General features: G+C 35.4%; 68 protein-coding genes (2 of these 68 cut by a window edge). 55 read left to right on the top strand and 13 right to left on the bottom strand.

The genetic code is table 11. From position 1 onward, the window contains the following. On the top strand, positions 1-395 hold the final stretch of the coding sequence (locus tag KF816_13750) for an Ig-like domain-containing protein (protein MBX3009078.1). Its footprint begins 2,011 nt before the window's first position; only the last 395 of its 2,406 coding nucleotides appear in the window; its start codon lies off the left edge, out of view; the stop codon is at positions 393-395. Positions 396-483: 88 nt separating this feature from the next. Next, positions 484-2,817, top strand: a complete 2,334-nt coding sequence (locus KF816_13745) for a glucosamine-6-phosphate deaminase (protein MBX3009077.1) — start codon at positions 484-486, stop codon at positions 2,815-2,817. Between the two features lie 104 nt (positions 2,818-2,921). On the opposite strand, the gene KF816_13740 is transcribed toward KF816_13745, so the two are convergent. The 7 genes from KF816_13740 to KF816_13710 form a co-directional block, all read right to left on the bottom strand. Next, the gene (locus KF816_13740; protein ID MBX3009076.1) at positions 2,922-3,491 is read right to left on the bottom strand and encodes a hypothetical protein; all 570 of its coding nucleotides are present in this window, start codon (positions 3,489-3,491) and stop codon (positions 2,922-2,924) included. Between the two features lie 14 nt (positions 3,492-3,505). Further along, complete coding sequence (locus KF816_13735; GenBank protein ID MBX3009075.1) at positions 3,506-4,651, bottom strand: dipeptide epimerase; 1,146 nt, start codon at positions 4,649-4,651, stop codon at positions 3,506-3,508. Next, positions 4,651-5,844, bottom strand: a complete 1,194-nt coding sequence (locus KF816_13730; GenBank protein ID MBX3009074.1) for a C40 family peptidase — start codon at positions 5,842-5,844, stop codon at positions 4,651-4,653. Before KF816_13730 ends, KF816_13735 begins: the two co-directional genes overlap by 1 nt. Positions 5,845-5,873: 29 nt before the next feature. After that, positions 5,874-7,388 (bottom strand): MFS transporter, encoded by a 1,515-nt coding sequence (locus tag KF816_13725; GenBank protein ID MBX3009073.1) that lies wholly within the window; start codon positions 7,386-7,388, stop codon positions 5,874-5,876. A 39-nt stretch (positions 7,389-7,427) separates the two neighbouring features. Continuing rightward, positions 7,428-8,351, bottom strand: coding sequence for a hypothetical protein (locus tag KF816_13720; GenBank protein MBX3009072.1), 924 nt, complete (start codon positions 8,349-8,351; stop codon positions 7,428-7,430). A 37-nt stretch (positions 8,352-8,388) separates the two neighbouring features. Continuing rightward, entirely contained in the window at positions 8,389-11,064 is a 2,676-nt protein-coding gene (locus KF816_13715; GenBank protein ID MBX3009071.1) for an N-acetylmuramoyl-L-alanine amidase, read from the bottom strand. Between the two features lie 118 nt (positions 11,065-11,182). Further along, positions 11,183-12,721: a family 10 glycosylhydrolase gene (locus tag KF816_13710; protein ID MBX3009070.1), complete on the bottom strand. Its 1,539-nt coding sequence runs from the start codon at positions 12,719-12,721 to the stop codon at positions 11,183-11,185. 233 nt (positions 12,722-12,954) lie between these two features. Here KF816_13710 and KF816_13705 point away from each other — a divergent pair, with 233 nt between their 5' ends. The 15 genes from KF816_13705 to KF816_13635 all read left to right on the top strand — a co-directional run bounded on the left by KF816_13705 (position 12,955) and on the right by KF816_13635 (position 38,532). Continuing rightward, a complete protein-coding gene (locus KF816_13705) occupies positions 12,955-16,053 on the top strand; it encodes a hypothetical protein (protein MBX3009069.1) in 3,099 nt (1,032 codons plus the stop codon). A gap of 46 nt (positions 16,054-16,099) precedes the next feature. Next, entirely contained in the window at positions 16,100-16,756 is a 657-nt protein-coding gene (locus tag KF816_13700; protein ID MBX3009068.1) for a response regulator transcription factor, read from the top strand. A 172-nt stretch (positions 16,757-16,928) separates the two neighbouring features. Continuing rightward, positions 16,929-19,310 carry a family 10 glycosylhydrolase gene (locus KF816_13695; protein MBX3009067.1) on the top strand — a complete coding sequence of 794 codons (2,382 nt, stop codon included), beginning with the start codon at positions 16,929-16,931 and terminating at the stop codon, positions 19,308-19,310. A 107-nt stretch (positions 19,311-19,417) separates the two neighbouring features. Continuing rightward, positions 19,418-22,492, top strand: coding sequence for a TonB-dependent receptor (locus KF816_13690; protein MBX3009066.1), 3,075 nt, complete (start codon positions 19,418-19,420; stop codon positions 22,490-22,492). A gap of 27 nt (positions 22,493-22,519) precedes the next feature. Beyond that, positions 22,520-24,601 (top strand): fibronectin type III domain-containing protein, encoded by a 2,082-nt coding sequence (locus tag KF816_13685; protein MBX3009065.1) that lies wholly within the window; start codon positions 22,520-22,522, stop codon positions 24,599-24,601. Positions 24,602-24,619: 18 nt separating this feature from the next. Further along, positions 24,620-25,627, top strand: coding sequence for a PorV/PorQ family protein (locus KF816_13680; GenBank protein ID MBX3009064.1), 1,008 nt, complete (start codon positions 24,620-24,622; stop codon positions 25,625-25,627). Positions 25,628-25,678: 51 nt separating this feature from the next. Continuing rightward, complete coding sequence (locus KF816_13675) at positions 25,679-26,893, top strand: IPT/TIG domain-containing protein (GenBank protein ID MBX3009063.1); 1,215 nt, start codon at positions 25,679-25,681, stop codon at positions 26,891-26,893. A 70-nt stretch (positions 26,894-26,963) separates the two neighbouring features. Continuing rightward, a complete protein-coding gene (locus KF816_13670) occupies positions 26,964-28,235 on the top strand; it encodes a T9SS type A sorting domain-containing protein (protein ID MBX3009062.1) in 1,272 nt (423 codons plus the stop codon). 160 nt (positions 28,236-28,395) lie between these two features. Further along, the gene (locus tag KF816_13665) at positions 28,396-29,859 is read left to right on the top strand and encodes a glycosyltransferase family 2 protein (GenBank protein ID MBX3009061.1); all 1,464 of its coding nucleotides are present in this window, start codon (positions 28,396-28,398) and stop codon (positions 29,857-29,859) included. Further along, a complete protein-coding gene (locus tag KF816_13660) occupies positions 29,840-30,832 on the top strand; it encodes a DUF4922 domain-containing protein (GenBank protein MBX3009060.1) in 993 nt (330 codons plus the stop codon). The genes KF816_13665 and KF816_13660 overlap by 20 nt, the downstream gene beginning before the upstream one ends. A 17-nt stretch (positions 30,833-30,849) precedes the next feature. After that, complete coding sequence (locus KF816_13655) at positions 30,850-33,777, top strand: FAD-binding protein (GenBank protein ID MBX3009059.1); 2,928 nt, start codon at positions 30,850-30,852, stop codon at positions 33,775-33,777. A gap of 6 nt (positions 33,778-33,783) precedes the next feature. Beyond that, positions 33,784-34,911 (top strand): pyridoxal phosphate-dependent aminotransferase family protein, encoded by a 1,128-nt coding sequence (locus KF816_13650; GenBank protein ID MBX3009058.1) that lies wholly within the window; start codon positions 33,784-33,786, stop codon positions 34,909-34,911. A 22-nt stretch (positions 34,912-34,933) separates the two neighbouring features. After that, complete coding sequence (lysA, locus tag KF816_13645; protein ID MBX3009057.1) at positions 34,934-36,181, top strand: diaminopimelate decarboxylase; 1,248 nt, start codon at positions 34,934-34,936, stop codon at positions 36,179-36,181. 198 nt (positions 36,182-36,379) lie between these two features. Then, positions 36,380-37,819: a hypothetical protein gene (locus KF816_13640; GenBank protein MBX3009056.1), complete on the top strand. Its 1,440-nt coding sequence runs from the start codon at positions 36,380-36,382 to the stop codon at positions 37,817-37,819. Positions 37,820-37,857: 38 nt separating this feature from the next. Continuing rightward, the gene (locus KF816_13635) at positions 37,858-38,532 is read left to right on the top strand and encodes a hypothetical protein (GenBank protein MBX3009055.1); all 675 of its coding nucleotides are present in this window, start codon (positions 37,858-37,860) and stop codon (positions 38,530-38,532) included. A gap of 32 nt (positions 38,533-38,564) precedes the next feature. Here the strand turns inward: KF816_13635 and KF816_13630 are convergent, their stop codons facing one another. The 4 genes from KF816_13630 to KF816_13615 all read right to left on the bottom strand — a co-directional run bounded on the left by KF816_13630 (position 38,565) and on the right by KF816_13615 (position 44,537). After that, positions 38,565-39,743, bottom strand: coding sequence for an acetyl-CoA C-acetyltransferase (locus KF816_13630; protein ID MBX3009054.1), 1,179 nt, complete (start codon positions 39,741-39,743; stop codon positions 38,565-38,567). Between the two features lie 258 nt (positions 39,744-40,001). Further along, on the bottom strand, positions 40,002-40,946 hold the full coding sequence (arcC, locus tag KF816_13625; protein ID MBX3009053.1) for a carbamate kinase: 945 nt from the start codon (positions 40,944-40,946) through the stop codon (positions 40,002-40,004). Then, a complete protein-coding gene (locus tag KF816_13620; GenBank protein MBX3009052.1) occupies positions 40,943-42,262 on the bottom strand; it encodes a GTPase in 1,320 nt (439 codons plus the stop codon). The genes arcC and KF816_13620 overlap by 4 nt, the downstream gene beginning before the upstream one ends. Before the next feature lie 373 nt (positions 42,263-42,635). Then, on the bottom strand, positions 42,636-44,537 hold the full coding sequence (locus KF816_13615) for an ATP-binding cassette domain-containing protein (protein ID MBX3009051.1): 1,902 nt from the start codon (positions 44,535-44,537) through the stop codon (positions 42,636-42,638). 208 nt (positions 44,538-44,745) lie between these two features. Between KF816_13615 and KF816_13610 the strand changes: the two genes are divergently transcribed. The 5 genes from KF816_13610 to KF816_13590 all read left to right on the top strand — a co-directional run bounded on the left by KF816_13610 (position 44,746) and on the right by KF816_13590 (position 51,655). Beyond that, on the top strand, positions 44,746-45,870 hold the full coding sequence (locus tag KF816_13610; GenBank protein ID MBX3009050.1) for a class I SAM-dependent RNA methyltransferase: 1,125 nt from the start codon (positions 44,746-44,748) through the stop codon (positions 45,868-45,870). A gap of 362 nt (positions 45,871-46,232) precedes the next feature. Then, positions 46,233-46,424, top strand: coding sequence for a hypothetical protein (locus tag KF816_13605; protein ID MBX3009049.1), 192 nt, complete (start codon positions 46,233-46,235; stop codon positions 46,422-46,424). Positions 46,425-47,181: 757 nt separating this feature from the next. Continuing rightward, positions 47,182-47,430, top strand: coding sequence for a hypothetical protein (locus KF816_13600; protein MBX3009048.1), 249 nt, complete (start codon positions 47,182-47,184; stop codon positions 47,428-47,430). Between the two features lie 162 nt (positions 47,431-47,592). After that, positions 47,593-50,040 (top strand): DUF4982 domain-containing protein, encoded by a 2,448-nt coding sequence (locus tag KF816_13595; protein MBX3009047.1) that lies wholly within the window; start codon positions 47,593-47,595, stop codon positions 50,038-50,040. Between the two features lie 43 nt (positions 50,041-50,083). Beyond that, complete coding sequence (locus tag KF816_13590; GenBank protein ID MBX3009046.1) at positions 50,084-51,655, top strand: cellulase family glycosylhydrolase; 1,572 nt, start codon at positions 50,084-50,086, stop codon at positions 51,653-51,655. A gap of 197 nt (positions 51,656-51,852) precedes the next feature. Here the strand turns inward: KF816_13590 and KF816_13585 are convergent, their stop codons facing one another. Both KF816_13585 and KF816_13580 read right to left on the bottom strand, forming a co-directional pair. Next, positions 51,853-53,799, bottom strand: coding sequence for a tetratricopeptide repeat-containing sensor histidine kinase (locus tag KF816_13585; GenBank protein MBX3009045.1), 1,947 nt, complete (start codon positions 53,797-53,799; stop codon positions 51,853-51,855). 60 nt (positions 53,800-53,859) lie between these two features. Next, positions 53,860-55,386, bottom strand: a complete 1,527-nt coding sequence (locus tag KF816_13580; GenBank protein MBX3009044.1) for an AbgT family transporter — start codon at positions 55,384-55,386, stop codon at positions 53,860-53,862. 320 nt (positions 55,387-55,706) lie between these two features. Here KF816_13580 and KF816_13575 point away from each other — a divergent pair, with 320 nt between their 5' ends. The 33 genes from KF816_13575 to KF816_13415 all read left to right on the top strand — a co-directional run. Beyond that, entirely contained in the window at positions 55,707-56,738 is a 1,032-nt protein-coding gene (locus KF816_13575; GenBank protein ID MBX3009043.1) for a cellulase family glycosylhydrolase, read from the top strand. A 140-nt stretch (positions 56,739-56,878) separates the two neighbouring features. Further along, positions 56,879-58,027 carry a galactokinase gene (locus tag KF816_13570; protein MBX3009042.1) on the top strand — a complete coding sequence of 383 codons (1,149 nt, stop codon included), beginning with the start codon at positions 56,879-56,881 and terminating at the stop codon, positions 58,025-58,027. 7 nt (positions 58,028-58,034) lie between these two features. Further along, on the top strand, positions 58,035-59,057 hold the full coding sequence (locus tag KF816_13565) for a UDP-glucose--hexose-1-phosphate uridylyltransferase (protein ID MBX3009041.1): 1,023 nt from the start codon (positions 58,035-58,037) through the stop codon (positions 59,055-59,057). Between the two features lie 23 nt (positions 59,058-59,080). After that, complete coding sequence (locus KF816_13560) at positions 59,081-59,290, top strand: hypothetical protein (protein MBX3009040.1); 210 nt, start codon at positions 59,081-59,083, stop codon at positions 59,288-59,290. A gap of 303 nt (positions 59,291-59,593) precedes the next feature. After that, positions 59,594-61,003: an MFS transporter gene (locus tag KF816_13555; GenBank protein ID MBX3009039.1), complete on the top strand. Its 1,410-nt coding sequence runs from the start codon at positions 59,594-59,596 to the stop codon at positions 61,001-61,003. Positions 61,004-61,040: 37 nt separating this feature from the next. Then, positions 61,041-62,033, top strand: coding sequence for a glycoside hydrolase family 130 protein (locus tag KF816_13550; protein ID MBX3009038.1), 993 nt, complete (start codon positions 61,041-61,043; stop codon positions 62,031-62,033). A gap of 24 nt (positions 62,034-62,057) precedes the next feature. Beyond that, positions 62,058-64,448 carry a N,N'-diacetylchitobiose phosphorylase gene (locus KF816_13545; protein ID MBX3009037.1) on the top strand — a complete coding sequence of 797 codons (2,391 nt, stop codon included), beginning with the start codon at positions 62,058-62,060 and terminating at the stop codon, positions 64,446-64,448. Between the two features lie 306 nt (positions 64,449-64,754). Then, positions 64,755-65,783 (top strand): LacI family DNA-binding transcriptional regulator, encoded by a 1,029-nt coding sequence (locus KF816_13540; GenBank protein MBX3009036.1) that lies wholly within the window; start codon positions 64,755-64,757, stop codon positions 65,781-65,783. Between the two features lie 430 nt (positions 65,784-66,213). Then, positions 66,214-69,213 (top strand): TonB-dependent receptor, encoded by a 3,000-nt coding sequence (locus tag KF816_13535; protein ID MBX3009035.1) that lies wholly within the window; start codon positions 66,214-66,216, stop codon positions 69,211-69,213. Positions 69,214-69,392: 179 nt separating this feature from the next. After that, positions 69,393-71,663, top strand: coding sequence for a T9SS type A sorting domain-containing protein (locus tag KF816_13530; protein ID MBX3009034.1), 2,271 nt, complete (start codon positions 69,393-69,395; stop codon positions 71,661-71,663). A gap of 230 nt (positions 71,664-71,893) precedes the next feature. Continuing rightward, positions 71,894-73,642, top strand: coding sequence for a peptidyl-prolyl cis-trans isomerase (locus tag KF816_13525; GenBank protein ID MBX3009033.1), 1,749 nt, complete (start codon positions 71,894-71,896; stop codon positions 73,640-73,642). Next, entirely contained in the window at positions 73,642-75,981 is a 2,340-nt protein-coding gene (locus KF816_13520) for a hypothetical protein (protein ID MBX3009032.1), read from the top strand. Before KF816_13525 ends, KF816_13520 begins: the two co-directional genes overlap by 1 nt. A 249-nt stretch (positions 75,982-76,230) precedes the next feature. After that, on the top strand, positions 76,231-77,259 hold the full coding sequence (locus tag KF816_13515) for a LacI family DNA-binding transcriptional regulator (GenBank protein MBX3009031.1): 1,029 nt from the start codon (positions 76,231-76,233) through the stop codon (positions 77,257-77,259). Between the two features lie 403 nt (positions 77,260-77,662). Further along, positions 77,663-79,981, top strand: a complete 2,319-nt coding sequence (locus tag KF816_13510) for a glycoside hydrolase family 3 C-terminal domain-containing protein (protein ID MBX3009030.1) — start codon at positions 77,663-77,665, stop codon at positions 79,979-79,981. Between the two features lie 40 nt (positions 79,982-80,021). Then, positions 80,022-81,515: an MFS transporter gene (locus KF816_13505; GenBank protein MBX3009029.1), complete on the top strand. Its 1,494-nt coding sequence runs from the start codon at positions 80,022-80,024 to the stop codon at positions 81,513-81,515. A 196-nt stretch (positions 81,516-81,711) separates the two neighbouring features. Further along, positions 81,712-84,786, top strand: a complete 3,075-nt coding sequence (locus KF816_13500; GenBank protein MBX3009028.1) for a carboxypeptidase-like regulatory domain-containing protein — start codon at positions 81,712-81,714, stop codon at positions 84,784-84,786. A 58-nt stretch (positions 84,787-84,844) separates the two neighbouring features. Continuing rightward, the gene (locus KF816_13495; GenBank protein ID MBX3009027.1) at positions 84,845-86,644 is read left to right on the top strand and encodes a T9SS type A sorting domain-containing protein; all 1,800 of its coding nucleotides are present in this window, start codon (positions 84,845-84,847) and stop codon (positions 86,642-86,644) included. A gap of 197 nt (positions 86,645-86,841) precedes the next feature. Then, the gene (locus tag KF816_13490) at positions 86,842-91,167 is read left to right on the top strand and encodes a T9SS type A sorting domain-containing protein (protein MBX3009026.1); all 4,326 of its coding nucleotides are present in this window, start codon (positions 86,842-86,844) and stop codon (positions 91,165-91,167) included. 203 nt (positions 91,168-91,370) lie between these two features. Next, positions 91,371-92,510, top strand: coding sequence for a DNA-binding transcriptional regulator (locus KF816_13485; GenBank protein ID MBX3009025.1), 1,140 nt, complete (start codon positions 91,371-91,373; stop codon positions 92,508-92,510). A 155-nt stretch (positions 92,511-92,665) separates the two neighbouring features. Beyond that, on the top strand, positions 92,666-93,697 hold the full coding sequence (locus tag KF816_13480) for a T9SS type A sorting domain-containing protein (protein MBX3009024.1): 1,032 nt from the start codon (positions 92,666-92,668) through the stop codon (positions 93,695-93,697). Between the two features lie 74 nt (positions 93,698-93,771). After that, entirely contained in the window at positions 93,772-96,003 is a 2,232-nt protein-coding gene (locus KF816_13475) for a family 43 glycosylhydrolase (protein MBX3009023.1), read from the top strand. A gap of 49 nt (positions 96,004-96,052) precedes the next feature. Continuing rightward, positions 96,053-98,785, top strand: coding sequence for a DUF4982 domain-containing protein (locus tag KF816_13470; GenBank protein ID MBX3009022.1), 2,733 nt, complete (start codon positions 96,053-96,055; stop codon positions 98,783-98,785). Between the two features lie 117 nt (positions 98,786-98,902). Further along, on the top strand, positions 98,903-100,063 hold the full coding sequence (locus KF816_13465) for a T9SS type A sorting domain-containing protein (GenBank protein ID MBX3009021.1): 1,161 nt from the start codon (positions 98,903-98,905) through the stop codon (positions 100,061-100,063). A 94-nt stretch (positions 100,064-100,157) separates the two neighbouring features. Beyond that, entirely contained in the window at positions 100,158-102,029 is a 1,872-nt protein-coding gene (locus KF816_13460) for a T9SS type A sorting domain-containing protein (protein ID MBX3009020.1), read from the top strand. A 30-nt stretch (positions 102,030-102,059) separates the two neighbouring features. Continuing rightward, the gene (locus KF816_13455; protein ID MBX3009019.1) at positions 102,060-103,796 is read left to right on the top strand and encodes an endo-1,4-beta-xylanase; all 1,737 of its coding nucleotides are present in this window, start codon (positions 102,060-102,062) and stop codon (positions 103,794-103,796) included. 259 nt (positions 103,797-104,055) lie between these two features. Next, positions 104,056-106,461: an endo-1,4-beta-xylanase gene (locus tag KF816_13450; GenBank protein ID MBX3009018.1), complete on the top strand. Its 2,406-nt coding sequence runs from the start codon at positions 104,056-104,058 to the stop codon at positions 106,459-106,461. Between the two features lie 139 nt (positions 106,462-106,600). Next, entirely contained in the window at positions 106,601-107,845 is a 1,245-nt protein-coding gene (locus KF816_13445) for a xylanase (GenBank protein MBX3009017.1), read from the top strand. 80 nt (positions 107,846-107,925) lie between these two features. Continuing rightward, entirely contained in the window at positions 107,926-110,820 is a 2,895-nt protein-coding gene (locus KF816_13440; GenBank protein ID MBX3009016.1) for a glycosyl hydrolase 115 family protein, read from the top strand. Between the two features lie 38 nt (positions 110,821-110,858). Next, positions 110,859-112,550 carry a glycoside hydrolase family 43 protein gene (locus KF816_13435; protein MBX3009015.1) on the top strand — a complete coding sequence of 564 codons (1,692 nt, stop codon included), beginning with the start codon at positions 110,859-110,861 and terminating at the stop codon, positions 112,548-112,550. Between the two features lie 234 nt (positions 112,551-112,784). Continuing rightward, complete coding sequence (locus tag KF816_13430) at positions 112,785-113,453, top strand: cobalamin-dependent protein (GenBank protein ID MBX3009014.1); 669 nt, start codon at positions 112,785-112,787, stop codon at positions 113,451-113,453. A 13-nt stretch (positions 113,454-113,466) separates the two neighbouring features. Then, positions 113,467-114,348 carry a homocysteine S-methyltransferase family protein gene (locus tag KF816_13425; protein ID MBX3009013.1) on the top strand — a complete coding sequence of 294 codons (882 nt, stop codon included), beginning with the start codon at positions 113,467-113,469 and terminating at the stop codon, positions 114,346-114,348. Beyond that, positions 114,348-115,082 (top strand): hypothetical protein, encoded by a 735-nt coding sequence (locus KF816_13420; GenBank protein ID MBX3009012.1) that lies wholly within the window; start codon positions 114,348-114,350, stop codon positions 115,080-115,082. Before KF816_13425 ends, KF816_13420 begins: the two co-directional genes overlap by 1 nt. A 37-nt stretch (positions 115,083-115,119) precedes the next feature. Beyond that, positions 115,120-115,343: the 5' portion of a uroporphyrinogen decarboxylase gene (locus KF816_13415; protein MBX3009011.1), read on the top strand. 805 nt of this gene lie beyond the right edge of the window; the window shows 224 of its 1,029 coding nt (coding positions 1-224); its start codon is at positions 115,120-115,122; the stop codon falls past the right edge of the window.

The raw sequence follows: 115,343 nt of genomic DNA, 5'->3' as shown, positions 1-115,343 counted from the left end.
TAAAAAGTATAAATATTTCCCAAACTGAAAATGGCAGTTTGGAAGGAAGATTATTCTTTGATGACTGTCTTACAAATATTGTTACCGGCATTGAATATGTGGAGACAATTCCTGATGAATACCGACTGGAGCAGAATTATCCAAATCCATTTAATCCCTCAACAAATATTAGATATACAATTCCTTCTTCGGGATTACAGGGCGGCTCAGTTCGTGTTATTCTCAAAGTATTTGATTTGCTCGGCGCTGAAGTCGCAACATTGGTTGATGAGGATAAATCACCCGGCAATTACCAATATGAGTTTATTGCGAAAAATTTAGCAAGCGGTATTTATATTTATAGAATACATGCCGGTAAATTTTTGATGAGTAAAAAGTTCATGCTTCTGAAATAAATGGGTTGTTAATAAATTAAAAATATAAATATAGAGAGTTAAATAAATGGCTAAGTCAGTAGTAAAAAAAGGCAAAGATAAAAATGTGATGTTTCCTACCTCGAATGTTGAGAAGCACTATCTCGAGCTTTCCGGTAAAGAGTACATTTATAAACCGGTTGAGAAAATTCCAATCATACAGGTTGAGAGTTTTCCTGAATTGGGAAAATTGACAGCTCTCAGATTTATTGAGTGGGTATTAGAAAATCCTGATGGTGTTATTTCACTTCCTACTGGTAAAACTCCCGAACACTTTATTAAGTGGGTTGCTAAAATTATTAAAGAGTGGGACTCCAAACCAATTCAAACAATGCTTAATGAAGTAGGAATAAAAGAATCAAAAAGACCTACATTGGAGAATCTCAGATTTGTTCAGATTGATGAATTTTATCCAATAGATAGCGGGCAGCATAACAGTTTTTATTACTACATCCAAAATTTCTATTTCCGTTTTTGGGGATTAAATAAGAGCAATGCGTTATTAATGAACATTAATGAAATACCAACTGCCGAAAATTTATCACTTAATGAAATTTTTCCCGATCAGAAAGTTGACCTTTCATTGCGGACCAGATGGGCGAGTTCAAGATTGGAAAGATTGCAGAAGGAAACCATTGAATTGGTGGATGAGTACTGCTCCAATTATGAAAGACAAATTAGAGCGATGGGGGGAATCGGATTCTTCCTTGGCGGCATTGGTCCCGATGGACATATTGGTTTTAATGTTCAGGGTAGCGATCATTTTTCTACTACCCGATTAATTAATACTAATTATGAAACTCAGGCCGCGGCGGCAACAGATCTCGGCGGAATTGAAGTAGCCCGCAATAGATTAGTAATAACTATCGGACTTGAAACAATTACATATAATCCGAATGCCACAGCAATAATTATTGCAGCTGGTGAGGCAAAAGCAAATATTGTTAGAGATTCTATTCAAAATTCTATTTCTAATAAATATCCAGCTACCGCATTGCAAAAGTTAGATAACTCCCGTTTTTATTTAACTAATGGAGCCGCACTGAGATTAAGTGAGAGGAGATATGTTGAAGTTGAAGGGGAAGCGAAAGTATCTCAACAATCAGTTGAGCGCGCTGTAATTAATCTTGTAGTTGATAAATCAAAGACTCTCACAAATCTCACAAAAGATGATTTTAAAGAGAGTAAGATTGCCAGTTTGGTTCTAGCAAAAACTGGAAAAGGAAATAGTGAGGTTACAGCTGAGATAGGGAAAAATATTATTCATCGTTTGGACAAGGGAATGCAGGTAATTGAAAATGAAACCATTTTGCATACCGCGCCTCATCATGATGATATTGAATTGGCATATCTACCTTACATTACTCATTTAGTGCGTACACCTAAAAACAGACATCACTTTTCTTATATGACTAGCGGATTTACAGCTGTTACAAACTCTTTTATGCTCAACTTGATGGAAAATTTATTGAGCTTTCTAAATACCGGTCTTTTAAACAAAAAATTTAAGGAACATTATTTTGATAGGGGAAATGTTGACGGTAAGAATAGAGACGTGATGCATTATCTCGATGGAGTTGCCGGGCATTCCCGCACTTTGCAGAATGAAGGTTTAGCAAGAAGATTGCTCCGTAATATTATGGAAGTTTATGAAGAGGAAAATTTAGTTTATCTTAAAGACAGAGTGGGCGAATTAATCAATTATTTTAGAACTCAATATCCAGGTAAAAAAGATATTGCTCATGTTCAAAAACTTAAAGGTATGCAGAGAGAATTTGAAAGTGAGATATTCTGGGGATACTATGGTTTTAGTGTTGAAGATGTATCGCATCTTCGCTTAGGTTTTTATCAAGGGGATATTTTTACCGAGATACCGGAAATGGGAAGAGATGTAATGCCGATTTTTGAGCAGATGAAAAAGATAGAGCCGACAATTGTTACAGTAGCATTCGACCCTGAAGGAAGCGGTCCCGATACTCATTATAAAGTAATGCAGGCAATCTCAGAAGCTCTCCAACTTTATGAAAAACATTCGGGTAATTCGAATATTAAAGTATGGGGTTATAGAAATGTTTGGTACCGTTTCCATCCTGCTGAAGCAAATATTTATGTGCCGGTAAGCTTAAATTCATTTGCGATATTAGAAAACCAATTCCTTAAAAGTTTCGGTTCACAGAAGGGGGCAAGTTTCCCAAGCTGGGAATATGATGGGCCGTTCAATAGACTTGTACAACGCACTCAAGTTGAACAGTACAATGTAATCAGAGAATGTTTAGGTAAGGATTTCTTTTTAAAGCATCCCCATCCAAGAGTAAGAGCCGCAAAAGGGATGTTGTTCTTGAGAGAATTAACCCTCGAGGAGTTCTATAAACATACAAGAGAGTTGAAGAAGGTTACTGAATAAGGATTAGTTATTACTTAAGTATATAGGCTATCGTCGAATTAATACAGTTAAATAAATTACTTCGTGATAGCCTTTTATATTTTAATATTTCCCCATGGATGTACTTATAACACACGAATGTTTTCACGTTTGTTTTTCTCCAAATCCCACTTCAATGGATTTTGCTCAATGTATTTTCTTATGTTAAACAATTCAGTCTCGTTACGAATAATTCTATCATAAAAACGCGTTTGCCATGAAAAGGATGAATAACCGATTTCATGAATACGTTTTGTTACAGCAGACTTAAAACCACGAACAATATCACTCAAACAATTTTTTACTGTTCGTAAAGACGCGTCGCACGCGTCTAAGTTATTAAAAATATTATTCTGGAGACGCACTCGGTGCGTCTCTACCTCTGGCCCATTAATTATTAAAATCCCATGAATATGATTAGGCATAATTACATAATAATCCAATTCCACGTTCTCTCTTAGCTGCTTTGTTTTCAACCATTCTTTTTCTACAATTATCCCTAATTCATTCAAGACCATTTTCCCAGCTACAATTTTGCCAAAATATTCTAAATGGTCTTTAGAATTTATTGTTACATAATACCAAGCGGGAGATGAATAATCCCAATCTTTGAGTCTTGCTGACTCAATCCTAAATTTGTTTTTGAATCGCCCCATTTCCGAAATTATATTTAATGTGCTATCATTTTTGAGATGCCAATTCCCGGTTCATCGTTTAATGTTACTTTACCATCTATTATTTTAATACCTTCAAATGGATCATTGCTGATAAGTAAGTTTCCATCAATATCAGCCCATTCAGCTTCCGGCGATAATTGAGACACAGCAGATATTGCGCATGATGTTTCGGTCATACAACCAAGCATAACTTTCATGTTGAGAGATTTGGCGAGTGTAATCATTTTATGGGCTTCTCTTAATCCGGTACATTTCATAAGCTTAATATTTATTCCCGAATAAACTCCATAAGCTTTTATTACATCGGGGATTCTTTGCACCGATTCATCACCAAAGGTTGGGAGAGGACTCTTTTCAGTAAGCCAGGCATTTTCATCAATCATTTCTTTAGGCATTGGCTGTTCCACCATTTTTACGTTTCTTTCATTCAGCCAGTTAATCATATCGAGAGCTAAATATTTATCCTTCCACCCCTGGTTAACATCAACCACAATTGGTTTATCGGTAACAGAACGGATTGTCTCAATCATTTCCTTATCTGTTTCACGTCCAAGTTTCACTTTCAAGATTTTATATTCTTCTGCTTCTTTTACTTTTTGCTTTACAACTTCATTGGTATCAATCCCAATTGTAAATGATGTGTAGGGAGTTTTTAATTTATCGAGTCCCCAGATTTTATGCCACGGCTTACCTAAAATTTTACCTGTTAAATCATGAAGAGCGATATCAACCGCGGCTTTGGCGGCTGGATTTAAAGCATCAACTTTATCAAGATAATCAAGAATTGATTCCATCTCGAATGGATCGTTAAATTGAGAAAGGTCAACCTTCGCCAAAAATTTTGATACGGATTCGTGCGATTCACCTAAGTATGGGGGCATTGAAGCTTCACCATAACCTACAAGTCCGTCATACTCAATTTGAGTTAATACAACGGGAGTAGTAGTTCTTGAACTGGTAGCCAATGTAAATACATGTTTTAAGTTGAGTGTGTAAGGTTTGAAAGTTAGTTTCATTTTAGAATTCTTTTTATTGATATAAAAACTTTTTGCGAAATTATTTGAGCTGATCCCGCTTGTCAATAAAGCTCCGCTAATCAATCCTGAGTTGATTAAAAAATTTCTTCGGTTCCCTTTCATTAAAGTTCTCCGTTATAATATTTATTTTTGAGTAGTGAAGTTACCCCGGCGTTATCAACAGATCCAAGTATTCTTTTGGCTCGAATAAATCCATTCAACCTGTAATTGCTGAAATTATCGGAATTTTTATCAAAAGAATTTATCTTAACTCTACCTGCCGCATGAATAAACTCATAGTTCCCAATATAAATTGCAACATGGGTTACTCTTTCCTTTTTTACTTCAGTTGCACGACTACCAAAAAAAAGCAGATCACCCGCAATTAAATTATCAAATCCGTTTTCAGTATCAATTAGAATACCGGTATTAACCTGTTGGGATGCGTCTCGTGCGAGCACTATCCCATTTAAGTAATAAACGGTTTTGGTAAATCCGCTGCAGTCCATTCCTTTCGCTGAAGTACCACCCCATAAATAGGGAATTCCCATAAACTTTTTCGCGGATGCAATAATGTCTGAGCCGCTTGGTTTAGTCTCTGATAGCCAATCATTATAATTTTTACAATATTCTTTTTCGATGAACGCAATTCGATCATCAGGATATTTAACTTTAATAAAATTATTTTCTTCGCCAAGTTTAACAAGTATGTTTCCTGCGGTTAAATCAGAAACCCGATCTGAAGCATTATCGGCTGATGAATATGAAAATCCATATTCTTTCAAGTAAATAATCTTTTGAGAATTAACCCATTCGGAGTATTGCAATTTAGAAATAGGCGTAATACCAGCATCATCAACCCATGAAATATACTCATCAGGTGTTTGTACAAGAAAGAAGCCTGAATCTTTCTTCAAAATTTTGACCGGCGTTCCCAATAATGCTTGAGTTGATAATTCTTCGGGATGATCCGGCTGAGTTCTGATATTAGCAACTGATAAATTTACTAGACCGTAAATCTTATCTTCTAAATCGGCAGTTGGAAGCAAAGCAATATTATCAACGTATTCAATCTGAAGTGAATTGATTAAAGTAGTTAGTTTTTCCTTTGCCGAAACCAAATTTGTCTCCCCGCTAAAAATAACTTTCCCGGAATCGGTCTTTGCTTCAATCTGAAAGATAGCTACTCTCTTATCTGGAGCAAACTCATTTTTTACATCATCGATTATTTTGTTTACAGAATTCATTTTATCTTCCTGAGCCATTACTGGAATGCAAAGTAAAAAGAATAAAAAAAACATTACAATTTTAATCATGGCAGTCTCAATAACTAGTTAGAAAAAAATTATGCTTCTTGCTTCTTGCCAAAACCGGGCTCAATTTTAATTAGTGCCGCAACTATAAAACCGGGAATTGTTGAAATCATTACCCACAAGAAAAAGTTTGAATAACCAATTTGTTCTTGTAACGCGCCGCTGAACATTCCCGGCAGCATCATTCCAAGCGCCATAATACCGGTGCAAATCGCAAAGTGGGCAGTTTGATGATCTCCTTTTGAAATCATTATCATGTACATCATATAAGCTGTAAATCCAAATCCATAACCAAATTGCTCAAACGACACAGCTACATATATAAGGGCTAAATTAGTTGGTTGGAATTGAGATAGATAGACATAGGCAAGATCAGGTAAGTGAATCATCATAACCATTGGCCAAAGCCAAAACTTTAACCCCTGCTTTGAAATTAAATAGCCGCCAATTAATCCTCCGGCAGTTAATGCAATAATTCCAACTGTACCATAAACTATCCCAACTTCAGAGGTTGAAAGTCCCAGTCCTCCTTTTGTTATTGGATCGAGTAGAAAAGGCTGAACAAGCTTAACCAATTGCGCTTCAGCGAAACGGAATAATAAAAGGAAACCAATAATACTCCATATATCTTTTTTCTGCATGAAGATGACAAATGCTTTTAAAAATTCTATAAATGGAAGAAGTACCTCGCTTTTATTTTGTGATTTCTCAAACCTATCCACAAAAGTAGCAACGTAAGTTCTGAAGAGTGCAACGACAACTATCACTAAGGTTATAGTTGTTACTATTGTATTCCAGGGAGAAATCATTCCTGTTAATGAAAGAAGAAAGTTAATTGCTATGAAGGCTAAGTAGATTACCGCGGAGAAAAGAATAAAGCCCCCGAATAAAATCGCAATTTGTGAACCGCTAATTTTTTTGCCACCTAAAGTACCTTTATCATTTACAGAGTAGGGAAGCATAAATTTATGATATAAAAAGAATATGAAAAACATTACACCGGTTATTATAAAGACAGTAGTCCATGCTCCTTTAAATCCCATTGATGGAGCCAGTTGCCCTGCAATGACAACTAGTACACCAGACCCTACGATTGTAGCAACTCGATAAAATGTTGAACGTACTCCAACAAATGCAGATTGCTGTTGCTGTTCAAGGTTAATTAAATACAAACCATCGGCGGCAATATCATGCGTTGCAGAAGCAAAGGCCATAATTGCAAATACAATAAGTGTAAAACTCCAATACATAGAACTTGTTAAACTGAGAGCAATCCCAAATAATGAAGCACTCACAACTAGCTGCATAGTAACTGTCCAAAATCTTTTTGTTTTGAACATGTCAATAAAGGGTCCCCATAAAAATTTTAGAAACCAGGGGAAGTAGAGCAGACTGGTAAAGAAGGCAATATCGGCGTTAGAAACACCTAAGTTTTTATACATCATTACAGAAACAGACATAACCATTACATATGGAATTGCTTCGGTAAAATATAATGAGGGTATCCATGCCCAAGGATTTCTCTTAACGTGTTTTTGGTCTGACATTAAAATTACTCCAGTGATTTTCAGAATATTTGGTATTTCTTACAATTTATTTTTGGCCATTATAACAGCGCCTATTTCGGGGGGGAATTGTGCTTCAATAATTCTAACTTCCGGCAGTTGTAATTTAATTTTTTCTCTAAATAACGATGCAAAATAATTCTGTGAGGAAATAATCCCTCCCACAAGACAAAGCTCCATCTTCTCTTCACCTAAGGTTTTATGCATTGCCCGCACATGCAAAATTAGCTCATCCGATTCCTCTTCAAGTATCTTTTGAGAGAGACTATCTCCCAATGAGGCGGCTTCAATAACTTTTGGGGCAAAGGTAGCTATATCAAAATTATTATTATATACCTGAGAAATTAACTGAGCCCCGCTATTAATTTGAAATTCTGCTTCAAGCATTTTAGTTAAGATTGTAGAATTATTTCTTCCGTCAAAATTTTTAGCTACATCTATCAATCCTTTTCTTCCAATTGAATATCCGCTTCCTTCATCTCCCAGTAATCTTCCATAACCTCCGGCGCGATGTATCTTATTAAATTTATCTTTTCCAAAAATAATTGATCCTGTTCCCGCAATTAATAAGGCGCCCGCATTCCCGGCGAATGCTCCTTCAATTGCTATTCTCGCGTCACTTTCCACATTAAAAGAATTAAAGAGGCAACCTTTCGACTTTGCGTATTTGACAAAATCATTCTTTAATTTATTGGCGTCATTTTCTCGACCTGCCCCTGTAGTGCCTATAAGTATTGACGCGATCTCATCTGTAGAAATATTTAATGATGTAGCAGATTCAAGTATCAAGGAAAGAATTGTTTCCGAAACTTTTTCTGTCCCAATAATCAAAAAATTGGAAGGACCACCTTGGCATTGGTAAAGAGGATTAAAATCATAATCAGTAATAACACATTTGGTTTTTGTACCGCCCCCATCCATCCCGATTAAATATTTCTTTGCCATCTATTACCTAAAAATATTATTACTAATAAATAATGAATTATTCACTCATGTACTTTAAATAATTTAGCAAACCCGAATAAATTTTCTCGGCCATCAGCTTCCTAAAATTATCATCATTCAGTTTTTCTTCATCTTCAGCGTGGGACATAAATGCCTGCTCAACCAAAATAGAGGGCATTTCAGACATCCTTGTCACTCGATAATTAAAAGAACCAACAGAACCGAATGGAGCTAATTCTAAATCTAATAATTTATAATAAACGCTTTCTGCAAACTTAGCCCAAAATGGATTATGATAAAAAGTACAAGTTCCGGAAGTCCCTAAAAATTCATTTACCGGTTCGCTCGAATTTGCATGGATGCTAAAGTGTAAATTAGAGTTAGATCCTACAGCATCATCCCGTTTTTTTAAGAGAGCCATGTCGATATCAGAATCTCTCCCCTGAAATATCTCTGCGCCATTAAGAGTAAGTATATCAGCTAATTTTTTTGACAGATCCAAATTAATATCTTTTTCCTTAAGTCCGGAAAGACCAACAGCTCCTATATTACTTCCGCCATGTCCTGCTTCTATTGAAATTTTAATCCCTTTTAAAGGTGTGGAACTTTCGAGATTGTAAATGGGAGGATACTTTAATCTAAATACCAACTCTTTACCTTTTGGTTTTAAATCGTATCCCCAAATTTTGGGTGACTTAAGATTTATATAAATCTTATAAGTTTCTTTTGAAGTCTGCTGCCAGGTAATTTCCTCAATAAACCGTAAATCATTTTTATGAATTATCCATGTGCTGCTACTCTTAACGCCAAATAAAGTTATTACAATTCTTTTTTGTTCTGGATCAGGATAAACCTCAAATGGAACATTTTCCAAATAGGGGATTTTTACAATATCTTCCTTCTCTGTTGAGTAGCTTGCGATAGGATTTATATAATAACCAGGTGTGTAATTGATTCCAACATTTGCGTCGACAAATTCTTTATTAATATAACCTTCTTCTGTTTCGCTCAATTTTATTCTATAGTTATCCCCAAAAATTCCGTTTGATTTAAGAATTACATCTTTTGGTAACTCGTTTCTAATTGGAGCCCCCAGTCGAATTGGAGCTAAAGTATATGTAAGAATTGAATTGCTTGATGTTGTGATCAGACTGGGATATTCATCCTGATCTTTAACTACCAAATCGAGTTTAAGGAATTTTTCGATACTTTTGGGATTTAATGAACCATCCTCATTCACTAATATTAATTTGATTTGATGCTTTTGATTATGAGATAAATTTTTCAACGGAATACTAACTTTGTATTGACTTACATTCGAGAAATCGATCCGACTGCAACTATATTTTTGATTGCCCGGGATGAGTTCCACAAATGCTATTTGTGATTTACTACCGAGGAAAGATACATTCAAGAAGTCGGTTGGCGTTAATGATAAATTTTCGATAGGCTCTATAGAATCATCAACAATGTAAAGTTGTTTCTCTTTTTGAACTAAATCCTCTTTTCTATAAAAAATCTGATCTTCATAAATAGTTGTATTCCCTTTATCATCAGTTGCAACTGCTCTTAATCTATTCAATCCTTCAGTTAATCTTACTTTATTAAAGAATACGCCGGTTGTATATATTTTTACCGGCTCACTATTAATTGTAACCTTTGATGGATATGTTGTTCTGCATAAAAGATTATATGTGTTGTTACCCGTTACTCGTTCAAATGGTCTTCTGAATTCAATCCAACTGCCATACCTTTCTGTGCTGCCCTCTTTTTTCACTAAATAGTTAAAGGGGATAACCCAGTCATTAGTTTTAATACGATACTCTTTATCACCGATTTTCAAATCGATTACATCTGGTTTGCCAGAAATAATGAAATGAATTTTATGATCAGTATTTAGTTGTTTTTCAATTCCATCATTTACTTTTATAGGAGCATTAATCTCCGCAACTTCTTCCAGATTTAGTGTAATAAAAGATTCCGGACTAAGTTTTTTAACATACTGAGGAAGTACTCTTTCATATTCAGAGATTGTGAGATACTTATTATAAGCTATTGTTTTTGCTTTTTCAGATACAAGAAAATCTATAGTGCCTATCTTTAATAGATCTTCAGACACTTCACTAAATTTATAAAATTGTTCTTCATTTGTAGAAACAATTAGAAATGGTTTAATCATCATACAATTAACAATTATGTCCTGTAACGCATTTAAAGTGTGACTTGATGAGAAATCAATTCCTTTAAAGTAAAAACCATTAATATCGCATGAAGTTACTAATAGATTAAAATTATCTTTTATGTTGGTCAATCCGCTTTTTTCAAGATAGTATTTGTCCGGATTGTTGAAGTCAACTTCCAAGAGAATAGAAATATTTTTTGCTTTAGAGTAATTGGCCGTTTCCTTAATAATATTTATGAATGAATCATCGATTTTGGAATTAGAAAGAATCATTTTTGAAATACTGCTGCATTGCAATACTACGCCATTATCATTATTAAGATCTGATTCGTCAATTTTATTTTTTAATCTATTTATAACAGCGGCTGGATTATCTATATCGATATTATCAAAATTTAAGAAAGCGATTTTATCCTGATAATATTTATGACTATAACTTACCGGCTCATCTATCCTATTGTTGTTAATGATGGTTTTACAAGCATTAGCAACAAATACAATTGTAATTAAAAGGAATAATCCTTTTTTCATACTTACTCCAATTATTTAGTATAGATAAAGCAAAAGGATTAAGCGATGAGATGCTCAATCCTTATTTGAAATGGAAAGAAGAAATATTTCTTAAACTATAGCTGTCATTAAAAAATCATCATTTAATAATTTGGGTAGCGTGAACACTCTCATTACTAATTCTATCGACTGCCGAAACAGCAATTTCCACTAAATTATTATTAGTAACTATTTCCTGTCCATCTTCATTATAATACTTATTTTGAGATACGAGTGGAATCTCGAAACATGACGCTGAATTTTCTAAAATTGTGTAATCCCATCTTCCATCATATTTATAATAAACAATCCACCGGAAGACCTTTGTGGGTTCCTCGTGTGTCCAACTAATTTTAAGCTTATCATCTGATTTTTCAGATTTAATGATAGGTGCTTCTATGGAACTGTTTTTGAACCAAGGAGTAGCTGGAATTAACGCTTCGTTTTTATAAGGTCCATTGACAAGCGCATCAGACAATTCCTTAAAGTTGAGAAGTGATGAAATACTCCAACAGATATTTCCTGGAGAATTGGGAACCATTCCTCTAATAATCATTATCTGATTTATAACTTCCATTGTGTTCAAATCATTATTATCTCGGTCCAGACTAATACCTGGCCAAAAATGCCGATTCATCAAATTCTCATTTTTCCACCATCCCATCAACACCGGAAAGCTTTGTTTCAACGTGCTTATTTTCCAATATAATTGAGGAGCCCAATAATCAACCCAACCCTCATTTATCCAAAGTTTTGCGTCTGCAAATAATTTTTCATGTTGATCAAATCCCTCAATTGACTGTGGATGACGCGGTCTCCAAATTCCGAACGGACTTAATCCAAATTTTACGGATGGTTTGATATCTTTAATACCGTTATAAACGCGTTTAATAAATTGATTAATGTTATCTCGTCTCCAATCGGATCTGCTCAATTTACCATCATTATTTTTATACTCTTCCCAGCTTTTGTCATCCGGAAAATCCTCGTTATCATTATAAGAGGGATATGGGTAGAAATAATCATCAAAATGAATTCCATCTATATCATACCTTTTCGTAATATCCATTACAACATTAAAAGAGTGATCTTGGGCTTCCTTCTTACTTGGATCTAGCCACCAATAACCCGATTTCAGTTTATAAACCCAGTCGGGATGTTTTTTTACAATTGAAAATTCTGAAACTTCGCCCCCTTCTATATGATGGGCTCTGTAAGGGTTGAGCCAAACGTGTAATTCCATGCCCCGTTTATGGGATTCCTCAACCCAAAATTCAAGAGGATCATAAAATGGCTCGGGGGCAACACCCTGTTTTCCTGTTAAATAATATGACCAGGGTTCGAGTTCACTTTTATAAAGAGCATCACATTGGGGACGTGCTTGAAATATTACCGCGTTAAAATGATTTTGGTGAAGTCTATCTAATATATGAATAGCTTCTTTTTTCTGTTCTTCTACCGATAAATATTTAGTGCTCGGCCAATTAATATTTGCAACGGTGGCAACCCACCCGCCGCGAAACTCTCTTAATACTGTTGGCTGATCAGGTATTCCTTCGGGAGAAATAACCGAAAATGAAGGGTTAATAATCATAAAAAGTATTAGGAAAGTGAAAAGGTGATTGATAATTTTTCTCATATGAATTTGTAAAAAATGAATAAATTAATTGAATAAGTGAACTAACTCTTTCTATGGCTTATATTATTATTAATGAAAATAAATAAGGTGTTATAAATACAACTACATAATTGGGTGGTTTTGTTGTTGATTTTTTATGCTGATTATAAGATGTTCACTTAGCCGGTTTTTAATCCACATGTTTTATGGATGCGATCTTTCCGGTTTGATATTCTTAAAATTATTATGCTTTTATGATCAAATTTTACACTACACTTCTTTTTTTTCTTTGCTGTAGCCTAAATCAGGTATTCTATGCCCAGAATCAACAGCTTGTCTTCGATCGTATCTCAAAAGAACAAGGCCTCATACCAGGAAATGTTAATGATATTGTTCAGGATAGTACCGGCTTTATTTGGATGGCTACGGAAAATGGTTTATGCAGATATGACGGTTATAATTTTGTTTATTATAAAAATGAAGTCAATGACCCGAATAGTTTAAGCTATAATCATGTTTTTAGTTTGCTTTTAGATAAAGATGGTGTAATGTGGGTTGGTACCCTTGGCGGAGGGCTAAATAAATTTGATGTTCGTACCGGAAAATTTAAACGATTTACTCATGATCATAATAATTCGAAAACAATAAGCAGTGATATAATTTACGAAGTGTTCCGCGATTCAAGAAATAGAATGTGGATATCTACTCTGGGTGGCGGTTTAAATTTATTTGATCCGGTCAAGGAGACATTCACACATTTCATACATACCGATAATAATCCCAACACAATTAGCAGTAATATGGTGAGCGCTATTTATGAAGACAGATCACGCCGATTATGGTTCGGTACTTTTGATGGCGGGATAAATCTCTATAATGAATCAGAAAACAAATTTGTTCACTTTAAGAATAATCCTTCCGATAAATTTAGTTTGAGCCATAATCAGGTAATGGATTTTATTGAGGATGATGAGGGGAGATTCTGGGTGGCAACTTTTGGCGCCGGAGTTAATTTATTCGATAGAGATAATAATAAATTTTATAATACTAAAAATGACCGCGACTTTCCCATTCGACCCGATCATCAAAATATTCGAATACTGTTTCAGGACAAAGAATCAATTTGGGTTGGTACCTACAGCGGCTTATTTAGGTTTGATAAAAAAACATTTGTAAAGACTGATATTTACTCAAATCCAAATAATCCTAAATCAATAAACGATAATAAAATAAGGTCGATTTTTAAGGATAAAACAGGAGTTGTTTGGGTTGGTACTATTGCCGGAGTAAATAAATATGATTCGATGCAGAAAAAATTTCAACTGGTAAAATTTAGTGAGAATTATAAGGCTCTTCTTGATAATCAAAAAGAAATTCCATCAAGATATATTACCAAGCAAGTAATTTGGGCTGGTCCTGGAGAAACTGTTATTTCAAAAACGAATAACAGAAGAATTAAATATTTCAGCGAAAAGAATAATGGTAAACAACTGCATACCCAGCGCACAGTTAATTTTTATCTTGATGAAAAAAATTACCTGTGGGTGGGAAGTTACGGAGGCATTCACTATTACGATATAAAGAAAAATGAATTTTATAATGTTCAATATCTCGATGATGGAACCGAAGCAAAAGGTAACAATTTTGTAAAATGGTTTTACTTCGATAAAAAAAATCGATTCTGGGCAAGTACATTAGTCGGCGGTTTTCTCATTTACGATCCAGCCTCAAATCAAATTAAAAGATATGCTCATAACGAAAATGATATTAAAACTCTGGGCGATTCCAGAATGGTTTCTGTTTTTGAGGATAGCTATGGAATTGTATGGGTTGCTACTTACGGCGGACTTGATATATTTAATGAAAAAGATGGAACTTTCAAACATTATAGGGTAATTCCTAACGATAGCACTTGTATTGCTAACGATAGAATTTATGACATTTATGAATCCAAAAGCAGAGAATTGTGGATTGGTACTTATCAAGGTTTGAGTAAATATAATAGAGAAACTGACAACTTTGAGAGTTTTACCACGGAGGATGGTTTGGGGGATAATACTATTTATAGTATTCAGGAAGATGATCAAGGATATTTATGGATTAGAACGAATGATGGTTTAAGCAAATTCGATCCAATCAGAAAAATATTTAATAACTATAACGCCAAAGATGGTTTGATGGGAATGGAATTAAATGGAAATATCCATTTCAAAAATAGTGATGGAAAGATGTTCATCGGTTCTTCAAATGGATTAATTAATTTTTATCCAAATGAGATAATAGATAATCCCTATAAACCAAAAGTTGTTTTCACCAAACTTTCGATTTTAGATCAGGAAGTAAAAGTTGGAGATAATTCACCTTTGATTAAACCAATAAATGAGATGGATGAGGTAGTTCTTTCTTATAAAGATAAAGTAATTAGCTTTGAATTCGCAGCGCTTCACTACGCAATTCCATCAAAGAATAAGTATGCATATAAATTGGAAGGATTCGTTGATCAGTGGGTTTTTGTTGATGCGAATAATCGTCATGCCAAATTTACCAATTTAAATCCGGGAGAATACACTCTTAAAGTTATTGCTTCAAATAATGATGGAATTTGGAGTGACGTAGAAAGCTCAATTAGAATTATTATTACTCCACCATATTGGGAAACCTGGTGGTTCAGATTGATAATTCTGCTTGTAGTCCTCTCTATCATATTTATATTTTATGAAATTAGATTAAACCGATTGATCGAAATTGAGAGAACCAGATCGAGAATTGCGCGCAATCTTCATGATGAAATTGGAGGTACACTCTCTTCAATTCAATATTTTGTTCGGGCACTTGAGCATGATAAAGAGAAAAAAAAGGTGGAAAGCAAATCAAAATACTTGAACTTAATTTTAGAGAGTTCGGCAGATGCGCAGGAAAAAATTAAGGATTTAATTTGGACTGTGAATCCCGATGAAGATGGATTAGGTAAATTTTTTATAAAGTTTAACCGGTATGCTTCCGACCTCTTGGATGCAAAAGAGATAAATTATAATATTAAACTTCCCGTCGATTCAGTTAATCAAACTATTTCTATGGAAAAGAGGCAGCATTTATGGTGCATTTGTAAAGAAGTCCTCACTAATATTGCCCGGCATTCACAATGTAAAAATGTTTTTATTAAAATCGAGTTCAGCGGCAAGAGACTTGAATTATATTTTGAGGATGACGGAATTGGTTTCGAGGAATCGGTGAAGAGATTCAGTAACGGATTAGTGAATATCAAAAACAGAGCGGAAGCTTTGGGGGCAAGCTATAATTTAATTACAGGAAAAGACCAGGGAACTAAATGGACTTTTTTAATATCAATTTAATAACCACCTTTGTGTGTAGTATATATCATTTTGTAAAGGATTTATTTTGTTGAAAAAAACGTCGATGATAAAAATTTCGATTATAGAAGATAATTTATTTGCAAGGACAGCCTGGGAAACAGCATTAAGCGCGATTGAGGATTTTTTAATTTTGGAATCTTTCAGTTCATGCGAGGAGGCGCTCAAATCCGAGGAAATTAAAAAAAGCAATGTAATATTATTAGATATTGGATTGCCGGGAATTTCTGGAATTGAGGGGGCCGAACTGTTAACCCAAATAAATAAAAATGCTTTAATTATTATGATAACCATTCAGGATGATGATAAGAGTATTTTTGGATCGTTGCAAGCAGGAGCAATTGGGTATTTACATAAATCTGTTTCCCCCGATGAGTTAATAGAGGCTATCCGGCTGGCAATTAAAGGAGGGTCACCTATGACTCCACAAATTGCCCGTAAAGTTTTAAAATCATTCCATAAATTCAAGCCGGTTTATAATGAAGATATGCTTACCGAAAAGGAGACTACCATTTTAACTCTTCTATCTGAAGGCAAATCATACAAAAAAATTGCTGATGAAATCTTCCTCTCAGTAGATGGTGTTAAATATCATATTCGAAGCATCTACGAAAAACTGCATGTTCACAGTAGGGCTGAAGCGGTTAGTATCGGGCAAAAATTAAGAATTCTTTCTAAATGGTAAGTAATTAATAAAATTAGAAAGCAGCCTCTATTTTTATAAAAATTATCTTTTGAATTCAAAGCAAAGACGAGAAATTAAAACTACACATTGGTGTAGTTGAAAAAGAATTGGTTGTTTACAAATTAGGGACGTGATTCAATAAAACCTTACGACCATTAAGGCTAGGCAATTAATGAGAAAACTATTTTACTCTATTCAAGTTTTACTGATTTTCAGTTTTTCAATTATATCGTCACAAACCACCTCTCCCAAAAGAGAATTTAGGGGAACCTGGATTGCCTCGGTTTCCAATATAGATTGGCCTTCATCAACCACACTATCGGTTGAAACACTCAAACAAAATTTAATTGATATGCTCGACGCAATTAAAGATGCTAACTTAAATGCGGCATTTTTTCAAGTTCGTCCAGAATGCGATGCGTTGTATAAATCCGATTTTGAACCATGGTCATATTGGTTAACCGGCACTCAAGGCAAAGCTCCTGTAAACAATTTTGACCCTCTGCAATTTGCGATTGACGAAGCTCATAAAAGGGGCATTGAGCTGCACGCTTGGTTAAATCCTTACAGAGCAAGACACGCTGGGGCATCTTATGACAGATCTGCAACTCACATTTCAAATACGAAACCGGAATGGATTTTAAAATTTGGTAATCTTCATATTCTTAATCCCGGTCTGCCGGCTGTAAGAGATTATAATGTAAGTATTGTAGTTGATATTATCACAAAATATGATGTTGATGGTATTCATTTTGATGATTACTTCTACCCTTATCCGCCCGATCATATGAAAGCGAATTCGACAAATAATGCAAAAGATGAGAGTACATTCTTACTTGATCCGAGAGGATTTACAAATAAAGATGAATGGCGCAGAGATAATGTAAATATCCAGATGAAAGCAATCAGCGATACGATTAATGCACTTAAACCTAATGTTAAATTTGGTATCAGTCCTTTTGGTATTTGGAAAGCTGGAGTTCCAGCAGGTATTACAGGAATGGATGCTTATAGCGCAATTTATGCCGATCCGATGAATTGGTTAAAAAATAATACCGTAGATTACATAATCCCACAATTGTATTGGAAAATTGGCGGTAGTCAAGATTATAATAAATTAATGCCCTGGTGGGCGGATTCCGCAAAGCACTATAATAAGCATTACTATACAGGAAATATTTATGGTTCCAGCTATACGAGTGCTGAACTTCCAAATCAATTGAAAGCTAATAGAAATAATAGCAAGACCGACGGGATGGTTTTATTCAGCGCGAAACATATTCCGGGTAATACTTCAGGATTTACAGATTCATTAAAGACAAAATATTATACTAATCCGGCCATAATTCCAGGAATGAATTGGAAGGATCAAGTTAAACCTAATAAACCAACCAACTTGCGCTTTGAAAAAATAGCAGGAGTGAGAGGTGATGGTTTAATTTGGGATAAGCCAGCTGTTGCGGCAGATGGTAATTTAGCTTCTATGTACGCAATTTATAAATTTAATACTGCTACTGTTCAGCCAAGTCAAATTGAGGATGCCTCAAATCTTAATAATATTGTTGGAGTAAATTACGCGGCGCTAAAAGTAAATGATGTTTCATCAACAATGTATTTTGCCGTTACATCATTAGATAAAAATTATAATGAGAGTGAGCTAAGCGAAGTAATTCCTGTAACTATAAATATTCCCGAAAAACCAAAAACTTTTTACCCTGCTGATTTAGCGGTTAATCAAAAAGACACTATTAAGTTTATATGGGAAAACACAAAGCATTCAAATTATAATCGTCTTCAAGTTTCAGAGGATATCAATTTTTCAAGTTTAGTTTTTAATCAAAATAATATTGTTGATACATTTAGAACAGTTACCCGATTAAAGGGATTAAAAACTTATTACTGGCGAGTGTCAGCGTCAAATTTAGCCGGAGAGAGTGTCTATTCTGAAACAAAGAGTTTTACGACAGGCTTTCCGGCGCCTCCTCAGTTATTGCTCCCTGCTGATAAGTCAGTAGATGTGTCCGTAACTCCAAAATTAGTTTGGAATAAAACCTTTGCTGCTAGCTATTACAGATTACAGGTGGCTGAAGGGTTATCGATACTTCCAACAATTATAATTATTGATACAGTTACAACTGATACAACTCTAACCATTGGCAAATTAAAAGAAAATAAAATTTACACATGGTCGGTTCTTGCCGGAAATGATTATGGAAAAAGTGAGTTAGCCGAAGTGATGAAATTTAGAACTCTTGTTTCTACAAGTGTATTGGAAGATGATGGGATGCCCAAATCTTACCAGCTAAATCAAAATTATCCCAATCCATTTAATCCATCTACAAAAATCAAATATGCGCTCCCCGAAAGTGGATTGACGTCAATAAAGATTTTTAATGTGCTTGGCCAAGAAATTGCAGAAATTGTGAATGAAGAAATGAGTAAGGGTTATCATTCAATTGAATTTAATGCTGAAAATTTGCCCAGTGGTATATACATATATACCCTTCAATCCAATTCGCACGTTCTTAGTAAAAAAATGATGTTCGTTAAATAGTTGTAATAAAGTGTTCCTAATTTTTTTTGATTTATAAGATTCAAACTGTAGTTAAAACTAATTCTATTAGCGTAAAGCATTATTCTGAAATTTAGGAGATTTCGAATATGAGAAAATTTTTACTTCTCAAAATTCTAACATTGATACTTGCAACCCAAATTACCGCAGCAACAACGGGTAAAATTGCCGGTACAATTATCGATTCAAAAACCAAAGAACCGCTCATTGGAGTGAATGTTATGCTCGAAGGAACTACTATAGGAGCTTCTACCGATGTTGATGGTTATTTTGCGATATTGAATGTTCAACCCGGCAGGTATACGGTAAAAGCATCTTATATTGGCTACACAACAGCTACCGTTACAAATGTTAGAGTAAACATTGACCAGACAACGGTAGTTGATATTTCTTTAAATGATGAGGCTCTGCAAACAATGGAAATTTATGTTGTTGCCGAACAGCCAATTGTGCAGAAAGACGTATCATCAAGCCGTGTCAATCTAAACTTTGAAGAAATTGAAAACCTACCGGTTTCAAATGTATCGGGTGTAATTGGTTTACAGGCGGGTGTTCTTTCTTCAGCTACCGGACCAGTAATACGAGGTGGCGGAGCTGATCAAACCGCATTTGTTGTAAATGGAATGACCCTAAGAGATGAAAGGGATAATACTCCATATCTCGGCATCAGCTTTACATCGGTTAAAGAAATTCAGGTTCAGACCGGCGGATTCAACGCTGAATCCGGTAATATTCGTTCCGGTTTAGTTAATGTGGTTACCAAAGATGGTGATAAACAAAAATATTCTATTTCTATTCTTAGCAGATATAGACCAGGCGCTAATAAACATTTTGGTGAATCGGTTAATTCTCCAAATTCTTATTGGATTAAACCTTATATAGATGATGCAGTTGCTTGGACTGGTACCGATAATGGAAACTGGGATGATTATACTAAACGCCAGTATCAACCTTTTAGAGGTTGGAATAAAGTATCGGAACAATTATTGGCTGATAACGATCCTTTGAATGATTTAACTCCTGAAGCCGCTCAAAGATTATTTTTATGGCAGCATAGAAGACAACTAGATATTACCGAACCCGATTACGATTTTGATATTAGTTTCAGTGGGCCAGTTCCAGTGATTAGCAAAGAACTTGGAGGCTTGACATTTATTACTTCATACAGAACTACAAAAGAAATGTATATGATTCCCCTATCAAGGAAAGCTTATCAAGATTATAATTTCCAATTTAAATTAACTTCAGATTTACAGCCTGGAATGAAATTATCTGTTGAAGGTATTAATGGAAAGCAATGGGGAACAACAAGTTCAAGAAGTGGATTAGCCGGTATATTTAGATCAGCCGGTGGAATTGCCGAACAACTAGACACTAGATCAGGCGCCAGTTATTTAGATTCCAGAGTTTATGCTACCGATTATTGGGCTCCAACTCAAAAATTTATTTCCGGTTATGGATTAAAGTTCACTCATGTAATTAATAACACCACTTACTATGATGTTACCTTAAATCAGTTTGGTACCCGGTATGATACTAATCCAGGCACAGCAAGAAATACAGATAAGACAAATCAATTTGGCGGAATATTTTTTGATGAAGCGCCATTTGGTTATTTCAGTGGTACAAGCAGCGGTATCGGTTCTTCAATGAACATGGGCCTTGGATTTAGTAATTCAAGAGATACAAGCAGGGTTGCTACCTGGTCAGCTAAAATTGATTTTACAAGTCAGCTTGATAAATATAATAATGTAAAAGCCGGAGCTGAATTTGTGTATACAGAAAATGCGGTTAACTATGCATTGGTAGAACCTGCACTCCCTAGCAATAACAGCCGTTCTAATTGGCAGACATTTCCGATTAGAGGAGCTTTCTATATTCAGAATAAATTAGAATTTGAGGGTATGGTCGCTAATGTTGGTGTTCGATTCGATTACAGCAACGCAAATGGCGACTGGTATGTTTTAAATAATCCATATGATAGAGCATTATCCGGCGCTTTATCATCCGGTATTGATACTCTTCTTCAAAAAGTAGCTACAGAAGCAATTCTTGATGTAAGTCCTAGGTTAGGTGTTGCTTTCCCAATTTCGGTTGATAGCAAACTTTACTTCAATTATGGTCATTTTAGATCGATGCCTCTTCCTGAAGACCTTTATCTTCTAAGAAGAAGTACTGTTACACAGGCAGTTACAAGATTGGCAAATCCAAATAATCCATTGCCTAAAACCATTGCATATGAATTGGGTTACGAACATAATTTATTTGATGAATACTTGTTAAGGGTAGCCGGTTATTATAAAGATATTACAGAACAACCTAGATTGGTAACTTATACTAGTCGAGATAATTCGGTAAACTATACAATACCAGAACCGGAGAGTTATGAAGATATCAGAGGCTTCGAAGCCACATTAACAAAGAACAGAGGTGAATGGGTTCGCGGTTTTATTAATTATACTTATCAAGTTTCAACAAGCGGTAATTTTGGATTAAGAAGTAATTCTGAAAATCCTGCCATCCAAAGAGAGAACCAACGCAATAAAACCTTCTTCGAACAAAATAAACCTATACCAAGACCATACGCAAGAGCTAATATTGATATCTTTACTCCTCTCGGTTGGGGTCCCGATATTATGGGAATTAAACCTCTCGAAGATTGGAGAATGAATATACTTGCCTCCTGGCGTGCGGGTGTGAATTTTTCATGGACTGGCCCAGGTGGTGTACGCCCCGGATTTGAAAATAATATTCAATGGCAGGATAGTTATAATATCGATTTAAGAATTTCAAAAGCATTCGATTTCGGTCCACTTAATATTGAATTCTTCGCAGACATTCTGAATGCGCTTAACCTAAAACAGATGGGCTACAGCGCGGGATTTGTTGATTTGAATGATTATGATGATTATATGAAATCGCTGCATCTTCCGGAGAAATACAGAGAATTCGGCAGTAATTATAAGTTTATTGCTGGTGATGATAAGCCGGGTGATATAAGAACAGGCGCATACATTCCTTGGGATGAGAATGCAAGTGAAGCTCAAAAAGAAGAATGGAGAAAGAACAAATCATATATAGATATGCCGAATCTGGGATACACGGCGTTTCTAAACCCAAGGTCAATATTTTGGGGTATAAAAATAAATTACGATTTAAATTAAAATTCATTAGAAAATTTTGAGGAAATGATGAACTCAGTTTTTTACAGAATTAAAAAAAGTTTTCCGATTGTTCTGGCATTATTAATCGGAATACAATTTACCACATACGCTCAATTCAAAAATGTGTGGATGTCTGCCGGCTCACTTCATAATTGGTATTCTGAAATCGGATCAGAATTAGAAGAAGCTGGGTTTATTAGAACACAGCAATTTGGAATGCAGTGGCCAGCTATTTATTCCTATCAAGATATGCAAGCCGCAAGAGGTATGTGGATTGGAGCCAAAGACTTTACAGATGAAGGAGGAAATTATTTCCCCTTTAAAGTGTGTACAGTTGGACCGCGAAATCCTCAATTTTATTCCTTCTTCCCACTCAAAATGGAATTGATCTCAAAATTTGAACCCACTACTGTTTATGTTAATGGAGATCTATCATTCCAGAAAAATGTGGAGGTCGATAAAATTGACAGCAATTTACCTTACGATAGAGTGATAGAGAATGTTGTTAACTCTCAACTTGGTATCACTGTTACAAGGAAAATTTTTCAATTTGCCCAGCAGTATCATGATAATTATATAGTGTATGAATATACTTACACCAATACCGGAAATACCGACGCGGATTCTGAAATTGAATTACCCAACAACACAATTAAAGATGCTTACTTCTGGTTTACTTACAGAAATTCAGTTAACAAATCTGTAAGATATGTAATAGGTAATGCTTCAGGCTGGGGAATCAATACTATGAATGATTCGCGCGGTGATGGAATTAAAACAGATCCGGTTAATGAAAGATATAGAGCGCAGTTTTCATGGCATGGCTATTTTCCGGGTAAGGATGTTAGCTATGATAATATTGGGGGACCAATTTGGGCACTTAACAGTACCGCCGCGGTTTATAATTCACCGGGCGATACAATCGGTAGATTGGGCGGAACACAATTTTTAGGTACAGTTACATTATACGCAGATAAATCGGCAACTGAAAAAGTTGATGATCCCAATCAGCCATCAACTACCGATTATATAAATTCTGATCATCCTATGCTTCTTGCCGGAGCTAATGCATTAAACATTGATAGAATGACTCAAGAATACGCACTCATGGCTTCCGGACACAAAGCGCCTCGCCATGCCGATGCGGTTGAACCGAGCGGAGATTTCGCCATTCAAAAATCAGCCCCGAATGTGGGTAACGCTTCAGGCGGTATTTCTTATAATGTTGGATATGGCCCCTACACACTCAAACCAGGCGAAAGTATTAAAATTGTTATGGCTGAAGCCGCCAATGGAATTGGTAGAGCTCAGCAAATTGATATTGGAAAAAAATATAAGCTCGGCCAAATTACCGCCGAAGCTAAAAATAGAGTTGTAATGCAGGGTAAAGATTCTCTCTTTTTAACATTCAAAAGAATAACAGAAAACTTTAATTCGGGATGGAAATTACCTCAACCTCCAATGCCTCCAACCAATTTTGAGGTTAATTCTGGCGGCGATAGAATTTCGTTGAGATGGGAAGTTAATTCTGCCGATCCGAATCCCCCTGTAGCATTCAGAATTTACCGCGCTCTCGGAAATGTAGACAGCAATTACACAATGATTTATGAAACAAAAAGTGCAAGTGAAAGAAGTTACGATGATAAAGATTTAGTTCGTGGTTTTAATTATTTCTATTATATCACCGCTGTCGGCGCGCCTCAAAATGGCGGAGCCGGTACACCCGCCGGAAGATTAGAAAGCGGAAGATATTTTACACAGACTTATGATCCGGCTAACTTACAAAGACAAGCAGGTTCAAAGTTAAGTGATATTAGAATTGTGCCTAATCCATTTAACGCCTCGGCCAGAGGAAAAATGAAATTCCCCGGCGTGGCCGATGAAGATAAAATTGCATTTTATAATATTCCTGGAGAATGTACGATCAGAATATATTCTGAGTTAGGCGAGTTAATTAAAACTATTGAGCATAAAAACGGAAGCGGCGATGAATTTTGGTATCAAGTTACTTCATCGGGGCAAATAATTGTAAGTGGTATTTATATTGCGGTAATTACCGATACCGTAACGGGTGAACACCATTTGGCAAAATTTACAATTATCAGATAAAAAAAATTGGATAAATCGATGAAAAATAAGATAAGTATCACATTGTTAATATTGATTACACTTTTTCATTCTCTGAATGCGCAGGATAAAAAACTTGCACAGACCGGCATGAAATTTTTAAGTGTATCTACCGATGCTAGGAGCAGCGGTTTTGGTGAAGCGATTACTGCAGTCGATCTTGGCTCAGCATCCGCTATTTTTTATAATCCCGCTACAATGGCTTCCATTCATGAATTTACCTCTTTAACTGTAGGTAATGTAAGCTGGATTGCCGATATCAAGCATCTTCATTCCGCAATTGCGTTCGCCCCTTTCGATGGCGATTATGGAGTTTTTGGAATTTCGTTCCAATCAGTTGATTATGGCGAATTTTTAGGAACAATAGTAGCCGATAATGAACAGGGTTACATTGATGTAGGAACATATTCACCAACCGCAATGGCTATTGGTATTGGCTACGCGAAAGCGTTATCAACAAAATTCTCCGTTGGCGGTAATGTTAAATATGTAAAACAGGATTTGGGCAGCAGTATAATTGATGTTGATGATGCAGGCGGTTATGTACAAGAATCAAACTCATTGGGAGCTATGGCTTTCGATTTTGGTATTCTTTACAAAACCGGATTTAAGAGTTTGAACTTTGGAATGAGTGTGAGAAATTTTTCAACCGAGTTAAAGTACAAGGAAGAAACATTTCAATTACCATTAACATTTAGAATCGGTTTATCGATGGATGCAATGGATTTGATTGATGTTGATAAAAATAATCATTCTTTAATTGTTGCCGTTGACGCTTCCCATCCCCGCGATTATAGCGAGCAACTGTTTATTGGTGGTGAGTACACATTCATGAATACATTTTCATTGCGTGCGGGATTTGTATCTCCGGCAGACGAACATAATTTTTCTGCTGGATTTGGAATTAAACGCAATATCGCCGGTATGAATATAGGTGTTGATTATGCTTATCAACCATTTGGAATATTTGATAATGTTCACAGATTCTCATTTAACTTTTCATTTTAATTAAGTGAAACGAGTTCTCTAATTGAAAATAAAAATTATTGGTGTTGAGATATGAAAAAGGTAAAACAAATTTTTTATTCAGTACTTTTATTAATAATTGCGGCATTCAGTTTTGGATGCAACGAAGAAGCCTCCCCAAGTTTATATCAGGTTGAACCGAAAGGTAACATCCCGGTGATTTCGAGCATGGAACCGGCAAATGAGGCTTTGGCGGGGGTTACCGATATTACTATCAACGGCTCAAATTTTTCTTCTGTATCGGAAGAAAATTTTGTCTTCTTTGGTACCGCGAAAGCGGTTGTGCTCTCGGCCTCTCCGAATAAGCTGGTTGTAAAAGCGCCTAAATTAATTCAGAATCAATTAAATACAAAAATAGCTGTGCAGGGAGTAGAAGATTTTAGCAATGTTGTAAAATATAATCTTCTTGAAGCTGTTGGAATATATTACGCTTTCACCAAAGGTGTTGAAGATCCTATGACCGTAACCATAGATAAAGACGAAAATGTTTATGTGTATCTAAATAATAGGGGAGTTAAAAAAATAACTCCTGCCGGAGTGATTTCAGATTTCGCTCCAAAAGGAGCTGAGTCATTTTTCTTCGATATGAAATTTGGACCGAATAATATTCTATATGGCACGAGAAATTTAAGAGCTATCTTCCAGGTTGAAGAGGGAAAAGTTGCCGCTACATATGTAACATTCCCAACAGGTAATGCAATTGTAGCGCTCGATTTTGACGCTAATAAGAATATGTGGGCCGCCGGCACCGGAGGGAATCTTTTCAGCATTACTCCTGCAAAAGTTATTACCGCTTTCCCAATAGATTATTCTGTTTCATCAATAAGAGTTTATAATGGATATCTATATGTTGCCGGTAAAAAGGATAGTGAGGAAGCAATCTATAGATATAAGATAAACTCAGAAACTTCGATAGGAGATAAGGAAAAATATTTTGATATAGGTGCAAAATATGGATTGGGTAAAGTTACTGTCGGCGCACTCGCGTTTTCGGCTGATGGTGATTTAATAATTGGCTCTAATCAAAATGATGCATTAATTGTAGTGAAGAATGGAGGAACTGCTTCTGGTCTTTATCCAGGATTAATTGCCCCGGCAGCAAGATCACTGGTGTGGGGTACAAAAAGAAATTTGTTTTATGTAAGAGAATATACTGAAGTAGGAACAGGAGGCACTGTTTCAATTCTACATACATTGGTTCGCGTTGATATGCAAAAAACGAGCGCGCCATATTATGGGATTCAGTAAAATAAAATTGAAGGGCTATTAAATCACTAATTGATTTAATTAAAATATCACAAACAAAAAAGGAGACACCATGTTAAAGAAAATTACATTATTACTTGCATTAGTAATTATGACTGCAAGTATTATTGAGGCACAATGGAGTAATCAAGGGGCTTGGCCCACGAGCAATCCAAACAGCGGCCAAAACCATGCAACCGCAGTAGATGGAGAGGGAAAAATTTGGGTTGGTAGATGGGCTAGTGTAAATCATGCTGTTGCACCTGGAGATACAGTTAAAGGAGTATACCTTCTTTATGTTTATAATCCAGATGGAACTCAAGCACCATTCTCACCAATATGGAAAATATTAAACGATACAATGCGAAATACAACAAACAGAGGCATGCGAACAAATATTGATGGTAACATTTTAGTTGCTACCGGCGGACCTGCATTATATTTAGTTGACCATAAGACAGGGTTAGGACTAAAAAAAGCAACTCTGGCCGCTGCTCCTACTGCTCCTGCAGTTGCGAATGATGGCACAATATTTATCGGACCGGTAAGTCCTGGTGCATTTCCTGTATCAATGTATGATCAGAATTTAACATTGATTGGATCAGCAATTGAAAAGGCACCTGGTTTTTCTAGAAGTTTTGAAGTATCTAAAAATGGAAATACAATTTATTGGGCTGGATATACAACAGGTAAAGTATATGTATATAACAGGGCAGATGAATTTTCGGCGTTCGCATTAAAAGATTCAATAATGCAAGGCGCACGTTGCGAATCATTTACATGGCAGCCTGGAACAGGATATTTGTGGATGGCTGGCGGTTCAATGAATGATAAACCAGATGCTGGTTCAGGTTTTACACCTGGTTCTTGGTATGCTTATGATTTTACATCTAAAAAAGTGGTTGATAGTATGAAGTGGGCTTTCAGAGATCCTGCAAATCCAGTTGAAAGACCAAGAGCATTAGCATTTTCGCTTGATGGAAAAATTGCATATCTCGGCTCTTTTGGCACAGGTACAACCGATCTAGTTCAAAAAGTAGTTCAGGGTGGAACCGATGTAAAAAAATTAGAGGAATTGCCAACTGGATATGAACTGTCACAAAACTATCCAAATCCATTCAACCCAACAACAAATATTAAGTTTTCAATTCCTGAACAAGGATTTGTTAGCTTAAAAGTTTATAACACAATTGGTGAAGAAGTTGCTACATTGTTAGATACATTCAAAGGCGTTGGAACTTATGAAGTAAGCTTTGATGCTTCTCAATTAGCAAGCGGTATTTATATGTATAAACTTACAACAGGTACTGTTACTCTTTCGAAGAAAATGTTGTTAGTTAAGTAATAATTAAATTATTATTGCTTATCATTTTTTCCCCTCTCAATTAATTTTGAGAGGGGAATTATTTTGAAATTTCCACTATCATCTATTCATTTATTTGCAAAATTGTTTTTACTGAATTTATTCTGCAAGTCAGTTTTACATAATCGGAGATTTACATAAAATGATTACTGTTTTTCTACCCTACAGCGGAGCTCAGCACAGCGCCGAAACCATTCAAGAATTGAACTCATGCAAGCTTATTTCTAAAATTTATCTGCTATCCACTAAAAAGTTTGATGATGTACCCCGCAATTGTGAAGTATTGGAGGTACCCGACATAACCAGCACAACCACATTTGAAATGATTAGAGATAAAGCGGAAGCAAAGTTTATTTGCCTCTTTACTCAGGATAATCATTTCCAACTCGGGCAATTTGCCGTAGAAAGATTTTATAATGTTATTAATTCTACCGGAGCGGCTTTAGTTTACTCAAATTTCTTCGATAAAAAAGAGAATGAGATTAGCAAACATCCTGTTAACGATTATCAACTCGGCAGTCTTCGTGACGATTTTGATTTTGGATACATGATGTTTATTAATACAGAATTTTTGAAGAAATACAAGAGTGAACAGCAATATAAATTCGCCGGTATTTATGATTTAAGGCTGCATCTATCAACTCATCGTGAGTTTATTAGAATACCGGAATTTTTATATACGACTGTTGAAACTGATCTTCGTAAAAGTGGCGTAAAACAATTCGATTATGTAAATCCCAAAAACCGTGACGTGCAAATTGAAATGGAGTTAGCTGTAACTTCTCATCTTAAAAAAATTGGTGCTTATCTTTCTCCTAAATTTGATGAGATTGAATTAACAGATTCTGAATTTACTCTCGAGGCTTCTGTTATAATACCGGTTAAAAACAGAGTTAGCACTATTGGTGATGCTATAACTTCGGTGTTGTCCCAGAAGACAGATTTTAAGTTTAATCTGCTTGTTGTTGATAATTATTCTGATGATGGAACGACGGAAAAAATAAAAGAGTTTGCTGAAAAAGATGAGAGACTTATTCACATAATTCCTCAACGAAAAGATTTAGGAATTGGTGGGTGCTGGAATGAAGCTGTAAGTCATGATTTATGCGGAAGATATTCTATTCAATTGGATAGCGATGATATTTATTACGATGAATTTACTGTTCAAAAAATTGTCGATCTTTTCAGAAAAGAAAAATGCGCCATGGTAATTGGCAGCTATAAAATGACCAATTTCAAATTGGAAGAGATTCCCCCCGGAATTGTTGATCATAAAGAATGGACACCTGATAATGGCAGAAATAACGCACTAAGAATTAATGGTCTTGGCGCACCAAGAGCATTTTACACGCCGGTATTAAGGGAATTTAAAATCCCGAATGTAAGCTACGGTGAAGATTATGCCGTCGGTTTATTAATTTCCAGAAATTATCAGATCGGCAGAATATATGAGCCGATTTATATGTGCAGAAGATGGGAAGGAAATTCGGATGCCTCACTCGATATCAACAAACAAAATATATATAACGAGTATAAAGATAGGATCAGAACTATAGAAGTTCTTGCGCGCCAGAGGAAAAACCGCAATGCAGATAATTCCGACTGATAATAATTTCTATTTTGAAGAGGAAGATCTATTAGGTGGAACTCCCGAAAAAGCCGCAAGACTTTTTGAACAGCAAATTAAAACTTGGCCGCTGGCTTCCGAAAATTACCAGGCATTAAATTCTGTACAAATAAAGCATTTCGATTTCGACGGCTACACTATTGACGCTCAATTTAATCCAGGGAGAATAATTTCATCCTCAGCTAAAGTTGATTCCAAATCAATTCAATCGCGCCCATGTTTTTTATGTACTCAAAATTTACCTCCTGAACAAAAAGCGGTAAAACTAGTAAATGATTATGTATTGTTAGTTAATCCATTCCCGATATTCACCAAACATTTTACTATTCCATCACTTCATCATATTCCTCAAAGTATTCTTCCTGAAATAAATAATATGCTGTTGATTTCGGAACTGCTGGGAAAGGATTACACAGTATTTTATAATGGTCCAAGATGCGGCGCTTCAGCTCCCGATCACCTCCACTTTCAAGCGGGTAATTTTGGATTTATGAGAATTGATAATGAATACGAGATAATAATTAAAAAGAATTCTCAAACAATAAATACAAATAAAGAATTAACTACTCGTGCGATATTTGGTTATCACCGAAATTTTATGGCAATAGAAGCGAGCAATAGGGAATTGTTAATTGCAGAGTTTCATAGAATTTATAATGCGCTGAGTGGTGATGAGCATGAACCAATGTTAAATATAATTTGTACGTTTAATGAGAGTTGGCGCCTATTAATATTCCCGAGAAGTAAACATCGTCCAACTTACTTCTTTGAAGAGGGGGAGAAAAAAATACTGATAAGTCCCGCTGCTGTTGATTTAGGGGGCGTTACTATCTTCCCAAGAGAAGAAGATTTCAAAATAATTTCAAAGGAATTATTAATCGCTATATTTGAGCAGGTTACATTTTCAGATGCAGAGTTTGAAAAGCTAATTGAAAGAATAAAATTTAGTTAGTATTTGGAATATTAATTATGACTATATCCACATTTGACCAATTATCAAGATTGAAGGAAAGAATTGAGGGGGATCTGCTGTTAGATGAGTTATCAAAAGTAATTTATGCAACCGACGCCTCAGTGTACAGAGAAAAACCGATGGCGGTTGTAGTTCCGAAATCAAAAAGTGATGTAAAACTTATTATTGATTTTGCCGCAAAACATGGTCTCTCGATAATTCCGCGAGCCGCTGGAACTTCCTTAGCCGGACAAGTAGTTGGTGATGGAATTGTGATTGATATTTCAAAATATATGAACCGGATAGTTGAGATAAACAGTGAAGAAAGATGGGTTAGAGTTCAACCAGGCGTTGTGCTTGATGAACTGAATATGGAATTGAAAAAGTATGGATTGCTGTTTGGTCCCGAAACCGCTACGAGCAGTAGATGTAATCTTGGCGGAATGTTTGGTAATAATTCATGTGGAGCTCATTCAATACTTTACGGTTCAACACGCGATCATGTTATTGAAGCGGATGTAATTTTGAGTGATGGGTCAGAAGTTACATTTAAACCACTCACAAAAGAAGAAGTTATTGAAAAATGTAATGGTAGTTCACTAGAAAATAAAATTTATGATCGAATGTATTTTTTATTATCCGACTCAAATAATCAAAAAGAAATTATTAAAGAATATCCTTCACAAGAAATTAACCGTCGAAATAATGGTTACGCTATCGATCAGTTACTGCAATGTGATCTATTTGGTATGCGTGATGAAAAATTTAATGTTTGCAAACTTTTAGCCGGCTCTGAAGGAACCTTAGCATTTACTACCGAGATAAAGTTAAATCTGGTGCCGCTTCCTCCAAAAAATGTCGGCGTTGTTGCTGTTCATATGAATTCACTGGAAGAAACATATAAAGCAAATTTAATTGCGTTAAAGTATAAACCGGGCGCGGTTGAATTAATTGATGGAAAAATTCTTGATTGTACAAAAGTAAATATTGAGCAGAGCAAAAATCGTACTTTTATAAAGGGAGATCCGGCAGCATTACTTGTTGTTGAATTTGCGAGAGAGTCAGTTGAAGAGATTCAGTCAATTGCGGAGAATCTTGAGAATGAATTAAAAGAGAATGGCTATGGTTACCATTATCCATTATTGCTAAATGAAGAAATGAATAAAGTATGGGCAATAAGAAAAGCGGGCTTGGGTTTATTGGGTAATATCCCGGGGGATAAAAGAACAGAACAATTTATAGAGGATACCTGTGTTCGCCCGGTCGATTTACCCCTATTTATGGAAGAACTGGATGCTCTATTGAAAAAAAATAATATCGATTGCGCTTATTACGCTCATATCGGCTCCGGCGAGCTTCATTTAAATCCAATGTTAAATCTGAAAGATTCATTTGATGTAAAATTATTCTACTCAATCACAAAAGAAGCGGCTCATCTTGTAAAAAAATATAATGGCTCATTAAGCGGCGAACATGGCGATGGACGGTTACGCGGTGAATTTATTCCAATCATAATTGGCGAGCATAATTACCAACTATGTAAAGAGGTAAAAAAAATCTGGGACCCCCACAATGTTTTTAATCCGGGTAAAATAGTTGATACAGTTGGGATGAGTACGAGTTTGAGATATGAAATTGATAAGGAACCGAGAAGCATTCCCACTGTTTATGATTTTTCAACGACAAAAGGAATTTTAAGAGCGGCAGAAAAATGCAATGGATCAGCCGACTGTAGAAAGAGCGATTTAATCGGCGGTACAATGTGTCCAAGTTACCGCGCCACACGTGATGAAAAAAACTCAACTCGCGCGCGCGCAAATACTCTGCGCGAATATCTAACAAGATCCAAAAAAGTTAATCCATTTGATCACCATGAAATTTATGAGGTGATGGATTTATGTTTATCGTGTAAAGCCTGTAAATCTGAATGCCCCTCCGGAATTGATATGGCGAAGCTTAAAAGTGAATTTCTACAGCATTATTATGACGCAAATGGAATACCTCTTCGCACTAGATTAATAGCTTATCTTCCCACAATTAATTTGATAGCAACTAAATTTTCGGGAATAGTAAACTTCTTTTTAAAATTAAAAATCACGAAAAGTATTATTGGAATCACAAAAAAGCGTAATCTTCCATTATTATCAAAAAAGTCATTTAGCGCGTGGTATCGAAAGAATAAAAACAATTTCAGAAAAAATGAGTATCCCAATGGACGAGTAAATTTATTTATTGATGAATTTACAAACTATAACGATGCCGAATTGGGGATTAAAGCTTTTCAGTTGCTGAATAATTTAGGCTATGAGGTAATAATTCCTAAGCATGCCGAGAGCGGTAGAACATTTATCACAAAAGGCTTATTGAGAAACGCAAAAAGTGTAGCCAATAAAAATGTAACTTTGTTAAAAGATAAAATTACCCCCGATTCACCTTTAGTAGGAATTGAAGTCTCGGCAATATTATCTTTTAGAGATGAATATCTCGATCTTGTGGATAAAAATATTAAGTCTGCAGCAATAAATATGTCGAAATCAGTATTTACTTTTGATGAGTTTATTTCATCGGAATTTAAAAAAGGAAAAATAAAGTCAGAAACATTTACGGCAGAGAAGCGAAAGATTAAATTGCATGGGCATTGTCAGCAAAAAGCTATCGCGTCCACAAAGCCAACTATAGAAGCATTATCAATACCAAAAAATTATAGTGTGGAAGAAATACCTTCCGGCTGTTGCGGAATGGCCGGTTCGTTTGGCTACGAGGAGGAACATTACGATATATCGATGAAAGTTGGAGAATTAGTTCTTTTTCCTGCAATTAGAAATGAGAATGAGGATATATTAATTTGTGCGCCGGGAACGAGCTGCAGGCATCAAATATTTGATGGCACAAAGAGAAATGCGCTGCATCCCGTAGAAATTATTTATGATGCTTTAATTAAGTAATAAGATATGCAAGAGGACATCCTTCAAAATAGCGCGCATCAATTAGTTATGGATTCCGCGTCCGGAGCCAGAACTATAATTGACGGAAAGGAATACTCTTTTTTTGCCGGTACAAGTTATTATGAATTGCATAAACATGAAGCTGTTATAAATTCATCGATCGAAGCTCTAAAGAAATATGGTATAACAAGCGCGTCATCCCGTGGAAGTTATGGAACAACTCAACTATTACTTGATCTTGAAATGGAAGCCGCCCGCTTTTTTGATACAGAAGACGCGGCGTATATTCCATCGGGATTTCTTTCCGATCTCGCGGCAATTCCGGCATTAGATATCACTAATTCATTTGACATAATATTTATTGACGAAGTAGCTCATTATAGTAATCAGCATGCGGTAAAGTTGAATGGAAAACCGGTTATTACTTTCTCTCACATGGATATAGATGATTTGAATAAAAAATTATCCTCCAATCTTAAAATGAATCAAACACCGCTTATAATTACGGATGGGATATTTCCTATTAGTGGTGAAATAGCCCCAATTGATCTGTATGAAAAAGCAGTGAGTAATTATAATGGTATTATTTGGATTGATGACGCACACGCAATGGGTATTCTTGGCGAAAATGGAAGGGGAACAAAAGAATATTATGGATTAGATTCTGACAGAATATTTTATGGAGGAACATTCTCAAAAGCATTTGGTGGATTTGGTGGAATAGTACCTGCTAATAAAGAATTGATTGACGAAATAAAGAATAATCATATACTTAATGGTGCAACACCAGCTCCATCATCCGCTATTGCCGCATCTTTAACGGGTTTGCGAATGGTGAAGGAAAATCCCCAGTTTAAAGACTTGTTGTGGGAAAATGCAAAGTACCTTAAAAGCGAATTGAGAAAGATTGGCATTGAGACTAATGAAACGGTAGTGCCAATAGTATCCTGGAGCTTAAAGAATAAAGAACTGATGCAAAAAGTTCATCGGGAATTAATGGAAAAAGGTTTTTTGATACAGTATATAAATTACATGGGCAGTGGTGAAAATGGAGCTTTAAGAATAGTGGTGTTTTCTACTCACACTAAAGAGCAAATTAAAAACTTGATTTACGAACTCAATAGAATTCTATAATTTATTCTCCAAAAGGTTTGTGATGGAAAAATTGTCCGGTTCGAATAATACTCAACTCCTGAATTATGCTAATAAATATGGCACTCCGCTTTATGTTTATGATGGTGATCTTATTATTGAAAGATATAACGAGCTCAAAAAATTCATTAACTGGCCCAAACTAAAAATATTGTATGCCATGAAGGCAAATTACAATGTTGGAATCCTAAATCTGCTGAGAGAAAATCATGCATATTTAGATACAGTCAGTCCGGCAGAAGTGCATCTGGCAATAAAACTTGGCTTTAAAAAAGAGGATATATTATATACAGCAAATAACATAACAAATGAAGAGATGCACGAAGTCAAAAAACTTGGTGTTCTATTTAATATAGATTCATTAACACGGTTAAAGAAATATGGTGAGGCTTATCCCGGAAGCGAAGTATGCTTGCGCTTTAATCCTGATGTTTATGCGGGCGAACATAAACATGTGATGACAGGGGGAGATATAACCAAGTTTGGAATTCTTTTATCAGAAGTACAGAAAGCCAAAAATATTGCTGATCAGTACAATCTCAAAGTTATTGGCATACATGAACATACCGGTTCGGGAGTGGGCGAAACTGAAAAGGTTTATGAGAGCATGTCAAATTTACTGAGTATAGCTTCTCCCGATAATTTCCCGGATTTAGTTTTTGTGGATTTCGGCGGCGGATTTAAAGTACCATATAAACCAACCACTAAAAGAATTGATTATGCGAAGTTTGGCAAAAAGATAGGGGCAATATTTTCCGAGTTTTGTAATAAATATGGCAAAGAGTACTATATGTATTTTGAACCCGGGAAATATATTGTTGCCGAATCGGGCTACTTATTGGTTGAAGTGAATACTATAAAAAATAATAGAGGTAGATTAATTGCCGGTACTAACTCTGGTTTCAATCATCTGATTAGACCGATTTTATATGGCGCCCATCATCAAGTGGAGAATCTCAGTAACCAAGCAGGTGAAATAAAAATTTATGATATATGCGGCAATATTTGTGAAACGGGGGACTGTTTTGCCGAACAAAGGGAGTTGACTGAAATTAGAGAGGGAGACAAATTAGCCATTAAAAACGCTGGCGCATATGGTTATTCGATGGGCAGTTTATATAATTTGCGACCAATGCCTCCGGAGTTGGTTGTGTTTAAGAATAAAGAAATACTAACAAATAGGAGAATCTCAAACAAAGAATTATCGGATTTGATTTTTGATTCTTATAGTAATGTTGAAATGAATAATTAATTCCCTCATGCCGAGATTAATGTAATAGTTATTAGTTACCAGTTTAACTATAGTTTTAATGAAATACTTTACCGCACGATTCATCAAGTCCATTCTCTTTATAATCCATACCAAATCCCCAGAACCTTAGAGATTTTTAATTACTTTTAATTATATTAAAATGCAGAAGGAAATATATATTAACAAAATTAGCGGCTTATGAAATATTTACTGATTCTACTTTTCGCAAATATAAACCTCTTGGCACAAAGCATTCAACCTAAAGAGATTGATCAGAAGATTATTAATCATACTTTTAATGAGCAATTTGAAGAAGCAAAAAAAATATCTCAAGAGCAAATAAATCTATCACCAAACTCACCCAAATATTATTACTACCTTATTAACATCAAAATTCTGGAGTATTATAAAAATGTTGCCGAGCTGGATCCAGAAAAACGGGGTGAAGGAAGAAAAATTCTCAATAAAGAAATTATTGAATATTGTGAGGGGGTATTAAATAAATTAAACGAAACAAATCTTACCCTCGAAAATAAATTTTATTATGGTACCATTCATGCTTACCTCGCCCGCATTTATGGCGTTGATGCATCATGGTGGAGTGCTTTTAGAAGCGGTAAAAAGGCAAAAAATATAATGGAGCAGATAATAAAATCTAATCCTCAATTTTATGACGCGTATCTTGTTCTTGGAATGATAAATTATTATGCCGATAGAATGAGCGGTGTGGCTGGTTTTATTGCCGGGGTTCTGGGATTATCGGGAGATAGAGAAAAAGGATTAAATTATTTGCAAACCGCAGTTGACAAAGGGAAGCTTACATTTGGACAGTCAGCTCTCACTCTTATTGAAGTCTATACAAGTCTCGAAGGAAATGAATTTGCGGCTCTGCCCTATTTTGAAAAATTTTTGGAAAAGTATCCCCATAATAAAAGAACATTGAATGCCTACTGCCAAACTCTAATGAATATATGGGAAATAGATAAAGTTGAAAGATTACTGAAAAAAGATTCGGGCAATATTGCTGATGATTTTGCGAGAGCGAGATTTTATGATATCAAAGGGGATTCGAAACTGGCAATTCAGTTTGGGGAAAAAGCATTACAGAATGAGAAAAAATTGTACCGTGGCGGTGCCGATTATTCACGTTTCATTGTGCTGGTTAATAGTTTATTAACAGGTGATAATAAGAGAGTTGAAAAATATGAAGCTCTTCTTGATGAACGATTTTTAGAAAGATATTTAGTACTCAAAAATAACTTGGCAGTCGGCAAATGGTTTCGTGAATTATCAATTAAGATTTCGAATAACGAACCGGTTTCGGAATTAGAGCAGTACTTAAAGAATAAACCAAATTTAAGAACAGCTGGTGACTTTGAAGAACAATTTAATTTACTCATGGGAACATACTATTTCAATAGTGGAAATCTATTTACAGCAGAGCAGTACTTTCTTAGAAACATGACCGCCTTGGAAGAAAGAAATAAATCCCGGGCGTTAAATTATTTGCTGGAAATATATCTACGCCAAACAGTGGATAAAACTAAAGTTAAAAAGTTACTCACTGTAATTGAGGATACTGAAAATAATAGACTCAGTTATAGGTCAAAAGACTTACAAAAAAAATATAATCTGTGATAATTACGAAAGGGTGTTAAACTTTGCCTGGAGTTTAAATGTCAATGGATCGTAGTCAGCGGTTAATCATTTCTTATTTAACAATGCGAAGATTTATAGGTCTGCTCGGATTAGCTCTGCCAATAATTCTTATATCTGGAAGTTTATTTTTCTCTGATCTTAAGTTACAATATTCAATTAGTGGGTATTATTATACAAACATGCGCGATTTTTTTGTCGGCTTATTATGTATTGTATCTTTATTCTTAATCTCATATCAAGGTTACGAAAAAGTTGACAGTATAGTTGGTAATATTGCTGGATTCTCTGCATTGGGCATGATCTTATTTCCTACCACAAAGTTTTCAAATCAAGCTGTTAAAGTGGGCATATTTCTTGTTGATGATGATATCTCAGGATTAATTCATATGAGTTTCGCAACTATATTTTTCTTTGCTTTAGCGTATAATGCGTTATTCCTTTTCACAAAGAGATCGAGCGCAATTATAAGCAGAGAAAAGAGGCAGAGAAATTTTCTTTATCGAGTATGCGGCGTTGTTATGATTTTATCGATGGCATTGATCTTTATTTATAAGATTTATTACGAAGATTCAGTGTTACAAGAAATCTATCCCATATTAGTATTTGAATCCACAGCTCTATTAGCCTTTGGAATATCCTGGCTGGTAAAAGGAAATACTTTTTTTAAGGATCAAAAAAGTAATTTTATTTAGAATCTGTTCGCCAAGCTCAAAAATAATTTTTACTAACTGTATTTTTTAACTATTAATGCAGAAGCCTCACCGCCACCGATGCATAGTGAAGCCAACCCATAGTTGGAATTTCTGTTTTTCATTTCGTGCAATAATGTTGTTAAAATTCTCGCGCCGCTCGCACCAATTGGATGCCCCAGAGCTATCGCGCCTCCATTAACATTTACGTTTTCAGATGTTAATCCTAAAATTTTATTAACCGCAAGTGATACAACCGCGAATGCTTCATTAATTTCAAACAGATCAATATCAGCAAGTTTTAGGTTAGCTTTTATCAACACCTTATTAATTGCATCTGCCGGAGCGGTAGTAAATTGAATTGGGGCTTTTGCGGCTGAACTTTGCGCCACTATTTCGGCTAATGGTTTAAAACCCAGTTCATAAGCTTTTTCTTCACTCATTACTAATAATGCAGAAGCTCCATCATTAATTTTTGAAGCATTAGCGGCAGTAACAACACCATTTTTATCGAAGGCTGGTTTAAGTGAGGGAATCTTTTCAAAATTTACTTTTTCCGGCTCATCATCTTTTGATACTTTGACTTCACCGCTTCTAGATTTGATTGTTACCTCAACAATTTCATCAGAAAACTTTCCTTCCTTTTGGGCAGATAGAGCTTTATTATAGGAGCTAACCGCGAATGCGTCTAATTCTTCCCTTGTTAAATTAAAATCCATCGCGCAGGCTTCAGCACAATTTCCCATATGAACATTATTATATACATCTGTTAATCCGTCTAATAATATCGAATCATAAATTGTAGAATTTCCTAAACGGTACCCATTTCTTGCGTTCGGAAGTAGGTAGGGGGAATTCGTCATACTCTCCTGTCCACCTGCAACTATAATATCTGCATCACCAATCTGGATGGCTTGATGAGCGAGCATCACTGCTTTTAATCCACTGCCGCACATTTTATTAATTGTTAAGCATTCAGTTTTATCGGGGAGTCCGGCGTAAATTGCCGCCTGGCGAGCTGGTGCCTGACCTAATCCGGCCATGAGTACATTTCCCATAATTACTTCATCAACTGATGCCGGATCTATTTTGGATTCATCTAGAATTGATTTAATTACCAAACTGCCCAATTGAGTTGCAGATAGAGAAGCCAAAGAACCATTAAAAGCCCCAATGGGAGTTCTTTTTGCGTGAGTAATTACAACTTTCTTCATAGAATTATCCTTTCTGTATTTTTTCACTTTTTGAATTAACAGCAACTTACTCAAGAGTTAATTAAAAATTAACTAAATTTTTTGTGAATATACTAAATAGCTGGAATATAGAGCCGGTATAAATTTTTAATCTCAATCTAAAATAACGCGCATGAATAGTGAAGAATAAAAAGGGAAGTACCGCTGAATAATTATTACTATCAGCAAGCCTTCCCAAATTAGGATATCGAAGAACGATCTCGAAATCAATTCACCAATTTATGCTGTAATTCTTGTCCCGCAATTTTCTTTTTCCAATTCCGACTCTGTAGTTATAATTGCTTCTTCTCCACCATGCTCAACAAATTCAATTGCTGCTTTAATTTTAGGTCCCATACTTCCAGCGGGGAATTGCCCATCTTCTAAATATCGCTTTGCATCTTTAACCGAAAGATGATCGAGAGCCTGCTGGTTCGCTTTTTTGTAGTTTATAAAAACCTTTGGAACATCAGTAATTATGAAAAATTTATTAGCACTTATTTCTCTAGCCAATACAGCCGAAGCGAGATCCTTATCAACTACTGCTTCAATCGCCTCGAGATATTTTGTGTCTGAGTGCCAATAAACCGGAATTCCGCCTCCACCAACGGCAACTACAATATGTCCATGATTTACTAAATCCTTAATAACCTGCTTGTTCATTATATCAATAGGTTTCGGCGATGCAACAACCTTCCTCCAACCTCTACCTCCTGAATCCTCTTTGTAAATTCCATCGGTTGATTTGGAAAGTAACTCAGCTTCTTCCTTTAAATAAAAAGGTCCAATTGGTTTAGAAGGATTTTCGAATGCCGGGTCTTTGATATCGACTAATGTTTCAGTTATAACCGCTACAACATTTTTATTTAAATTATTTGTGGCAATCACATTTCTCATTTGTCTTTCGATCATGTAACCGATACCCCCTTGAGAATCGGCCACACAAATATCCAAGGGCATTTTTGGAATTCTATACTTTTCAAAACCGGCTTCATTCCTCAAAAGTATATTCCCAACTTGAGGACCGTTACCGTGGGTAATTACTAATTCATAATCTTGCTGCAATAAACTAACTAAGCGTCCGCACGTATCCAGTGTGTTCTTTTCCTGCTGTTCAATTGTGCCCACTTCGTTTGAGCGTAATAAAGCATTGCCACCAAAAGCTACGACGGCAATTTTTTTCATAATAGACCTTTTTTCTTTAATACAGATTCACAATTAATACTGCCTCTTTCCTGCAGTTCGTACATTACTCTTGTGGAAGGTTTATTAATTTTTAAAATTCTGCTCAAATCAATTGGAGTACCAATTATAACCGAATCGCAATCGGTTTTATTAATAGTTTCTTCTAAATCTTTAACCTGCTGATCGCCATATCCCATCGCAGGAAGGAGAACACCGATTTCAGGATATTTCTCAAAAGTTTCTGTAATTGTATTTACGGTATAAGGGCGAGGATCAACAATTTCTGATGCGCCTAAATTTTTAGCTATGACAGTCCCAGCGCCATATTTCATTTCACCATGAGTAAGAGTTGGGCCATCTTCTACAACTAAAACTTTTTTACCAGTAATCAATTCAGGTCTATCAACCGTAATTGGAGAATCTGCTTCAATGATGACTGCGTTTGGATTAACTAATTTTATGTTTTCTTTGACAGTGTCAATTCCCTCTTTCGAGGCGGAATCAACTTTGTTAATTATTACAACATCGGCTAAGCGGAGACTTGTATTACCAGGATAGTATCGTAATTCGTGACCTGCACGGTGCGGATCTGCAACTGTAAAAGTAATGTCGGGTTGATAGAAAGCCATATCATTATTCCCACCATCCCATAGAATAATATCAGCTTCCTTTTCTGCTTCTCTTAAAATAGCCTCATAATCAACCCCCGCGTAAATTACACCACCTCTTGCAACATGCGGTTCATATTCTTCTCTTTCCTCAATTGTGCATTCATATTTATCCAAATCTTCAAATGAAGCATATCTCTGCACTTTTTGTTTAACTAAATCTCCGTAAGGCATGGGGTGTCTTATCGCAACAACTTTTTTGCCGGCATTCTGTAACAGATCAACAATTCTGCGTGATGTTTGCGATTTACCACATCCGGTTCTTACCGCAAGAACAGCAATTACGGGCTTACTGCTTTTTAACATTGTTTCGGCAGCGCCTAAAAGTCGGAAGGAAATTCCAGCGGCATTAACTATTGATGCTTTTGTCATTACATATTCGAATGTTACATCAGAGTAAGAAAAAACCACTTCATCAACTTTTAATGTTTTAATTAGATTTGTTAATTCGGCTTCCTCATATATTTTAATTCCATTTGGATATAATTTTCCCGCAAGTTCAGCCGGATATACTCTGCCATCTATATTTGGGATTTGCGTTGCAGTAAATGCCACTACATTATAGTCGGGATTATCTCTAAATACTACATTAAAATTATGAAAATCGCGGCCAGCCGCACCCATGATAAGTACATTTTTTACTGACATTTGTAACTCCAATTTATTTTTATTTACTGTTTTTATTCTTTACTAATTTAATTTTTAGAATAGTGGAAAAAATAGGTGATCGATTTACCTCTTTGATAAACAGGTAATCAATTACAGATAAAAAGGTAGTTAGAAGTTAATGGTCGGGACAAGGGCGTATAAAAAGCTTAACGAGCTTTCTATAGCAAAAATTTTGTGATGAGTGAAAATAGTATTCTTTCATTGTTTCAAATTAATTTTGAAATTCGAGCGATAATCTAATAAAGTGGGTAGATATTAACAAGTAGATAAGCGCTGGGTGTGTTGATTTGATACCCTTAAAATTTAGCAAAAACTTGCATTAATTAGATATCGAAAATTACAGTTACATACTCTATAAATCAGTGTTTGTGTCTGATGCAAATTTTTGTTTTTTAGTTTCCAGCTCATCCCACCGTTTATAAAGAGATGATACCTTTTCTTTTGCATTTTCTAATTGCTCGTTAAGCTCATTAACTTGATTGCCATATTTGTTGTAAAAGTCGGAAGATGAGAATATAGCTTCAATGTTTTCTATTTCCACTTCAGCTTTTAAAATCTCATCCTCAATGGTTTCCAACTCTTTATTCTCTTTCCAAGTCAGTTTTTTTGGCGTTACTTTTTTTGCCGGCTCGGGCTTCTTATCACTCTTTTCGTTTGGAATAACAGTTGGGGAATGTTTCTTTTTCTTCTCTAAATAATAATCATAGTTGCCTTCGCTGAAATGTAAATTCCCATTTACCTCAAATGAGAGGATTCCATTACATACTCGATTGAGAAAATATCTATCATGACTAACAATAACGAGACAACCATCGAATGAGATTAGCGCTTCTTCCAATACTCTCAATGTTGGCAAATCCAGATCATTTGTGGGTTCATCAAGAAGCAGAAAATTTCCCCCTTTAATTAAAATTTTAGCAAGTGTTAATCTGCTTTTTTCGCCCCCTGATAATCTTCCCACTAAAGTATTTATTCTTTCATCTGTAAATAAAAAACGACGAAGATAAGTCCATACAGTTATCTGCTGATTACCGAATTTAATGGTTGTATTTCCCTCACCAATGGCGTTAAAAACGGTATCCGAATCGTTGAGTAGCAATCTCGATTGATCTATATAATTAAACTCTGTTTTTTCTCCAATATCCACCAATCCTCCAATTGGAGCTAACTCACCCAAAATCAATTTAAGAAGTGTAGTTTTACCAACACCGTTTTTGCCCACTATTCCAAGTTTTCTACCGGGTTCGAAATTAAAATTGAGATGAGAAATTAAATTTTTACCGCCCAAACTAATGCTTACATTTTTTAACTCAACTACTTTATTGCCTAGTTTTTGGGGTGGCGGAACAATTATATCCGCATCTAATTCGGGTGTATAATTATTTTGCTCGGCAATTTCGTAGTAATGATCGAGGCGACTTTTTGATTTGGTTCGGCGGGCTCGTGGACCCCTCATAACCCAATCAAGTTCTCGTCTCAAAAAGTTTTGTCTCTTTCTCTCCTCTGCCTCTTTAATGGCTTCCCGTTCTAATTTATTCATCAAATAATCGGTATAATTTCCTTGATGCGAATAAAATGTACCTTCGGATAACTCAACAATTCTGTTGGCAATTCGATCAAGAAAATAACGATCGTGTGTGACAAATATGCATGTGCCATTATAATCAGAAAGAAAATGTTCAATCCATTCTATTGTATCGGTGTCGAGGTGATTTGTGGGTTCATCAAGAATTAATAAATCGGGATTAGCAATTAATGCTTTACAAAGCGCAACTCTTCTTTTTTCTCCACCAGAAAGAGTATTTACGATTCTATCTTTATTCGGAGCATTCAGAGATTCGATAAGTAACTCAATTTTTCTTTGAAGATTCCATCCATCGCATCTATTCAATTTTTCTTCGAGGAGATGCTTGTTCTTAGAATCGAATGGTGTATTCTCATATTCTCTGAGTAATTCTATAATACTATCGGCGCCAAATAATATATTTTGGTAAACTGTTGTTGATTCATCAAGGGTGAAATCTTGCGGCAAATAACTAATAACCAGATCCTTTTTTATTGCGGTTTCTCCCGAATCTGGCTGCGATAAGCCCGCAATAATTTTTAAGAATGTTGATTTACCGGCACCATTTTTTCCAACGAGCCCAATTCTGTCATCCTCATGAATACTTAATGATGCTTCATCTAAAATTATTTGCTCGCCAAAGTGAACGCTAATTTTTTGTGCCGAAAGTATTGCCGTTTTAATCTGCATTATACCCAATTTCTAAAATTTTGAAGACAAATATAAGCATTAAAAATGTAGCGGTTAATTGAATCCCAAATTCATTTATTTGAATTTATTCATACCAAAGAAAACATAATTATTTAGTAATTTGGTTTAGAAATAAAATTAATAAGGAATCACCATTTTGATTTACAATTATCAAAAGGATAATAGGTTCTTCGCACAAGTGCCCGGAATGATGGAAAAAATATGTGAGGAAGAATTGATTGAACTCGGGGCAACTAATACAGAGCCAGTGTATCGGGGTGTTTATTTCAGCGCAGATATAAAAACCATTATGAGAATCAATTATTGTTCAAGAACAATTTCCCGAGTACTTGCTCCGTTATTAGATGAATATTGTGATGATGCAAAAAAGTTAATTAAAATAGCCTCAAAAATTCATTGGGAAAAGTTTATATCATTAAATAAAACATTTGCAATTACCTCGGCGGTTGCTAAAAGCCAAATCACTAACTCGTTGTATGCCTCACAGTGTCTAAAAGATGGAATTGCCGATTATTTCAGAGAAAAATATGGCAAACGCCCCGATGTTAGCGTGGCAAATCCCGATGTGAGGATTAATCTCTTTATCGAAAAAGATCACGCGGTAATTAGCATTGACACCTCCGGTGAATCACTTCACAAACGGGGTTACCGATTATTGGCAGGGGAAGCACCGATGCAGGAAACTTTAGCCGCGGCAATAATTAGATTGAGCGGGTGGGATGGTTCCAAACCATTATGGGACTGCATGTGCGGCAGCGGGACAATTATTTGTGAAGCATTTATGCACTATTGTAAAATACCTCCACAGTTCCTCCGTAAAAATTTTGGTTTTATGAATCTGCCGGAGTATGAAAAAGAAATCTGGTATTCTATAAAAAAGGAAATTGATGAAAAAATAAGAGAGTTACCCAAAGGGATAATTAAAGGAAGTGATAAATCTCAGAAAATGATTGAGGTCGCGTTGCAGAATTTATCAAGGCTCCCAAACTCTTCAAATGTTGAGTTAAAATGTCATCCGTTTCAGCATATTAAATCATTTAAGGATGGAGTACTCATCACAAATCCTCCTTATGGTATTAGACTTGGAGAAATTGAGGAAGTAAAAAAACTTTATACAGAATTGGGTGATTATTTAAAACAAAATTGCGCTGGTACCACCGCGTTTATTTATACCGGAGATGTAGCGCTTCGTAAAAGTATCGGACTTCGAACATCGAGAAGAATCCCTTTAGTAAATGGGAAACTTGAGGGTGTGCTGCTTCAAATTGATAGTTATGAAGGGAGCAAAAAAAGAAAGTACAATGAAGATTGATTTATTTCACACTCTATAAATAATAAATTTTAGCCGCTAATATATAGTGTAATTTCTGCGAAAATTATTAATCTCGAACATACAAAAGCTGCACTCAGTTAAGTTTGAACCAAAGTTCGTTTGAATGCTAAACGTTGTTCTGGTATAAACATCAATGTTCAACTAAATGATAGATATTTGAATATAAAACTACCAAACCATTCAATTCCATGGTTACTCAACTGCTTACAAACGGGAGGGAACTGGCGAGTCGATATTGCTGGTTCATGGAATTGCAACATGGTCATTAATTTTAGAAATCTGTAATAAGTAAAAGAGCAGTATGACGAAACTTCGGTTGATATAGTTGATGTGGAAAATTCTTGAAAGCATTTCTGGCAGATCTATCCATAAAAAATCACGCAAAATTAATTAAAGAATTTACTGATGGAATGAAAGGGCTGAAATCTAATTTTCTCGCTAATATGAATCACAAAATTAGAACTCCGTTCATGGGGATGTTTGGCGCCTCCAGATTTTTATTGGAAAACTTGAATGACGATCAAGTTAAATAGGCTCAGATTAACCATACAAGCAGCATCCGGCTTCTTTCTACTTTATACTAAATTTTAAATTACTCAAAAAATGAAGCTGAGATGACAGAATGTGAATTATGTGAAGTTCGTCTTAACGTATCATTGCAGAGATTATCAAACTATTTGAATCATCGGCATTTTCTAGAGGATTAAGAATTGAGTCTGAAGGACCCATAGAAAAAATTACGATGACGACCAGCGCAAAGCTAATACGGGATATATTAAATAACTTAATCAATAAAGCAACTGAGTTAACTGAGAATGGATTTGTAAGAGCATATTATTTTGCTGGAAAGAATAATATTGTATAAAAAATATCGGATACTGTGATTAGAATTACATCGGAGAAACTTAAAGTCATTTTTGAAACTTTCAGGCAGGCGAGTGAAGGGATTAACCGTTACTTTTATGGTACAGGCTAAGGATCATTAATAGTTAAAAAATATATTGAAATGCTGAAAGGAACAATTTCTTTAATTAAAAAGATTGGCAAAGGAACTGGGCTTACTCTGATTTTAATGAATTTGTTAATAAAAATATTATTGAATCACAATCAATGATTAAAAAGGAGTTCTCAAATAATAATTACGATTATGAAAAAATGATATCGAAGAAGCGGTTTATAAAGCTCAGCTTTTAATTTTATTAGTGGAAGATAATGTTATTACTTCTATGACTTTTAAACGTATCTAGTTGATCATTACGATGTTAATACAGCAAAAATGGGGACCTTGCTATTTCATTAGCATCACAAAAGAACTATGATATTATTTTACTCGATAGAAATTTGGATTCAGGTAAACTAAACGGATTCGATACACTGAGTGAAATAAAGAAAAATAGAAATTATGTTTCAACACCTTTTGTTGCTATGACGGCTTACGCGATGAACTCTGAAAGAGAACTTTTTTGTCAAGCGGATTTACACACTATATCTCCAAACCATTTGAAAAAATGGAATTGTTACGGTTGCTCCAATCAATAAATTCGGGCAAATAAAGTAGAATTTTAACCCACTGCCTACATCTCTTTCATCCCGGTTCAAATTTGATAATCCAGAGTGTTAATTTTGGTTCGAAGTCAACTTTAAAGTAATTTTCTAAATATTTGTTCATATTTAAATATCATTTATAATAAGTGAGGATTTATGGCCGCTACAAAATTTAGAGAAATTATTTTCAGCGCACTTTTGCTTTTTAGTTTAGTTGCAATGTTAGTTGGATGCGCATCGGCTGATGCAGAAAAGATAAGAAGCATTGAAAAGTTTAATAAAGATTGGACCTTTTATCTTGGTGATGATTCAACTGTATTTAAATCGGATTTTGATGATTCGAAATGGAGGAAATTGAATTTACCGCACGATTGGAGTATTGAAGGAAAATTTAATGAAGCCAATCCGGCTACAGTTGGCGGTGGCGCATTGCCCGGTGGAATTGGATGGTACCGCAAAACATTTGAAGTTTCTACCCAAGATTCCGGCAAGTTATTCTATATCGATTTTGATGGGGTTTACAGAAATAGTGAAGTGTGGATAAACGGAAATTATTTAGGAAAGAGACCTTTCGGTTATATCTCTTTCCGATACGAATTAACTCCTTTTTTAAAATTTGGCCAAAAAAATGTTATTAGCGTAAAGGTCGATAACTCAAAACAACCAAATTCACGATGGTACTCCGGTTCCGGTATTTATAGAAATGTTTGGCTGGTAAAGACAAATAAAATTGCCGTAGATCATTGGGGAACATTCGTAACTACACCTAAAATTAATAATGAATCAGCAGAAGTAATGGTTCAAACAAAAATTAAAAATTCTCTCAACCCTAATTCTGATGTTATTTTATTAACTGAAATTTATGACGCGGAAAATAAAAAGGTTACAGAGACCGAATCTAAATTAACTATTGAGGCAAATTCAACAATAGAAACCAAGCAACAGTTAATTGTTGATAATCCAAAGCTATGGTCAACCGAAACTCCTTATATGTATAAGGTAATATCAAAAATAATTAGGGATAAAGAAGTTATAGATGATTATGAAACACCACTTGGAATCCGTTCATTTATTTTTGATGCCGAAAAGGGTTTTATACTTAACGGAAAACAAGTTAAAATTAATGGCGTATGCAATCATCATGATTTGGGGTTTTTAGGAGCCGCAATTAATTACCGCGCACTCGAACGGCAACTTGAGATAATGAAAGAAATTGGAATTAATGGAATTAGAACTTCGCACAATCCCCCCGCGCCCGAACTTCTTGAGCTGTGCGATAAAATGGGTTTTGTAGTTATGAATGAATCATTCGACATGTGGAAGAAAGGTAAAACTCAATTCGATTATTCTCTAGACTGGGATGAGTGGCACAAGCGCGATTTGGAAGATTTTATTTTGAGAGATAGAAATCATCCAAGTATTGTTATGTGGAGTATAGGTAATGAGATTATTGAACAATGGGATGAAAAAGATCCAAGCGGCGAAGCAATCACAAAAGAGCTGACCGCAATAGTAAAGAATCTAGATAAAACCAGACCGGTTACCGCCGGATGCAACCGCACAGATGCAAAGAATCCTTTGTTAACCGCTGGCGTACTTGATATAGTTGGTTTTAATTATCATCAAGATGAATATTTGGGAGTGCCGAAATTATTTCCCGGTAAACCATTTATTTCAACAGAATCCGTTTCAGCGCTTGCTACAAGAGGGCATTATGATATGCCATCAGATAGTATCAGAAGATGGCCTATAAGATGGGACATACCATTCACAACCGGCAATCCCGACAATACTTGCTCAGCTTATGACAATGTCTCCGCTCCATGGGGTTCAACTAATATTGAAACTTGGCGTGTTGTAAAAAAACATGATTTTATGGCGGGACAATTTATTTGGACCGGTTTTGATTATTTAGGTGAACCAACTCCTTATGGATGGCCCTCGCGCAGTTCCTATTTTGGAATTATTGATTTAGCTGGTTTTCCGAAGGATGCTTATTATCTCTACCAAAGTGAATGGACTAATAAAAACGTTTTACATCTTTTCCCTCATTGGAATTGGAAAGAGGGGCAGTTGATTGATATGGTAACCTATACAAATTGTGATGAGGTGGAATTATTTGTTAACGGAAAATCGAAAGGAACAAAAAAGAAAGGTGATGAAGATTATCTGCTGATGTGGCGTGTAAATTATGAACCTGGTTCTGTGAAGGCGGTTGGTAAAAAGGCTGGTAAAATTATTTTAGAAAAAGAAATATTTACAGCCGGCTCACCTTATCAAATTAAATTGGAAGTCGATAGAAATACAATAAATGCTAATGGTGAAGACTTATCATTCATTACAGTTACTATACTTGATGATAAGGGTAATGTAGTTCCTAACGCAAATAACAATGTTAAATTTTCTGTTAAAGGGGAAGGTAAAATAGCCGGCGTTGATAATGGGCTTCAGACAAGTATGGAATCTTTTCAAGCGAATAACAGAAATGCATTTAATGGCAAATGTTTAGTTGTAGTTCAATCATCAGAAAAAGCAGGTAAAATTGAGCTGACCGCATCATCGGCAGGGTTAAAAGGTCAATCAATTACAATTACTGCAAAATAGAATTTAAAGTAGTTACTGTTTTCATTAATATGTTAAGTCAGATATGAAATTAAAATACACTTTACTCATCTCAATGCTCATGATATTTCAACTATTTGCTGCGAGAAGTTTTAGTTATTCAATACAAGAAAAAAAATTGAATGAAGAAAAAACGCAATCAGCTTTGTCAAAATCCATCATTAATATTCGAGATATAAAAATAGACAGTATCCCTCCCGATAATACTGATATGCGTGATATTAGTTCTATTCATTTATCAAGACAGATGGTGCCGGGGTGGAATGTTGGGAATTCTCTTGAATCCATTGGGGGCGAAACTGCATGGGGCAATCCAAAAATATCAATTCAACTAATTGATTCTCTAAAAGCCGCCGGTTTCAAAGCAGTAAGAATTCCCGTAGCCTGGAGTAGGTTTAGCAATGCCGCTGAATTTGAAATTGAGCAATCATGGTTAAATCGCGTTGAAGAAGTTGTGAACTATGTGTTGAGCAACGGGATGTACGCAATTATAAATGAGCATTGGGATAACGGGTGGATTCAGCCGACTTATGCGAAGGAGGCTGAGGTTAAAAAAAGACTGGCTGCAATGTGGAAGCAGATCGCAATTCATTTCCGGGATTATGATGACAGATTATTATTTGCCGGTACTAATGAGGTGATGGTAACTAATAATTACGGTACACCTATAAAAGAATATTATACAGTGCAGAATGGATATAACCAGACTTTTGTTAATACTGTTCGCTCAACAGGAGGTAGAAATCATTACCGTTTTCTTTTGGTTCAAGGCTTTAATACTAATATTGATCACACAATTAATTACTTTATTATGCCCAAAGATGTTATACTAGATAGGCTTATGGTTGAAGTTCATTATTACGATCCATATAATTTTACGCTAAACAGTAATAGCACAATAACGCAATGGGGAAAAAATGCTACTGACTCGAAGAAAACTGAAACATGGGCAAATGAAACCTGGGCTAATAATCAATTCAACAAAATGAAAACCAAATTTGTTGATAAAGGTATTGCTGTTATCCTGGGTGAGTATGGAGCAATTGCGCGAACAAATCTCGGAACTCCGGAATTAAATGCCGAGCATGCCCAGTATCGTAAATATTATATTGAATTTATCACCGGCTCAATTGTAAAGCATGGATTAGTTCCATTCTATTGGGATAATGGTGGAACCGGCAATTATGGGCTTGGTATTTTTAATAGGCTAACAGGAGCCAAAGCATATCCAGAAATAGTGAAGGCAGTAATTGATGCGGCAAATCTCAATACGGGAATTGGAAAATTTAATGAGGAGGAAATTCCAAATTCATTTTCCTTATTTCAAAACTATCCAAATCCATTTAATCCAGTAACCACAATAAAATTTACAATTCCCTCTGGTGTAGAGACGTCATATATGACGTCTCTACGCGTTTATGATATTTTTGGGAGAGAAATTGCAGTGCTTGTTAATGAGGAAACACCTCCTGGAATTTATGAGGTAAAATTTTCACTCGGCAATTATGAAAATGCATCTCTCTCTTCATCAATATATTTTTATAAACTGCATGTGGGTGATTTTACTCAAGTCAAAAAAATGGTTTATCTGAAGTAATAATTTTCTCAATAAGGCAGATTATCTTTAAAGGATTGTGGTTAGATAGCTGTCTGCTTTCTCCTGTTTTTCAAATGCGCACAAAATATTTTGCAGGTAATTGATTGAAAAAGCCACTCTATAGCTTGTTAAAAATTGACAAGAGATGAGATTTAACAGTACCTGTTTTAAAGTTTCAATAAGGTTGCAATAGAATTTTAATTATTATCAAAACTGAAGGAAAATTTGCTTCCTTTTTCGGGCTGACTTCGAACAGAAATCTTACCTTTATGAATCTCTGCAAATTCTTTGCAGATTTTCAAACCCATGCCAGTTCCTCTTTCATTATTAGTACCGAGAGTTGAAATTTTATAATCAACCTTGAAGAGGCTGTTTACGGTTTTTTCATCCATACCTATACCAAAATCTTCAACAGAAATATTTACTCTGTTATCAGAACAAACTGCATCAACTATTATTTTGCTATTAGTAAAGGAAAATTTTATAGCATTATTTATAAAATTTCCAATAATTGTTTGAAGTATGAGTTTATCTGCTTTGATTTCAACTGCTGGGTCTGCATTAATAAGTATTTCAACTCTTTTATTTTTAGCCACCAGGTCGTATGAAGCAACGATTGATTCTAAAATATTTTTAAGATTGATCGTTACTTTGTTTACTCCGATTGCCCCCTTTTGCGTTCTGGCCCATGTCAGCAAATCCATTAATAATTGTTGTACATTCATTGATGCACTTGAAATTCCATCAATTAATTCCTTTCTCTCCGCTTCATGCATTAGATCATAATCTGATTTTAGTAATTCTGCTAAATTGGAAACTGCACCAATTGGGTTTTTAAGATCATGCGCTATTATGGAGAAAAAATTATCCTTTGACTCATTCAGTTCAGATAATAGGTGATTAGCCTTTTTCTCAGTTTTATACTTCATTACATAAAGAACTACACCCCCAAGAATTAGTATAGAGATCAGAATTAAATAATTCCGGGTAGCTTTTTGATATTCCAGATCTAGTTTTAATAGCTCTGCTTCTTTTTCTTTCCGCTCAACAACAAATGCGGTTTGAAGATCTGCGATTTTATTTTTCGATTCCTGTCCAAATATTTTTTCTTTTAATTCTTCATATTTTTTTTGGTAGCTGTATGCCATCTTAAAATCATTTATAGCTACTGCGTAATTTGTTAAATTATGGTATGAATCTAGTAATTGATCCAGGTGCCCAGTATTGCGGGAATCCTTCTCCGCTTGATGTAAATACTCAAATGCTTTAGCAAGATTATTAGTTTTTAAATAAAGAAGTCCAAGCGCATTTTCATTTACAATTTCCCCATACCTATTTTCTATTTGCCTATCGATACTCAGGGCAAGATGCCGGAATTCGAGCGACTTTTCAATCCGATCTTGTTTAAAGAATACATCACTCATACCGGAATATGCTGCACTAATTCCTTTTTTATAAGAAATTTTTTTACTCAATTCTACTGCACGATTCAAATTATCCAGTGCTTTATCAAATTGACCCAGGTTTTCATAGGTAAAACCAAGGTTCAAAAGAGATTTAGCGTAACCTCGATCATCTTTTAATTCATATCTTAATTTTGAAGATCTCTCGAAATGATCAAGGGCTTTATCAAAATCCTTTTGAGTTAAGTATATTTCCCCCATATCATTTAATGAATATGCCATTCCCCGTTTTTCATTCAACTCTTCAAAAATTTTATATCCTTCAAATAATTTTTCTAGGGCAGTTGAATAAAGGGCGTTTTTAGTATAATAATCTCCAAGATTATTCAATGAATAAGCGAGAGTAAGTTTATTTTTACTATGAATGGAAATTTCGTAGGCATTTTTATAGAAATAGTATGCCGAATCTAGATCACCAATATTACCATAAACAACGCCAAGGAAATTAAAACTTTCACTTTTGAGTGAATCTATTCCCGAATATTCTATAATTTCTAAAGCCTTCTTACCATATTTTATCGCTAGTCTTGGATTACTGCTTCTGTTTTCCCAGCAAAGATTGATTAATAATTTAATCTGCTCATCTGGCTTTTTATCCTTGATTGTAAGATAAATATCTGGTGTTGCTATTTGAGCAAAAAGTAATACTGATGATACTAGTGATAAAATAAAAAATTTCACAAATAACCTTCGATGAATTATAACAGCTATATAATCGTAATCAATTAGAATATTTAAAGATTACTTTAAAAATAATGGTCCATCCGGTCCAGTTGGTAATCCTAATAACATCCAGATGATCAAAAGTAAAGTCCAAAAAACAGTAAAAATAACTGTATATGGAATCATCGTGGAAATGATTGTTCCAATCCCATACTTTTCATCATACTTTTGGGCAAATGTAACTATAAGAGCAAAATAACTCATCATTGGGGTAATTAGGTTTGTAACCGAATCGCCAATTCTAAAAGCAGCCTGAGTTAATGCGGGATGATAACCAAGAAGCATAAACATAGGAATAAAAACCGGGGCCATAATTGCCCATTTTGCCGATGCGCTGCCCATAAACATATTTATAAATGCAGATAACAAAACAAACATTACAATTAGTGGAATACCGGTGAGACCAATATTTCTTAAAAACTCGGCTCCTTGAATTGCGAGTATCAATCCAAGATTACTATATCTAAAGAAATAAACAAATTGAGCGGCAAAAAAGACAAGTACTATATAAGTTGCCATAGTTCCCATCGACTTGATTATATGCTTCATCATATCTTTATCATTCTTGATAGACTTCACGATAATTCCATATACAAGTCCTGGAACTAAAAAGAATACTAATATGCCGGTAATGATTCCATCGAAAAATGGTGAATGAAGTATTTCATCGGTCTTTGGATTTCTAAACAATCCATTTGTAGGAATAATTGTTAATGCGAGCAGAACTAAAAGAATGAGGAGACTGACACCAGCCCACTTTAAGCCTTTACTTTCGATAGGGGAGATTTTTGTTATTTCGAAACTTTTAGTGTTTCCTGTATAATTTTTTAATCTGGGTTCAACAATTTTTTCAGTAACCCATGTTCCAAGAATTACTATAAGAAAAGCGGAAGCCACCATGAAGTAAAAATTAACAGCCGCGTTAATAGTCATATTCGGATCAATTATTTGTGCCGCTGTTTGAGAAAGTCCCGCAAGTATAGGATCAACTGAGCCAATTAAAAAATTGGCGCCAAAACCTCCACTAACTCCACTAAAAGCGGCTGCTAGTCCAGCCATTGGGTGTCTTCCGAGCGCATGGAAAATCATTGCGCCGAGCGGTATTAAAATTACATAACCAGCTTCTGATGCAAGGTGAGAGATTATACCGGCTAAAACTATTGTGCCCGTAATTAATTTTTTAGGAGCATTTATAACCAATGACCTAATCATCGTATCAAATAATCCTGAACCTTCTGCTACTCCAATCCCAATCATTACCGCAAGTACATACCCGAGTGGAGGAAAATTCACAAAGTTGTGAGTAACATTTGTGTAGATCCATCTAATTCCATCACCGTTTACTAAGCTTTTTACATTTATCAGAGAGCCGTCAGCCGGATGAATAGCCTGCCACACAAGAAGATCGCCTAACCATGAAAAGAAAACCACTATTAACGCGAGTATCCCAAACAAAGTAGCTGGATGAGGCAAAGCATTCCCAACTTTTTCAATGTAATCCAATGATCGGTTAAATAATCCGCTAGCAAGTTTTTTTGTACCCACATCAGCTCCTTTTTTTATAAAATTTGTGTCAAAGTTAATTATTCTTTTTTTGAAGAAAAAATTAAAACTAGGTTAAATAGTATCGGTTGTCTATTATAGATCTATAATAAGAATCAATAAGTTTTGAAAGGTTAATCTCCCTCATCCTGAGAAAAAATATTCCAACCTAAAATGTTTATCAAAAATATAAGTCGTAACAAAAAGAGTAATTTTTATACTTCGTAGACATGATTATTGCGAATAGTGATAATTAGATTTTCATATTTGAAATTATTAAACTGAGTTATCAAATTATTGTTGTGTTCAAAGGAGATTGACTAATGAAGTTAGGAATTAGAATACTAATACTACTTATAATTGTGAATTTATCAGAATATAGTCATGCTCGATCAATACCCGGATTTTATGTAAAGGGGAGGTTTTTATATTCACCTTGTGGTGAGAAAGTTATTCTTCGCGGGGTTAATGAGATGTCAGCCTGGTCCGAGGATGATAAAACCGGTTCGGGATATTTTTCTGAGATAGCAAAAACCGGTGCCAATACAGTCCGAATTACATTAACAAATTATTCTTCTCCTGAACAAATGGATTCATTAATAACTAACTGTATTAATAATAAAATGATACCAATTCCAGAAAATCATTCAGCTACCGGTAAATGGGAAAACTTGAACTCCGTAATGGAATGGTGGCTTCAGCCGCAAATATTGGAAGTCATTAAAAAGCATGAAAAGTATGTCGTTGTGAATATTGCAAATGAAGCCGGGGCATGGGAAGTAACAAATGAAGAATTTATCAAATTCTATTCTCAGGCCGTTAATAAATTTCGCGATGCCGGAATTAATGTTCCAATAATGATTGATGCTTCGGGTTGGGGGCAGGATATAAATATTTTACAAGCAACATGGAAAAATCTTCAAGAGGCCGACCCTCTTCAAAATTTACTTTTCTCAGTTCATATGTGGTGGTCCGATAATGATTCATTGCGAATTGTAAATGAAATTAAGGAAGCAGTAGAATCAGAAATGCCTTTAGTTGTTGGGGAATTTGCTCACAAGGTAGTACAATGCAAATGTTGTATAGATTTTAGAACGATTATTAAGGAATGTCATGAAAATGAAATTGGATACCTCGCATGGTCGTGGGGTGCCGTTCCAAATGGGGATTGCTCCGAAATGGATATGACTTGCAGAGGTACTTTTGAATCATTAGGTAAAGGAGAAACATGCGGTAGAGGGGATAATTCATGGGCAGTTGAAGTTGCTGTCACTTCCGAATACTCGATACTTAATACATCAATAAGACCCTGGTGGATTATAAATAATTTTAATTGTGAAGAGTGTGAGCATTAATGAAAGAGAACTAGCTCAACTAGTAAATATTGATGTGTGAGTGGCGCAAATACTTTTGAATATTTTGTGAACGTTTGCGTAATTTTGTTTCAGATTAAATATTGAAATCACACTATAAACAAGAAGAGTATAAGATGGATTTGTTAGAAAAGGTAAGAATAAAATTTTTACATGAATTTAATGAAGAGCCAATTATAGTGCGCTCTCCTGGCAGAGTTAATTTAATTGGTGAGCATACCGATTATAATAATGGTTTCGTATTGCCTGCCGCAATTGATTTAGCAATCTACATTGCAATATCAAAGAGAGAGGATAGCAAATGCAAAATATTTGCTTTCGATCTCGATGACTATTTTGAATTCGATTTAAATGATATAAATAAAGCTGAAAAAAACTGGCCGAATTATTTGCTGGGTGTAATTGATCAGCTCCAGAAAAATAAATATTGCATTAATGGCTTTAATTGTGTTTTTGGAGGCACCATACCAATAGGGGCCGGATTATCTTCTTCGGCGGCTTTAGAAGCCGGCTTAATTTTTTCTCTCAATAAATTATATGATTTAAACATTGAAAAAATTGATATGGTTGGAATGGCTCAGAAAGCTGAAAATGAATTTGTGGGTGTGAATTGCGGTATCATGGATCAGTTTATAAATATATTTGGAAAAGAAGGTAATGTTCTTCAAATAGATTGCAGATCTCTGGATTACAAATATTTCCCCTTCATATTTAATGATGTCTCTGTTGTTCTATTCAATACAAAAGTATCTCACTCACTGGCTTCATCTGAATATAATCAGCGAAGAAAGGAATGCAGCAATGGAGTTGCTGTCATTCAAAAAGATTACCCGGATATTGAGAGTTTGAGGGATGTTACAATTGAAATGCTGGAATCATATAAAGATAAATTGGATCCTATAGTGTATCGCAGATGCAAATACGCGGTTGAAGAAAATATTAGATTATTGAACGCATGCGAGTCTCTACTTAAAAAAGATTTAAAAACCTTTGGTAATTATATGTATCAAACTCATGATGGATTGAGTAAGGATTATGAGGTAAGCTGCCCGGAATTAGATTTTTTAGTCGAGCAATCAAAACAATTTAGTTCGGTATATGGTGCCAGAATGATGGGAGGCGGGTTCGGAGGTTGCACTATCAATCTTGTGGAAAATAGTTCTATTGATGAAGTAGTAAATATAATTAGTAAAGTTTATCAAGAAAAATTTGGAAAAGAACCTGGTGTGTACATAACGCATATCAGCAATGGTACAGAACTTATAAATTAAAATATATATGAAAAAAGAATCGCTGATTAGTTTTCCTCATCGAAGGAAAAATATTTTAACCGGAGAATGGATATTAGTTTCTCCTCATAGAACTATGCGTCCATGGCAGGGTGAAATAGCTGATTTGCAATCAGATACACGTCCTAAATATGATCCAAAATGTTATTTATGTCCCGGTAACATCAGAGCAAATGGGGATGTTAATCCTCACTACAAGAAAACTTTTGTGTTTACAAATGATTTTTCTGCTCTATTAGAAAACATACCCGATAATTCTATAAATAATAAAAACCTTTTAGTTGCAAACAGTGAAGTCGGAATTTGCCGGGTTGTGAATTTTTCACCACGTCATGATTTAACGCTAGCGGCTATGACAAGGAATGGAATTGAAGAAGTAATTAAAACATGGCAAAAAGAATTTAGAGAACTTGGTACAAATCCAAAAATAAATCATGTGCAAATATTTGAAAACAAAGGAACTATGATGGGGAATTCAAATCCTCATCCGCATTGCCAGATTTGGGCTCAAAATAGCGTTCCAATGGAGGCTAAGAAGGAAACAAAAAATTTTATTTCTTATAAGAATAAAACCGGCAGAAATTTATTAACCGATTATTTAAAAGAAGAAATAAAACTAAATGAGAGAGTTGTTTATCAAAATAGGGCTTTCGCAATTTTGGTTCCTTTTTGGGCTGTTTGGCCATACGAAACAATTATTATTCCGAAAAGAAGAATGTCGAATATTCTTGAAATGAAAAGTGATGAAGTTAAATTGTTTGCAGATGCTGTTAAAGTTGTAACCTCAAAGTATGACAAATTGTTTAAAATTTCTTTCCCGTACTCATCGGGTATTCATCAAGCTCCTACTGATGGAAAGACTCATCCCGAATGGAATTTTCACATGCATTTTTATCCACCTCTTCTTCGCTCGGCAACCATTAAAAAATTTATGGTTGGATATGAAATGATGGCTGAACCTCAAAGGGATATAACACCAGAACAAAGCGCTAAAATTCTTTCAGAACTCTAATTATAAATTTTTTAACAACTGTGTTGCATTTGGGCGAATGCAACACAGCAATTAAAAATTATCAAACTGTACACAAGGAGCAGGGCTACTCGAAAAGATTTGAAAGCAATGGACTTGAGTTGGCTCTCGAAAAAAAATACTGCGATATTAACGGGGTAAAAATAATTGTGGAGAGCAAAAAAGAAGTTGGTTTAAAAATTAATTTGAAAATTAAAAATAAAGCTTCCGTGTAATAAAATTGTTTATTGGCTGATTCTAATCTTCTACTTCCCACCATATCCTTTTATCAGTTTAATAAAATATAAATCATTTCAATAATTTTGTTTTAGTTGACCAATTTTAAACCCGATGAAAAATGCTCAAAACGGATGATATTGTTATCCAAATTTCCAAATATTTTTTAGGAGCAGAAAATTGGTAGTGGTACATTTTTTGTCATATTTAGCGGGTTAAGCTCTTTATTATTATTGATTTTGAAATTAGCTAAAAATGTTTCCACTGAATACAATTCATTTAATTCATAAAAAGAGGCAATCATGAGCGGTACTGATCAAAAATTATCATTAAAAGAAAAAGTTTCATACGGATTTGGTGATCTGGCATCTGTATTATATTGGCAGACCTTCATGTTATACTTTACTTATTTCTACACAGATATTTTCCTAATTCCGGCTAGTGTTGCCGCAACAATGTTTTTGTTGAGTCGTGTTTGGGATGCGGTAAATGATCCAATGATGGGAATAATTGCAGACCGTACCCGAACCCGCTGGGGGCATTTCAGACCTTATTTACTATGGTTGTGTGTTCCTTTTGCCGTAGTTGGCGTTTTTACTTTTACCGTGCCCGATTTTGGATTAGAGGGCAAAATTATTTGGGCGTATGTTACATTTATACTTATAATGATGTTATATACTGCAATCAATATACCTTATACCGCATTGCTTGGTGTTATATCTTCCGATTCACTGGAAAGAACTTCAGTATCATCAATAAAATTTTTATTTGCATTTTCTGCAGGTATAATAGTTTCTGCAACACTTCTTCCAATGGTAAAATTTCTTGGTGGCGGAAATGATGCAAGCGGATGGCAGCGTTCATTTATGGTTTATGGAGCGGCTGCAATTGTATTCTTCTTAATTGCTTTTAAAGGTACAAAAGAAAGAGTGCAGCCCCCAAAATCACAAGTGTCTTCTATTAAAAAAGATTTATTTGAATTAGTTACAAATACTCCTTGGCTTATTTTATTGATAACGACAATTACATTTATTCTCTTTGTCGCGGTTCGTTCAAGTGTTACTGTTCACTATTTTAAGTATGTGATTGGCACACAAAACTTATCATTGCCATTCTTAGGCGTAGGGAGTTACGATTTTGAAATGATTACTTCGGCATTTAACACTGTTGGACAAGTTTCGGCATTTCTTGGGGTGTTGACTGTAAGCTGGATTTCTAAAAAGATTGGCAAGCGTAATACATTCATTCTATATTTTGTTATCGCAATTATTAGCACCGGCATATATTATATTCTGGGACCGGGCCAAATGGCATTAATTTTCTTATTCCAGATCACTGGCTCTGCAACCGGAGGACCTTTAAGTGTAATAATTTGGGCTATGTATGCCGATACTGCTGATTATGGTGAATGGAAAAGGGGAAGGAGAACTACAGGATTGATTTTTTCCGCTTCAACTATGTCGCAAAAATTTGGATGGGCATTCGGCGCTTTCGTTGCTCTAAATCTTATGTCGCAAGTTGGATTTTCTCCCAATGAAGCTCAATCGCAAGATAGCTTAAATGGGTTAATAGCTTTATTTAGTATTATTCCTGCCGGACTTGGAATATTATCAATCATCATATCTTTATTCTATCCATTAACCGATAAGAAGGTAGCGGAAATTGGTGCAGAGCTTCAGCAAAGAAGAATTGAGCTAGGTGAGACTGTGTAATAATTTTAAATATTTTATAAATAATTCAGAGTGAAAAATGAGTAAAACAATAATTGGCGGAAGATTACCGAATATTCCGTGGGAAGAAAAATCAAAAGATTGTACTGATGTTGTTTGGAGATTCAGCGGTAATCCTGTAATTGATTGGAATCCGATTCCAAAAGCCGCGCGCGTGTACAATAGTGCCATAGTTCCGTTCAATAGTGAATTTGCCGGAGTATTTAGAGCTGATCAAAAAAATGGAAGAGCCACTCTATTTGCCGGCACAAGCAAAGATGGAATAAATATTAATCTGGAATTAGAACCTATTAGCTGGATAAATGAGGATGGAACCCCAAATCCAACTAGTTACGCATATGATCCTCGGGTTCTAAAATTAGATGATACTTACTACATTACCTGGTGCGATGATATGCATGGCGCATCAATTGGAATGGGCAAGACAAATGATTTTAAAACTTTTATTAGAATGCCAAACCCATTAATGCCCTTTAACAGAAATGGAGTTCTCTTCCCAAGAAAAATAGATGGTAAGTATAAATTATTGAGCCGACCAAGCGATAGCGGACATACTCCATTTGGTGATATTTTTTTAAGTGAGAGTCCCGATTTAATTTATTGGGGAAATCATAAACATGTAATGAGCAAGGGAGGTTCGGGCTGGTGGCAAGGTACAAAAATTGGTGCCGGACCTGTACCAATTGAAACAACTGAAGGATGGCTTTTATTCTATCATGGAGTTTCGGGAACATGTAATGGATTTGTATATAGTTTTGGCGCAGTAATTTTAGACATCGATGAACCAAGCAAAGTATTATATAGAACTAGAGATTATTTATTGACACCCGAAAAAAATTATGAAACAACCGGGTTTGTACCAAATGTTGCATTCCCATGCGCAAATTTGTTCGACGCTGAAACAGGAAGGATAGCTATCTATTATGGCGCCGCCGATACTTATACAGCTGTTGCTTTTACTCAAGTTGATGAATTGCTGAATTATATAAAAGCTAACTCAGAAGTATTTTGATTTTTCTTTTAAAAGGGAGTTTTCATGCAGTATGGTTTTTTTGATGATAAGAATAAAGAATATGTAATTGAAAGACCGGACACTCCAAGATCATGGAGTAATTATCTTGGCTCAACAGAATATGGCGCAATAATTACTAATAATGCCGGCGGTTATAGCTTTTATAAATCTGCCGCTCAAGGGCGATTTATGCGCTTACGATTTAATATTATTCCAATGGATCAACCTGGCAGATATTTTTACATTCATGATAAGGATAATAAAGATTTTTGGTCAACGTCATGGCAGCCAGTCGGAAAATCATTAAAAGAATATAAATCAGAATGCAGGCACGGCACAGCATACACAAAAATTTCATCTAAGTATTCAAACATTAAGACTGAATCACTTTACTTTGTACCACTCGGTAAAACATTCGAATGCTGGTTTCTAAAAATTACAAACAATGATGAAGTAAAAAGAAATTTAAGCGTCTTTACTTATGTTGAATATGCCAATAACTGGAATCAGAATCAGGATATGAACAATCTCCAGTACTCGCAGTATATATTAAAGATGGATGTTGTTGATAATATTATTGATCATGGCACAAATGTATACATGCCCGCTAACCCCGAAAACTTTCAGGATGATGGACAAAGCCGCCACACTTTCCTTGCAATACAAGGAGCTGAAGTAAAAGGATTTGATACCGACCGTGAAATATTTTTAGGACCTTACCGCACTTACGCAAATCCAATTGCAGTTGAGAAGGGAGAATGCAGTAATTCAATTGCAGTTGGTGATAATGGATGCGGTACTTTGCATGTCGATGTTGAATTGGCTCCAGATGAGACGAAAGAAATTATCGTATTAATGGGAATTGGATCGGCGGCGGTTGAAGGGAAAATTGCGATTAAAGAATTAGGTGATTCAAAAAAAGTATTGCTTGAATTCGAGAAACTCAAAAATTATTGGCATTCCAAAATTGATGGGATGACTGTTGAAAGTCCTGACAGAGATTTCAATAGTATGTTCAACACTTGGAATCCTTATAATAATTTAATGACTTTCGCATGGAGTCGTGCGGCAAGTTTAGTTTATTCTGGCGAGCGTGATGGACTTGGATACCGAGATACGGTTCAAGATATGCTAGGGATTATTCATGCAATTCCATCTGAAGTTAAAGATAGACTAGAATTAATGATAACCGGACAAGTTTCGAATGGTGGTGCGATGCCTGTAGTAAAGCCATTTGCGCACAAACCCGGTTATGAAAAAACACCTGATGATAAAGAATTTCGCTCCGATGATTGTATGTGGCTCTTCAATACTATACCAGCTTATGTTAAAGAAACCGGAGACATTTCATTTTATGAAAAAATTCTTCCATATGCCGATAAAGGAGAGGAATCAGTTTTTGCTCATTTAAAACGTGCCATCCAATTTAATCTTGATTACTCTGGTAAACATGGATTCCCATGCGGACTTTCGGCTGATTGGAATGATTGTCTCGTACTCGGTCAAGATGGTGAAACTACATTCGTAGCTTTTCAACTTAGATATGCGCTAAAAACTTATATTGAAATTGGAGAGCTATTGAAAAAGGATGATGAAATTAAGTGGGCATCAAATCATCTCAAAATTTTAGATATCAATTTAGAAAAGTATGCGTGGGATGGTGAGTGGTATTTGAGAGCGTATCGTGCCGATGGTTTAAAGTTTGGTTCAAAGGAAAATGATGAAGGATCAATATTTTTAGAACCCCAGCCATGGGCTGTAATAAGCGGGCATACTTCAAAAGAGCAATCCGAAAAATTACTAAATGTGGTCAATAAAAAATTATCAACAGATTTTGGAGTGATGATCTGTGATCCTCCGATTGAAAAAACAGATCCGCACGTTATCAAAGCCCGACTATTCAATAAAGGTATGAAAGAGAACGCATCTATTTTTCAGCACACACAGAGCTGGGTAGTAATTGCTGAAACTTTAATTGGCAGGGGAAATCTAGCATATGATTATTTTAGAAAGTTTATGCCCTCGGCATATAATTCTAAAGCGGAACTTCGTCAAACTGAACCCTATGTATATGCTCAATTTACCTGCAGTAAATATAATCCTCATTATGGATCCTCTAGATTGCCCTGGTTGAGTGGTACAGCCTCATGGGCATACTATACTGCGGCGCAATTTATTCTAGGCATTCAACCAGAATACAATGGATTAAAAATTGATCCATGCATTCCATCGGAATGGAGGGAAATTAGAATCTCGAGAAAATTCAGAGAGAAGAATTTTGATATCCTAATAAGTAATGAAACGAATTCTCAAAAAGGGGTTCAGAAAATCATTCTGAATGACAGAGAGATTGACGGAATTATAATTCCGGTAGAAATGATGCGGAATGATAATAAGGTCTTAGTGATATTGTAGAGATTGAATTAAAAATTAGGGAAACTTTTCTAAAGTTATAACTTAATTTATCTTTCTGCTATGTACCCATAGAGGTAAGTTCAAATTTTTAATTAGAAAGATTGAAGAATCATCAAATTTTAATTTTTGTAATTATTACTCACGCAAATGAAAATCGATGTCATTTGTTATGAATTTGGGAGAAAAAATAAATTTTTTAACTATGGATATTTTTGTTGCTTTTACTTTCCATTAAAAATATCTTTCCTTTAAGAAAATTAAACCGTTTCAATAATTCGGCGTATTGTAAAAATACCGGGGCTTTTAATGAAAAGAATTACGATAGTAGATGTAGCGAAAAAAGTAGGAGTATCAAAAGGGACAGTCTCAGCAGTAATAAATGGGAAGAATACAGTAAAACCGGCTACTCGTGATCAAATACTAAAAGTGATGAAAGAGTTAAATTTCCGCCCCAAGGGAGTAGCTCGAAACTTAAAAAATGGTGGACAAGAAAAAAGTATAGGAATAATATTAAAGGATTTGAACTATCCCTTTTATACAGCCATCGCCTCTGGCGCCAAAGAATACGCCAACAGTAAGGGTTATTCAGTACTGATAGCCAGTTCAGAAAATGAACATGATAGAGAGCAGAAACTATCACATTTATTTGCGACGAAGGATATCAAGGGGACCATAATCGCGCCGATAGTTGAGGGAGCCTCGGAGATAGAGCATCTATTTAAGCTAAGGATGATAAATTATCCATTTGTATTGTTGGAAGATGTAAAGGGAATACAGGCAAACGTAGTAGCCATAGATAACCTACGAGCAATCAAGAGAGCAGTAAAATATTTAATAGAAAGCGGTCATACAAAAATAGTGCACTTTGCCGGTCCTCCAAGTTCATCGCATACCCAGGAAAGAATAGAAGGATTCCGTCACGCATTTAGTGAAAGTACCTTGGCGTTCAATAAGCAGATGATAGTATCAGTAGGCTCAAATCATGAAGAAAGCTTTGCCAGGACGATAGAATACTTCAAGAGTTTACCACGAGAAGAATATCCAACAGCGATAGTATGTTTTAATGATATGCAGGCATTGGCGGTAATGACGTCATTGAAGGAGATGAATATAAGAGTACCGGAAGATGTATCGATAATCGGTAATGATGATATATATTACGCAAAGATGTTTCCGGTGCCATTAACAACGATAAGAGCGCCACAGAAAGAGATAGGAAGAAAGGCGGCAGAGATATTGATAAGAAATATCGAGTCAAATTCCACATTTACACCGGAAAGAGTAGTATTAGAAACTGAGTTTATAATACGTGAATCTTCTAGGGTACTTATTTAGAATTTACCTTTCTTATACTATATTCTATACTGTCTCTAAGTATTATAGATAGATATACAATCTTATCTTTGCGTTATCAACTTACCTTTGCAGAAAAGATCAAATATTAAATCCCCGTTTATTTTAGGTTTCTCACCAACAGTATTTCCAAAAGACTAAATGTATTTTTATAGTGAAAAGATTTTTTAGAATCCTTCCATGAAAATATTTTCGTGTTACTAATATTTTTTTCTTGACTATAAGTTAAGCAATCAATAATATTCTATTGAAACGTTTCAATATTATTTTAAACAGTTCATTTTTGGTTCAATTATAGTTAAAAAAGATTATAAAGTTATAACTATTTAATGAAGACATTTCCATTCTATATAAAATATTCAGCTAGTAATTAAATAAAATAAAGTCAAAACTAACAACTGGGTATAAAGTTATGAACTTCGCTAAAGCTTTTTTATCTGCACTAATACTTACCATATTTATATCATCAGCTAACCTCGCTCAAACTAGATATGGCCGTGTTCAAGGTACCATACTTGATGTTACAACCGGCGAAACATTATTTGGCGCGAATGTTATGCTGAAAGGAACAAGTTTGGGTAGTGCGACAGGGGTGGATGGAAATTATCTTATCACACAAATTCCACCTGGGCCATATACTTTAATTGTAAGATATATTGGATATGAGGCTCAAGAATTTGATATTCAAGTAGAGGAAGGCAAAACACTACAACTCAATGTCCGGTTGAGTAGCCAGACTATTGAAGGGGAGGAAGTTGTTGTTACTGCACAAGCTCAAGGGCAAAAGGGAGCGATCAACCAACAGATAACATCAAAGACAATTAAAAATATAGTTTCATCAGAGCGTATTCATGAATTACCCGATGATAATGCCGCAACTGCGCTTAGCCGCCTCCCCGGACTTTCTATTCAGCAAGGAGATAAAGTTGTTATCAGAGGTATTCAATCAAAAATGAATGTGATTTTGGTTAATGGCGTTCAACTTCCATCTACAGATGTGAATGACCGTTCCACAAATTTGGGCTTTATTTCATCAAATATGCTTTCAGGTATAGAAGTCGTAAAATCAATTACACCAGATATGGATGCAAATGCAATTGGTGGTGTTGTTAATTTACGTTTGAGAGAAGCTCCAAAAGAATTCCGCTTCGATGTTATGGGACAGGGTAGTTATAACACACAGGATCGAACTAGCGATAATTATAAGTTTTGGGCTAGCGCAAGCAATCGGTTTCTCGACAATAAATTAGGTGTATTTCTTCAGGGAAATATTGACCGCTCTAATCATGGTAATGATGTAGCTGGTGCTGCATATGCTCGAATGGGTGTGGGCGGCGATCGTCCATACGGAGAAGCAACGTACGGCATGAATAGTTTCACTTATAGAGATGAATTAAATATAGTTCAGAATTATGGCGCAAGTTTAATTCTTGACTATGAACTGCCAAATGGAAAATTAATTTTACAAAACACAATTGCACACACAGATAATAATTTATCAGCGTTTCGCGATCAACTCGATTTTGTGAGTACTCAAAGAATTTACACTTTGAATCGAGATAAACATAATAAAGAACTGATGATTAACTCTCTGCAAGGTGAATATGCATTTGGTGACTTAAAATTAAACCTAGGGTTATCACATTCTTATAGTGATAAAAATACTGATTTAAGGTATGGGGATCCCGGTGAAAATTACGGTTTCAAAAATCAGAGCTCAACAACTCCATCTTTTGCGGCAATGCCAGAAGCACAAAGACTAAAGTTAACGCCTGAAGATATTTATAAGATGTACCTTAATCCAGATGATTGGAAAGTTGCTACTATTTATGCATGGGCAGGAACTCGTGAGGAAGCTTTCAAACAAAATTTATATACAGGTAATATTGACTTAACTTATCCTCTTTCTCTATCACAAGATTTCTCTTCAGAACTTAAAATCGGCGGTAAAATTAATTATTCAAAACGTACAAATGATTTGGAACGTACCTACTGCCGTATTACTGAACCACAGCAAAACAAGGGCGCGGCAGATTTTCTCAGAAGTATTGGTGCCAATCCAGATATAGTACTTCAGTTTAAAGATTTTAGAAATTCAGATTATAAGAGAGGTGATTATTTTCTGAATGGCGACTATAAAATGGGTAATGTAATAAATATTGATTTGATGGATCAGTTCATGACTTTAGCTCCTCCACTATGGGTTCCCGGTCGTCACGTTTCTGATTCCAGAAGAAATGATTTTGATGGTAATGAAACATTTACAGCAGCTTATGCAATGGGTGAATTTAATTTAGGTTCGCGTCTTTCAATTATTACCGGTGTTAGATTTGAGCATTTTAACATGGATTACAAAGCTAACTTTATTTTCGTAACGCATGAAGTTGATGGCGTGTCTAAAATCTTAGATACTCTGAATACTGCAAATAAAAACGATGATAGATTATTCCCAAATTTACAAATCCGTTACAAAGTAACAGATTGGAGTGACTTACGTTTAGCTTATACCGAATCTATTTCACGCCCCGATTTTCAGGCAATGCTGCCAAATACTTATGTCGGAAACGCCAATGCAGGTCAGGCAGGCAACCCATTATTAAGACCTACAATTTCACGTAATTTGGATGCTTTTCTATCATTTTATAATAATGAAATAGGATTATTTACCATTGGTGGTTTTTATAAAAGATTAACTGATATATTCTATGCCACTACAATATACTATCAAAATCTAGAATTTTTTAATTCAGCATTTCCAAAAGCCGAAACTTTTGATGCTCTTAAATTACAGAAAATGTCGGTTGGCGCAAATATTCAAACTTACGTTAACAATCCTCATCCAGCAAAAATTAGAGGGTTTGAATTAGACTGGCAAACCAACTTCTGGTATTTACCGCAACCATTTAATTCTCTAGTCTTGAATATAAACTATACAAGAGTATGGTCTGATATGGATTATCAGCAAATTAGAAATATTGATTCCACATATACTTATAGAGACGCGCAGAATAGATTGCGCGTTGGTCATGCTTACCTTTCACGCGATACAGTTCGTAACGCTCGTTTACTTTACCAGGGCGATCATATTCTTAATGTTGCTTTGGGTGTTGATTACAAAGATTTCTCTGCAAGAATTTCTTTCAATCTTCAGGGTGATGTTATCACTTCGGTTGGTGGTCGTCCAGAAGAAGATTCTTTTACAGGAAATGTTTATAAATGGGATTTTACTATTCAGCAAAAACTACCTATCAAGGGCTTAAGTATAGCATTTAATGGCACAAATATTTTCCATTCCCCAATCAAAAATTATCAGAAATTCAGAAGAGATGTAAATGGGGAAGTACTGGAGAATCTTACTCAAACGCTTTATTCCCCCAGAAGGTTTGAAGTTAATCTTCGTTATAGTCTGTAATTCAAATTCTTTAACTCCCGGTTAATCCGGGAGTTATTATAGATGAAATACTTTTTCAGTATATAAAATTTTGAATTATTAAGTGAGGTTATCGGGATTAAACACACAACTAATTATTTTATCAACTAAACCAATTCTTTAATTCATTTATTTATTAACAATAATGTAAGAGGCCCATTATGAAAAAAGTTGTAACTATTTTCTTGCTGTTCTTTTTAGTTTCCCTTACATCATTCTATGCTCAATCATTGAATGATTATGTTTCAGAAGTTAGAGGAGATACTCTCGTCATTAAAGATTTTATTGACATGAATGCTCCAAGTAGTATTATTAATGCTGTTGAGTTGGACTTAGCAGCACCAGCTGGAAGAGTTTATATGTTGAAAAAAGGCGGTTATTATCCACTATCCAGAGGATTTGATACCCCCGATTCAAGAACAGTTACAATAGTTGGTGCAGATCGTACCCGTTTAGCTGTTTCTAAAAGTGTTGATATGCCTCCAATAATTTGCGGTTTTTCACAAGAAGGCTCTGATAATACCGGCAATATTAACTTTAAAAATGACCTGACTGTTAAAAACGCTATTGTTATGCCTGCTATCGAAAATGGCGGATTGGGCTGGGCTTTCTTCGGTGCTTCTGCCGTGGGTAAAAAATTAACTTTAGAAAATGTTTTAATGGAACATACCCGCTGGGTATTTATCCAATCAAATGACTGGGCAGATACAAAAATTTATTTGAGTGACTGTTATTTTGTAAACGCTGTTGGTCAGCCTTGCAGACGTAATGGCGGTGTTTATGATAACGTAGGTACAAATACGGATGTTTTAAATGTTGAAAATACTACTCATGTAATGTTCCAAGGAATGAGTTATAAGTTTAGAAATTTTGCTGTTAACACTGCTTTCTTCAATCACAATACATTTGTTAACTGCTCAGGCCAATTATTCCCAACATTTGGTTACCAAAGCAATTGGGTTGTTACAAACAACTTGTTTGTTAATAGCAACGTCCAAGGTTATTCACCTGGCTTAGATGTTGGTGAAACCGATCAAGATAATTTACCAATGGGTATAATTAACGTTGCCGATCTACCTGCAGGTATGACCGGAACAAAAGCCGACAGAAAAATTCTTGTTGACGCAAATGGTGTTTTCTGGGATGCAAGACTTAGTCAAATAGTAACTAACTTGAATAATAACAGTGTTAATGGTGTTAAAGATTGGGTTACACAAATGATTACCATGAACACACGAACCAAAGGTATGTTCGATAACAATGCTGATTATCCAAAACTTACCGAAGGTAAATGGATTATGGGCGGAGATCCTGCTTTCGTTAAACCTCTTAACCTATTAACAGATGCCGTTGATGATCTAATTGAATGGAGCAGCAAATGTGCGGCTGAAGATAATACCGTTACAATGCCGGTATGGAGAACTGAAGGAAATCCTGCTTCAACAAACTATATTTATCCCGACTGGCCACTACCAGTTGATCTTTCATACACAAACCCTGCATATCTAACAGCTGGTTTCGCTGGAATGCCATTAGGCGATTTGAACTGGTTCCCGGCTAAAAAAGCTACTTGGAATGCTCAAAAAGCAGTTGAACATGCTGCAATTCAAGCCGCTCTTAATAACGGTACCGTTTTAGTTGGTGCTGCTGGCCCTGTTAATACTAATGGTGGTTTCGAAGCTGCTGCAGTTGGTGTTGCTACAACAATTCAAGGATGGGGACTGAATAAGTCTGCCAGCATTAATCCTCAACCTGTATTTGAAGTTGTTGGTACAGGCGCTCAAGAAGGTAGCAAAGCATTAAAGCTTACTATTGGAGCAGTTGGAACAAACGCATGGGATATCGAATTGCTATGTGATAAAATTCCAGTTGAACCAGGCGCTACTTATGTTTACACAGCATGGCTAAAATCTGAACCAACTGGTGGTACAGCTGATTTAACAGTTGGTAACAAAGCATATTCTGAATATGGCTCAATTAGACCAGCGGCTCTAACAGACCAATGGAAGGAATTTAAATTTGAATTTAAGATTACTGATCAAGAAACAGAAATTAGAGGTCCAATGCACTTTAGCAAAGCCGCAAATGTCGGTAAAGCAATTTATGTGGACAATCTAACTATAGTTAAAAAGACTGTTTCTGATGTTAAGGAATTGGATGTGCTTCCAACAGAATATACTTTAACTCAAAACTATCCTAATCCTTTCAACCCAACAACACTTATTAACTTCTCAATTCCGAAAGCTGGAAACGTTACATTGAAAGTGTATAACACATTAGGACAAGAAGTTGCTACATTGGTTGATGAGTATAAGAGTGCTTCAACCTATCAAGTAAACTTTGACGCTTCTGATCTTTCAAGTGGTGTTTATGTTTATACATTAAGAGTTGATGGTCAAGCATTCTCGAAAAAAATGATGCTTGTTAAGTAATTTATAATTTTCGGATTATAATTTGTTGACTAAACCCCGGTAAAGATAAATTGCCGGGGTTTTGTTCTTACACTAATACAAATTCTTTCTATCCCAATTTCAAACCCATTTAAACATGATCAAAATTGGCAATAATATTAGTGCTGTATGGTTTGAAATTATGCGCAGCTAAATTTTTTGAACTTTTAATTGTATTTTAACAATACTAATGATCTAACCCGAGGATATTAATGAAGTTGATTATTTATTTAGTATTGGCATTTTATCTTAGTTCAACTTTCAGTTCTGGTATTAATGCTCAGCCGAAAAATGAAAATTCAAATATAATTGCCAGAATAAACGAGAACTATACTGTAACATTTGACGACTTAAAAAAATATGTCAAAGATTGGATGTTCGATAAAAAGTATCCAAATAAAACAGACGCCTATCTGAATGCACTAGACGCATTATTAATTAATCAAATGAAAAGATTTGATTTTTTTGAGAGAGGATTGGATAGAGACAAAAAATTAATCCAAAACGTTCAAAGGGTTATTAATGAAGAACTAACAATAAAATATTTTGAAAAATATTTTATGGGTAAATATACCAGCGAAGCAAATATGCTTGATGCTTACAATAAAATGGGTAAAGAGGTAGTAAGCAGGCAAATTGTATTATATAAAAAGGAAAATGCAACCCCCAAACAGATCGATTCATTAAAAAGAAAAACTCTTCAAATAAAATCCGATGTTGATAAGGGCAAAAAGTTTGAAAATCTAGTTGCAAAATACTCCCAGGAGACAACTTCGAAAAATTCCAAAGGATACACATCGCCTGTTACTTGGGAGCAAAGTCTTGCGGACCCGGTATTTAATACAATATTTAATTTGAAGCCTGGTGATGTGAGAATTATTGAAACCAACGATTCGTTTGTGATAGTAAATGTTACATCTATTAATAAATTATCAGTTGAACCCTTCGAAGAGATAAAGGGTACAGTAGAGCAAAAACTCCGGAGCGGTTATTTTGATACCGCATTAAAGGAATTTGATGATTTTAAAAAGACATTTGTTGATGAATCATCCATAGTATGGAATGAAAAGTCAATAAAGAAAATTGTTGAATGGTCACAAAATTCGAAATTTTATTCCCAACTTTATGAAACAACAATTACACAAGAAATTTTGCAAAATGGGAATGACACAATTCTAACATATTCCAATAATGTTGTTGACTTAAAAGAATTTCTGCGGTTACTTGATGAAATACTAATTTTAAATTCTTCTGAAAGAACCAACGAAAAAAATATTAAAGAATTTTTGCTTGAATCAATTATGCTGGATTATGTGGTTAAAAAAGCCAATGAAAACAATTTCTTGAGAGATATATTTAATCCATTTACTAATAATTCTGTAATTAAAAACAGGCTTGTTTGGATGTACAATAAAGCAGTTATAGAGTCACAGATTGAAGATACTACTTCTGTTGTACTTCAAAAATTTTATGATGCTCAGAAAGATTCACTCTATTATCAGTTAGATAAGGTGAATATTTACGCATTAATTTTTCCAAATAAAAGTGACGCTGATAGCGCAGCGAATAAAATTCGATCGGGAACCCCTTTTGAAAAAATAATGGATAGATGGTTTGTAAAAACTTATATAATAAACCGGGAAGGGAATTATAATTCCTTTTTAAGCAAAGAAAAACCTTACCTGGCAGAAGAAGCTTTCAAATTACAACTTGGAGAGATCGCTGGTCCTATTGAATTTGAGGATGATATTAAGGGAAAGCAGTACGCTATAATTAAATGTGTTGGTAGGCAGAATCAAAAACAACTTACTTATAGCGATGTTAAAAACAAAATCGGCAACGATTATAGAACTTATTATTACGAAAAAATTTCGAAAGAAAATGAGATTATGCTTAAAAGCAAATTCAATTTAGAGATTAATGAAGCAGTTCTAAACAATTTAATATCTACCGATAAGTAATGAATAATATCAAAGCTGTTAAACTGAATATACTGATTGTATCTGCTGTCATAATCTGCTTTGAAATAATATCTACAAGAATTTCATCGGTTATTTTTGTTCAGAATTATGCGTTTATTATTATTTCGCTCGCAATTCTTGGATTGGGAAGCGGTGGAGTGTTTTCCTTTTATAAAATTAAATCTGACGACACTCAGAGAATATTATCGAAGTTTATTTTTCTAACCGGGTCAGCGCTCCTTCTATTCATTATTGCAGTAATCGTATTCGAGGTCACTAACCAGGTAATTTATTTCATTCTCTTGTACATCCCCTTTTTTTTGGCGGGTATTGTCTATGCGCAGCTCTTTAAGTCATTTGCCCATTATAGTTTTGTGCTGTATTCATTCGATCTATTGGGTGCCGCAATTGGCTCATCAATTTCACTTATAACTTTTTATTTTTTTAATGCTCAAAACGCAGTAATATTTTTGGGACTAATTCTAGTTGTGTCTTCTTTAAGTTTTGTAAAAGAAGTTTCAAAAGTAAAATTAATAGCAGGCTATTGTACTCTGTTATTGTTGCTCGTTGGTTTAATAATTAGCGGTAAAAAGAACTTCATTGGAAATGTACCTATCGGCAATTTCCCCGAAAAGGATTTTTATCATGTTTACGATAATGTAAATGCGGAACCCAGAATTATAGATAGCCGGTGGAGTATTTATGGCAGATCGGATTTTGTGGAGTACAGTCATCAAGATATTGTTAAACATCTTTTTGTAGATGGAGCCGCAGGAACCCAGATGTATAAGTTTAATGGAAGTATCGAGAATCATGATAAACAGCTGAATAAATTGTTGCTCTACCATTCAAACTCCATTCCTTTTTTATTTCTAACTCAAGAAGAAAAAAATAATATGCTTGTCATTGGTCCTGGCGGAGGTAAAGAAGTATTAACGGGACTGCTTGGCGGTGTTGAAAAAATAACAGGTGTAGAGGTTAACCCCGACTTTGTAGATATCGTAAAGGAATATAAAAATTATAATGGCGGCATTTATACAGATTTTCCTAATGTAGATATTCAAATTGCAGAAGGAAGGCATTTTATAAATAGCTCTCAACATAAATATGATATTATACTTATGGCTCTCGCATCAACCGAGCAGCTTCAGAATATTGATGGGCTTGCATCAAATGAAAATTATCTTTTAACCGTTGAAGCTATCAAAGATTTTCTTAAAAATTTATCCCCCGAAGGCAGACTTATTTTTACAGTGCATAATAGGTGGGAACTAGTTCGTATAATAGTTACAGCTTTGTATGCTTTTGATGAAATCGGCATCGATAATTATGAAGCTCTTAATCATTTTTTAATCTTAGGTGGAGATTATTCTCCGACAGTTGTTATAAAGAAAAATAAATTCTCTGAAAAAGAAATTGTGGCAACAGTTAATTATGCTAAAACTTTACCTAAAGATTTTCCTCGTGTAACATTCTTACCATATAATTGGGAGAAAATTGGGAACTCCATAGAAAATATTTTGATGAAAACCATTTATGAAAAAAGAGTTTCGCTAGAAGACTATATTGATAACGACAGGTATGATATATCACCGGTTAGGGATGACAGTCCTTTCTTTTACAAGATAAATAGAGGGGTGCCGGGTGATTATTTAAAATTATTGATATCCGTTTTGTTATGCGGTTTAGCGATAATTATGATCCCTTATTTCAAAATTAAGAGCAGTTTAAATAAAACTAAAAATGATAGAAAGCTCATACTATTACCCCTCCAAATTATTGTAAGTATTGGTCTAGGTTTTATGATTCTGGAAATATCTCTCTTTCAAAAATTTATATTATATCTGGGATCAGCTACTATCTCATTGTCAATTTTATTGGGATCATTACTTGTTGGTATGGGTGTTGGTAGTTTTTATGGAGGAAAAATTCATCCTAATAATCATATTAAGCGATTGAGGTTAATTTCTCTACTTATAATTTGTGTCGGTGCTTCCTCATTTATTTTATATCCATTGATTTTACAAGAGCTAATGGTTTATAGCCAAACATTGCGTTCGGTTGTTTGCTTTATACTACTTCTTCCTCTCGGTTTTATACTTGGCATTCCATTCCCTTCATGTTTACAAATTCTAAAACAACACAAGATTGAGAAATATATTCCTTGGATGTATGGAGTAAACGGCATAATGTCTGTTACCGGCTCAATTTTATCGATAACACTATCGATGTTATTTGGTTTTACTATCTCTTTTTTTGTTGGGTTATCTTTTTATGTTATTGTTTTTGGCATAGCTAATAATCGCTTGCGATCTGAAGTTGTTTCCAGTACTAAATAAAGTTGGATTTGCTCAAACAGTACTTCAGAAATGAAAATATTAACATCAATATTTATGAATAATTATAACTGCTCGTTAATTTTTGTTACTAGATCATCAGAAATTATTATTTGCACTATGAATTTTCTAATTACTAAAGTAGTGTTTATCAAATGTAATAAATACGCTCTTGGATTCTGAAAAACACAATTAAGCTCTTGTAAAAAATATATATAATTTATTTGGCCTTTTTTTAATGCCGGAGAGGATATGAAAAGAATTACGATAGTAGATGTAGCGAAAAAAGTAGGAGTATCAAAAGGGACAGTCTCAGCAGTAATAAATGGGAAGAATACAGTAAAACCGGCTACTCGTGATCAAATACTAAAAGTGATGAAAGAGTTAAATTTCCGCCCCAAGGGAGTAGCTCGAAACTTAAAAAATGGTGGACAAGAAAAAAGTATAGGAATAATATTAAAGGATTTGAACTATCCCTTTTATACAGCCATCGCCTCTGGCGCCAAAGAATACGCCAACAGTAAGGGTTATTCAGTACTGATAGCCAGTTCAGAAAATGAACATGATAGAGAGCAGAAACTATCACATTTATTTGCGACGAAGGATATCAAGGGGACCATAATCGCGCCGATAGTTGAGGGAGCCTCGGAGATAGAGCATCTATTTAAGCTAAGGATGATAAATTATCCATTTGTATTGTTGGAAGATGTAAAGGGAATACAGGCAAACGTAGTAGCCATAGATAACCTACGAGCAATCAAGAGAGCAGTAAAATATTTAATAGAAAGCGGTCATACAAAAATAGTGCACTTTGCCGGTCCTCCAAGTTCATCGCATACCCAGGAAAGAATAGAAGGATTCCGTCACGCATTTAGTGAAAGTACCTTGGCGTTCAATAAACAGATGATAGTATCAGTAGGCTCAAATCATGAAGAAAGCTTTGCCAGGACGATAGAATACTTCAAGAGTTTACCACGAGAAGAATATCCAACAGCGATAGTATGTTTTAATGATATGCAGGCATTGGCGGTAATGACGTCATTGAAGGAGATGGATATAAGAGTACCGGAAGATGTATCGATAATCGGTAATGATGATATATATTACGCAAAGATGTTTCCGGTGCCATTAACAACGATAAGAGCGCCACAGAAAGAGATAGGAAGAAAGGCGGCAGAGATATTGATAAGAAATATCGAGTCAAATTCCACATTTACACCGGAAAGAGTAGTATTAGAAACTGAGTTTATAATACGTGAATCTTCTAGGGTGCTTATTTAGAATTTACCTTTCCCCCAAGAACAGCATTAAAATAAATTGTAAAATCTTTTACAAGAAATTAGTAAAATTCAATTTTGAAACACACACCATGTCTTTAATTATTTATCAAAAAAAATAGCATCTAACTACGACCAATCAATCTGTTTTTTATTGACATTTAGAAAAATACTCTATATTATTAAATCGGTTCAATTTTGATTGAACTGATACAAATCAAAATAACGTTAAAATCTTTTACTTTTTTGTTAAATGTTTTATCGAAGAAAAAAAATATTCTGATGATTAAAAATGTAATGAGTTTATTGAAGAATATAACAAGACATAATTTGTTTAAAAATTAGTGCTCAGATAGATTAAAAAATTTCTAAAACCGTTATCAATAACTTTAAAATGGAATAGATAAATGGAATCAAATTTTAGTGACAAAATTCTTGCTACTCAAGAAGAATTGAACGACTACAAAAATTATAATTTACCAATTGATCAAAGAGTCAGAGATTTAATAAGCAGAATGACGCTTGAAGAGAAAGTTGCACAAATGTTATGTATTTGGGGTGATAAGAAAAAAGTAATAATGAATGAAGAGGGTAATCTTGATTTTTCAAAGTTACCTGAATATTTAAAAGATGGCATTGGTCAGATTGGTAGAATTAGTGATACAGCGGGGGGAAGAAACGCAAAGGAGATGGCTCAGCTTTCGAATGATCTTCAAAAATATTTTGTGGAAAATACCAGGCTGGGGATTCCTGCTATTTTTCATGAAGAATGTCTGCATGGTATAGCTGGCCCAGAAGCAACAAGTTATCCTCAACCAATAGGTTTAGCGGCATCATTTAATCCTGATTTAATAGAAAAAATTTATTCTTCAATAGCTGAAGATGTAAGAAGTCGAGGAGCTCATCAAGCTTTAACTCCTGTAGTTGATGTCGCACGTGAACCAAGATGGGGAAGAGTTGAAGAAACTTTTGGCGAAGATCCATACCTGGTTACACAATTAGGAATTGCTGCAGTTAAAGGTTTTCAAGGGGATGGAACATTTAAAGATAAAAAACATGTGATCGCGACTTTAAAACATTTTGCAGCTCATGGACAGCCGGAATCGGGTACCAACTGCGCTCCTGTGAATATTTCTGAGAGAGTACTCCGCGATACTTTCCTTGTTACATTCAAAGAGGTAATTGAGAAAGCAAACGCAATGAGCGTGATGGCATCCTACAATGAAATTGATGGCGTATCTTCTCATGCAAGTAAATGGCTTTTACGCGAAGTGCTGAGAGAGGAATGGGGCTTTGAAGGATTTGTTGTTTCAGATTATTATGCGGTTACTGAATTAAATTTGAGACCCGAAGCAATAAGCCATTGTATGGCAAAAGATAAAAGTGAAGCGGCAATTCTCGCAGTTAATGCCGGTGTTAATATTGAACTGCCCGATCCTGACTGCTATCCTAATCTGGTTCAGTTAGTGAATGAGGGAAGGGTTGAAGAATCTGTTATTGATGAATTGGTCGCCCCTTTGCTCAAGTATAAATTTTTAATGGGATTATTTGATGATCCTTATGTTGATCCAGAATTAATTAACGCTGAAAAGAGACTTCAAGCAGATAGAGAAATTGCTCTGCAAGCCGCCCTCGAAACAATAACACTCCTCAAAAATGATAATAATATCTTACCATTGGACCCAAACCAGAAAAGGACAGTAGCGGTTATTGGACCAAATGCTGACCGGAAAATGTTAGGTGGATACAGCGGTAAACCTGTTCATTATGTAAGTGTACTTGAAGGAGTCAAGGATAGATTAGCCGGCATTGCAGAAATATTATATCATGAAGGATGTAGAATAACCGAAGGTGGATCATGGGATGAGGATGTAGTTACATTCCCCGATCCCGAATTAAATAAAAAATTAATTGTGGAAGCCGTTGAGGTTGCTAAAAAAGCCGATATAATTTTCCTTGCTATTGGAGATAATGAACAAACCTCACGCGAAGCATGGAATAATAACCACATGGGAGATCGATCATGTCTGCAATTGTTTGGGCAGCAAAATGATTTAGTACTAGCACTAAGCAAATTGGGAAAACCAATTATCGCAATTCTTTTTAATGGCAGACCAATAGCACTTACGAATATTCAAGATAATTTTAATGCGGTGCTTGAATGTTGGTATCTCGGTCAGGAAACCGGAAATTCAATTGCCAAGGTAATATTTGGTGAATATAATCCTGCTGGTAAATTACCAATTTCAATTCCCCGTTCTGCCGGCCACGTTCCATGTTATTATAATTATAAACCTTCGGCTAGAAGAGGATATCTGGATTCAGAGATATCAGCAATCTATCCATTTGGATTTGGGTTAAGTTATACAACTTTCTCATTCTCAAACCTGAAATTACAGAAAGAAAAAATTTCGGTAGATGAATCAACAGAAATTTCTATCGATGTTACTAATACAGGCAAAGTTACAGGAGCAGAAGTTGTTCAATTGTACATCCGCGATATCTATAGTTCTGTAACACGGCCGGTAAAAGAATTAAAAGGATTTGAAAAAGTAGTATTAAAACCAAATGAAACCAAAACAGTAAAAATTAAAGTTACTCCGAATTCTCTTGCTTTCACAAATATTGATAAACATTTTGTGGTAGAGCCTGGAGAATTTGAGTTGATGATTGGAAACTCATCGAGAGATGAAGATTTACAGAAAACAATATTGACCGTAGTATAAAAATAACTAATTGTTGATTAACTAATTCTTGAGGTAATAAGTGCAAACGGGTACCGGAAAATTATCAGTTAAAGAAAAAATTGGATACGGATTTGGGGATGCAGCTGCAAATTTTGTTTTCCAAACTATGCTCATTTTTCAATTAGGTTTTTACACAGATGTATTTGGAATAAGCGCAGCAGCAGCAGGTACATTATTATTAGTTGGTAGAGTATGGGATGGTATATTTGATCCTTTTATGGGCGCAATTGCAGATAAAACCAATACTCGCTGGGGAAAATTTAGACCCTGGTTAATATGGACTGCTCTACCATTCGCAGTAATTTTTGTATTAGCATTTTCTACACCAGATTTCAGCGTTGGTACAAAATTAATTTACGCCTATGTTACTTATCTTTTACTTATGATGGTCTATTCGGCAAATAATCTTCCTTATGCAGCATTAAGTGGCGTTATGACCGGCGATGTTAATGAAAGAACCAGTCTTTCATCATATCGATTTTTCTTTGCTATGGTTGCTGCTTTTATAGTGCAAGGTTTAACGCTTCCTCTAGTTGCAAAATTTGGACAAGGCGATGTTCAAAAAGGATGGTCGATGACAATCGGTTTATTCGCTCTCATTTGCGTTGTTTGCTTTATAATTACTTTCTTTGCTGTAAAAGAGAGAATTAAACCCAATCCAGCACAAAAATCCTCCCCAGTACAAGATTATAAGGCGCTTCTTAAAAATCGACCATGGATTTCAATGTTCAGTTTAACATTATTCCTCTTTATTACTCTTGCTCTTTGGGGAACCGCAATGTATTACTACTTTACCTATTTTATAGACAAAAACGCGCTTTATACATTTCTTGAGGGTTGGGGATTAGTAACTGCTGACCTATCGATCAAATCTGCGACTTGGTACTATTCTGTATTGGATTCATTTGGATTGATTGCGTTAAACGATCAGAGCAATATAACTTCGGTAGGATTTAGTTTATTTAATATGCTGGGTCAGTTAATAATGATTATTGGCGTTGTGCTTTCTAAGCCATTATCAATGCGTTTTGGAAAAAGACTTGTATTCATGGTGGGTTTATTTTTTACCGCACTATTTACAGCATTATTTTATGCATTACCATCCGATGCTGTTGGATTAATTTTTATTGTAAATCTTCTTAAATCTCTTGCTTACGGTCCAACAATTCCATTGTTATGGGCAATGATGGGGGATGTTGCCGATTATGCGGAATGGAAAACTTACCGCCGTGCCACCGGGGTTGTATTTGCAGGAATAGTATTTGCGCTAAAAGCGGGTTTAGGATTTGGCGGCGCTATTTGCGGTTGGTTATTGGCCGCATACGGTTATACTCCGAACGATACACAATCTGCAAGTTCTTTATTGGGAATAAAAATGACAGCAAGTATTTATCCGGCAATAACATTCTTTTTAGGTGTTGTAGCACTCTTCTATTATGGTATCGACAAAAAATTAAATATAGAAATTCAGGATGAGTTAGCTGAGAGAAGAAAATCATTTAAAACTGAGTAACGACCTTATATAAATAACTTTTCAAATAAGGAGGAAAAAAATATAATTATGATTAGGTCGATTATGGGAGCTAATCCTTAATCATAAGAATTATTTAACTAGAAAGTGTTTTCGTCATAATGTGAATCATTAGTAATGATAACAACTATTCAAATAAGAGATTAAATAAATAAGTGATGAAATAATAGGAGGCAAAATGTTCTTTAAATACCGATTAGGTAGATTTTTAAGTTGTTGCTTGTTCATTGTACTTTTGGTTTCTCAAACTCTGTTAGCACAGGGACAAGCTACCGGTGGTATTACCGGTAAAGTGTTTGATAAATCAACAAAAGAGAGACTGCCCTTCGCGAACGTAATGGTTAAAGGTACCAATATAGGTACTGCCTGTGATCTCGATGGCAACTATGTTCTTCGTAACATCCCCGCTGGTAAAAGAATTATAGACGTAATGTATCTAGGTTATGTAACAGTCAGTATGGAATTAGATATTCCTGCCGGCAGATTACTACAACAAGATTTTGCTCTCGTTTATACAACCATTGAAGGGGAAGAAGTAGTTATTACTGCTCAGGCTCAGGGCCAAGTAACTGCAATTCAACAGCAGCTAACCTCCGACAATATTGCTAATTATGTTTCTGAAGCAAAAATTCAACAATTACCCGATTTTAACGCTGCATCCGCACTAAGCCGTTTACCCGGTGTTTCTACTACACAAAGTTCTGGTGAGGATAATAAAGTAGTAATTCGTGGTTTGTCCCCTCAATATAATGCTATTGAAATTGAAGGAGTTAGACTATCCGCAACCGGTAGTTCGCAAATAGGTTTATCTTCAAATCCAAATTCTGGCAGCAGTGGTGTAAACAATGATAGAAGCGTTGATCTTACAATGGTTTCTCCCTATATGATTAGAATGATTGCAGTTTATAAGTCACTTACTCCCGATATGAACGCAAACTCAATTGGCGGTACAGTTAATATGGAGTTGAGAGAAGCTCCTCAAGATCTTCATTATGAACTTATGTACCAACAGGGATATACTGCAAAGAGTAAAACCTTGAGTAATTACCGAACAGTAGCATCTCTTAGTAACCGGTTTTTTGATAATGCCCTCGGTATTTATGGACTGGTTAATGCCGAATCATATGACAGAAATTCAGATAACATGAGTGCTGGTTATAATCTCGCGGGTGAACAAGTGCTAATAGATCCAACAACTGGTTTTCGTCCTGTTAAAGTGAGTAGTGTTTCATTTAACCGTCACTTGGAAACCAGAGAGCGTTATGGCGCAAATTTAATTCTCGATTATTCTATTCCAAATGGTTCATTGAAACTTGTAAACATGCTTGCAAGAATTAAATCAATATTTACTGAACATCGTCAAACAATTAATTATGATGCTGGAAGAATGGAATGGCAGTTGAGAGATGGTGAAAATTATACCGATCAACGTATGCATTCTCTTAAATTAGATTATGATATGGGTTTTGTAAACGCGGATTTATCTGTGAGCTTTACTTCCTCTGGTAATAAATTGGATAAATCTCCTGTAATAAATTTTAATCAAGTTGATGCGTTACAATCGGGTGTTCCTCGCGATAATAGAGTACCAGAAGATTTAACTTATCTGCTTACAAAATATAAAGGTGATAATAACGTTGTACTTAGAAGTGCGGATCTTTTTACAAATGATTATAAAGAATCAAAATATACTTATAAGGCCGACTTTGAATTCCCATTCAATTTCAGTGATGATTTTGGAGGATTCTTTAAAGTGGGCGGTCAGATTTATAATCAAGATAATAGTACTGATCAAGAAACTCCATATTTAGGTTTTAATGGTAGTGCTACTGGTTCTGGAACAGATATACAATCAATTTTAATGAGAGGTGTTAAGGATCAATTTGGAATTTCCACTGATGCCTTAGGAAACTTAATTGGAACCAGTTTTAAGAATTCCGATTCAAAACTTTTTGATCCATTCCTCAATAACACTTACGGTGGGATTTTTTATGTATCTAATCCTGGTTTAATGAAAGATATTCTTAATTATATTGTTGGAAACCCTGCTTACGATGCTTCAAATACGCAGGTAAGTTCAGGTGCTCAGGGTGGTTGGTATGATGGACTCTACCAGAAGCTTACAAATGATTATAAATATAAAGAAAATTATTATGCTACCTACGCTATGGCAAAGATTAATTGGTTGGACTTTATGCTTATCGGCGGTGTGCGCTACGAAAAAGTTGAGACTGATTATTTTGCTTACAATGCAAGAGATATGAGAAATGCTCAACAACAAAAAATGTATGACACTACTTCAGTTAAACAAAATGAATTTGTTCTTCCAATGTTTCAAATTAAATATAGTCCCTTTAGCTGGATGGATGTTCGTTATGCTTATACACAAACTCTTGCAAGACCAAATTATACTTCGATCAGTCCCAAATTCACAATTACTCAAGGTTCACCTGGTACAGTTTACTCCGGAAATCCTGACTTAAAACCAGCTCAGGCATTTAGTCATGATCTTAACTTCACATTCTTTTCAAATAAATTAGGATTATTTACTGTCGGTGGGTTTTATAAAACTTTAAAAAACTTTGTTTATACTGCAACTTATCAGTTGGATGCCGCACAAAGAGCCAATATCGACAATATTAAAAATTATACAATTGTACGTGATGGACAGAATGTGGTAATTCCTTTCGCCAATGCAAATATTGTTAAACCATATAACAATCCATTCGACGCTACAGTGAAGGGATTAGAGTTTGACTTCCAGCATAACTTGTGGTACATGCCTTCACCTTTTAATTACGTTGTCTTTGGTATTAACTATGCTCGAATAGCATCTGAAGCAAAATATCCATTCTATGATGTTAAAGTTGTTGTTGTGGGACGTGACCGAATAGCTACTCTTGTTGACAGTGCTTCTACCGGAAGACTTATCGATCAGCCAAATCATGTATTGAACACTTACATTGGTTATGATTATGAAGGTTTCTCAACAAGACTCTCACTCGTTTTCCAAGCCAATCGTGCTATTGGTAATGGTGGTAGATATCCGGAAAATGATTCATACACTAAAGATTATGTAAGATTTGATTTTTCAGCAAGACAAAGACTTCCGTTTTTCAATATGGAATTATTCTTGGATGTTTCAAATCTTAATGGTGCTAATACAACATCAATACATAGATCTACTCAAGGATTTACAGGTGTGCAGAATTATGGATTGACGGCAAACCTTGGTGTTAGGGTTAGATATTGATATATAATAATTTTAAAACTATATCGTTTATAGTCATTAATAATAGGAGGAGTAAGTTATGAGGCAATTATTATTATTTGTTTTAATAGTTGTGTTTTTTGTAGGAAATATATCAGCTCAAAAGGATACCGTACATGTTAAGGGTTTCTATGAAGCCGGTGTGTATGGTACTTTAAACGAGGCAATTGATAAAGCGAAAGCCGACGGTACAATTAATAAGACCGTTTTTAAATTGAAATCTTATGAGGCATATGTTTTAAGTAGAAGTATCTACATGGATCATGGCCAGAATCTTGAAATTGTTGCTCCTAAACCGGGCAAAGATCAAAATTCTGCCCCTCCTCAAATTCTGTGGACAGAGGAAGGAATTGACAGAGCATATATTATCCAAACTTATGGTGATGTAATTATGAAAAACGTTTGGGTTCGTTATGCCGATTTCTTGGGAAATCAAGTTAGCTCTTCAATAGCATTCGAAAATCAAACAGCCGCAAACGATCCAGAAATTGGATATTTTGATGGAGTACTTTTTGATTATGCGCCTATTGGTGCTGAAGCATCCGGTGCTGTGTGCGTTAAAGCAGATCATTTTCAAGGTGAATTTTATAATTGCTATTGGAGAAATAATTCAGATGTTCACTTCCGTTACTATGGACGTGCAGTATCATTCCCATATCAAAGTTCTGGATGGCATTACGATAAATTAATTTTTGAAAATTGTACTTTTTCCAATCTTGCAAGAATTGTGATGCAAGAAGGAAATGAATATGGCAGCAACATTCATATCAATCACTGTACATTAATTAATTCTATCGAATGGCCATGGCAATCTGCAGGCTGGTTAGAAACAGCGTCAATTACTAATTCCATTTTTGTTAATCCATTCATGATTGGACACAGAGCGTTGGATGTTTGTACTGCAAGCCAAACTTATTCTGATTATGAAAAAGGATTATGTAGACCTCCAGGCGGCGGCTTGATAAATGGAATAACTCCGGTTGATTCTTTTGGTTTTAAGGTTAATTTCACCGATTTCGACCGTAAATTGTTTATCGGAAATAATGTTTATATGTATCAAGATTGGTTGAAGAAGTGGTTTGTAGAATGTCCATGGGCAAAAGCTAAAATTCAGGCTAGATTAAAAGTTGATATTTATAATCCATCTCCAATGCTTGGTCAAGCTGAAATAGATTTTATCGATTCCGTTGACGCAAATGGTAAAAAAGTATTCAATAAATTAAATGTAGATTGGTCCACAATATTCTATGAAGACCCTAATTTTATTGTTGCTCCAACAAATATTGATACTTTAAAACTTTTTATTGAAGCAAAATGGAATAATAACGCAGATTTTAATTGGGCTTATATGCCAAATGCAGGCTTTAAGCAACAATGGCCTTTACCAGAAAATTTAGCTTATACTAACACAAAATATTTGACTGCCGCAATGGGCGGATTCCCATTAGGCGATTTGAATTGGTTCCCAGAGAAAAAAGCTCAGTGGGCAGCACAAAGAACCGCTGAATGGGCTACAATTAATAATTGGCTTAATAATGGCCTAGTTAGTGTTGAAGAAGTTCCGGGTGTTCTCCCAACCGAATTTGATCTAAAACAAAATTTCCCAAATCCATTTAACCCTATGACTAACATTGAATACTCTATTCCTGTTACAGGTAATGTTTCATTAAAAGTATTTAATACACTTGGACAGGAAATTGCAACAATCGTTGATGGTAATCAATTAGCCGGTACTTATGTAGCAAAATTTGATGGTTCAAGATTAGCAAGTGGTGTTTATTTGTACCGCTTGGAATCTGGAAATATATCGATAACTAAAAAATTCGTCTTAATGAAGTAAAAATAATTATAGAGAATGTCTCAAACATAGGATTGAGACATTCTCAAAATTTTAAAATAGCAGCAATTAATTTTCAAGTTTGGGAGGTGATATTAGAAAGGTAAGTTTTTTCTCTTATAAAAATTATGTTGTAATCAGTAAATGAAGTATGAGAGGTTGAGAAACAACTTCTTTAATTTTTTTAACATGGAGGCAAAATGAAAAGGTTTGTTCTTTTTTCTACTACACTGTTTTGTTTTCTCTTTTTACTGGCCAGTGGTAGTGTCCTCAAAGCCCAAAATGCACCTGTAAAACTGTGGGATTTTGAGAAGGATTTTGACGGTTGGTACTTTACTCCGGAGGGAGGTACAGTACTTTTAAGCACTGAGAAAGCAACCACCGGCAAAAGATCGGTGAAATTTATTGGTGTCAATAATAGCATTGAAGCTAATTTTATGAATGACACTCATAAAGATTTTAAAGAGGGTGACATTGTTAAATTTAAGGTATGGCTTTCAGCCGCAGATTTAGCTTATGTCAATGGGTTACAAATATTTTGGCAGACAGGCGCTGGCTGGACATGGAATTCAAAATGGTTCGGCGCAGCATCATTAAAAGGGGATGATTGGAATACTCTGGATCTAGTGATGCCGGCTCTTACCGCGCCATTTCAAAGAATAGGTGTTCAGTTGTTATTGCAAGCAGGCAACGAGGCAAAAGTGCCTGTAATGTATATTGATGAAATTTCTATTAGCAGACCTATTGGTGAATATTATTGGACAGAAAATTGGAATGATGATACAATCGAAGGAAGATTAACTGGTACTACCAGTGATGCTCCTACAACTCTTAAAGATGTAAATACTGCTACTGGGGTTTGGCAAGCAATTTACGCTATTCGTGGTGGTTCAAACCAATGTGACGGTACCGGACGTACACTTCGTTTATTAAGTACTTCAAACAGACCACAAGGTGGTGCCGCTGTTACACCTGCAGTATATGGTGGTATTGGCGTTGTTAAATTTGTTGAAGGAAGAGGCGGTACAAATAGAGTAATTAAAGTGTCCAAATCGCGCGATAATGGCGCTACATGGATGGATGTAAAAACCATTAATGGAACTACCAAATGTGAACAGATTTTGGTTGAAGTAAATGATGGAAGAGCAAATAAGCTTAAATTCCAAAATATGAGCACAGGTGATGTTGATATTGATAATATTACTTTCAATACTTATGAAGATGCTCTACCTCCATTTATAGTATCAAAATGGGGCAAAGCTTCATCAGGCGGTCCTTGGCCAATATTGAACACCGCTTCTACTCCTGCCGGAAATGCTAGCATGGGTGATGGCAAAACTTCTACAGGTTGGTCAACACTTCGTGGTCAATTCCCGGAACTACAAGCTACTACAAGTAAGGCAGTAGTAGTAACCGGAAAATTACAATTAATAGGCGGTGGCGGTGAAAATGCTTATACACATTTACGTTATGCATTAGAATTTCAAGATGGCACAACTTTAATTAATCCACTTACAGAGACTGCTCAATGGACAAGCACAGCAGGTTTCTATGGTTATGGATTCCATCCAAGAAGTGGTACTGGCACGATGTCTAATGCAAGAGGCGGAGCAGGAACATTGTGGTTAATTGATGGTGGTGGATTTAACAGCGGCTGGGGCGGCAATAACACTGCTGCTGTTGGTGCGGATGAATCGACAGCTCTAATTGAGCAGGCTCCTCGTAATGCCCAAATGATTGAAGGTACTTATAATTTTGCAATTTCTGTTAAAATGATTACAGCTACAACTGCCGAAGTTAGATGGTATTTAGTTGAAGAAAATAATAAGTACTGGTTTGGCGGTACTAAAGTTGTTAAAGCTAAAACAGATAAATTTAACGGTATCAGCTTCGGTGTAAATAATGATAGCAAAGCAACAATGTTTAGTGTTATGTCAGTTAAAGCTGATCTTGGAGAACAAATCACAGTACCGGAAGCTCCATGGCAGGCATTCTATGTAAGTAAGTGGGGTAAATCCTCAGCAGGCGGTCCATGGCCAATAAAGAATAATGCCGAAACATTAGTTGGCGACGCAAGCATGGGTGATGGAAAACCATCAACTGGTTGGTCAACCCTAAGTGGTGGATTTGAAGAAGCATTGCCATTAAAGACAAATAAAGAACTTATCGTAAAAGGTCAGTTACAGTATGTAGGCGGTGGCGGTGGAGATGCATATACTCATCTACGCTATGCTTTGACCTTCCAGGATAGTGTTACATTAAAGGATGCATTAACAGAAAATGCCCAATGGTCAAGTACAAAGGGATTCTATGGCTACAGCTTCCATCCAAGAACCGGTAATGGAACAATGTCTAACGCAAGAGGTGGAGCCGGAACATTATGGTTAGTAAATGGCGGCGGATTCCATAGCGGCTGGGGTGGTAATAATACAGCTCAAGTGGGAAGCAAAGGAAATACAGTAGGAATAGAACAAGCACCACGCAATGCTCAAATGGTTGCTGGAACATATAATTTCGCTATTTCGGTAAAGAGCATAAATGACACCACAAACCAAATAAAATGGTACTTAGTTGAAGAAGGCAATAAATATTGGTTTGGTGGAACAGAATTAGTGAAGTCAATCACCAAGAAATTCAACGCAATTAATTTTGGTGTAAATAATGATAATACAATAACCCAATTTAATGTACTTGAAGTAATGGTGGATTATGGAACGATTACAGTACCAGAAGCACCATGGCAGGCATATTACGTTGATAAATGGGGTAAATCTTCAGCAGGCGGTCCATGGCCAATTAAGAATAACGCAGAAACATTAGTTGGCGACGCAAGCATGGGAGATGGAAAAACATCGACGGGCTGGTCAACATTAAGCGGTGGATTTGGACAAGCATTACCACTGAAAAAAGATAAAGAGCTAATTGTAAAAGGTCAGATGCAATTAGTTGGCGGTGGCGGTGGAGATGCATATACACATCTACGTTATGGAATAACTTTCCAGGATAGTGTTACATTAAAGGATGCATTAACTGAAAATGCCCAATGGTCAAGTACAAAGGGATTCTATGGTTATAGTTTCCATCCAAGAAGTGGAAATGCAACAATGTCTAACGCAAGAGGTGGAGCCGGTACAGTTTGGTTAGTAGATGGTGGTGGATTCCACAGTGGCTGGGGTGGTAATAACACGGCCCAGGTTGGTGTTAATGGAAATACTTTAGGCATTGACCAAATTCCACGAAATGCTGAAATGATAGCTGGTACATATAATTTTGCTATCTCAATTAAAATGGTAAATGATACATCAAGCATAGTTAAATGGTATTTAATTGAAGAAAACAATAAGTACTATTTTGGTGGAACTGAAACTTTAAAATCCAAAACTAATAAGTACAACGCAATCAGTTTTGGTGTTAATAATGATAGCAAAGCCACTATGTTTAATGTTTTAGAAGTTATGGTTGATTATGGAACTCTTGTAGTACCTGACGCTCCATTTGAACCATTCTATGTTGGAGATTGGGGATTTATCGGAAACAGATCAGGCGGATGGACTCTGACACCTGGTGAATTAACTGGTGACGTTGCAATCTCCGGTACAGCAGCACCAACTGGTTGGTCAGCTATTCGAGGTGGTTTTGTAAGCCCAGTTAAACCAACTGTAGAAAAACCAATGGTTGTTACAGGAAAGATGGAACTTCAAGGTGGTGGATTTGAAGCTTGGAGTTCATTGCGTTTAGGTTTATTCACAAGTGATAGCGCCGGTACTGTTACAAATAATGCATGGTCTGGTTTAGAAAGAGCACATTCAGGTTACTTATTTATTCCTCATAGCGGTTCAAATGATTTAACAAATTGGACTGGTCCTGCTCAATTAGGTACTGTTGGTGCTGTTGTAAATGGAACATGGATTAGCACAGCTGGTGCATCAAATTATGTTCTTACAAATAAAAAACAAAAGGGCGGAGCGGTTGGATCTGCCGGAAAATATAATTTCGCATTCTCAATCGGTCCTAAATCAGATGGCTCGAATGAAGTTAGATATTATATTTATAAAGAAGATAAGAGCTACAGCTTTGGTGGAATTGTGATTGATAATCGTAATCCTATCGTTACTAAAGTATTCAACAGCTTTAATATTGGTTTGAATACTAATGCTAATACGAGAGCTCTTAAAATTACAGATCTCTATGTTAACTTAGATAAACATATCACCATTCCTGAAGATGTATTATCGGTTAAAGCTCAGGATGGAGAAATTCCAACTCAATACAATTTGAGCCAAAATTATCCTAACCCATTCAACCCATCTACTACTATCGATTTTGCACTCCCAAAGAATGGGCATGTAAGTCTTGTAGTTTATGACGTATTGGGAAGAGAAGTAGCTAACTTGGTTCAAGGCGAATTTTCAGCTGGTAACTATAAAGTTAACTTTGATGCATCAAATCTTTCTTCAGGAATTTATTTCTACAAACTACAGTCTGAAGAATTTGTTTCTATTAAGAAACTTATGCTTCTCAAGTAATTATAAGTTCGATTGTGCTGATCAGTAAATTTCTGATTGGCATAATCAACTGGTTCTTAGCAATAATGCAGCCTGTCCTGAGTTATTGGGACAGGCTGTTTTTTCAAGTAGAGAGACTAATGTTTGATATAATGAATAGAACGAAAGGATTTAACGCTCGAATAAATAAATGGATATAGATAATTATAGATAGTGTATTTCAGATGAAAAAAATAGTATTACTAATTGAAACATCACGCGAGTTTGGCAGACAGCTCATTAATGGGGTTGCTCGCTATTCAAGAATTAACGGTCCTTGGTCTTTCTTTAAAGAACAAACCGGGTTAAAAACTTCAATACCTCGGTTAACCAGCTGGAAGCCTGATGGAATTATAATGCGAAATTCCATGATTAAACAGGAATTACTAAAACTAAAAATCCCTACAATTCTAGCTTTGCACGATAAAACTTCACATCCAAAATTACCAGTTATTAAAACCGATTCACAAGCTATTGCAAAAATGGCTAGTGAACATTTTAGAGATAAAGGATTTAAGAATTTTGCATTCTGCGGTTTTGATATTTTTGAATGGTCTAACGAAAGAAAATTATTTTTTACTAAATATAATAATGAAGCCGGTTTCACAACTCATCTTTATGATTCATCAAAAAAATTACAAAGTCAAGATTGGGAAGTGGAACAAAGGCATGTGATAGAATGGCTTAAATCGATCCCGAAACCGGTTGCTTTAATGGCATGCAACGATGATAGAGGACAGCATATACTTGAGGTTTGTAAATTAATTGGACTTAAAGTACCGGATGACGTTTCTGTAATAGGAGTTGATAATGATCCAATGATTTGTGAAATCGGGGATCCTCCTCTTACAAGTATTGCTCTTGACGTTGAATCGGCGGGATATAATTCCGCAAAACTTCTAAATGATCTTTTATCGGGTACAAAGATGAATGGTCAGCAGATAATAGTCTCTCCAACTCACATTGTTCAACGGCAATCTTCAGATATTTTTGCAGTTAATGATCCGGAAATTACTAAAGCCCTTAAATTTATTAGGGAAAATGCTAAATCAAAAATTTGTGTGAAAGAGGTTGTTAACAGCACTTGTTTAAGCAGACGTATATTGGAGAAGAGATTTAGAGACATTTTGCACAGATCGATTTATGATGAAATTAGGCGTAGAAGAGTGGATTTAATAACTAAATTTTTAATTGAAACAGATCTGCCTATCGCTGAAATCACCTCACTTTTTACCTTTACCGATGCTGAACACATCTCCCGATACTTCAAAAAAGAAAAAGGGATGGGATTGCGCGAATTTCGAAAATTGCACCAGCCCTGCTAATTTTTCAGTAGCGCAAATTGGTTAACGATTAGCTAAAAGTGGCTTTCATTTATCTGGTTAGGATTTTAATATAGGTTAAATCATTTATTGAATGAATCAAAACACATTACTTTTTAACCTAATGTAAATCCACAATAATTAAACGGATATAAATTATGAAAATGAGAACTAATTTGTTTTTTACTTACATACTTGCAGCTCTGCTTTTCACCAACTTGACTGCCCAGGTTAATCCTGGCGATAAAAATTTAATTCATTCGTGGAAGTTTGATGATGGTACTGCCAATGATCATGTAGGAAAATTAGCAGGAATATTGAAGGGATCAGCAAAAATATCGAATGGTGCATTGAACACCACCGAGCCGAATTCATGGCTGGAATTGCCAGCCGGTAAAATTGCTATAAATGAATTAAACGAAGTTACAATCGAAGCGTGGTTCAGACCACTCGCTAATGGAAACACCAATTTTCACATGCTTGCTTTTTTTGGCAATACCCAAAATGCGATTGGTGTTAATTACTTTTTTATGACTCCTGCCCGGCTTGATGATGTGAGCCGAGCAGCAATTTCATGTGATGACGTCTCAACTCCCTGGTCAGCTGAAACGGGAGTAAATGGACCTGAATTTGATGATGGGAAGATTCATCATATGGTTGCTACTTTAAATGCAACTGAAATTTCTTTTTATACCGATGGTGAACTGAAGGGAACGAGTTTATTGGCTTCCAATAATAGTATTAAAAAAATACATCCAATTTTTGCTTACCTTGCAAAAAGTGGATACACTGATGATGCTGTTTGGAAGGGAGAAATATTCGAGTTTAATATTTTTAATAAAGCTTTATCTTCTGAGGAAGTATTGTATCTATTTAAGAATGGCGCGGTTTCTACGAGTATTGATGAAAATTTAAATTTGTTGCCCGAAGAATTTAGCTTAATGCAAAACTATCCGAATCCATTTAATCCATCAACCTCAATTTCATTCAGCATACCAGAAAATTCATTTGTCTCACTAAAAATTTATAACAGTATTGGACAAGAAATTGCTGAGTTAGCCGGTAAAGATTACACAGTTGGTACACATTACGTAAAATTTAATGCTGAAAATCTTTCCAGTGGAGTTTATTACTATACCGTTAGAGCAGGAAATAATTCTATAACTAAAAAAATGATTCTAACGAAATAACCTGATTTTGAAATAAAATTTACATATGATTTAATAAATATTTTTCTTATTGATTTATAAATAAAAGGGTAATAATGAAACGCTTACTCATAATTTTATCATTCTTCTTGCTGATTAGTAGTTACAACGCGCAATCTATTTCTACTTTCATGAATCCGGTTATTCCCGGTGATCACCCCGATTGTACATTAACCAGGATCGGAGATTATTTTTATACCACAGGTTCATCATTTAGTATGACACCTAAAATTTACCGTTCAACCGATTTGGTGCATTGGGAAGTTGTTTCTCAGCCGGTTAGCAATTCATGGTCAAATTTTGGCAGCAATCCAACAGATGGAATTTGGGGAGGACATGTTGTTTTCTACAATAATAAGTACTGGCACTTTTTTGGAAGATCTGGAACAATGTATTTTGTTACAGCTGATAAAGTTGAAGGACCGTGGAGTTCACCGGTCGCAATGACTCGCCCAGCTGGGATAACTGGATTAGGAATGGATAATTCAATTTTTATTGATGATGATGGGAAATGGTATTTGCTCGCTAAACATGGTCAACCCGGTAACTGGATTATTGAGCTCGGAATAAATGGACAACCAAACGGTCGAGTTTATGATTTAACATGGATTAATCCAGCTCCAAATTATCCCTTCTCCTGGGCTGAAGGTCCGGTGATGTGGAAATATAAAGGTTATTATTTTTATTCTTTTGCGAGAAATCTAGCCGGTGGTCAGTATGTATTTAGAAGTACTACTCTTACTGGTGATAAATCTGCCTGGGAAAATTTAGGTGATTTATTTGGCAGTGTTTCAGCACCAACTGTATTCCCCGGACCAAATCACAATTCACCTGCTGTAATTTTGGATGACAGCACTTCATGGATCATGTATCATTCATATTCTACTAACGAATGGCAAGCGCAGGGAAGACAAGGATTGATGAGTCAAGTTAAATATAATCAATCAATGAAGCCCATTGTTGATTTCCCTGTAAATTTACCTATGACCGCTCCAAAACTTCCAAATACCAATAATATTCCCTGGATGGTTCCTAAATCAGATTTTTTTGAATCTGATAAATTAAATCCGGAATGGTCACGGCTCGGATATTCCCCGCAAATGAATTATTCATTGACTGAAAGACCCGGCTGGTTAAGATTACTCCCCAGAAATAAACATAATACAATTACAAAGAATGACGCCGAACATAATTATGCTCTTATAACTCGCGTGGATTTTGAACCAACCTTATCTACTCATGAAGCGGGGATAAGAATTATGAATGGTTTGCAGACTCTTCACGCAAGATTATATAGTACTCTTGATGGTGCCGGTAAACTAGCTGTCAAATTCCAGTTCGATAGAACCTCGCATGAGGTTGAAAATAATTTTGGAAATGTAGTCTGGTTAAAAATTGTAAGAGAAAACCATTTGCTTTCAGGTTATTTCAGTAATGATGGTAAAAAGTGGACTCAAGTTGGAAGTAGTATAAATGTGGCATCTATGGATGGCCCACAACCGGATTATAATGCGTTCACGGGAAATAGACAAGGTTTGTATGTAATTGGCAAGCAAGCTGATTTTGATTTCTACATCTACCGAGATGCGTATACTCCAATAATGGCGAGTATTCCGGCAAATCAATTCGGTACAAAATTATCGGGTGCTGATATACTCGATGAAATTCATAATACTGATTGGGCAATGTTCGCGGGAGTAGAATTTGGGAATGATAATTATCTGAGAATGCCGGATTCAGTTGTTGTTAATGCCGCTTCCACTTCAAGCGGAGGAAAAATTGAATTTTGGATTGACTCTTTTGATAATGGAACGAAAATAGGTGAGATTAATATTGAAAACACTGGGGACTTGAGAACATTTAAAGATTTTCGTGTTAATGTTCAAAAGGTTTTGGGAAGGCACGATTTGTATCTAAAATTTTTAGGCGCGCCAGGTGAAAAATTATTCCGCATTAAGACCTTTAATTTTATTTCTGCTGATGTAAGTACGAAAATGAAAGATGATAATAAAAACACATTTCCTTATTCATATTCTCTTGAACAGAATTTCCCCAATCCTTTTAATCCGGCAACTCAAATCAATTATCAAGTAAAGAAAAGTTCATTCGTTACCATAAAGGTTTATAATCTCCTTGGACAATTAGTTGCTAATTTATTTGAGGGAACAGCTTCTCCCGGGACTTATTCAGTGAAATTTGATGGCGCTGATTTACCGAGTGGAATTTATCTATATCAAATGAATGCTGATAATTTTACCGACACAAAGAAATTTATGCTGTTGAAATAAAGTTGTAAAAAGTTAATTGTTAGATATTTATAAATATATGAAGGCGTAAATGAAAGTATTCATACTTGTTTTCGGTTTAGTTTTAATGTGCAGCTGTACTGTGCAATCACAGTTACAAAAAGTTACTACTGATGAAGTTCGTCAACGTATTTCGATAAATGATGACTGGCGGTTTTTTAAGTATGATTGGCTATCGAAAGGTGACGATTTAATATATGATGTACGCCCGGATGTTAAAGAATTTTCATGGGATCAGCCCGCAGATGCAAAACCTACGGAAGCCGAAAAAATTAAAACGGATCAATTAGTGCTAAAGCCATGGATTTTGCCAACCGGAAATGATTTTCTTAAAGATATTTCAAAACATTATAAACGCCCAAGTGGTAATCCAGGTCAAGATTTTCAATTCGTACAAAATAGTTTTGATGATAGATCATGGGAAATTGTAGATCTGCCACATGATTGGGCAATAAAAGGACCATTCCTAAAAGACTATAATTTAGAAGTTGGCGGGGGTATGGGACGATTGCCGAGCCCCGGTGTTGCCTGGTATAGAAAAGCGCTTCAGATATCTGAATCAGACGCTGGTAAATTATTTTTTTTAGATGTAGATGGTGCAATGTCATATGCAATGGTTTGGCTTAATGGAAATTTAGTTGGAGGATGGCCTTATGGATATGCATCATGGCGTGTTGATCTTACACCATATATAAAATTTGGAGAAGAAAACCAGCTTGCAATAAGATTAGATAATCCTCCAATTTCATCCCGATGGTATCCCGGTGGCGGACTTTACAGAAATGTTTGGTTAGTAAAAACCAATCCCATATATATTGGACAATGGGGAACTTACATCACGACAAGTGAAATCTCTAATTCCTCGGCAAAAGTTAATTTAGAATTAGAAATCAATAATAAATTAAATAGTGATGCTGATATAAAAATTGTTACAAAAATTTATGAACTAAACGATGAAGGAACCAAGACCGGTAATGAGGTAGCAGTTATTGATGATAAATTTGTTAAAATTTCTGCCGGAAAAAAAAGTAAGATAGATTGTTCTGTTACAATTAAGAATCCAAAACTTTGGGGTCCTCCACCAACTCAAATTCCTCATAGATATATTGCGGTAACGGCATTATTTGAAAACGAAAAACAAATTGACCAATATGAAACGTCATTCGGTATCCGTTCATTAAAATTTGATCCTAATTCGGGAATTTATGTAAATGATGAATTGATAAAAGTTAAAGGTGTAAATCAACATCATGATCTAGGCGCATTAGGAGCAGCAATTAATATTAGAGCAGCAGAACGTCAACTAGAAATTCTTCGAGAGATGGGATGCAACGCAATCCGGATGGCTCATAATCCCCCCGCTCCAGAATTATTAGAATTAACTGACCGGATGGGATTTTTAGTAGTTAACGAAGTGTTTGATTCTTGGGAAAGAAAAAAAACGCCACTCGATTTTCATTTAATATTTCCGGAATGGTATGAACAGGATTTACGCGCGATCATCAGAAGAGATAGGAATAATCCTTCAGTTATAATTTGGAGTTATGGAAATGAGGTTGGTGAACAGTATACAGATAAAGAGGGGGCAGAAATTGCTAGGCGATTACATAATATTATAAAAGAAGAAGATGCCTCTCGGCCAACAACATGCGCAATGAATTGGGCTAAACCAGATATGCCGATGCCAGCGGAAATGGATTTAATTAGTCTTAACTATCAAGGAGAGGGAATTCGGCAAGATCCGATGTTTGAAGGCACAAATCGAATACGGACTGCTCCTCAATATATTCCTTACCATGAAAAATTTCCTGATAAGGTAATACTCAGCAGTGAATCAGCATCAGCCGCAAGCAGTCGTGGTATTTATCTCTTCCCTGTAACACCCGATATGAGTTCACCTATTCGGGATGGAAGAGGAGGGGATTCAAAAATTAATCATGTTAGCTCTTATGAACTTTATGCTGTTGATTTTGGATCTTCTGCAGATAAAGTTTTTAGTGCTATCGAAAGACATCCATTTGTTGCCGGCGAAATTGTATGGAATGGTTTTGACTATTTAGGTGAACCAACTCCTTATTATGAATCAAGAAGTTCATACACAGGTATTATAGATCTGGCAGGTTTCAAAAAGGATCGTTTCTATTTATATCAAGCTCACTGGCGCCCCGATTTCCCGATGGCTCATATACTTCCTCACTGGAATTGGCCCGAAAGAATTGGTGAAGTTACTCCGGTACATGTATTCACATCAGGTGATTCAGCTGAATTATTCCTTAATGGAAAATCACTTGGTATTAAAAATAAAAAACAGTATGAATATCGCTTAAGGTGGGATGATGTTATATATGAACCAGGTGAATTAAAAGTAATAGCTTATAAGAATGGTGAGAATTGGGCGGAGAATTTTGTTAGAACCACTGGAAATCCAAAACGATTAGAACTTTCTGCTGATCGTAGTGAAATTATTTCCGATGGAAAAGATTTAGCTTTCATTACATTAAAAGTTATTGATGAAAATGGATTGACGGTTCCAATCGCTAATAATAATATTCAGTTCGAAATTGAAGGTGACGGAGAAATAGTTGCTACAGATAATGGTGATCCAAGTAATTTAATTCCTTTCCCATCTCATGAAAGGGAAGTATTCAGCGGATTAGCTTTAGTAATTATCCGCGCAAAAGCTGGTGGAACAGGCGCCATAACTGTAACAGCAAAATCAACAGGATTAATTGAAGCTAAAGTTATTGTTTATGCTAAGATGTAAAGCATAATTATCACCACTGTGCTGATTTTTATTCCAATACAACGGTTATAAAATATTTATATATAGTTTTAAACGCTGGTCGTAAATTTTAGAATACAGGTTTTTGGGAACTCGAAAATGAAATTAATGAAGTATAGTTTAATTGGATTATTCTTATTGACAATCGACGTTCTTTCACAAGATCAGAACTTTTATATCTTCCTCAGTTTTGGTCAATCAAATATGGAAGGTCAAGGAATAATTGCTGAACATGATAAAACTGTGGATGCTCGTTTTCAAGTAATGGAAGCTGTAACATGTTCGAATCTGAGAAGAACAATGGGTAAATGGTATACCGCTGTTCCTCCATTATGTAGATGTTACACTGGACTTTCGCCAACCGATTATTTTGGAAGAACCATGGTGGATAGTCTTCCCTCAAATATAAAAATTGGAGTTGTAAATGTTTCGGTAGCCGGTTGTAAAATTGAATTGTTCGACAAAGATAATTACCAATCATACGCATCAACAGCCGCATCTTGGATGAAAAATATTATTGCTGAGTATGGAGGAAATCCATATGGACGCTTGGTTGAAATCGCAAAGCTGGCTCAAAAAGATGGCATTATTAAAGGAATTTTACTGCATCAAGGTGAATCAAACACTGGAGATAATCAGTGGCCCTCAAAGGTTAAGAAGATTTATAACAACCTAATAGCAGACCTGGAACTTGATCCAGCAAAAGTACCTTTATTAGCGGGTGAAGTTGTACATGCAGATCAAGGGGGAGTTTGTGCCAGTATGAATTCTATCATAGCAAAACTTCCGCAAACTATTCCAAATTCTTATGTTATTTCTTCAAGCGGTTGTAAAGATACTACAGACAATCTTCATTTTAGCTCTGAAGGCTATAGAGAATTGGGAAAACGTTATGCAACCAAAATGCTTTCATTACTAAAAAAATCACTAACTTCAATTCAATCTCACGGATCGGAAATTGGTACTGATTATAAACTGGAACAGAATTATCCAAATCCCTTTAATCCGGTTACAAAAATAAAATATTCAATTCCATCATTTGTAGAGACGTCATATCCCGAAAAATCGGGACAAGTTATGACGTCACTACGTTTGTATGATATTTTAGGTAAAGAAGTGGCTGTTCTCGTGAATGAAAATCAATCACCGGGCAATCACGAGATAATGTTTGATGGAAGCAATTTGGCAAGCGGTATATATTTTTACAAACTGCTGAGCGGGGAGTATGCACAAACTAGAAAATTTGTACTAATTAAATAATCATACGTAAAGAAATTTGAAATAAGTATAAGTGAATATGATTACAAAAAAACTTAAAAAACCGTTAATAAGAATAAATTGTTATCCGTTCTTGATGATAATTTTATTTATAGTATTTACAGTTCAATTGAATGCTCAAACTGTTTCTTTAAAAGGAAGAGTTACTGCCGCAAGATACTCAATAGTCAACGCGTCGGTTACAGTGATTGATAATTCCGATACAACGAAGAAATTCTCCACGTTAACTGATAATACAGGAAATTACCAGATTGGCATTCCAACTTCAATTAGATCTGAAAATAATAATCTTCCAACAAAGTTTGAACTCGAGCAGAATTACCCAAATCCGTTTTCTAATTCTACCGCCATTCCCTACAATATTAAAGAGGAATCAGAGGTACAAGTAACTATTTATGATATTCTTGGAAGAGAAGTTAGAGTGATGAATGCGGGGGTGCAGAGAGTTGGAGCGCATAATTTATTGTGGGATGGAAGAAATAATTTTGGCCAAAGAGTTACGAGCGGAGTATATCTTTATCGTTTACATGCTGATGGTGAATCTCAAGTAAGAAAAATGATCCTTAATGAAAATAGTAAAGGGATAATATCAATACCCCGAAATTACTCTACTACCCCCCTTGAAAATGTTCGACTAAATAAAAGTACTATCTCGGAAGGAAGTTATACGATAAGGATTGGAAATGTATCTACCACTATGCCCATTATTATTTCACAAGAGTTTTATGATGTAAAAATTCAACGTGACACTACAATTAATTTCACAGTTAATTATATACCGCTTGAAACGGTAAACTTTTCTAATCTTCGCCAATTAATAAGAGGATTTGGTGCTGCTAATATTCTTCCCTGGCGACCAGATATGACAAGCTCGGAAATTGAAACAGCATTTGGCACTGGTGATACCCAACTTGGCTTTTCGATATTAAGGTTAATGGTTCAGCCAGATAGCAATCAATGGAGTATGAATGTAACTACTGCGAAAAAGGCGCACGAAAAAGGAGTCCTTATATTCGCTTCTCCTTGGAATGCTCCCCCTCGAATGACTGAGGTTATTAATGGTCAAACGAGAGTACGCTACGATATGTATAACGACTATGCTGATCACTTAAATGCTTATACAAGATTTATGTTGAGAAATGGTGTACCATTATATGCTATTTCTGTGCAAAATGAACCGGACTATGCAAATGAATGGACTGGCTGGACTGCTGATGAGATGCTTAGATTTATGAAAGAATATGCGCATAAGTTAGAAACTAGAGTTATGGCTCCGGAGTCTTTCCAGTTTAGAAAAAATATGTCCGATCCTATCCTAAATGATTCAATTGCATGTTCAAATTTAGATATTGTTGGGGGACATATTTATGGAGGGGGACTTGCATCATATCCTCTGGCTGAACAAAAAGGAAAAGAAGTTTGGATGACTGAGCATCTAAGCGGGGAAACCGGGCAGGCAAACGATTGGGCATGGGGCTTACCAGTTGCATCTGAAATGAACAACGTTATGAAAGCGGGTATGAATGCCTATGTGTGGTGGTATATTGTTAGGTTTTATGGACCTATAAGTGACGGTACAAATAACAGTGGCAATAAAGGTACAATTACCAAAAAGGGTTATGTAATGTCCCAGTTTTCTAAATTTATTCGTCCAGGTTATTACCGAGTAGAAAGTGCAGTCTATCCTCCCTTAGTAGGTTCCGGAGTTAGTACCACTTCATATATTGATCCGGCAACTTCAAAAGTAATTATTGTAGCCGTAAATACAAGTACAACTTCTAAAGAACATGCATTCAGAATTCAAAATGGAACAGTAAATAAAAAATTTACTCCCTACACAACTTCAGTCTCAAAAAATTGTGAAATGGGCTCGGAAATTAATGTAGCTGGTGATAATTTTATATTTACACTCGAACCTTCGAGCATTACAACTTTTGTATCAAACTAATATTTTATAATTATCTATAGGAAGTATTAAATGATTTTATCCAGGACTCACCGAACAAGAAAATTTTCAATTTTCTATACTTTAATTGCATTATTATTTGCTTTACAGATAAGCGCTCAAACTAATGTTCAAACAAATGTACCTGCTTTAAAAGAGGTATTTAAAAATGATTTTTATATTGGTTGTCTTTTATCTTATGCCCATATCGGTTTTTCAACTGATCCTTATGTTCAAGGGCAATCAAATATTGCTGATCCAAATGGCGGTTATTTAATTAAACATCACATGAACTCTATGAGTCCGGGCAACTGGATGAAAGCAACATATATTGTTGATATCAATGGTAGTGCCTCGGCTTATAATTCTGCATCTACACAGTCGGCAAAGGATTCAATTGATGTGAATCCAAAAGTTACTTTTAACGGGAATATAAAAGCTCAACTCAATTGGGCTAAGAGACAAGGATTTACATTCCGGGGTCATACTTTGGTGTGGCATAATCAACATCCGGGGACTGCATTTTTCCGTAAAGGATATACAAATAATGGTGAGAGATTATCAAAAGAGAAGATGATGCTGCGTATGGAAAATTATATTAAAGAAGTGATGAGAATACTACACGAAGGGTGGCCAGGATTATTGACTGCAATGGATGTAGTTAATGAGGCAGTTAATGATAATACAGGTACCGATAGAACCACAAATAATGAATGGTACACTACTTTTGGTGATAATAGCTTTATTATGAAGGCGTTTGAATTTGCAAGAAAATATTCTGTGCAATATGGTGAAACACAAATGAAACTTTACTACAATGATTATAATACTCATCAATCTGGAAAAGCTGACGGTATTGTGAGAATATGCAAACCAATTTTTGATGCGGGATTTTTGGATGGAATTGGAATGCAGGATCATGACCAATATAATTCACCAACAGCCGCGCAGTGGATTGCATCATATAATAAATTTGAGCCAATATGCACAGAAATGGCAGTTACTGAATTGGACGTAAAACCAAGTAGTGATAACTTAACAAGCACAGTACTAACCCAACAAGCAAATCAATATGGACAGCTAATTAAATGTTTTATGGATAGAAGTTATTTCTCAGGGCGTGGAAAAATTATTAGTGTAAGTAAAGATGGATTGAATGATGAATGGGCATTTGTAAAAAAAGCTTCATTATGGGATATTAATAATCAGTGTAAACCGGCTTACTATGAAGTAGTTAAGGTTGCTCAAAATTATAATTCACTAGATTCTCTGATTACTTTTACCGGTACTTTGATTAAAAACGAATACACAACCGAATCATGGGCGCAGTTTGAAACCGCTCTATTTGCTTCGCACGATGCTATGAATAAAAATTATAGTCATACAGTTTCCACCGGAGACGCGTTAGAAACTGCCAAATTAAATCTTAAAACTGCGATTGATTCTCTCGTTAAGAAATCAACCGGAATTGATGAAGCTAGGATGCCTAGTGATTATAACTTAAGCCAAAATTATCCTAATCCCTTTAATCCTGAAACCACAATCAGTTATCAATTACCGGCGGAAGGTTATGTATCTATAAAAGTTTATGATGTACTTGGTAATGAGGTTGCTGTTTTGGTGGATGAATTTAAGAGTGCTGGAAAGTATAATATTAATTTTGGAGTCAATCAGCTAAACAAACATGCCCAGCTTACGAGCGGAACCTATTTTTATCAGTTAAAGGTTAATAATTATTTAGAAACAAAAAAGTTTGTATTGTTGAAATAAAAAGCTTTTTTTAATGCAATGTTTTATAAAAAAATGTAACTTCATGGAGAATTTTTGAAACGGTTCAATGGTGAATTATATTCTTTAATAATTTCAATTTGGTTGTTTCGACTCTCAAAAAAGATTGCATTTCTTATTGGTTGTACGATTTAATGACAATAGCTTATTTAATGAAAATGAATGATCGAATAATAATACTGTAATAAGAGAATATTCATATTAGTAATAAAAATTTTTCTAAACGAAAACGGAGGTCAATATGAAAAAAATAACTAATATTTTTTCTTCAGTAACGGCAATATTCCTTTTTATAATGATAATTGCATTAACTGTGGAAAATAAAGCTCAAATTGTAACTAATGGTAGTTTTGAACAGACACCACTAGGTCCAATAACAGATACAGCCGCAAAAGGGTGGTTAATTCAGGTGGGTACTTTAACTACGGCCCCCCAATTTTCTGTTACAGACGAAACCGCAAAAGATGGTAGTAAATCATTAAAGGTTGTTGTTAATAGTGTTGGCGCAAACGCATGGGATATCCAAATAGTTGCTGATAGTCTTCATGTAACACCCGGTGCAACTTATAAATATTCAGTTTGGGCGAAATCAGATAAAGCAAATTCCCAAATATATTTTACGGTTGGAAATTATTCGTACAGTGAATATGCCGCTGATCGCGCATCACGCCTTACTACTGAATGGAAAGAATATACTCTTGAGTTTACGGTTACTGATAACCAAACCGTTATAAGAGCGCCAATTCACTTCAGTATTACTGGAAATGTTGGCAGTACTATATATGTTGATAATATGAAGATCACAAAAGTTATCAGTCTTGCTGAAGCTTATAAACCAATTATTGTTGAAGCCGAGTCGGGGAATGTTGGATCCGATTTTCAGGTAACTACTGATGCCGGTAACAGTAATTTAACTTATGTAACAATAAAAACTGATGCAGCGGCAGCAGGCGCAACAAATTTTCCGGCAAAACTTGACAGAACTATATCTTACCAAGTAACATTTCCGGATTCTGGCACTTATAATTTATATGCTAGAATTAATGTAGGCCCCGATACTTTTAATGATGACAGTTTTTTCTATGGTAAAACTTTTGGGCAAAAAGATCCAACTGTTGATACTTTATGGAACATGGTGAATGGATTAGCTGCTGGAGGTTTTTCAAACGCTAGTGATGTCGTTCGCGAAATTGGTGGGGCAGGGTCCAATGTTTGGAAATGGGTTTGCATTACAGGTAATACATTCAACTCAGTTGGAGCAAAATTTATTGTCCCTGAGGGAGGTACAACTTTTACTTTTCATGTTGCCGGTAGAGAAAATGGTTTATTTATAGACAAATTCGCATTCGGTAAATCAATCGTTTTCTATACAGTTGATAACCTTGATAAAGGTGTAGCAGGCGTTACCAATGTTCCAGGAGGAAATATCTATAATGGACCCCCTCTTGCCCATAAACAGAAAAAATTCCTTGGAAGCGCTCACAGTACTAATCAGGCAACTAACTTTAAATCCTATTGGAATAAAGTTACACCAGAAAACGCCGGAAAGTGGGGAAGCGTTGAAGGAACACGTAATCAAATGAATTGGGGAGCTTTAGATGCCGCTTATAATCTAGCAAAAGAGAATAATTTCCCATTCCATTTTCATGTGCTTGTATGGGGCGCACAACAACCTTCATGGATTAACGCTCTTCCTGCTGATGAACAACTTAAAGAAATAAGAGAATGGTTTGTGGCTGTCGCCCAAAGATATCCCGATATTGCTTATTTGGAAGTTGTGAATGAACCTCTGCTAAATCACAATCCTCCAGATGGAACCAGCGGTAGAGCAAATTATAAAAACGCGCTTGGTGGTAATGGCGCTACCGGGTATGATTGGATTATAACCGCCTTCAAAATGGCTCGTGAAATTTTCCCTGCAAAAACTAAATTGATGCTTAATGATTACAGCATTATTAATAGCTCGAGCAGTACAGCTGAATATCTTAAAATTATTAGATTACTTAAGAAGGAAAATCTAATAGATTTAATCGGTGAACAAGGACATGCATTTACAACAACTGCTGCAGTTGCTACGATGAAAAGAAATCTTGATTCGCTCGCCTCAACTGGCATTCCAATTCATATTACTGAACTTGATATTGATGGTCCAACAGATGCTACTCAACTTACTCAGTATAAACGCATCTTTCCGGCATTATGGGAACATCCGGGTGTTGAAGGTATTACTTTATGGGGCTGGAGACCAGGATTGTGGAGAAATGATCAAAAAGCTTATTTGATTGAATCTAACAATGTAGAAAGACCTGCATTGATTTGGTTAAGAGAATACCTTGACACTTTAAATATCCCTGTATCTGTTAAGGGGGAAACCGAGTTGCCTCAGGACTTTGTACTATATAATAATTATCCAAATCCATTTAATCCTTCCACACAAATAAGTTACTATTTACCTCGAGCTTCAAGTGTGAAGTTAGATGTCTTTGATATGTTGGGAAGGCATATGCAAACATTGGTTGATGGAGAACAATTGGCCGGATATCATGATGTTCAATTTAATGCCGGTAATCTTTCAAGCGGAGTGTACGTCTATCGTTTACAATCCGGTACGTTCGTCTCAATTAAGAAAATGTTGTTGATGAAATAATCTCAATCTATGATTATTATAGGGCGATTGTTGTTTAAATCGCCCTTTTAATTTTATTGTATTAGACGATTTTGTCCTCAATTCACTTATAAATATTACCAAACAATATTGTTAAGTCATTTGGAAAAAGGTAGTCCTGATGTATAAAACCAAACTTTATATTGTAAAATCAATAATTATAATAATTATGTTAATATCTAATAGTTCCTGTTCCTCAACCATAATTACGAAGGGTAGTTACCATTCTGGAAAATATCAAAATTTATTTACGCAACTTCTCGGTAAAAGCGAGGATGAAGTAAACTCGAAAATAAATAGTGGGTTCAAACAGCTTTTTCATGGAGACCCGAGCAATCAAAAAATCTATTATGAAGTTGAGCCGGATATGGCTTATATGCTTGATGTTATCCACAATGATGTCCGGTCAGAGGGAATTTCGTATGGAATGATGATCTCTGTTCAATTAAACAAAAAGGAAGAATTTGACCGGTTATGGAAATGGGCTGTAACATTTATGCAGCACAAAGAGGGGCAGCGTGATGGATATTTTGCATGGCATACAAAACCGGATGGAACGAAACTCGATTCAAATTCTGCTTCCGATGGCGAAATTTGGTTTGTTACATCACTATTCTTTGCATCTGCACGATGGGGTGACGGTGAGGGAATTTTTAATTATAAAGAACAGGCGCAGAAAATTCTTGACGCAATGTTAAGCAAGAATGAAAATTCGGATGATCCAAAAGTTGTAACAAATATGTTCAATAGAAAAGAAAAACAGGTAGTGTTTGTTCCAGCTGGCGAAGCCGATGATTTTACTGATCCTTCCTACCATGTTCCTCACTATTATGAACTTTGGGCAATGTGGGCGAATAAAGAAAATGATTTTTGGAGATCTGCCGCAGAGACAAGTAGAGAGTTCTTTAAGAAAACGGTAAATCCAAAAACCGGATTGGCTCCCGATTATTCACTTTTTAATGGCCAAGGATATAACCCTTGGAATGGGGGAACGCATAATTTTCAATATGATGCGTGGCGTGTGGCAATGAATATTGCGGTTGATTATCAATGGTTCGCAAAGGATAAATGGGCTGTTGAACAATCAAATAGAATACTCAACTTTTTTTATAAAGAAGGAATAGATACTTATCCAGGACTCTATACACTCGATGGCAAAAAATTAACTTCAGAAAGAAACACCGGGTTAATAGCGATGAATGGGGTCGCGGCATTAGCATCTACTAATGAAAATAGAATTGAGTTTGTAAAACGAGTATATGATATGGAAATTCCCAGTGGGTATGGCCGTTATTATGATGGCTGTTTGTATATGCTGGCGATGTTACAACTCAGTGGTAATTTTAGAATATATTCACCATTGTAGAACTTCACTAAAAAGAAATACATCATTGTTAAAATTTGTTTGAGGTTTTTGTTATGAATTCAATCATGAAATCTGAAGTTTTGAAAAAGTTATTTCTTCTCTCAATAATTTTTTCATTTATATCTGTAATTGAGACGTTTGGATTCGATGGTGAGAAATATATTACTACAGATAAAAAGAAGAGCAAGTTCACAATCTCGGAAAATGGTAAATCAGCTCCCATATTTATAAGTGGTAACGATTATCCAGGAATTCAGAGAGTTTCTAAACATCTGCAAAATGATATTGCTAATGTAACAAACACAAAACCGGAAGTGTTGATAGATAACTTTAATGAAAATAAGGATGTAATTATTATTGGAACCATCGGAAAAAATCCGGTAATCGATCAACTGATAAAAGAGAAAAAATTGAATGTTGATGCTATTACAGGGAAATGGGAAACATACCTTATTACTGCTATTGAAAAACCATTACCAAATATTGATAGAGCATTAATAATTGCCGGCAGTGATAAAAGAGGTACAATATTTGGGATGTATGATCTATCAAATCAAATTGGCGTTTCACCCTGGTATTGGTGGGCCGATGTGCCGGTGAGGAAACAAAATTCCTTATATGTACTTCCCGGAAAATTTTCGATTGGCGAGCCAAAAGTAAAATACCGCGGCATTTTTATTAATGATGAAGCTCCCGCGTTAACCGGATGGGTATTCAAACGATATGGAGGATTTAACTCAAAATTTTATGAGCATGTTTTTGAATTGATTTTAAGGATGAAGGGAAATTTTTTGTGGCCTGCAATGTGGGGCAGAGCTTTCTATGACGATGATCCTAATAATCCAAGATTGGCTGATGAGTATGGGGTGGTTATTGGTACTTCTCATCACGAGCCAATGATGCGTGCGCACGATGAATGGAGGCGTTATGGCAGAGGGGGTAAATGGAATTATGAAAAGAATAAAGAGGGACTTCAAGAATTTTGGCGCGATGGAATTAAAAGTATGGGTAATTATGAAAGTATTGTTACACTCGCAATGAGGGGTGATGGCGATGAAGCAATGAGTCCAGACGCAAATCTTTCTCTGCTTGAAAATATAGTGAATGATCAAAGAGAAATATTAAAAGAAGTTACCGGAAAAGAAATTACAGAGATACCTCAGGTATGGGCACTTTATAAGGAGGTGCAGGAATATTATGATAAAGGAATGAGAGTTCCCGATGATGTTACTCTTTTACTTTGTGACGATAACTGGGGAAATGTTAGAATTCTTCCAGATATAAATGCCAAGCCAAGAAAAGGTGGGTATGGAATGTATTATCATTACGACTTTGTGGGGGGGCCAAGAAACTACAAATGGTTGAATACAAATCCAATTGCCCGAATTTGGGAACAGATGAATCTTACTTATAGGTATGGTGTTGATAGAATTTGGATTGTGAATGTTGGGGATATTAAACCAATGGAATTTCCTATTGAGTTTTTTTTAGATTTTGCCTGGAATCCGGACAATATACCCGCATCAAAACTGCCAGCTTATACTCTCCAATGGGTTGAAAAACAATTTGGCCATCAATTCTCAAAAGAAATTGCTGAGATTGTTGAGACATACACCAAATTTAATGGAAGACGCAAACCTGAAATGTTGCATTATGATACTTATAGTTTAACTGATTATAAAGAATTTAAGACTGTTGTTGACGAATTTAATGAGTTGACAGCGAAAGCTCAGTGTATTAATGATAAGCTTCCAAAAGAATACAGAGATGCATTTTTTCAGTTAGTGCTTCATCCAACTTCGGCAATGGCTAACCTCTATGATATGTACTTATCACTTGCAAAGAATTATTTATATGAATCGCAAGGAAGAGTATCAACCAATCATTATGCCTCTAAAGTTAAATACCATTTTAATAAGGATACGTTAATAACCGATCACTACAATAAAATTATAGCCGAAGGGAAATGGGCCCATATGATGGATCAATCCCATATCGGTTACACATCATGGCAGCAGCCTGAAAGAAATATAATGCCTAAAGTAAAAACTATTACACCTTTAGATAATGCAGATCTGGGAGTAGCTATTGAGGGCTCAACTAAATGGTATAACAATAATGAAATTCAACCTTCTCTTCCAGTATTTGATTTATACAATAATCAAAAATATTATATAGATGTATTTAATAGAGGTAATACTCCACTCGATTTTGAGATTCTAACTTCTGAACCATGGATAATCATCGACAGTAAATATGGAAGGATAGAAACTGATAAAAGAATTATTGTCTCAGTCGATTGGAACTTAGCGCCAAAGGGAGGTCTTATTGGCTCTGTGATAATTAATGGCTCCGATAAAAAAACTGTAACGGTAAAAGTTGTAGCAGAAAATTTTGCATCCCCTACACCTAATAAAATAAATGGATTTGTTGAAAGCAATGGATATGTCTCTATCGAGGCGGAAAACTATACAAATAAAATAAACTCCAATGGAATAAGCTGGTTGACAATTCCAAACTTTGGAAAGACCGGATCGGGTGTAACTCCATTGCCAGTTACTGCATCTTCACAAAATATTGATGCTAACTCACCGCGGCTTGAGTATTTAATTCACTTTTTTACAGAGAGGGAGGTTACTGTAAAAGCATATTTTGCTCCAACTCAAAATTTTAAACATGGAACAAAAGGTCTTCATTATGCAATATCATTCGACGATGAAACTCCTCAAATAAAAAATGTTCATGAAAAAGATACAATCCCCGATTGGAAATATCCGAGAGAATGGAATGAAGCGGTGAGTAATAAAATTAAAATTATTACCTCAAAGCATACAATTACAAAACCAGGCGAACATACTTTAAAATTCTGGATGATTGATCCAGGACTGGTTCTACAAAAAATAGTTATTGATACTGGAGGATTGAAACCGAGTTATCTTGGGCCGCCTCAAAGTTTTAATCGATCGATAAAATGATATTATAAAAATTATAAGGAGTAAAAATGAGATTGTTAATGATAGCAATATTGGGAATATTACTGTTGGCTTGTGCTTCACAAAAAGAAATAACCGCACAAGGTGAAGAGCGTTTTTTAAATCCTATACTTGCCGGATTTTATCCTGATCCAAGTTTAGAAAAAGTGGGGGATGATTACTACCTGATAAATTCAACTTTTGCTTATTATCCGGGCATACCAATTTTTCATAGTAAAGATTTAGTTAACTGGAAACAGATTGGCCATGTACTAGATAGACCCGAGCAATTGAATCTTGATGGTTTTGGAGTATCACGTGCCATTTTTGCACCAGCAATTAAACATCATAAAGGAATATTTTATGTAACTTGTACACTAGTTGATGGAGGTGGCAATTTTGTAGTTACCGCTACAAATCCAGCAGGCCCATATTCAAACCCGGTTTGGCTCCCGGAAGTTAATGGAATTGATCCCTCAATATTTTTTGAGGATGATAAAGCATATTTACTTTATAACAGTGATGCCCCAGATAATAAACCATTGTATGAAGGGCATCGTACTATACGCATGTATGAGTTTGATTATAAAAATCTAAAAGTCGTTGGTGAAAATAAAATACTGATCAACGGTGGAGTTGATTTATCGAAGAAACCTATCTGGATTGAAGGCCCCCACATCTATAAAAGAAACGGATACTACTACATTATTCCCGCTGAGGGAGGAACTGCAGAAGATCACTCTCAAGTAGCTTTCAGAAGCAAAAATGTTGATGGTCCCTATATCCCGTGGGAAAAAAATCCAATTCTCACTCAACGTCATCTTGACCCCAAAAGACAATATCCAATAACTTCCACAGGTCATGCGGCATTTGTTGAGACTGCAAAAGGTGATTGGTGGGCAGTATTTTTAGCGTGCAGACCATACGAACCATTTGAAATGAATTATTATAATACCGGCAGGGAGACTTTTTTAGCTCCAGTGAAATGGACTGATGATGGCTGGCCAATAATAAATCCCGATTTTGAAGAAGTTCAATATTCTTACCCGGTTCCGCTTGCACCGGTGGTGAAACAAGATATTCCTCTTAATGGAAATTTTACATTGCGTGAAGATTTTAATTCTTCCTCACTTCCATATTACTGGATTTTTTTGCGAACCCCTCATGAAAAGTGGTATTCATTCAATGATGGAAAACTCAAAATTAATCTTCGTCCCGAAACCGTTGCCGGGAAAAAGAATCCAAGTTTTATAACTAGAAGACAGCAGCATGCTCATGCCGAGGCATCGCTTTCAATCAATTTTAAACCAAATGCCGAAAATGAAAAGGCGGGTTTGATAGTGTTTCATGACGAGAAGCATTTTTATTATTTGTGCAAATCCCTAAAAGATAATGGTGAAGTTGTACAATTGTATAAATCGGTGAATTCTAAAAATGAAAATGAAATGGAATTGCTCGCTGAGAAAAAATTAAATAGTAACAAAGATCTATTCTTGAAAATAAAGATTGAGGGAATTGACTTATCCTTCTACTTTGCTGAGAAGGAAGGTGATTGGAATTTATTAAAAGATAAAGTTGACGCGTCAATTTTAAGTGTTAAAAAAGCATGGGCTTTCGTGGGAAGCACTTTTGGAATGTATGCTACATCTCTTGGGCAAGCAAGCAATAACTCGGCTCAATTTGATTGGTTTGAGTACACAGGAGACGATAAAGTTTATAAGTTTAAGAAATAATAATTTTTGATGTTCTTAGCAATAAAATCGAAGCTATCACTTACTCTAGGATGAATGCTGATTATCGTGATGTTGAATGGGTGAGCCAAATATACCTTCGGGAATCTATTTTTATCAAATATCAGCGGGTACATTTTCGCAAATGAAAAAAATGGTTTTGATGAAATAATCATTAATTTTTTAACTTATTGTATAGATTATAAAAAATATTAAACTACTCCAACGAGGTTGCCAATGCATGAGCTAATTGAAAAAATAAGTATTTGTGTAGAAAGAGGAAAAGTAAACAAAGCCGCATCTTATCCACCAACAATGAAAGGTGAAGATGGAGCCGATGAAATAACCCGGCTTGCTATTGAGCAATCAATGAATCCCGAGGAAATTCTTCAAGCATGCAATATTGGTATGCAGAGAATTGGTGAACGATTTGGTAGAAATGAAGTATTCGTACCCGAACTATTGATGGCCGCTAAAGCAATGAACGCGGTGATGGCACACTTAAAACCATTTTTCAAAGCGGGCACTGTAAAGACTAAAGGTAAATTTGTACTAGGAACAGTTGCAGGAGATCTTCACGATATTGGTAAAAATTTAGTGTCAATGGTAGTTGAAGGAAATGGCTGGGAAGTAATTGATTTAGGTGTTGATGTTAAACCGGCTAAGTTTATTGAGAAGATTAAAGAAAATCCAGGCTGCATAGTTGGGTTGAGCGCATTATTAACTACAACAATGGTGAGCATGTCTAAAACTGTGCAGGAAATTAAAGCACAATTCCCGGATATTAAAATAATAGTTGGAGGCGCGCCTCTATCTCCAAAATCCGCCGAAGAAATGGGAGCCGATGGTTATTCGCCAAACCCACAAGGAGCGGTAGATTTCTTGACTAGAATTGGCTCTGTTTAATATTGAGAAATGAATGAAATCACTTTTAGAAGAAATTAAAAAAGGAAAGATATTAATCTCGGATGGAGCGTGGGGTACTTTTCTCCAAAAGAAGGGATTAGAACCGGGTGAGTGTCCCGAGCATTGGAATATTATTAAACGAGATTCAGTTTTAGAAATTGCACAAAGCTATATTAATGCCGGAGCCGATATTATACTCACTAATAGTTTTGGCGCGAGTCCACATAAACTGAAGCATTATAAGCTGGAAGATCAAGCGTGGGAGATAAATAAAGCCGCGGCTGAAATTTCTCGTGAAGCTGCAAGCGATAAATTTGTGCTTGGTTCGGTGGGACCTACCGGCGCAATCTTGATGATGGGAGATGTTTCTGAAGAAGAAATTTTTAATGGATTTAAATTGCAAGCTCAAGCTTTAGAAAAAGGGGGAGCTGATGCAATTTGTATCGAAACTATGTCTGATGTTCATGAGGCAATTTTAGCGGTAAAAGCGGCAAAGGAATTTACGAACCTCGAAATAGTTTGTACATTCACTTTTCATTCAACTGTTAATGGCGATTATAAAACAATGATGGGAGTATCACCTGCGGAAATGACTTCAGCATTAATAGAAGCCGGCGCTGATATTATTGGTTCAAATTGCGGCAATGGGTTTGAACAGATGATTGATATAGTAAAGGATATCCGTAAAGTAAGTAAAACAATCCCAATATTGGTTCATGCAAATGCGGGTAAACCATTAGTGGAAGATAATCAAACAATTTTTCCTGAAACTCCACAAATGATGGTTGACCGGGTAGATGCATTAATTTCTTGCGGAGCCAATATTATTGGGGGCTGTTGCGGAACAACCCCAGAGCATATCCGCGCGCTATCTAATAAAATTAAAGCCCTCTAATGAAGAACTTAGAAGAAATTGAAATTGAGAATGATATTTTTTCTGTTTCAATTAAATTTTCCGATTTGACGATTAGCGAGAGTGAAATAGCATATACACTTGGTTACATCGATGGTAAGATTCCCCCCGATTTTAATGAAATGCTCGCTGAAGTAATTTCTGGTTTGCCAGCTAAATGTGAAATTAAAGCCGGATATAGAATAATCCCAATCTCATTTATTGAAGGTGATAATAAAAAGATAAAATTATCAAACCTAATTTTTGAGACAGATAAAATTGTTACAAGTCAACTAAAGAATTCTGAAAACGCTATTTTGTTTTTATGTTCTATCGGCGATAAAATGGAAAATTGGGCAAAAGAATATATTCTTGATGGAGATCCAACATTAGCTTTCTTTATCGATACAGTCGCGTCAACGTGTGTCGAAAGTGTTGTTGATCTGCTTCATGATCATTTAAAGGAAAAATTTAGTTCTATTGGTTTGGTTGTAACTAATAGATACAGTCCCGGTTACTGCAATTGGTATGTTTCTGAACAGCATAAATTATTTTCACAATTACCGGAACGATTTTGCGGAGTGACTTTAACAGATTCTTCCCTTATGATGCCAATAAAATCAATTAGCGGAATTATTGGAGTAGGAAAGGAAGCTAAATATCGTGAATATTTATGCGATACATGTGGAGTGAAGGATTGTACATACCGAGCAAAAAGAATTAAAAGAGTTTCATAATCACAAGTTATTACTATAAAAATTAATTGAGGGAAAGATGACTGATCAACATTGGGATTTACTCAAGAAAGTTATTGCGGGCGAAACATTAGAAAAAATACCCACCGGGTTCATAATCGATTGCCCATGGCTGCCTAATTGGTATGGTATTAATATAGTTGACTATTTCTCGAATGATGATTTATGGCTGAAAGCGAATTTAAAAGCGATAAATGATTTCCCCGATGTAATGTTTTTACCCGGTTTCTGGTCAGAATTTGG

This window comes from Melioribacteraceae bacterium (assembly GCA_019638015.1).
Taxonomy (GTDB): Bacteria; Bacteroidota; Ignavibacteria; order Ignavibacteriales; family Melioribacteraceae; genus JAHBUP01.
Note: the sequence above shows the minus strand (reverse complement) of the source record. Positions and strands in the feature narration are given on the sequence as shown.

Coding starts and splice junctions, on each gene's coding strand:
- KF816_13540 (MBX3009036.1), top strand. CDS start 64,755: ATGAAAAGAATTACGATAGTAGATGTAGCGAAAAAAGTAGGAGTATCA.
- KF816_13550 (MBX3009038.1), top strand. CDS start 61,041: ATGAGTAAAACAATAATTGGCGGAAGATTACCGAATATTCCGTGGGAA.
- KF816_13460 (MBX3009020.1), top strand. CDS start 100,158: ATGATAATTTTATTTATAGTATTTACAGTTCAATTGAATGCTCAAACT.
- KF816_13520 (MBX3009032.1), top strand. CDS start 73,642: ATGAATAATATCAAAGCTGTTAAACTGAATATACTGATTGTATCTGCT.
- KF816_13675 (MBX3009063.1), top strand. CDS start 25,679: ATGAAAAAGGTAAAACAAATTTTTTATTCAGTACTTTTATTAATAATT.
- KF816_13730 (MBX3009074.1), bottom strand. CDS start 5,844: ATGATTAAAATTGTAATGTTTTTTTTATTCTTTTTACTTTGCATTCCA.
- KF816_13420 (MBX3009012.1), top strand. CDS start 114,348: ATGAAGAACTTAGAAGAAATTGAAATTGAGAATGATATTTTTTCTGTT.
- KF816_13745 (MBX3009077.1), top strand. CDS start 484: ATGTTTCCTACCTCGAATGTTGAGAAGCACTATCTCGAGCTTTCCGGT.
- KF816_13715 (MBX3009071.1), bottom strand. CDS start 11,064: ATGAAAAAAGGATTATTCCTTTTAATTACAATTGTATTTGTTGCTAAT.
- KF816_13535 (MBX3009035.1), top strand. CDS start 66,214: ATGAACTTCGCTAAAGCTTTTTTATCTGCACTAATACTTACCATATTT.
- KF816_13640 (MBX3009056.1), top strand. CDS start 36,380: ATGAAATATTTACTGATTCTACTTTTCGCAAATATAAACCTCTTGGCA.
- KF816_13650 (MBX3009058.1), top strand. CDS start 33,784: ATGCAAGAGGACATCCTTCAAAATAGCGCGCATCAATTAGTTATGGAT.
- KF816_13705 (MBX3009069.1), top strand. CDS start 12,955: ATGATCAAATTTTACACTACACTTCTTTTTTTTCTTTGCTGTAGCCTA.
- KF816_13490 (MBX3009026.1), top strand. CDS start 86,842: ATGAAAAGGTTTGTTCTTTTTTCTACTACACTGTTTTGTTTTCTCTTT.
- KF816_13690 (MBX3009066.1), top strand. CDS start 19,418: ATGAGAAAATTTTTACTTCTCAAAATTCTAACATTGATACTTGCAACC.
- KF816_13635 (MBX3009055.1), top strand. CDS start 37,858: ATGTCAATGGATCGTAGTCAGCGGTTAATCATTTCTTATTTAACAATG.
- KF816_13430 (MBX3009014.1), top strand. CDS start 112,785: ATGCATGAGCTAATTGAAAAAATAAGTATTTGTGTAGAAAGAGGAAAA.
- KF816_13670 (MBX3009062.1), top strand. CDS start 26,964: ATGTTAAAGAAAATTACATTATTACTTGCATTAGTAATTATGACTGCA.
- KF816_13735 (MBX3009075.1), bottom strand. CDS start 4,651: ATGAAAGGGAACCGAAGAAATTTTTTAATCAACTCAGGATTGATTAGC.
- KF816_13565 (MBX3009041.1), top strand. CDS start 58,035: ATGAAAAAAGAATCGCTGATTAGTTTTCCTCATCGAAGGAAAAATATT.
- KF816_13425 (MBX3009013.1), top strand. CDS start 113,467: ATGAAATCACTTTTAGAAGAAATTAAAAAAGGAAAGATATTAATCTCG.
- KF816_13485 (MBX3009025.1), top strand. CDS start 91,371: ATGAAAAAAATAGTATTACTAATTGAAACATCACGCGAGTTTGGCAGA.
- KF816_13665 (MBX3009061.1), top strand. CDS start 28,396: ATGATTACTGTTTTTCTACCCTACAGCGGAGCTCAGCACAGCGCCGAA.
- KF816_13510 (MBX3009030.1), top strand. CDS start 77,663: ATGGAATCAAATTTTAGTGACAAAATTCTTGCTACTCAAGAAGAATTG.
- KF816_13680 (MBX3009064.1), top strand. CDS start 24,620: ATGAAAAATAAGATAAGTATCACATTGTTAATATTGATTACACTTTTT.
- KF816_13545 (MBX3009037.1), top strand. CDS start 62,058: ATGCAGTATGGTTTTTTTGATGATAAGAATAAAGAATATGTAATTGAA.
- KF816_13435 (MBX3009015.1), top strand. CDS start 110,859: ATGATAGCAATATTGGGAATATTACTGTTGGCTTGTGCTTCACAAAAA.
- KF816_13660 (MBX3009060.1), top strand. CDS start 29,840: ATGCAGATAATTCCGACTGATAATAATTTCTATTTTGAAGAGGAAGAT.
- KF816_13455 (MBX3009019.1), top strand. CDS start 102,060: ATGATTTTATCCAGGACTCACCGAACAAGAAAATTTTCAATTTTCTAT.
- KF816_13710 (MBX3009070.1), bottom strand. CDS start 12,721: ATGAGAAAAATTATCAATCACCTTTTCACTTTCCTAATACTTTTTATG.
- KF816_13615 (MBX3009051.1), bottom strand. CDS start 44,537: ATGCAGATTAAAACGGCAATACTTTCGGCACAAAAAATTAGCGTTCAC.
- KF816_13655 (MBX3009059.1), top strand. CDS start 30,850: ATGACTATATCCACATTTGACCAATTATCAAGATTGAAGGAAAGAATT.
- KF816_13720 (MBX3009072.1), bottom strand. CDS start 8,351: ATGGCAAAGAAATATTTAATCGGGATGGATGGGGGCGGTACAAAAACC.
- KF816_13530 (MBX3009034.1), top strand. CDS start 69,393: ATGAAAAAAGTTGTAACTATTTTCTTGCTGTTCTTTTTAGTTTCCCTT.
- KF816_13495 (MBX3009027.1), top strand. CDS start 84,845: ATGAGGCAATTATTATTATTTGTTTTAATAGTTGTGTTTTTTGTAGGA.
- KF816_13525 (MBX3009033.1), top strand. CDS start 71,894: ATGAAGTTGATTATTTATTTAGTATTGGCATTTTATCTTAGTTCAACT.
- KF816_13685 (MBX3009065.1), top strand. CDS start 22,520: ATGAACTCAGTTTTTTACAGAATTAAAAAAAGTTTTCCGATTGTTCTG.
- KF816_13620 (MBX3009052.1), bottom strand. CDS start 42,262: ATGTCAGTAAAAAATGTACTTATCATGGGTGCGGCTGGCCGCGATTTT.
- KF816_13610 (MBX3009050.1), top strand. CDS start 44,746: ATGATGGAAAAAATATGTGAGGAAGAATTGATTGAACTCGGGGCAACT.
- KF816_13465 (MBX3009021.1), top strand. CDS start 98,903: ATGAAATTAATGAAGTATAGTTTAATTGGATTATTCTTATTGACAATC.
- KF816_13590 (MBX3009046.1), top strand. CDS start 50,084: ATGAAATTAAAATACACTTTACTCATCTCAATGCTCATGATATTTCAA.
- KF816_13450 (MBX3009018.1), top strand. CDS start 104,056: ATGAAAAAAATAACTAATATTTTTTCTTCAGTAACGGCAATATTCCTT.
- KF816_13515 (MBX3009031.1), top strand. CDS start 76,231: ATGAAAAGAATTACGATAGTAGATGTAGCGAAAAAAGTAGGAGTATCA.
- arcC (MBX3009053.1), bottom strand. CDS start 40,946: ATGAAAAAAATTGCCGTCGTAGCTTTTGGTGGCAATGCTTTATTACGC.
- KF816_13480 (MBX3009024.1), top strand. CDS start 92,666: ATGAAAATGAGAACTAATTTGTTTTTTACTTACATACTTGCAGCTCTG.
- KF816_13470 (MBX3009022.1), top strand. CDS start 96,053: ATGAAAGTATTCATACTTGTTTTCGGTTTAGTTTTAATGTGCAGCTGT.
- KF816_13555 (MBX3009039.1), top strand. CDS start 59,594: ATGAGCGGTACTGATCAAAAATTATCATTAAAAGAAAAAGTTTCATAC.
- KF816_13725 (MBX3009073.1), bottom strand. CDS start 7,388: ATGTCAGACCAAAAACACGTTAAGAGAAATCCTTGGGCATGGATACCC.
- KF816_13475 (MBX3009023.1), top strand. CDS start 93,772: ATGAAACGCTTACTCATAATTTTATCATTCTTCTTGCTGATTAGTAGT.
- lysA (MBX3009057.1), top strand. CDS start 34,934: ATGGAAAAATTGTCCGGTTCGAATAATACTCAACTCCTGAATTATGCT.
- KF816_13445 (MBX3009017.1), top strand. CDS start 106,601: ATGTATAAAACCAAACTTTATATTGTAAAATCAATAATTATAATAATT.
- KF816_13575 (MBX3009043.1), top strand. CDS start 55,707: ATGAAGTTAGGAATTAGAATACTAATACTACTTATAATTGTGAATTTA.
- KF816_13500 (MBX3009028.1), top strand. CDS start 81,712: ATGTTCTTTAAATACCGATTAGGTAGATTTTTAAGTTGTTGCTTGTTC.
- KF816_13595 (MBX3009047.1), top strand. CDS start 47,593: ATGGCCGCTACAAAATTTAGAGAAATTATTTTCAGCGCACTTTTGCTT.
- KF816_13695 (MBX3009067.1), top strand. CDS start 16,929: ATGAGAAAACTATTTTACTCTATTCAAGTTTTACTGATTTTCAGTTTT.
- KF816_13630 (MBX3009054.1), bottom strand. CDS start 39,743: ATGAAGAAAGTTGTAATTACTCACGCAAAAAGAACTCCCATTGGGGCT.
- KF816_13740 (MBX3009076.1), bottom strand. CDS start 3,491: ATGGGGCGATTCAAAAACAAATTTAGGATTGAGTCAGCAAGACTCAAA.